Origin of the sequence: Sphingomonas adhaesiva (assembly GCF_036946125.1) — a bacterium.
Taxonomy (GTDB): Bacteria; Pseudomonadota; Alphaproteobacteria; order Sphingomonadales; family Sphingomonadaceae; genus Sphingomonas; species Sphingomonas adhaesiva_A.
In genome coordinates, this window is the sequence record NZ_JAQIJT010000001.1 from 115,086 (window position 1) to 226,643 (window position 111,558).

Genomic DNA, 111,558 nt, shown 5'->3' on the forward strand with positions numbered 1-111,558 from the left:
TCGTGATGCACAAGGGCGTCGTCGCCAAACAGCCTGCCGCGTAGCGCTTGAGCGCGGCGGCGCGGGACGATAGACGCGCCGCCGCACCCATTCAGGGCTCACCACGCCGTCCGCCGACCTGCGCCATGATTCGCGCAGCGGCGCGGGCGGCGTCTTTCTTTGCGGGGACAGGTACATGGCAGAAGAACGCGGCGAAGGCATGGGCGGCGGTCAGGTCGCAGCGGACGAGCTCCGGCTGCTGATCGAGCGCGCCGAGCGGCTCGAAGAGGAGAAGAAGGGCATCGCCGACGACATCAAGGATGTGATGGCGGAGGCCAAGAGTCGCGGCTACGACGCGAAGGCGATCCGCAAGATCCTGCAGATCCGCAAGAAAAAGCGTGAGGAATATCAAGAGGAACAGTCGATCCTGGAGGTCTATATGCAGGCGCTGGGCATGCTGTGACCGCGTAGCGTCGCGGTGACCCGAAATGATGGCGCGTTAACGCCATCTTGGGTCTTTGGGGGCATTGATGGCCCTTCGAAAGACTGAGGAACGGGTCCCCTACGTGCTGGCAAAGTTGCAAACCGGCTTCCGCCCGCGCGAGGAGCGGATCACCGTCCTGATCCCGTCGCGCATGCGGGTCGGCAGCGCCTGGGCCGATGTGGTCATCCACAACGTTTCCTCGCGCGGGCTGATGGGCGGCTCCGACTCGCCGCCTGCGCCCGGCAGCTATATCGAGATCCGCCGCGGCACGATCGTGATCGTCGGGCGCGTGATGTGGGGCAAGGGCCGCTTCTTCGGCGTGCGCACGCAGGACCGCATCTCGGTCAAGGCATTGATCGACGAACCGCGCCTGGCCAGCCGCCCGCAGGCGGTGAAGGAAGACGCCAGGGGCGACCGCCGCGCCGAGAACCGGCTGGCGCACGAGGCCCGCATGGCGCGCAGCATCGAGCGGTCGCGCGCCTTCTCCTCGATGTTCCAATATGTCGGCATCGTCCTGACGATCATCGCCGCGGTCGGGCTGGGCGGCAGCATCCTCTATGGCGCGCTGAGCGAGAAGGTCGATACGGTGACACAGGCGCTGGAGGGGAAATAGGCGCTTCACCCCCCGATCCCGCCCCGGCGGAGGCGGGACGTTTGCAAAGCGGGTGTAACGGGACTGAGCCCACGCCGTGCTCCTGCGCAGGCAGGAGCCCAGTGCCAGGCAGAACAACGCCTCGTAAGACTTGCAACCCTGGGCTCCTGCCTGCGCAGGAGCACGGTGGAGATTGCCGCGCAGGTTCCGCCTCCACCGGAGGACGAGGAAGGGACGTTCGCAGGGGTTTCGTCTGTGCCGCCGGACGATTCACCGACGACGGCCGCTACACCGCCTCCGCAGCCGCGGTCGTCCAGCCGAGATGCGGGATCGTGATCGACCGTTTCCCCGACAGGTCGGTGCGCGTCACGAACAGGTCGCGGCTCTCGATATAGCCGATCAGCCGCTTCACCCGCCCGGTCGAGCTGGTGCCGTAGGTGTGCGCGATGTCGCCGTCGGACGGACACGGCGCGCCGTCGCGCGCGGCGCGCGCCACGAGCAGGAACGCGCCGAGCATGTCGTCGGGCAGCCCCTGCGCCAGCGCCAGCACCCCGGCCCATTCCGGCGCGCCCGGCGCAAAGATGCCGGCGCGCGCGCACGACAGGCGGCGACTGAACGCGGGCAGGTCCAGCGCGGGCCGCGCGACGCCGGCCATGCGGCAGCGCACCTGGAAATCCTGGAACAGCACCGCGGCGGGACGGCCGGCGCTCTCCTGATCCTCGACGATCGCGCGCAAGACCTCGGCATAGACCGCCTCGACCTCCTCCTCCGACCGATCGGGCAGCGTCGGGGCGGGGATGCCGGGCGCCGGCGGCGTGGCGATCTCCGCCAGCAATTCCTGTTCGGGGACGCGGCGCGGGCGCGGGTCGAACGTCATCGGCAGCGTCGGTGCGGCGTCCGGCGTCACGTCGAGCAGCGCCGCCATATCGACCGCGCCCGCCTGCGGCAGCGGCACCAGCTTGGGGCTGCCGCTGCGCGCCTGCGTCTCCACCGCGCCGATGCGCACCGTCAGCGGACGCCGCGACACCGCGGGGCCCAGCGCCAGGAAGGTGCCGCGCGCCAGGTCGCGGATCGCCTCCGCCTGCCGCCGCTCCATCCCCAGCAGGTCGGCGGCGCGCGCCATGTCGATGTCGAGGAAGGTGCGCCCCATCAGGAAGTTCGACGCCTCCGCCGCGACGTTCTTGGCGAGCTTCGCCAGCCGCTGCGTCGCGATCACGCCCGCCAGCCCGCGCTTGCGCCCGCGGCACATCAGGTTGGTCATCGCCGACAGCGACGCGCGCCGTACCTCCTCCGCCACCTCGCCCCCGGTGGTGGGGGCGAACAGCTGCGCCTCGTCCACCACCACCAGCGCGGGATACCAATGTTCGCGCGGGGCATCGAACAGCGCGTTCAGGAACCCCGCGGCGCAGCGCATCTGCCCCTCCGCCTCCAGTCCCTCCAGCGACAGCACGACGCTGGCGCGATGCTCGCGCAGGCGCGCGGCGATTCGCGCCACCTCGCGCTCGGCATAGTCCGCGCCCTCGATCACGACATGGCCGTAGCGGTCGGACAACGTCACGAAATCGCCCTCGGGGTCGATCACCACCTGCTGCACCTGCCCGGCGGACCGCTCCAGCAGCCGGCGCAGCAGATGCGACTTTCCCGACCCAGAATTGCCCTGGACGAGCAGCCGGGTGGCGAGCAGTTCCTCGAGGTCCATCGTCACGGGCGCGCCCGACGTGTCGGTGCCCATGTCCACGCTAACGGTCATGATCGCTGCGCGTTTGGCGCATGACCGCGGGTCGGGGCAAGCGGTTTGCGCGCGCTTGGCGATCGCCGTGCGCGGGTCTAGGGCGCATCCGCACCTTTCGGAACGGAACCGACATGGCTCATCGCCCGCCGATCGCCGACCTCGCGCTGCGCCTGCTGCGCAAATCCCCGCACGCGTTGGATGCGGAGGAACGCCGCGTCCTCGACAGTATGGACGCGGGCACGCTGGTGGCGCGCGACGCCGCGGACGAGGCCGACCTGCGCGCCAGCGTCGGGGATCGGCTGGCCGACAAGGTGGCGGCGATCGGCGGCTCGTGGGGCTTCATCATCGGCTTCAGCGTGGTGCTGGTCGGGTGGATGCTGCTCAACACCGACGTGCTGGCGCGCTTCGGCTGGCAGTTCGATCCCTATCCCTACATCTTCCTCAACCTGATGCTGTCGACGCTGGCCGCGATCCAGGCGCCCGTCATCATGATGAGCCAGAACCGCCAGGCGGCGAAGGACCGACTCGCCGCGAGCCTGGATTACGAGACGAACCTGCGCGCCGAGCTGGAGATCCTGCGGCTGCACGAGAAGCTGGACGCGCTGGTGGCGGAACGGCTGGCGACGCTGGAGGCGAAAATCGATCGCTTGGCGAACACGGGTCCGGCGTCCTAAAGGCACGGGATTATCCGTCAGAGGCGATCATGGCAGGCCATTCCAAGTTCAAGAACATCATGCACCGCAAGGGCGCGCAGGACAAGAAGCGCTCCGGCATGTTCTCCAAGCTCAGCCGCGAGATCACCGTCGCGGCGAAGATGGGGATGCCCGATCCGGACATGAACCCGCGCCTGCGCGCCGCGGTGAACGCCGCCAAGGCGCAGTCGATGCCCAAGGACAATATCCAGCGCGCGATCGACAAGGCGTCGAAGGGCGACACCGAGAATTACGAGGAAATCCGCTACGAGGGGTTCGGCCCCGGCGGCGTGTCGCTCATCATCGAGGCGCTGTCCGACAACCGCAACCGCACCGCCACCAACGTGCGCACCGCAGTGAGCAAGAACGGCGGCAACCTGGGCGCGAGCGGATCGGTCAGCCACGGCTTCGACCGCGTCGGGCTCATCACCTATCCGGCGAGCGCGGGCGACGCGGAGAAGGTGTTCGAGGCGGCGCTGGAGGCGGGCGCGGAGGACGTCACCTCGTCCGAGGAAGGCCATGAGATCTGGACCGAGCAGGCCGCCCTCCACGAAGTCGCCAAGGCGCTGGAGCCGGTGCTGGGCGAGGCGGAGGGCGCGAAGCTCGCCTGGCGTCCGCAGACGATGGTCGAGGTCGGCGAGGGCGACGCCGCGACGCTCTTCAAACTGATCGACGCGCTGGACGACGACGACGACGTCCAGACCGTATGGGGCAATTACGAGGTGTCCGACGAGGTGATGGCGAAGCTGGGGTGAGCCTGCGTGAAAGCCCCTCTCCTTCAGGAGTTGCAGGTCGGTCATGCCGGGGGCATGACCGACCTGCAACTCCTGAAGGAGAGGGGCTTTGATGGTTTCGCCCTTCCCATGATTATCCTCGGCCTCGACCCCGGCCTCGGCACCACCGGCTGGGGCGTGATCCGCGCGGAGGGGAACCGCCTCAGCCATATCGGCAACGGACAGATCCGCACCGATCCGTCCGCGCCGCTGCCGCGCCGGCTGACCAACCTCTATGCCGCGCTGATCGACGTCATTCGCGCCGAGCGGCCCGACAGCGCGGCGGTGGAGGAGGTGCTGGGCAATACCAACGCGCAATCGACGCTGAAACTGGGGCAGGCGCGCGGGGTCGTGCTGCTGGCGGCAGGGGGATCGGGGCTGGCGATCGGGGAATATCACCCCTCCACCGTCAAGAAGGCGGTGGTCGGCACCGGCGGCGCGGAGAAGCGGCAGATCCAGGCGATGATGGCGGTGCTGCTGCCGGGCGCGAAGCTCGCCGGGCCCGACGCCGCCGACGCGCTGGCGGTCGCGATCTGCCACGCGCATCACATGGCGAGCGCGCAGGGGATGATGCGCCGCGCCCGGCCGGGCGCCTAGGCGCATCGGCTCCCGACCGTCATCCCCGCGGGGGCAAGACCTCTGCGAAACTCAGTTTCCTGTTCCCCGGCGAAGGCGGGACCTTTGCCAAACGGGCGCAACAGCACCCAGCCCACGCCGTGCTCCTGCGCACGCAGGAGCCCAGGGCCCAGCACATCAACGCCTTATGGAACCCGCAACCCCGGGCTCCTGCCTGCGCAGGAGCACGGGGGAGCCTTTTGCAAAGGTCCCGCCTCCGCCGGGGAACGGCGGCATTATCGAGCGATCCACGACGTTCGCAGAGGTTTCGCGGAGGCGGGAATGACGAAGGCCAGTAGGAGAACCCCCCTACCTCATCGCGGCAGCTGCCACCGCACGCGATCGCTGTAGGTCGATGCCACGCGCGCGCCGCCGTCGTCGCGCGCCGCCTCGAACCGGGCGCGCTTCGCATAGAGCCGGCACGTCGCCTGATCGAGCGCGGCGGACCCGCTCGACTGCGTCACGCTGCACGTCGAGACCCGCCCGTCGGCATCGACCGCGACGGTGATCGCGACCGTTCCCTGTTCCTCGGCGCGGATCGCCGACGGCGGATAATCGTCGTTGGTGATCCACGACGCGCGCTCACCCCGCACCCGCACCCCGCTCGCCCGGCTGGCGGGCGTGACCGAGGGCTGGGGTTGCGGCGTGCCGGTGGCGATCGGCAGCGGATCGGGGCGGGCCAGCGGCAGCGGCTCGATATAGATCGGCTCGATCGCGCGGGGCAGGTTCACGATCGGCGTCGCGGTACTGGCCGCGGTCTGCCGCACCGGCTGCTGAACCCTGGGCGGTTCCTTCGGCTGCGGCGGTGGCGGCTCGACCGGCAAGGGCACGTTCGTCGTCGTGAGCGTGCGCGTCACCCCGCGCACCACGTCCACCACCATCCCCGTGACGAACGCATAACCGATGATACCGTGGATCAGCGCGACGCCCGCGATGGTCGTGAACCGCCGTGCACCGGGAACCTGATCGGCATAGGCCATGTGACATCCCTCCATCATCCGGAGTGTCGCAGGCGCTGGAATCCGCCTGTCGACGAAGCTCCGGGAACGCAGGCTGCGCCCATCGCCCGCGCCCGGGCAAGCGACTTAGTTCGCATTATGCACGGCGGCAGACGCAGCGCGGGCTTGCGTTGTCGCCAAAGCGACGCCAACGCTGCGGCGCATGATCGACGATTCTGCCGCCAGCGGCCCGGACTCGCACAGCGACGTGGACCCGACGGGCCTGGCCGCGGGACGTCCCGCCGGCGGCGCGATGGACGTCGGTGCCAGCGAGCCGATCGAGCGCCCCGGGCTGCACCATTGGCGCGAGAGCACGATCACCGATGCCGATCTGAACGACCGCGGCGGGGTCTTCTTCGCCGCGATCGAGATGACGCGGATGCCGATGATCCTGACCGATCCCAATCTGGACGACAATCCGATCGTCTTCGCCAACAAGGCGTTCTTCGACCTGACCGGGTATGAGGAAGACGAAGTGCTGGGGCGCAACTGCCGCTTCCTTCAGGGCGCGCAGACCGACCGCAGCGCGGTCGCCGAACTGCGCGAGGCGATCGAGAAGCGCTCCGCGATCGCGCTGGAACTGCTCAACTACCGCCGCGACGGCTCGCCGTTCTGGAATGCGGTGTTCATCGGCCCGGTCTACGACAAGGGAGGCGCGCTGCGCTATTTCTTCGCGAGCCAGCTCGACGTCACGCGCCGCCGCAATACCGAGCAGAGCTACCGCCAGGCGCAGAAGATGGAGTCGATCGGTCAGCTGACCGCCGGGCTCGCGCACGATTTCAACAACCTGCTCCAGGTCGTGAACGGCAATCTGGAACTGGTCGCCGCCACCAACGATCCCGAGCGCGTGAAGCGCTACGTCAGCGCCGCGCAATCCGCCGCGGAGCGCGGGGCGAAGCTGACGCGGCAGCTGCTCGCCTTCGCGCGCAAGACCCGGCTGGAGCCGCGCCCGCTCGACCTGTCGCGGCTGGTCAGCGAATTCTCCGACCTGATCGAAAGCTCGGTCAACAAGCAGGTCGACATCCACCTCAGCCTGCGCCGCCGCCTGCCGCATGTCGTGGTCGATCCCGACCAGCTGGAAATGGCGCTGCTCAACATCGTCAACAACGCGCGCGACGCGATGCCCGACGGCGGGCTCGTCACCATCTCCACGCTGCCGCGCCGGCTGGAGACCGACGATACCGTCGATCTGGAGCCGGGCGATTATGTCGCGCTCCAGGTCGAGGACGAGGGGCACGGCATGAGCCCCGACGTGCTGGAGCGCGCGTCGGAGCCGTTCTTCACCACGAAGGGCGTGGGCAAGGGCACCGGACTGGGCCTGGCGATGGCGAGCGGCTTCGTCCGCCAGTCGGGCGGCAAGCTGGAGATCGAGAGCGAGCCGGGCAAGGGGACGCGCATCCGCATGCTGTTCCCGGTCATGCCGGTCGCGGACAAGGCCAATGCGCCGCGCCATCACGTCCCGGCGCAGGCAATGCCCGGCGACGGCGGGCAGCCGCACGTGCTGGTGGTCGAGGACAATGACGAGGTGCTGGCGATCGCGCGCGAGATCCTGGAGAGTGCGGGCTACCGCGTCTCCACCGCGATCAGCGGCGACGAGGGGCTGCGTTTCTTCGAGGCGACGCACGCGCACGACCGCATCGACCTGCTGTTCACCGACCTCGTCATGCCGGGCGGGATGAACGGGCTGATGCTGGCGGATGCGGTGACCGAGCGCGACCCGGCGGTATCGGTGCTGATGACGACCGGCTATAACGAGGAGCTGGTCATCAACGGCCCGCGCGCGCGCACCACCGACGTGCTCAGCAAGCCGTACCGCCGCTCCGAGTTGCTCGACCGCATCAGCCAGGCGCTCAACCGCCGGGGCGAAGGGCAGCCGCGCCGCCAGCGTTCGGACTTCGGCGCCGCGCAGGCCTGAGCCGCGACGCCCGCCACCGCGGATTTGCCACGCCGCGCCGGATCGACCAGACAGCGGGGCATGTTGCCGAACCCGCTCGCCGGCCTGCGCCTGCTGCTCCCCGCGATCGTCCCGTCATGGCGGTTCTTCGATGCGGTCGGCGACAGCCCGCGGATCGACCATGCGGTCGTGGCCGGCCCCGACACGCCGGTCGTGCGGTGGCATACGGACGACCCCCGCGTGCGCCACCTCTCGCCCGCCCGGATGATCCGCCGGCTGTTCTGGAACCCGGCGTGGAACGACGGCCTCTACCGCGTCAGCCTGGCCGAGCGGCTGCTGACCGGCGACGACCCGCGGACGGTGGCGCATAGCGAGCGCGAGATGATCCGGCGTATCGCGCGCGGTCTGGATGCCGCGCCCGGCGACTGGCTGCGCATCCGTATCCGCCTCGTCACGCGCGACAGCGAGCGCGTCGCATATGAAAGCGGCGCCGTCCGCGTTTCCGACCTGATCGCACCATGACGCTCGACCACGCGATCCGGCTGACCGCGGCGATGATGGCGGCGGCGTTCGTCCAGCAGAGCGCCGAGCACCTGCGGCCCGCCGCGCGCGGCACCGAACGCGCGCTCTTCGCGCCGCGCCTGATCCTGTCGCTGCTGCTGCTCGCCGCCGCCGCGCTCGGCGCACCGCCGCCCGCCTTGCTGCTGGCGCTGGTCGCCAACCACCTGTTCACCCTGCCCTTCTTCAACGGCCCCTATAACGGCGGGGCGGACCGGATGAGCCTGTTGATCCTGCTGTGCCTGACCGCCGCCGTGCTGCTGCCGGAGCCGCGCTGGCGCGAGGCGGCGTTCGGCTATCTCGCGATGCAGTTGCTGCTCAGCTACGCGGTCGCGGGTGCGGTGAAGATCGTGAACCCCGCGTGGCGCGACGGCGGCGCGCTGCGCGACGTCTTCCGCTTCTCGGCCTATCCCGCGGGCGACAACATTCGCCGCCTCGCCGACCGGCCGCGGCTGCTGCGGGCGGCGGGCTGGGCGGTGATGCTGTTCGAGCTGGCCTTCCCGCTCGCGATCCTGTCGCGCCCGGCCCTGATCGTCGCGCTGGTCGTCGCGGCGCTGTTCCATCTCGCCAATGCGTGCCTGTTCGGGCTCAACCGCTTCTTCTGGATCTGGCTGTGCGCCTATCCCTCGCTCCTGTGGCTGCAGGAGCGGGTGGTGGGCTGACATCCGGCAACACCGCCTTGCCGACCATCCCGGCGAAGGCGGGACGTTTGCAAAAGGGATGCAACAGCGCCACGTACCGGCCGTGCTCCTGCGCAGGCAGGAGCCCAAGGCCCAGCAGAACAACGCCTTATGGGACCTGCAACTCTGGGCTCCTGCCTTCGCAGGAGCACGGGGTAGCCTTTTGCAAAGGCGCCGCGAAGGCCGGGCCTTTGCAAAATGGCTGCAACAGCGCCGCTTACCGGCCGTGCTCCTGCCTGCGCAGGAGCACGGTGGAGACTTTTGCAAAGGTCCCGCCTGCGCCGGGGTGGACAGTCAGGCGACCGCGCCGATCGGTTCGGGCGCGAAATCTCACCCCTCGCACCGCTCCGGATGCTTGCGGCATTCGCGCAACCGCTTCTGCTCGCGCTCGTCCTCCTTGCGCATCCGCCGCAAATACTTTTCGTCGCGTTCCTTCTCGCTGGTGGTCATCATGTCGACCGTCCCGCCGACCGCCTTGCCCGCCAGCTTCACCGGCGCGGTGACGACGTTCGCCACCGTGCTGACGCATCCCCCGGTCGCCAGCATCAGACCGGCCGCGGCCAGCCCTCCCCATAGACGCATGTCACTTCACTCCCCGCCCCGTGGCGACGACGCCCATAGCAGGAAAATCGGTAAAGAACCCGTCGATCCCCTGCGCCAGCGCGGCGCGGATCTCCGCCACCACGTCGCCCCGTGCGCGCGGATCGGCGCCGCGGCGGAAGCGCTCGGGCAGGAAATAATTCTCCGCGCGATAGGTCCAGGGATGCACCTTCAGCCCCGCGGCGTGCGCATCCGCCACCAGCGTGCCGGGGGTCGCGCCGTCCCACAGCATCGCCTTGTTCGGCCCGATGCCATAGGCGTAGCGCGCCACGTCCCGCAGCCCGTCGGGCGTGGTCATCGCGGCATAGCTGGGCGCGGCCCCGTCAGCGGGCGCGCCCTCGCCGTCCACCAGCTGGATCAGCCGCACCTTCGTCATCCCCGCCAGCCGCTTGAGATTGGCGACCTCGAACGATTGCAGGAACACCGGCGCCTCGGCGCTGTCCCACCCCGCCTCGCGCAGCGCCTTCACCACCAGCGCATCGGTCGGATGGCCGATCGATGCGAAATAGGTCGGATGCTTGGTTTCGGGGTAGATGCCGACGCCGTTCGCCTTCGCCAGCGCGATCACCTCCGCGAAGGTCGGGATCGTCTCCTGCCCGTCATAGGCGGTGTTGCCGGGGCGCAGCTGCGGCAGACGTTCCTTCACGCGCAGCGTCTTCAGCTCGGCGAGCGTGAAATCCTCCGTGAACCAGCCGGTCAGCGTCTGGCCGTCGATCGTCTTCGTCGTGCGGCGCGCGGCGAACTCCGGGTGCTGCGCGACGTCGGTCGTCTCCGAAATCTCGTTCTCGTGCCGGGCGACCAGCACGTCGTCCTTCGTCGGCACCAGATCGGGCTCGATCACGTCGGCGCCCTCCCGGATCGCGAGCGCGTAGCTGGCGATGCTGTGTTCGGGGCGCTCGCCGCTGGCGCCGCGATGCGCGATGACGAGGGGGGAGGGTGTGGCGGAAGGCGGGGGGGTCATGGCCACCTTCTGCCCGGTCGTGCACGCCGATGCCAGCACCGCGCCCAAGGCGATGAGAATGGTTCGCACGGACCTGAACCCGCCCTGCTTAGTTTCACCGGGAATACCGAAAGGCTGGTCCATGCACTTCACCATCAACGGAAAATCCTACGAGGCGGAGGTCGACATCCGCACCTCGCTGCTCGATCTGGCCCGCGAACACCTGGGGCTGACCGGCAGCAAGAAGGGGTGCGACCACGGTCAGTGCGGGGCGTGCACCATGCTGGTGAACGGCCGCCGCATCAACGCGTGCCTCACGCTCGCCGTGATGCATCAGGATGACGAGATCGTGACGATCGAGGGGCTGGGCGAGGTCGGCGACCTCCATCCGATGCAGGACGCGTTCGTCCGCCACGACGGCTATCAGTGCGGCTATTGCACCCCGGGGCAGATCTGCTCCGCGGTCGGCATGCTGGACGAGGTGGCGAAGGGCTGGCCCAGCCACGCCAGCGCCGACCTGACCAACGTATCGCTCGACGATGCGGAGATCAGCGAGCGGATGAGCGGCAACATCTGCCGCTGCGCCGCTTACCCCAATATCGTCGACGCCATCCGCGAGGTAGCGGGCCGCGACGTCGCCGGCGCGAAGGTGGACGCATGAAGACCTTCGACTATGCCCGCGCCGCGAGCGTGGAGGAGGCGGTGCAGGCCGGCGGGCGGTTCATCGCCGGGGGCACGAACCTGCTCGACCTGATGAAGCTGCAGGTGGAGACGCCCGACAAGCTGGTCGACATCAGCCGCCTCGACCTCGACCGGATCGAGGAGCGCGACGACGGCGGGCTGACGATCGGCGCGCTGGTGCCCAACAGCGACCTCGCCGCCGATCCCCGCGTCATCGCGAAGTACGAGGTGCTGAGCCGCGCCTTGCTGGCGGGCGCTTCGGGGCAGCTGCGCAACAAGGCGACGACCGGGGGCAACCTGCTCCAGCGGACGCGCTGCTATTATTTCTACGACACCGCCGCGGGCTGCAACAAGCGCGCGCCGGGATCGGGCTGCGAGGCGATCGGCGGGTTCAACCGCATCCACGCGGTCCTGGGCACCAGCGACCAGTGTATCGCGACGCACCCCGGCGACATGCCGGTGGCGATGCGCGCGCTCGATGCGGTGATCGTGACGCAGGCGCCGGGCGGCGACAAGCGGCGCATCCCCATCGCCGACTTCTACCGCCTGCCCGGTGACACGCCGCAGGTGGAGAACGTGCTTCAGCGCGGCGAGCTCATCACCCATGTCGAGTTGCCCGCCCCGCCCGCCGGCCGGCAGGTCTATCGCAAGGTGCGCGACCGCGCCTCCTACGCCTTCGCGCTCGTTTCGATCGCGGGCGTCGTCGCGGTGGAGGACGGTCGCATCGCCGCCGCCGCGCTCGCCTTCGGCGGGCTGGCGCCCATGCCGTGGCGCGACGAAGCGGTGGAGGCGGCGCTGGTCGGACAGGCGCCGTCCGATGACGTCTTCGCCGCCGCCGCCGATGCGCTGGTCAAGGATGCACGCGGCTTCGGCTCGAACGACTTCAAGATCCCGCTGGTACGCCGCACCCTGATCGCCACCCTGCGGGAGCTGACGCGATGAACCTCATTTCCAAGCTGCTGGGCCGCGACGACACGCGCAGCCTGACGATGGATGCACCGCATCCCGACAGCCTGCTCGACCGCGATGCGCAAGGGATCATCGGCCGCCCGGTCGACCGCGTAGAGGGGCCGCTGAAAGTGTCCGGTCGCGCCACCTATGCCGCCGAATATCCGGCCGAGAATCTGGCCTATGGCGTGCTGGTCCGCGCGACCTTCGGCTCGGGCAGGATCACCGACGTGGTGACCGACGTCGCCCGGTCGGTTCCCGGCGTCATCGACATCGTGACCGACTATCCGACCTTCATCCGCAACCCGCAACAGGGCGGCGAGACGACGGCCCCGACGCAAGGGGTCGAGAAGGTCGACTATTTTGGCGAGATCGTCGCGATCGTCGTCGCCGAGACGTTCGAGGCGGCGCGCGAGGCGGCACAGCTGGTCGTCGTCACGCACGAGCCGGCGAAGGGCGCGTTCGTCTTCGAGGCGCACCGCACCGAGGCGGAGACCCCGCCCCCCGACCAGATCCCGCCGCGCACCGAACAGGGCGACGTGGACATGGCGATGGCGCAGGCCGCGGTCGCGATCGACGCGACCTATACGACCCCCAGCCAGAATTCGGCCGCGATGGAGCCCCATGCCTCGATCGCGGAGTGGAAGGAGGACGGCACGCTCGTGCTCCACGGCGCGTATCAGATGGTGGCCTCCGACCAGATGCAGCTCGCCAAGGCGCTGGGCGTGGGCGAGGACAAGGTGCGGATCATTGCGCGCTATGTCGGCGGCGGGTTCGGCTCCAAGCTGGGCATCGCGCCCGAGAGCGTCGCCGCCGCGATCGCCGCGAAGAAGCTCGGCCGCCCGGTCAAGGTCGCGATGGCGCGCCAGCAGGTGTTCGACGCCACCGTGCGCCGCTCCAATACCGAGCAGCGCATCCGGCTGGGCGCCACGGCCGACGGGAAGCTGACCGCGATCGCGCATGAGACGCTGACCAGCAACCTGCCCGGCGAGGATTTCTTCGAACCCGCCGGCATGGGCACGCATTTCGCCTATGCGGGCGAGAACCGGCTGATCGATCACAAGATCGTGCGGCTCAACTGGCTGCTGGCGGGATCGATGCGCGCGCCGGGCGAGGCGGTGGGGATGCTGGCGCTCGAATCGGCGATGGACGAACTCGCCGAGCGTCTCGGCATCGATCCGATCGAGCTGCGCCGCCGCAACGAGCCGGGGCAGGACCCGGAGAAGGAAATCCCCTTCTCCTCGCGCTCGCTGGTCGCGTGCATGGACAAGGGCGCCGAACTGTTCGGCTGGTCAGACCGCAAGCCGCAACCGGCGCAGGATCGCCGCGGCGAATGGTGGCACGGCGTGGGCATGGCCGCCGCGGTGCGCTCCAACATGCTCCAGAAGTCGTCCGCCTCGGTCGAGCTGACCCCGGACGGGCGCGCGATCGTGTCGACCGACATGACCGACATCGGCACCGGCACCTACACCATCCTGGCGCAGATCGCGGCGGAGACGCTGGGGCTGCCGCTCGACCGCGTCATCGTCCACCTGGGCGACGGCGCCGCGCCGCCCGCGGCGGGATCGGGCGGGTCGTGGGGCGCGGGGTCGTCGGGCTCGTCGGTCTACCTCGCGTGCGAGGGCATCCGCGAGAAGCTGGCCAAGGCGATGGACGTGTCGCCGGACGAGCTGACGCTGAAGGACGCGCGCGCCATTGCGGCGAACCGCGCGGTCGACGTGACCGACCTGGTCGGCGACGGCATCACCGTCACCGGCGAGATCGCGCCGGGCAAGCAGGAGAAGCTGTTCAACCAGGCCAGCTACGGCGCGCATTTCGCGGAGGTGAAGGTCAATGCCGTCACCGGCGAGATCCGCGTCGAGCGGATGCTGGGGGTGTTCACCGCGGGCCGCATCCTGAACGCGAAGACCGCACGCTCGCAATGCCTGGGGGGCATGACCTTCGGCATCGGCGGCGCGCTGTCGGAGGAGCTTGTCCACGATCCCCGCAACGGCAAGGTCGTGAACCGCGACCTCGCCGAATATCACGTGCCGGTGAACGCCGACGTGCCGCAGCTGGACGTCCATTTCCTGGAGGAGCGCGACATCCACGCCAACCCGATCCACGCCAAGGGGATCGGCGAGCTGGGCATCTCCGGCGCGGGCGCCGCGATCGCCAACGCGGTCTACAACGCCACCGGCGTGCGCGTGCGCGACTTCCCGATCACGTGCGACAAGCTACTGGAAGGATTGCCGGACTGACCCCCGCGGTGCAAAATGCCGCGATGCCGCCTCCTTTCATCATTGCGAGCGCAGCGAAGCGGTCCGGGGCCAGGCGCGGAACACCGGATTGCTTCGCTGCGCTCGCAATGACGGCGATATTCAGGAATATACGATGACCGAACAGGCGATCGACACCGCGGAGCGGCCCGGCGCGCTCGCCCGCGCGACGCAGGGCGTGCTGGGCGCGCCGATCGCGCGCGTCGAGGGCCCGTTGAAGGTCACCGGCGCCGCCACCTACGCCTACGAACACGCCCCCCGGGGCACGCTCTACGCCGCGATCGTCGGCGCGCCGGTCGCGCGCGGACGCGTGACGGGGATCGACGATGCCGCGGCCAGGGCGCTGCCCGGCGTCGTCGCGGTGATCCACGACGATCCGCGCATCCCCGCGGGCGAGGGCAATTCGCGCGCGATGCCGTCGCAGGGGACCGACCGCATCTTCCACCACGGTCAGCCCGTCGCGATCGTCGTCGCCGAAACGCAGGCCGCCGCGCGCGAGGCGGCGACCCTCGTCACGGTGATCGCGGAGGCGAGCGACGGCCGCTTCGACATGACCGGCGAGCCGGTGCAGCGCGACCACAAGCTCGGCTTCCTCCTGGCGATCGACATCGGCGACGTCGATGCCGCGCTGGCGGAGGCGGCGGTGACGTTCGACGCCACCTACGAAACGCCGGTCCATTTCCCCGCCGCGCTGGAGCCGCATGCCTCGACCATCTGGTGGGACGGCGAGGTGCTGACCGTCCGCTCCAGCAATCAGGTGATCGGCGGCGCGCGGGACACGATCGCCAGGGCGATGGGGCTGCCGCCCGAGCGCGTCCGCGTGCTCGCCCCCTATGTCGGCGGCGGCTTCGGCGGCAAGACCGGGGTCGGTCCCGAGGTCGTCATGGCCGCGATCGCCGCGGAGAAGCTGCGCCGGCCGGTCAAGATCGCGCTGCCGCGGCGCGACACCGCCTATCTCGTCCACCACCGCAGCGCGACGAGGCAGCGCGTGCGGATCGCGTGCGACACGGATGGTCGCATCGCCGCCTTCGCGCATGAGGGCGTAGCGGCGCAGAACGACGACAGCGCGTTCCTGGAGCCGATCCCGTTCGGCTCGATCCCGCTCTATGCCGGCGCGGCGCGGCGCTTCCGCACCGATCTCGTCCGCCTCGACCTGCCCCCCACCGGCGCGGTGCGCGCACCCGGCGAGGCGATCGGCACCTTCGCGGTCGAATGCGCGATGGACGAACTCGCCGAGCGGCTGGGTCTCGACCCCGTCGAGCTGCGCCGCCGCAACGAGCCGGAGCGCGACCCCACCAGCGGCAAGCCCTTCTCCACCCGCCGGATGCTGGAATGCTATGACGAGGGCGCGCGCCGCTTCGGCTGGCCCGCACGGGTGCCCGCGCCCGGCAGCGTGCGCGAGGGCGACTGGCTGATCGGCATCGGCATGGCCGCCAGCCTGCGCGGCAATTTCACCGTGGAGGCATCCGCGACGGTCCGGCTGGAGGCGGACGGGCGCGCCGCGGTCGAATGCGACATGACCGACATCGGCACCGGCACCTATACGATCCTGGCGCAGACCGTCGCGGAGATCCTGGGCCTGTCGCCCGGCGCGGTCGACGTGCGGATCGGCGACACCAACTATCCCAGGAGCGCCGGCTCCGGCGGGTCGTTCGGCGCGGGCAGCGCCGCCTCCGCCGCGGCGCTGGCGTGCGAGGACGTGGTCGCCGAACTCGCGCGCCGGATGAACGCCGCGCCCGGGGACCTGTCGCTCCACGATGGCCGCGTCACCGCGGACGCGCGCGAGGTGCCGCTCGCCGAGCTGGTCCGCGGCCAGCCGATCGTCGGCCACGGCAGGAGCAAGCCCGGCGCGCAGGCGAAGAAGACCAGCCAGGCGAGCCACGGCGCGCAATTCTGCGAGGTGGCGGTCAACGCGATCACCGGCGAGGTGCGCGTGCGCCGGATGCTGGGCGTGTTCGACGTCGGCCGCGTCCTCAACCGCGCCACCGCGGCGAACCAGATCGTCGGGGGGATGGTGTGGGGCATCAGCTATGCGCTGGGCGAGGCGGCGGTGGTCGACACCCGCTCGGGCCGCTTCGTGAACCCCGATTTCGGTGAATATCACGTCGCGGTAAACGCCGACGTGCCGCAGATCGAATGCCATTTCGTCGAGGAGATCGACGATGCCGCCAACCAGGCCGGCGCGAAGGGGGTCGGCGAGCTCGGCATCTCCGGCGCGGGCGCGGCGGTGGTCAACGCGATCTACAACGCCACCGGCATCCGCACCCGCGAGGTGCCGGTGACGCTCGACACGCTGCTGGCGGGACTGCCGGCGGCTTAGTTCATTTCGCCCTCACCCTTCCGGCGCTGCGCGCCTCCCTCCTTCTCCCGCCGGGAGAGGGAAGGGGCCCGCCCGGCGCAGCCGGGTGGGAAGGGTGAGGGCGACGAAGGAAGACGATATGGCCGACAACGATTCCGTCCTCGCCGCCGCCCGCGACTGGAAGGGCGCGCGCCTGGCGCTCGCCACCGTCGTCTCGACCTGGGGCAGCGCACCGCGCCCGCGCGGCAGCCACATGCTGGTGCACGAGGACGGCCGCTTCGAAGGTTCCGTCTCGGGCGGCTGCGTCGAGGGCGAGATCCTGGATACCGCCGCGCGCGTCATCGCGGGGGAGCCGTTCGCGGTGAAGACCTACGGCGTCGCCGACGACAGCGCATGGGAGGTGGGCCTGCCGTGCGGCGGGCAGATTTCGGTCATGGTCCAGCCGGTGTCCGCCGACGGCTTCGACCCCGAATTGTTCGATCGCATCGCCGAGGCGCGCGGCGCGGGCCGCGCGCTCACCGTCACCACCGACCTCGCCACCGGCCGGTCGGAGATGTCGGATCGCCCGTCACCGGGCGAGGGTGGCACCGGCCCGCAGCCCACCAGCGAGGCCTTCGCCAACCGCTACGATCCGCCGCGCCGGCTGCTGATCGTGGGCGCGGTGCAGATCGCGCAGTCGCTCGCCGCGCTGGCGGCGACGCTGGGGATCGAGACCGTCGTCATCGACCCGCGCGGGCGCTTCCTGACCGCGGAGCGCTTCCCCGGCGTGACGCTCGACGATCGCTGGCCCGACGAGGCGGTGGCGGCATGGAATCCCGGCCCCTCGACCGCGGTCGTGACGCTCAGCCACGATACGAAGATCGACGACCCCGCGCTGATCGCCGCGCTGGCCGCCGACACCGCCTATATCGGTGCGCTGGGCAGCCGCAAAAGTCATGCCGCGCGGCGGGAGCGGCTGGCGGCGTCAGGCGTTGATGCCGATCAGCTGGATCGCATCGACGGCCCCGTGGGGATCGATATCGGCGCGATCGGCCCGGCCGAGATCGCGCTGTCGATCGCCGCCGCCATGGTGGGAGCGTTCCATGATCGCCGTTGAAGATACCGTCCTCATCCTCCTCGCCGCGGGCCGGTCGGAACGGTTCGGCGATGTCGGCAGCAAGCTGGACCAGCCGTTCCTCTCGCGCCCGCTCGGGCTCCACGTCGCGGTCGCGCTGGAGGAGATTCCGTTCAGGCAGCGCATCGCGGTCGTCGACGGGTGCAAGCTGGATTACGCGCAGCACGGCTTCAAGCTGCTCCACAACGAGGATCCGGAGCGCGACATGGCGTCGTCGGTGCGGATGGGCGTCGAGTGCGCGCGGGCGCTGGACGCGAAGGCGGTGCTGATCGCGCTGGCGGACATGCCGCGCGTCACCGCCTCGCACATCTACCGGCTGATGGATGCCGCCGACAGCGAGGATGCGGTGGTGGCGTCGAGCGACGGCGTCGCGCCCAAGCCGCCCGCGCTGTTCGGCCGTGCGCGGTTCGACGACGTGCTCGCGATCAGGGGCGATCAGGGCGCGCGCGACCTGATCCAGGCCGGACGCCACGTCGTCACGAACGCCGCGGAGCTCATCGACATCGACACGCGCGAGGATTTGAAGGAGCTCCAGCGCCTCGTCCATGCGCCCGAGCCGCTCAACCGCACCGATTCGCACGCCATCCGGGGGTAAGTCCCCGTCACCCCGGGCGTGACCCGGGGTCCCGCTTTCTCTGCCGCGTCGGCGCGAAGCGGGACCCCGGATCAAGTCCGGGGTGACGAATATCACTCGTGCCGCAGCGCGTCGATCGGGTTGAGTGCCGCCGCGCGCCGCGCGGGAAAATATCCGAACACCACCCCGATCACCGCCGAGATCGCGAACGCGATCAGGTTGATCTGCGCATCGAACAGGAACGGCAGCCCGCCGGCCCAGGACAATCCGACGATCGCCACCTGTGCCAGTACCAGCCCGATCAGCCCGCCCAGCATCGACAGCACCACCGCCTCCACCAGGAATTGCAGCAGCACCTCGTTAGCGACCGCCCCGATGGCGAGGCGGATGCCGATCTCGCGCGTGCGCTCGGTCACCGACACCAGCATGATGTTCATGATGCCGATGCCGCCGACGACCAGGCTGATCGCCGCCACCGCGGTGACGATCCGCGTCAGCAGCTGCGTCGTGCTCGATAGCGTGTCGCTGATCTGCCTGGTGTCGAGGATGTTGAAATTGTCCTCGCGTCCGTCCTCGATCCGGCGGCGCTCGCGCAGCAGGTCGGTGATCCCCGCCTGCACGGTCGCGGTGGCATAGGCCGGATCGACCCCCACCAGCATCAGCCGGATGTCGCGGCTGCCGGTGAAGCGGCGCTGCACCGCCTTGATCGGCATGATGACGACATCGTCCTGATCCCCGCCGAACCCCGCCTGCCCGCGCGTCGACAGGATGCCGATCACGTCGCAGCTGACATTGCCCAGCCGGAAGCGCTGCCCCACCGCGTCGCCGCCGCGGAACAGGTTCTGCCGCACGGTATTGCCGATGATGCAGACCGCCTTGCCCGCCTGTTCCTCCGCCGGGGTCCACAGCCGCCCGGCGACCAGCGGCCACGGCTGGACCTCGAAATAGGCCGCGGTGGTCCCGTTGATCGTGGTCGACCAATTGGCCCCTTCGTAGATGGCGGTGGCGCTCGCCTGCGCCTGCGGGGCGACCGCGGTGACGCCCGCGATCTGATCGGCGATCGCGCTCACGTCCTCCGGCGCGAAATCGGGCGGCCGCGGCCCGCCGCCGCCGCGGCCGAACCCCTGCCCGGGGCGGATCTGGAGGATGTTGGTGCCCAGCGAGGAGATGTTCTGCTGCACCTGCGCCGTGGTCGCCTTGCCCAGCGTCACCATCGTGACGACCGCGCCGACCCCGATCACGATTCCCAGGATCGTCAGGAACGATCGCAGCAGGTGCCGCCGGATCGACCGGATCGCGAGCAGGAAGGTAGTGCCGAGCATGTTACGCCTGCCCTTCCGCGTGACGGCGCCCCACCCGCACCGTCACCCCGGGCCCGTTCCGGGGTCCAGGGTTCCGCGCGCCGCCGCATCGGGGTGCGCACGGGACCCTGGATGCCGGGACGAGCCCGGCATGACGGAACAAGTCGCTCACGCCACCACCTCGCGCGGCGCATTCGTCTCGATTCGCTCGACCAGCCCGTCCTTGAAATGCACCAGCGTCCGCGCGAACGCCGCCATGTCGGGCTCGTGCGTCACCATCAGCACGGTGATGCCGCTGTCGCGGTTGAGGCCGGTCAGCAGTTCCATGATCTCCACCGACCGCTCCGAATCCAGATTGCCGGTGGGCTCGTCGGCCAGCAGCACGTCGGGTTCGGTCACGATCGCCCGCGCGATCGCGACGCGCTGCTGCTGCCCGCCCGACAGCTCGGCCGGGGTATGATCCCACCAGCGATCGAGCCCCACCTTCTCCAGCGCCGCCATCGCGCGGTCGCGGCGCGCGCGCTTCTCGTCGCCGCGGTACAGCAGCGGCAGCTCGACATTCTCCAGCGCGCTGGTGCGCGACAGCAGGTTGAACCCCTGAAACACGAAGCCCAGGTAGCGCCGCCGCAGCAGCGCGCGCTGGTCGCGGTCCAGCGTCTCGACATGATGCCCGCGGAACAGGAACGTGCCCCCGCTGGGTACGTCCAGACAGCCCAAGATGTTCATCGTCGTCGACTTGCCCGAGCCCGACGGTCCCATCACCGCGACGAAATCGCCGCCCGCGATGTCCAGGTCGATTCCCTTCAGCGCGTGGAACTGCGTCGCGCCGGTGCCATAGACCCTGGTGACGCCGCGCAGCCGGATGAGGGCGTCGGCGCTACTGGCCACCGCCCCCGCCTCCCCCGCCGCCGCGCCGGCGCTGGCCGCCGGCCGAGCCGCCGCCGCCCGCCCCGTCGCTCGACAACTGGCCGGTGATGACCTGCATCCCCGCGGTCAGCCCGCCCGACGTGACTTCGGTCTGCGATCCGTCGGTGTCGCCGGTGGTGACCTGGATCGGCTTCGGCTTGCCGTCGTCGCCGACGACGTACACGGTCTGCGTCGCGCCGCGACCGACCTGCGCGGTACGCTCCGCGCCGCCGCCACGCCGCGGCCCGCGCGGGATGATCGATCCCGTGATCCCGCCCCCGCTCGCCCCGGTTCCGCTCGACGGCTTGAAGCGGAAGGCGGCGTTGGGGACGAGCAGCACGTTGCGCTTGTCCGCGGTCACGATGTCCGCGGTCGCGGTCATCCCGGGGCGCAGCTGGAGCGTCGGGTTGGAGACGCTGAGGTCCGCGGCATAGGACACCACCTGCCCCGTCGTCGCGGTGGCGCTGGTGCCGGTGGACGAGGAGGAGGCGGTCGCGTTGCTGACCGTCAGGTTCGACCCCAGGTCGACGCGGGTGATCGTCGCGGGGAAGGTCCGCCCGGGAAAGGCGTCGACGGTGAAGGTCGCCTTCTGCCCGTTGCGCACCTCGCCCACGTCCGCCTCGTCGATCGCGACCTCCAGCTTCATGCGGGTCAGGTCCTCGGCGATCACGAACAAGGTCGGCGTGTTGAACGACGCGGCCACGGTCTGACCGGGGTCGACCTGCCGCGCCAGCACCACGCCGTTGACCGGCGAGCGGATGATCGCGCGCGCCCGCTGCGTCTGCGACTGCGACAGCTGCGCGCGTGCCGCGGTGACGTTCGCCTCCGCCACCTTCAGCGCGGCGGTCGCGCGTTGCGCGTCGGCCTGCCCGGTCTGCAACTCGGTCTTCGACGGCACGCGACCGTTCGACAGGCGGTATACCTCCTGCAACCGCGCCAGCTGCGCCTGCGTCTCCGCGACGGTCGCGCGCGCCTGGTTCACCTGCGCCTCGTTGGCGGCGAGCGTCGCCTGCCCTGCGCGGATCTGGTCGTCGATCTGCTCGGGATCGATCAGCGCCAGCGGCTGACCCGCGACCACGCGGTCGTTGACGTCGACCACCACGCGCGTGACCAGCCCCGACAGCTGCGACCCCACCGTCACCTGATTGGTCGGCGCCAGCTTCCCCGTGGCGGACACGGTCACGGTCAGGTTGCCGCGCCGCGCCGGCGTGGTGGCATAGCGCACCTCGTCGCCGCCCCCCAGCACGCAGCGCGTCAGCACCAGCAGCAGCAGCACGCAGCCCGCCGCCACCAGTCCCCATTTGGCCCAGCGCCGCCAGGCCGGCTGCGGCTTCACCCCCAGGAAATCGTCGAGTGCGGTATCGGCCATCAGGGGGTTCCTGCGGGGGCGCTAGAGGGGGTGGAGGGCACGTCGGGCACGCGGGCGGCGTCCCATCCGCCGCCCAGCGCGCCGAACAGCTGGACCAGCGCGGTCGCGGCATCGGCGCGCGCCTGCGCCACGCCGTTGCGGGCCGACAGCGCCGCCGCCTCCTGCTGGCTCAGCGTCGTGAAATCGGTCAGCCCGCTGCGATACAGGCTGCGCGACAGCACCGCCGCGGCGTCCGCGGCATCGGCGGCGGTCGCCAGCGTCGCCTGACGCCGCTGCGCGGTGTCCAGCGCGACGATCGCATTCTCGACATCCTCCAGCGCGGTCAGCACCGCCGCCTTGTACGCCGCCAGCGCGGCATCGGCGGCGGCGCGCTGTCCGCGCACCTGGCTGCGCAGCCGTCCGCCGTTGAAGATCGCCTGCGTCACCCCCGCGAACAGCCCCCCGGTCACGGTGTCGAGCAGCGTGCCGACGGTGCCGGCGCGCGTGTTGATGTTCCCGCTGATCGCCAGATTGGGATAGAGCGCCGCCTCCGCCACCCCGATCCGCGCGGTGGCGCCCGCCAGCTGGCGTTCCGCTGCGCGCACGTCGGGACGCTGGCGCAGCACGTCGGCGGGGATTCCCACGCCCTGCGCGGGCAGACCGGCGGGGATCGCGCGCACCGGCGCCATCAGCGGCTTCAGCGCGCCGGGCGCCTGCGCGGTCAGCACGCCCAGCCGCGACACCGCGGCGTTATATTGCTGCTCCAGCGTCGGGATCGACGCCGCGGTCTGCGCGCGCTGCACCCGCGCCTGCTCCTGATCGAGCGAGGAGACGAGTCCGGCCTGCACGCGAAAGCCCGCGATCTCCAGATTGTCGTCCTGCAACGTCAGGCTGGCGCGCGCATTGGCCAGCTGCGCCTGATACAGTCGCGCCAGCACATAATTGCGCGCCACCTCCTGCTCGACCGACAGCAGCGTCGTCGCATAGTCGAAGCCCGACGCCTGATAGTCCGCACGGCTCGCCTCGATCGTGCGGCGCACCTCGCCGAACAGCCCCAGCTGATATTGCGCGCTGGCGCCCAGCGAGAAATTGTTGGCCCCGCCCCCACCGACGTTCTGGACGGTGCCGTCGGGCAGGGTGATCGTCTGGCCCCCGCCGGCCAGCGTCTCGGACCGGCTGTACCCGGCCGTACCGCTGACGCTGGGCAGCAGATCGGCGCGGCTCTGCACCAGCGCCTCGCGCGCCTGCCGAAGCCGCGCCACCGCCTGCGCCACGTCCAGGTTGGCGCTGGCCGCCTGTTCGACCAACTGCCCCAGCACCGGATCGTCGAAGCGGTTCCACCACCGCGTCAGATCCTCGCGCGTGGGCGCGGCGGGGACGGAGAAGGCCGCGGGCACCCCCAGCCCGGCGGGCGTCTGCGGACGATAGTCCGGCCCCACGCTGCACCCCGCGACGCCGAGCGACAGGAGGGGGACGAGGTGACGCAACCGCATGCCGCCGTGCATGAAGCGCGATGCCGGGCGCGTAAAGGCCGAAACTGTCGCGATATGTCGCGGGAAGTGCGGGGTGGCAGGTCGCAACAGGCACGGCGCTGGCCAGCGCCGGCGTCCCGACGGCTCTCCTGCCACCAGCACCCGTCACCCCGGGCTTGACCCGGGGTCCCGCTCTTTCTGCCACGTCGGAAGAACAGCGGGACCCCGGATCAGGTCCGGGGTGACGGTGTGGGCAAGCGCCCCCAAAGGCGGACCGGAGCGCCGCGCATCGAAGCGATGCACGCCCCCCCGCCCGCCCCGCTTATTCCAGCTCCAGGATCACCTGATCCACCGCCAGGCTCTCGCCCGCCTTCGCGCTGACCGTCTTCACCGTCGCGGACTTCTCGGCGCGCAGGATATTCTCCATCTTCATCGCCTCGACCACCGCCAGCGGCTGCCCGGCCTCGACCCGGTCGCCCTCGGCCACGTCCAGCCGCACCAGCAACCCCGGCATCGGCGCGATCAGGAACTTCGACAGATCGGGCGGCACCTTTTCGAGCAGGTGCCCGGCATAGCCCGCCACGCGCGCCGGCAGGACGCGCACCTTGTGCGCCGCGCCGCGCGCCGTCAGCGTGAAGCCGGCGCGCGTCGGCGCCACCTTCACCGTCACGCCGCCCACCCGCGCCGTGCGATCGAGCGCGGCATAGTCCACCGCCTCGGTCAGCGGCGTGCCGTCGACGGTGACGACCCCGTCCGTCAGCGCGACGCGGTGATCGCGCTTGCCGACCCGCACCACCCAGTCGGTGGGGGCGGGCAGCGGATGACCCAGCTGCCCGTCGATCGAGCGCGCCCGCGCCGCCTTGTCGTGCGCCGCGACCGCCGCCACGCCCGCCAGCGTCGCCACCAGCGCCTCGTCCGCCGGTGCGCCGTGGAAGCCGTCGGGATATTCCTCGGCGATGAACCCGGTCGTGATGTTCCCCTCGCGGAAGCGCGGGTGCTGCATCAGCGCGGAGAGGAAATCGAGGTTCGTCCCCGGCCCCTCGATCTCGAACGCGTCCAGCGCCGCGATCTGCGCGTCGATCGCCGCCTCGCGCGTGGGGGCCCAGGTGACGAGCTTGGCAATCATGGGATCGTAGAACATCGACACCTCGCCGCCCTCGCGCACGCCGTCGTCGACGCGGGTCAGGACGGTGCCCTTGTTCTGCGCCCCGAACGGCGCCTGATGCTTGTCCGCCGCGGGCGGGCGATAGCGCACCAGCCGCCCGATCGAGGGCAGGAAGCCGCGATAGGGATCCTCGGCATAAACGCGGTTCTCGACCGACCAGCCGTTGATCTTCACGTCCTTCTGCCCGAACGACAATTTCTCGCCGGCGGCGACGCGGATCATCTGCTCGACCAGGTCGAGCCCGGTGATCTCCTCGGTCACCGGATGCTCCACCTGGAGCCGGGTGTTCATCTCCAGGAAGTAGAAGCTCTCGCCCGTGGTGTCCGCGCCGCTGACGATCAGCTCGACCGTCCCCGCGCTGTAATAGCCGACCGCCTTGGCGAGCGCGACCGCCTGCTCGCCCATCGCCTTGCGCATCCTGGGCGTGACGAAGGGCGACGGCGCTTCCTCGACCACCTTCTGGTGGCGGCGCTGCACGCTGCATTCGCGCTCGTTCAGATAGACGACGTTGCCGTGCTGGTCGCCGAGCACCTGGATCTCGATGTGGCGCGGGCTCTCGATGAACTTCTCGATGAAGACGCGGTCGTCGCCGAACGAGGCGAGGCCCTCGCGCTTGGTCGCCTCGAACCCCTCGCGCACGTCCTTCTCGCTATAGGCGAGGCGCATCCCCTTGCCGCCGCCGCCCGCCGACGCCTTCATCATGACGGGATAGCCGATGTCGGTCGCGATCCGCACCGCCTCGTCGGTGTCGGCGATCTCCCCCAGGAAGCCGGGGACGACATTGACGCCGGCTTCCTTGGCGAGCTTCTTCGACTCGATCTTGTCGCCCATCGCCGCGATGGCGTTGGGCGGCGGTCCGACGAAGGCGATGCCCGCCTCGGCGCACGCCCTGGCGAAGCTCTCCCGCTCGGAGAGGAAGCCGTAGCCGGGGTGGATACAGTCCGCGCCCGTGTCCTTCGCCGCCTTCAGGATCAGGTCGGCCTTGAGATAGCTCTCCGCCGCCGGCGCCGGTCCCAGCCGCACCGCCTCGTCCGCCATCAGCACGTGCGGTGCACGCGCATCCGCGTCCGAATAGACCGCGACCGTCGCGATCCCCATCTTCTTGGCGGTCCGGAACACCCGACACGCGATCTCGCCCCGATTGGCGACCAGGATCTTCTTGAACACTCGTCTCTCCCCTTGTCGCGTCATGCTGCGCGTGGTGCCGGTGCGCCGCGGAGCAGGCCCTCGGTACTGAGGTCCTCGTCCACGTCCGGCCAATGAATGCCGTAACCCGCGCCGGCCTTCTCCCAATGCGACCGCTGCTCGGGCGTCGCGTTCATCAGTCGCGGATACCAGGCGAGCGGGGCAGAGATCGTCCGCCCATCCATCAGGTCGACGATCAGGCTCGCCTCGTCGAAGCGTACATCAAGGACGCGCTCATCGCTGATCCTAGCCGAAATATTCATGCCACGCCTCCAGAAGCGTTTCGCGATGCTCCGCGACCATATCGAGAATGCCATTGATCTCGTGCGCTCGGAACCCGCGGCTCTTGGCGACCTCCACCGGCTCCAGCCACACCTTGATCGTCGCCTCGCCGCGGTCGACGTGCACGTGCGGCGGCTCATGGGGCTCGTGACTGTAGAAGTAGAAACGAAACGCTTCGATCCGCAGCACCGTCGGCATTATTCCGCCGCCTCGCACACCCGCGCGCGCATCGGCTCCTCCGCCTGCATCGCGCGCACGCCCAGCTTCGCGAACAGCGCCGCGTCCGCGCTGTCGCCGCGGTTGCCCGCGGTCAGCAGCTTGTCGCCGGTGAAGATCGAGTTCGCTCCCGCCATGAAGCAAAGCGCCTGCGTCGCCTCCGACATGCTCTCGCGCCCCGCCGACAGCCGCACCATGCTCAGCGGCATCGCGATGCGCGCGACCGCCACCGTCCGCACGAACTCGATGTCGTCGATCTTGGCGAGCGGCGTGTCGGCCAGCATGTCGCCCAGCACCGTGCCCTTCACCGGCACCAGCGCATTGACCGGCACGCTCTCGGGATGACGCGGCAGCGTGGCGAGCGCGTGGACGAAGCCGACGCGGTCGTCGCGCGTCTCGCCCATGCCGACGATCCCGCCGCAGCACACGTTGATCCCGGCCTGCCGCACGTTCTCCAGCGTCTCCAGCCGCTCGCCGAAGGTGCGCGTCGTGATGACCTCGCCATACCGCTCGGGCGAGGTGTCGATATTGTGGTTGTAGTAATCGAGCCCCGCCGCGCTCAGCCGCTGCGCCTGTGCCGGCGTCAGCATCCCCAGCGTCATGCAGGTTTCCATCCCCATGCCGCGCACGCCCTCGATCATCTGGACGATCGCGTCCATGTCGCGGTCCTTGGGGTTGCGCCACGCCGCCCCCATGCAGAAGCGCTGCGAGCCGGCGTCCTTCGCCTCCGCCGCGCGCTGGAGCACCGCCTGCACGTCCATCAGCTTCGTCGCCTTGACCCCGCTGTCCGCCGCGACCGATTGCGAGCAATAGCCGCAATCCTCCGGGCAGCCGCCGGTCTTGATCGACAGCAGGGTGCACAATTGCACCTCGCCCGCGGCATGATGCGCGCGATGCACCGTCTGCGCGCGGTACATCAATTCGTCGAACGACAGGTCGAAGAGGTCCGCGATCTCTTCCCGGGTCCAGTCGTTGCGCGTCACGGTCGTCATTCTGCGGCTTCCTCCTGCGGGGGCATGTTGTGCCCGAGCAGGCGTAGCACTTCTTCCGCCGCCGCGATCAGGTTCGTACCGGGTCCGAAGATCGCCTGCACGCCGGCGTCACGCAGCGCCTGATAGTCCTGCGCCGGGATCACGCCCCCCGCGATCACCTTGATGTCGGGGCGCCCCGCATCGGCCAGATGCCCGATCAGCTCGGGGATCAGCGTCTTGTGCCCCGCCGCCAGGCTGGACGCGCCGACGACGTCGACGTCCTTGGCCAGCGCCAGCTCGGCGGCTTCCTTCGGCGTCTGGAACAGCGGGCCGGGCACGATCTCGAACCCCAGATCGCCGAACATCGACGACACCAGATTGGCGCCGCGGTCGTGGCCGTCCTGCCCCATCTTCGCGACCAGCATCCGCGGTTTGCGCCCCAGCCGGCGCTCGGTCGCCGCCACGCCGTCCTCCAGCCGGGCCCAGCGCGCATCCTCGGCATAGGCGCCGCCATAGATGCCCTTCACTGGCGTCGGCTGCGTGCCGAAGCGGCCGAAGACGTCCTCCATCGCGCTGGAAATCTCGCCCAGCGTCGCGCGGTGCCGCGCCGCCTCGACCGCCAGCGCCAGCAGGTTGCCGTCGCCCTTCGCGCCCTCGCGCAAGGCGTCGAGCGCGGCGCGGCAGGCGTCCTCGTCGCGCTCCGCCTTCGTCTTCTGGATGCGGCGGATCTGCGCCTCGCGCACCGCGTGGTTGTCGACGTCCAGGATCTCGATCGGATCCTCGTTATCCTTGCGATACTTGTTGACGCCGACGATCACGTCCTCGCCGCGATCGACGCGTGCCGCGCGCGCGGCGGAGGCCTCCTCGATCATCGCCTTGGGCCAGCCCGCGGCGACCGCCTTGGCCATGCCGCCCTCGCGCTCGACGCGCTCGATGATCTCCCACGCCTCATCGACCAGCCGCTTCGTCAGTGCCTCGATATAATAGCTGCCGCCCAGCGGATCGACGACGTTGCACATGCCGGTTTCCTCCTGGATCACCAGCTGCGTGTTGCGCGCGATCCGGGCGGAGAAGTCGGTGGGGAGCGCGATCGCCTCGTCCAGCGCGTTGGTGTGGAGCGACTGCGTACCCCCCAGCATCGCCGCCATCGCCTCGATCGTGGTGCGCATGACGTTGTTGTACGGGTCCTGCTCGGTCAGCGACACGCCGCTGGTCTGGCAGTGGGTGCGCAGCATCTTGCTGCGCTCGTCCTTCGCGCCCAGCTGCGTCATGACGCGGTGCCACAAGACGCGCGCGGCGCGCAGCTTGGCGATTTCCATGAAGAAGTTCATGCCGATCGCGAAGAAGAACGACAGCCGCCCGGCGAACCTGTCGATGTCGAGGCCGCTCGCGACGCCGTACTTCACATATTCCATGCCGTCGGCGATGGTGAAGGCCAGCTCCTGCACCTGCGTCGCGCCCGCCTCCTGCATGTGATAGCCGGAGATGGAGATGGAATTGAACTTCGGCATCTCGCGGCTGGTATAGCCGAAGATGTCGCTGATGATCCGCATGCTGGGTTCGGGCGGGTAGATATAGGTGTTGCGGACCATGAACTCCTTCAGGATGTCGTTCTGGATGGTCCCGTCGAGCAGGCGGCGCTCGACCCCCTGCTCCTCGCCGGCGACGATGAAGAAGGCGAGGATCGGGATCACCGCGCCGTTCATCGTCATGCTGACCGACATCTGATCGAGCGGGATGCCGTCGAACAGGATCTTCATGTCCTCGACGCTGTCGATCGCCACGCCCGCCTTGCCGACGTCGCCGGTCACGCGCGGATGGTCGCTGTCATAGCCGCGGTGCGTCGCCAGATCGAACGCGACCGACAGCCCCTTCTGCCCCGCCTTCAGGTTGCGGTGGTAGAAAGCGTTCGATTCCTCCGCGGTGGAGAAGCCGGCGTACTGGCGGATCGTCCACGGCCGCCCCGCATACATCGACGCGCGCACCCCGCGCGTGAACGGCGCGAACCCCGGCAGCCCCGGCTCCCAGTCGCCGACGTCCTCCGCGGTGTAGAGCGGCTTGACGTCGATCCCCTCCGGCGTGCGCCAGGTCAGGTCCTTGCCCTTCACCTCCTTCGCCGCCGCTGCGGACCACACGTCCAGCGTCGGGGAGGGCGCCGCGGGGGCCGGCGACGAAGAGGGCTTGGGCGCCGCGCCGCTGTCCTCGCCGGTGTTGGTTTCGATCGTCGGGTCGGTCATGTCATTCACCTGAAAGCCGTTCGTGCTGAGCGAAGTCTAAGCACGGCCGCACCGCTGCCGCCTGGCCTTCGACTTCGCTCAGGCCGAACGGAGGTTAGGCCCCCTTGAACACCGGCTTGCGCTTCTCCAGGAAGCTGCGCCCACCCTCGCGCGCGTCCTGCGTACCGCCGGCGATCCGCTGCCCCTCGGCCTCGGCGCGCAGCACCTCGTCGAGGGTGCCGTCCAGCGCGGTCATGATGTTGCGGCGCATCGTCGCCAGCGCGACGGTCGGCCCCGCCGCCAGCTTCGTGGCGAGCGCCAGCGCCTCGTCCTGCAACGCGGCATCGTCGACCGCCTTGTAGATCAGCCCCCATTGCTCCGCCTGATCCGCGCCGATCCGCTCGCCCAGCATCATCATCTGCGTCGCGCGCGCCTTGCCGATCGCCTTGGTCAGCAGCCACGTCGAGCCGCCGTCCGGCACCAGCCCGATGTTGACGAACGCCTGGAGGAAATAGGCCGAGCGCCCGGCGAAGACGAAATCGCCGGCCAGTCCGATCGAGCAGCCCACGCCCGCCGCCGGTCCGTTCACCGCGGTGACGACCGGCACCGGCAGCCGCATGATCTGACTGAGCGCGGGATTGTAATGGTTCATCAGCGCGCGGTGGCTGACGTCGCCCCCGCTGACCGCACTGTCACCGCCGCGCGCCTGAAGATCGGCCCCCGAGCAGAACGCCCGCCCTGCCCCGGTGATCAGCACCGCGCGCGCACCGTCAAGATTGTAGAGCGCGACCGACAGGTCGTCCGCCATCTGGAGCGAGGCGGCATTGAGCCGCTCGGGCCGGTTGAGCGTGACGACCAGGACGTCGCCCTTCTTCTCGGTCAGGATCGTTTCATATTCAGCCATGGCTTATTCCTCTCTCCTGCCCGTTCGTGTCGAGTAGAGACCGAGCTTGTCGAGGGCTCGTATCGAGACGCCTCGCCCATTCTCGATACGCTGTCTCGACGATGCTCGACAGCTACTCGACGCGAACGGATCATTGTCCGCGCTTCAATGCGCGCCCTTCGGCTCTTCCATCAATTCTACCAGCATCCCCCCGACATCCTTCGGGTGGACGAAGACGATCGGCGTGCCATGCGCCCCGATCCGCGGCTCCCCCAGCACGGTTGCGCCGTTCGCCGTCAGATGCGCCACCGCCGCATGGATGTCGGGCACCTCGAAGCAGACGTGATGCTGCCCGCCCGCCGGGTTCTTCTTCAGATAGCCTGCGATCGGCGACGTTTCGTCATACGGCTCAATCAACTCGATCTGCGTATTGGGCGCGTCGATGAAGCACACCTTCACCCCCTGCGCCGGCAGGTCGAACGGCTCCCCGATCGCGTCGGCGCCCAGCAGCGTGCGATAGGTCTCGATCGACTTGGCGATCGACGGCGTCGCGACGCCGACATGGTTGAGGCGGCCGAGGTTCATGCGCTTGCTCCATCCGTTCCGACCTGCCCGACGATCGCCGGATACAGGTCGCGCCAGTGCGGGTTTGCCGCCTCGATCAATGCGATTTTCCGCGCACGCGAGCCCGCCTTGATCTGCTTTTCGCGACCGATCGCCGCGTCCATCGTGTCGGCCATGTCGAACCACACCAGCGTCTTGCAGCCATATCGCCTGGTGAAACCCTCGACGGCGCCGTCACGATGTTGCGCCACGCGCCGGATCAGGTCCGAGGTGACGCCCGCATAGAGCGTCCCGTTGCGCCTGCTCGCCATCATGTACACCGCCGGCTGCTTCACCTCAGCATTCCTTCGTCATTGCGAGCGCAGCGACGCAATCCAGGGTCACGAGCGCCACGCTGGATTGCTTCGCTGCGCTCGCAATGACGACCATCGAGCTCACAACGGAATGTTGTCATGCTTCTTCCACGGATTCTCGAGCGTCTTGTGCCGCAGCTTGCGCAGCCCCAGCGCGATCCGCCGCCGCGTCGAGTGCGGCTGGATCACCTCGTCGACGAAGCCCTTGCTCGCCGCGACGAAGGGATTGGCGAAGCGCGCCTCGTATTCCGCGGTCTTCTCCGCGATGCCGTGCTCGTTCAGCCCGCGGAAGATGATCTCCACCGCACCCTTCGCGCCCATCACCGCGATCTCCGCGGTCGGCCACGCATAGTTCAAGTCACCGCGCAGATGCTTCGACGCCATCACGTCATAGGCGCCGCCGTACGCCTTGCGCGTGATGACCGTGATCTTGGGCACCGTCGCCTCGGCATAGGCGAACAGCAGCTTCGCGCCGTGCTTGATGATGCCGTTATGCTCCTGCGCCGTGCCCGGGAGGAACCCCGGCACGTCGACGAAGGTCACGATCGGGATCTCGAACGCATCGCAGAAGCGCACGAACCGCGCCGCCTTCTTCGACGAATTGATGTCGAGCACGCCCGCCAGCACCATCGGCTGGTTGGCGACGATGCCGACGGTGCGCCCCTCCACCCGGCCGAAGCCGGTGATGATATTGCCGGCGTGCGCGGGCTGCACCTCGAAGAAGTCGCCCTCGTCGACGACCTTCCGGATCAGCTCGTGCATGTCGTAGGGCTGGTTGGCGCTCGCCGGGATCAGCGTGTCGAGGCTGTCCTCGATCCGGTCCCACGGATCGTCGGTCGGCCGCTCCGGCACGCCGTCCCGGTTCGAGGCGGGCAGGAAGTCGATGAAGTCGCGCGCCGCCAGCAGCGCCTCGATATCGTCCTCGAATGCGACGTCGGCGACGCTGGTCTTGGTGGTGTGGGTGACGGCGCCGCCCAGCGCCTCCTGCGTCACCACCTCGTTCGTCACCGTCTTCACCACGTCGGGGCCGGTGACGAACATATAGCTCGAATCCTTCACCATGAAGATGAAGTCGGTCATCGCAGGCGAGTAGACCGCACCGCCGGCGCAGGGGCCCATGATGAGGCTCAGCTGCGGCACCACGCCCGACGCCAGCACGTTGCGCTGGAACACCTCGGCATAGCCGCCCAGCGACGCGACGCCCTCCTGGATGCGCGCGCCGCCCGAATCGTTCAGCCCGATGACCGGCGCGCCGACCTTCATCGCCATGTCCATGATCTTGCAGATCTTCTGCGCATGCCGCTCCGACAGCGAGCCGCCGAACACCGTGAAGTCCTGCGAGAAGACGAAGACGAGCCGCCCGTTGATCGTCCCCGACCCGGTGACCACGCCGTCACCGGGAATGATCTGGTCCTGCATCCCGAAGTCGACGCAATTGTGCTCGACGAACATGTCGAGCTCCTCGAAGCTGCCCTCGTCGAGCAGGACGTCGAGCCGCTCGCGCGCGGTCAGCTTGCCCTTGGCGTGCTGCGCATCGATCCGCTTCTGCCCGCCGCCGGCGCGCGCGGCGGCGCGGCGCTTCTCCAGTTCCGCGATGGTGGACGACATCCAACTCTCCTCATGGCGCGAACCGCCTTCCTGCCCCCGGTCGCGGCGCAGGGCAAATGCGAAGTTGCGAACTTGCGAAGATGCATGTTGCGAAATACTCGTCACCCCGGGCCTGACCCGGAGTCCCGCTTTCTGTTTCCCGTTACGCAGAAGTGGGACCCAGGCTCGAGGCCGGGGTAACGGCAACCGGAATCAACATGAAGCAACGCCTCTACGCCGGACAGCAGCTGCGCACATTGCGCCGCATCGCGGGCCTCAACCAGCGCGCGATGGCGGCGCGGCTCGGCCTGTCGGTCAGCTATCTGTCGCAGCTGGAGGGCGACGAACGCCCGCTCACCGCCGCGGTCACGGCGGCGCTGGCGCAGCATTTCCCCGCCGCGCTGGCGGGGATCGAGGGCGAGGCACCCGCGCGCCGCCTCGCCGCGCTCGCCCATGCGCTCGCCGATCCCGCGGTCGCGCCGATGCCCGCGGACGAGATCGCCCGGCTGGCGGAGGAGCGCCCCGACCTCGCCGATCGCCTGATCGCGCTACACGCCGCCAAGCGCGCGACCGAGGAACGCGTGGCGCTGGCGGAGGAAGCGATGACTGCCGGGGTCGGCGGGGTCGGGGGGCGCCTGCCGTGGGAGGCGGTACGCGACTGGTTCCACGACGCGGGCAATTACGTCGACGGGCTCGACCGCGCGGCGGAGGCGCTGGCGGGCGATCCGGCCGCGACGTTGCGCGGGCACGGCGTGGCGATCGCCGCCGACAATGACGAGGATGCGCCGCTCGCCCGCTTCGACGGCGCGACGCTGACGCTCAACGCCGCGCTGCCGGTCGAAAGCCGCAATTTCCTGATCGCGCACCGCCTCGCCGCCATCGCCTTCGCCGAACCGATCGCCGCGATCGTCGCCGCGGCCCCGCTGACGCAGCCGCAGGCGCGCCGGCTGCTCTCGATCGGCCTCGCCAATTACGCCGCCGGCGCGCTGGTGATGCCGTACCGCGCCTTTCGCGCGGAGGCGCGCCGCGTGCGCCACGACATCGACCGGCTGTCGCGCCGCTTCGGGGTCAGCTTCGAACAGGCGTGCCACCGCCTGTCCACGCTGCAACGCCCGGGCGAGGAGGGCATCCCCTTCTACTTCTGCCGCGTCGACATGGCGGGTAACATCACGAAGCGCCACTCCGCCACGCGGCTGCAATTCGCGCGCTTCGGCGGCGCCTGCCCCCTGTGGCACGTGCACGAGGCGGTCGCGATCCCCGACCGTATCCTGGTCCAGCATGCCGAAACGCCCGACGGCGTCCGCTACGTGTCGATGGCGAAGGGGCTGGTGAAGCCCTCGGGCCGCTTCGCGCGAGCCCCGCGCCGCTATGCGGTGGCGCTGGGGTGCGAGGCGACGCACGCCGCCGATTTCGTCTATGCCGATGCCGCCGATGCGCGTGGGGCAGCGACCCCGATCGGGATCAGCTGCCGGCTGTGCCCGCGTACCGACTGCGACCAGCGCGCCTTCCCCCCGACCGACCGCGCGATCGCGGTGGAGGGGGAAGTGCGCGGCGTGGTGCCCTATCGCGTGGTCTGACGCCCCCGCCGAACCGTCAATCCGCGAACGGATCGCGGACCAGGATCGTGTCGGCGCGCTCCGGGCTGGTCGACACCAGCGCCACCGGGCAGCGGATCAGCTCCTCGACGCGGCGGATGTACTTGATCGCCTGCGCCGGCAGGTCGGCCCAGCTGCGCGCGCCCGCGGTCGACTGCTGCCAGCCCTCCATCGTCTCATAGACCGGCTCGACCGCCATCTGGTCCGCGGCATGCGACGGGAAGTAATCCAGCACCTCGCCACGCAGCCTGTAGCCGGTGCAGATCTTCACCTCGTCGAACCCGTCGAGCACGTCGATCTTGGTCAGCGCGATCCCGGTGATTCCGCCGACCGCGGCCGACTGGCGCACCAGCACCGCGTCGAACCAGCCGCAGCGGCGCTTGCGCCCGGTCACGGTGCCGAACTCGTGCCCGCGCTGCCCCAGCCGCTCGCCGGTGTCGTCCGCCAGCTCGGTCGGGAACGGGCCGGAGCCGACCCGCGTCGTATAGGCCTTGGCGATCCCCAGCACGAAGCCGACCGCCGCCGGCCCCAGCCCCGATCCGCCCGCCGCGGTGCCCGCGATCGTGTTGCTGGAGGTGACGAAGGGATAGGTGCCGTGATCGATGTCGAGCAGCACGCCCTGCGCGCCCTCGAACAGGATGCGCTTGCCGCCCTCCTTCGCCGCGTTCAGGTCGCGCCACACCGGCTTGGCGAAGGGCAGCACGAACCCCGCGATCTCGCGCAGCTCGGCGACCAGCGCCTCGCGGTCGATCGGCGGCTCGCCGAACCCGGCGCGCAGCGCGTCGTGATGCGCGGTCAGCCGGTCGAGCTGGGGCCCCAGGTCGTCGAGATGCGCCAGGTCGCAGACGCGGATCGCGCGGCGCCCGACCTTGTCCTCGTACGCCGGGCCGATGCCGCGCCGCGTCGTCCCGATCTTCCCCGCGCCCGACGCATCCTCGCGCAGGCCGTCCAGGTCGCGGTGGAACGGCAGGATCAGCGCGCAGGTATCCGCGATGCGCAGCGTCTCCGGCGTGGCGACGACGCCCTGCGCGCCCAGCCGCTCGATCTCCGCCTTCAGCGCCCAGGGGTCGAGTACGACGCCGTTGCCGATGACCGACGGCGTCCCGCGCACGATCCCCGAGGGCAGCAGCGACAGTTTGTAGACGTTCTCGCCGACGACGAGCGTGTGGCCGGCGTTATGCCCGCCCTGGAAACGGACGACGACATCGGCGCGCTCGGCGAGCCAGTCGACGATCTTGCCCTTGCCCTCGTCGCCCCATTGCGCGCCGATGACTGCTACGTTGGCCATGGATACAGGTCTCCGCCTGCCGGGCGAACCCGCGCGCCCTTCGACAGGACTCGGCGCACGAGTGGTTCAGCGATGGTTCGCGGCGCGGTTAGCCGCGGTGGTCGACGGGGTCAACCGTGCGGTGGCAAGGGGACCGACCTCCCTACTCCATGGCCCGCCGTCCACATCAGCCGTCATTGCGAGCGTAGCGAAGCAATCCAGGGCGTCTCGGTCCGGCCCTGGATTGCTTCGCTACGCTCGCAATGACGCTAGAGGATCGTCGCGATTCCGAACCCGACCACCCCTTGCCCCCTTACGGCTTGGCGGGCGGTTCCGCCGCCAGCGCCTTGTCCTTCTGCGCGGCGGGATCGACCGAGGGTGCGCCCGAGGCGGGGCTGCCCTGGTTGGCGATGTCGGCGGTGTCGCCCTTCGTCGCGTCGGTCACGTTGGCGACCGCGCCGTCCTTCGGCGCCGCAGCGCCCGCCGCGGGGGCGGCCGGCAGCGGCAGGTTCGACCCCTGCTGGTTCATATAGGCGATGAGGTCCGCGCGATCCTTCGGATTGCCGAGCCCGGCGAAGGTCATCTTGGTACCGTTCGCGAACTTGCGCGGGCTGGTCAGCCACGCGTCCAGCTTTTCGAAGTCCCACGTGCCGCCGACCGACTTCAGCACCTCGGAGAAGGCGAAGCCGCCCTTGCCCTGCCCGACGCCCTCGCCCAGCGTGCCGTACAGGTTCGGGCCGATGCCGTTGGCGCCCCCCTGGTTGATCGTGTGGCACGCGGCGCACTTCTTGAAGACCTCGGCGCCCTTGGCCGGATCGGCCGTGGCGAGGCGTACCGCGATCGGCTCCGCCGCTTCGGCACCGCCGCCACCGGCCTCCTCGACGCCCTCGATCGCATAGCCCATCTTCTCGGGACGCTCGCCGTGGAATATCATGCCACCCACGATCGAGAGGCCCAGTGCCGCACCCGCACCCGCCAGCACCCAGCCCGCAATCGTGTTGTTCCGATCGTCCATGTCGCGCTATCCGCCCCTTTTAGATGCCCACCCCATAGAAAAGCCCCGTCCACACCGCAAGCGCTTGAGCGAAGCGCCGGCGTCTTCTACCCAGCGCGGCCATCATGGACAGCTACGCCGCCCCCGCCCGCTCGCTCGTCGCCGCCCTGGCCGCCGCCGCCGGCGCCGATCCGTCGCGCGCGGTCGCCTTTCAGGGCGCGCCTGGCGCGAACAGCCATGTCGCGGTGACCGAAGCGTTCCCGGACGCGCTCGCGCTCCCCTGTTTCAGCTTCGACGATGCGCTCGACGCGGTAAAGGACGGCCGCGCCGACCGCGCGATGATCCCGATCGAGAATTCGCTCCACGGCCGCGTCGCCGACATCCATTTCCTGCTGCCCGAATCCGGGCTGGTCATTACGGCCGAGCATTTCCTCGGCATCCGCCACGCGCTGATCGGCTGCGGCCCGAAGGACGGCGTGCGCCAGGCGATGAGCCACCCGCAGGCGCTGGGCCAATGCCGCCACTGGCTGAAGGCGCACGGGATCGAGCCGGTCAACTACGCCGACACCGCCGGCGCCGCCGCGCTCGTGGCGGAGCGGCGCGACCCCGCGATCGCCGCGCTCGCCCCGCCGGGCGCGGCGGCGCTCTACGGCCTCGACCTGCTCGCGACCGACATCGCCGACGCCGACCACAACATGACCCGCTTCGTCACGCTGGCGCGCGGCACGAAGCCGCTGCTGGGCGAAGGGCCGTGGATGACGACCTTCATCTTCGAGGTGCGGAACGTCCCCGCCGCGCTCTACAAGGCGATGGGCGGTTTCGCGACGAACGGCGTCAACATGACCAAGCTGGAAAGCTACCAGCGCGGCGGCAGCTTCGCCGCGACCGAATTCTTCTGCGATGTCGAGGGGCGCCCGGGCGACCCGGCGTTCGACCGCGCGATGGAGGAGCTGGGCTTCCATTGCAAATGGGTCCGCGTGCTCGGCACCTATGCGCAAGCAAGGGCGCGGGGCTAGTTGCCCCCTGCCGTCGCCCCGGGCTTGAGCCGGGGTGACGAAAGGGACGCATGCGCCGCCTTCAGGTCCTCCACGAAGCGCGCATATTCCGCCTCCCGCGCCGCCTCGTCGGGCAGCCGCAGCAGGTAGCTGGGGTGCACCGTGATCCACGCCGCCCCCCCGTCGGGCAGCCGCTGCGCCCGCCCGCGCTCGCGCGAGATCGTCATCGTCCGCCCGAACAGGCTGCGCGCCGCGGTCGCGCCCAGCGCCACCGTGACAGCGGGGCGCAACAGCATCTGTTCCTGCTCGATCCACCAGCGACACGCATCGATCTCGCCCGCATCCGGCCTGGCATGGATGCGCCGCCGCCCGCGCGGCTCGAACTTGAAATGCTTCACCGCATTGGTGACATATGTTTCCGCGCGCGTGATGCCCGCGGCGGCCAGCGCGCGATCGAACACCTGTCCCGCCGGTCCGACGAAGGGATGCCCCGCCAGGTCCTCCTGGTCGCCCGGCTGCTCGCCGACGAACATCATGCCGGCGTCGAGCGGCCCTTCGCCGAACACCGTCTGGGTCGCCGGCTTGTACAGCGGACAGCGCGTACACCCCGCCGCTTCCTCGCGCAGCGCCTCCCACGCCGCGGTGACGTTTCCGCCCATGTCCGACCGTGACGTCGCGATCATTCCGCTCTCCCGTGCCTGCGCGCTCGCCAGCAGCTGCGGCACCAGCGCGGTTTCCGGCATGTTCTTCCAGTATTTGCGCGGCATCTCCTTCAGCATCGCGCCGACCTTCACGCGCGCGGGATTGAAGATGCTGGCGTAATAGGTCTTCCACACCTCCTCGACGGGGTCGCCGTCCGGCGCCTCCGCACGCGACGCCCCCGGCCCCTCCGACAATGCCCTGCCGTCCCAATGGAGCGATACCCCGGGCGTCAGGATCGACCAGCGCATGCTGGCGAAGCGGTTGACGAAGAAGGCGGCGTTGGCGCGGACGATATGATGCTCCGGCTCGAACCAGGCGACGTAGCGCGTGCCGCCTTCCTCCTCGCCCCTCTCCTCGACGGCACGGAAGCGCAGGAAGGCGCGCATCTTGTGGATGTCGCGCCGCACCGCCTTCGCCAGCCCCTCCAGCCGCCGCACCAGCGGATCGGCATGGTCCTCCGCCAGCTTCGGCGCGTCGCGCAGCCGCCACAGCATCGCATAGAGCAGCGCGAACCGCTCCGGATCGGCGTGAAGCGCCGCGTCGCCCGCGAGGGCGAGGAACGCGCGCGACACCCGCAGCGGTGCGCCGGTCGGATCGGCACGCGGCGCCGCCGCGGCCTGGGCGAACAGATCGGTCGAGGCATCGCCCAGCTGCCATACGACGCGGTCGGGTGGAATGTCGTCCGCGATCAGCCCCCGCGCGGCACCGCGCCACGCGTCGACATCGTCGGGGGCGGGCAAGGTGACGGTGCGCATCTAGGACGCACCACCCCCACCCGCATCGTCATTCCCGCGAAGGCGGGAGTCCAGACACGCTGACGCCGCGACCATCATCGAAACGTCGGCGTATCTGAATCCCCGTCTCCGCGGGGATGACGGCGCGAAGGAACGCCTCACTCGCGCTCGTCGCCCCCCGGCGGGTTGGCACGCGCCAGTTCCAGCTCCTCGGGCTTGCGCTCCTCATACGTTTCCGCCAGCCGTTCCTCGGTCGTGCTGTCGAGCTCCTTCTCCGCGGCGGGGAACATCTCTTCCTCCTCCTCGTCGATATGATGCTCGTAGCGGTGGCGCATGTGGAAGAATTTCGACTCCCATTCGTCCGATGCAAAATCCAGGTCCATCATCTCGCCCAGCAGGTCGTCGACCTCCTTGTGCTCGGCGACCGAATGCCGCGCATCGTCGCGCAGATCGGGGTTGCTCAGCATCTCGGCATAAAGCGATTCCTCTTCCGCCGCGGCGTGGCTCTGCACCTCCAGCCGGAAGTCCTCGAACAGCTTCTGCCGCTTCTTCGCATCGCCCTTCAGCTCGGCAAGTTCCTTCAGCATCTTGCGCTGCTTGTCGTGATCGCGCTTCAGATCGGCGTAGATTGCGGCGGTCGCCATCGGACATCTCCTTCGCCACCGACAGCGCACGACCGCGCGCACCGTTTCACCCGCGAGTCATTCTCACGCGGCGAACAATTCCAGCTGTTGCGTCCTTGCCTTCGGCGCGACCAGCGGCGTCAGATCGGCACGGTCCGCCAGCACCACCGGGCGCCAGTCCTCGGTCGTGATGAACGGCCGAACGCGCGCGATCGACACCGTCAGCCGCGCGACATCGTCCAGCCGCAACCGCCGCCAGCGCCGCGCCGCCAGGATGCTCGCCACCGCCTTCGTCCCCAGCCCCGGCACGCGCCACAGCAGCTCGCGCGGCGCGCGATTGATGTCGACCGGGAAGCGCTCGCGAAATTTCAGCGCCCACGCCAGCTTGGGGTCCATATCGAGCGGCAGCATCCCCGTCGCCGCATCGGTCGCCGCCACCACCTCCGCGGGCTGGAAGCCGTAGAAGCGCATCAGCCAGTCCGACTGGTACAGCCGGTGCTCGCGCATCAGCGGCGGGCGCTGGAGCGGCAGCACCGCGGACGCGTCCGGGATCGGGCTGAAGGCCGAATAATAGACCCGCCGCAAGCCGAAGCGGTCGTACAGCGCCGACGCCCTGGTCACGATGTCGCCGTCCGTCGCGGCATCCGCCCCGACGATCATCTGCGTCGACTGCCCCGCGGGCGCGAACGTCGGCGCCGATCTGTAGCGCTTCTTCGCATCCGCCGTATCGACGATCGCGCTCTTCATGTCGCGCATCGCGCCCTCGATCCGCGCCCCGTCCTTCTCGGGCGCCAGCCGCTTCAGCCCGCCCGCGGTCGGCAGCTCGACGTTGATCGAGACGCGGTCGGCAAACAGGCCCGCGCGATGCACCAGCTCCGGATCGGCGTCGGGGATCGTCTTGAGGTGGATGTATCCGCGAAAATGATGATCCTCGCGCAGCGACCGCGCCACCTCGACGATCTGTTCCATCGTATAGTCCGACGAATGGATGATCCCCGACGACAGGAACAGCCCCTCGATATAATTGCGCCGATAGAAGGACAGGGTGAGGTTCACCACCTCCTGCGCGGTTAACCGCGCGCGCCGCACGTTCGAGCTCTTGCGGTTGATGCAATAATGACAGTCGAAGATGCAGCTGTTGGTCAGCAGGATCTTGAGCAGCGAAATGCACCGGCCATCAGGGGCATAGGCATGGCAGATGCCCATCCCCTCGGTCGAACCCAGCCCCTTGCCGTCCTTCGAGTTCCGCTTCGCCGTGCCCGACGACGCGCAGGACGCATCGTACTTCGCCGCATCGGCGAGGATCTCCAGCTTCCGGCGGGTGTCGAGTTGCGCCATATGTTCGATGTATGTTCGCGCGCGCGCCTTGTCGAGGGCGAACCGTGCTGCCATGGATCAAGTCGATGAAGCGTATCGTCGATCGGCTCGGCCCCAACGGCCCCTATCTGGCGCTGGCCCTGACCTGCCTGCTCGGCTGGGGGTTCAAGGCGCATTGCGGCGCGGGCTGGACCGGCAGCGAACAATATACCACCGGCTGTTACAGCGACGCCGTCCCCTTCTGGGGGATGCGCGGGCTGGCCGACGGCAAGGTGCCGTACTTCCAGGCGCGGATGGAATATCCGGTGCTGACCGGCGCGCTGATCTGGGTCGAGGCGCTGTTCGCGCGGGTCACCGCCGGCGTCCGCGCCGATGCCGCCACCTTCCTCAACGCGGTCGTGCTGGGCAATGCGATCCTCGCCTTCGCCATTCTGGAGATGATCCGGGGCGTCGGCCTGTCGCTTCGGCGCCAGTATGCCTGGGCACTGGCGCCGCCGCTTGTCCTCTACCTCGGCCACAATTGGGACCTGCTGGCCGCATCCTTCGCGGTAGCTGCGATGCTGGCAGCCCGTCGCGACCGGCGCGTCCGCGCCACCGCGCTCGCTGCACTGGGCGGCGCGGCGAAGCTCTTCCCGGTGCTGATGCTGCCGCTTCTCGGGCTGGGCGCGCTGTTCGCACCCCGACGCTCCCACCGGGACCGTTTCGTCGGCGCGGCGTCGCTGGTCGTCGTGGCGATCGCCGCATGGGGCGCGGTGAACCTGCCGGTGGCCGCGCTCGCCTTCGACAACTGGCGCGAATTCTACGCCTTCTCCGGCGAGCGCCCCGGCACGGCGGCGAGCATGTGGGAGCTGATGGCGCAATTCGGCTGGTGGATCACCGACGTGCCGACGCGCAACCTGTGGTCGTTCCTGCTGTTCGCCGGCGGCGCGGCGACGATCGTCGCGGCTGGATGGCGGCGGCATGGCGAACAGCCGTGGCTGCTGTTCACCCCGGTGCTCGCGTGGTTCCTGCTGACCAACAAGGTGTGGTCGCCGCAATTCGACCTGTGGCTCTGGCCGATGCTGGTGCTGACCGGCACGCGCGCGCGCCCGATGGCATTGTTCCTGCTGGGCGACGTGGCCGCCTATTTCGCCGAATTCTGGATGTTCGCCGGCATGGAAGGCGCCTCCCCCTCCGCCACCCACACCGACATCCTCACCGCCGCCCTGGTCCGCGCCGTTGCGATCCTGTGGCTGATCCACGCGGCGGTCCGCGACCCGGCGCCGAGTTGGGCGCGATTCACGCGAAGCCGCGAAGACGCAAAGGCGTAGCGCCCGGCGCAAAGCGCCCTTACTGGATCGCGCAGAGGAAGACAGGCCCCCGCCGTCCCCGAGCGCTCCATCTTCGCGTCTTCGCGTCTTCGCGAGAGAAAGGGATACACGCGGAGGCGCGGAGGCGCGGAGGCGCGGAGAGCATCGGCACCGCCCTCTGCGTCCTTCGCGTGCTCTGCGCGAACCAGAAAAAAAGAGCCGCCCGTGGCGGCTCGGAACGACCCCGGCGCCGGCCTGAATCGGATTCACGCGAAGCCGCGAAGACGCGAAGGCGGAGCGCCCTTACTGGTTCGCGCAGAGCACGCAGAGAACGCAGAGGAAGACAGGCCCCCGCCGCCCCCGAGCGCTCCATCTTCGCGTCTTCACGTCTTCGCGAGAGAAAAGGATTCACGCGGAGGCGCGGAGGCGCAGAAAGCATCGGCACCGCCCTCTGCGTCCTTCGCGTGCTCTGCGCGAACCAGAAAAAAAGAGCCGTCCGTGGCGGCTCGGAGCGACCCCGGCGCCGGCCTGAATCGGATTCACGCGAAGCCGCGAAGACGCGAAGGCGGAGCGCCCTTACTGGTTCGCGCAGAGTACGCAGAGAACGCAGAGGAAGACAGGCCCCCGCCGCCCCCGAGCGCTCCATCTTCGCGTCTTCGCGTCTTCGCGAGATAAAAGGATTCACGCGGATGCGCAGAGAGCATCGGCACCACCCTCTGCGTCCTCCGCGTGCTCTGCGCGAACCAGAAAAGAGAGCCGCCCGTGGCGGCTCGGAACGCAGCAACAGACGCCACACCTCCGCGTCTTCGCGCCTCCGCGTGAACCCGATCTACTCCGCCGCCAGCAATTCCGCCGCCTGAAGGTCCACCGACACCAGCCGGCTCACCCCCTTTTCCACCATCGTCACCCCGAACAGCCGGTGCATCCGGCTCATCGTCACCGCATTGTGCGTCACGATCAGGTACCGCGTGTCGGTTTCCTGCGTCATCCGGTCGAGCAGGTCGCAGAATCGCTCGATATTCGCATCGTCCAGCGGCGCATCCACCTCGTCCAGCACGCAGATCGGCGCCGGATTCGTCAGAAACAGCCCGAAGATCAGCGCCACCGCGGTCAACGCCTGCTCGCCCCCCGACAATAACGTCAGCGATTGCAGCCGCTTGCCCGGCGGTTGCGCCATGATCTCCAGCCCCGCCTCCAGCGGATCGTCCGAATCCACCATCGCCAGATGCGCCTGCCCGCCGTCGAACAGCGTCGTGAACAGCCGCCGGAAATGCCCGTCCACCGCCTCGAACGCCGCCAGCAGCCGCTGCCGCCCCTCGCGGTTGAGCGTCCCGATCGACCCGCGCAGCCGGTTGACCGCCTGCCCCAGCTCGTCGCGTTCCGCCGCGGTCGCGCTGCCCGTCGCCTCCAGCTCGGCCAGTTCGCGCTCCGCGACCAGATTGACCGGCCCCAGCCGCTCGCGATCGAGCGTCAGCCGCTCGTGCGCCTGCGACTCGGCCTGCGGCGTGGCCACCGACCCGCTGTCGAACCCCGCCTTCTTCGGCAGCACGGGGGCGGGACATTCGAACCGTTCGCCCGCGACCCGCCCCATCTCGACACGGCGCAGGTCGTGGTTCTCCGCCCGCGCCGCCGCCCCCGCGCGTGCCTCGCGGGCGGCGGCGAGCGCCTCGTTCGCGCGCGCCTGCGCCGCATCGGCTGCGCGTACCGCGCTATCCGCATCCCGCTCCGCCGCCTGCGCGACATCTGCCGCCTCCTGCGTCTCGCGGTGCGCGGTCTCCAGCGTCGCGATCTGCGCCGTCAGCTGCGCCGGGCGATCGACCAGTCTCTCCAGCTCCGCGCCCAGATCGCCCGCGCGCTTGTCCATGTCGCCGATCCGCCGCGCCGCCTCGCCTGCGCGCGCGCGCCAGCCCTTCGCCTCCGCGGTTCCCGCCGCGCGCCGCTCGCGCGCGGTCGCCAGCATGCGGTCGTGCGAGGTGCGATCGGCCCGCGCCAGCGCCACCTGCGCGCGCGCCGCCTGCGCCTCGGCCTGCAACCGCGCGACCTCGCCCGCCGCGCCGCTGCCATCGGGGAGCGCCTCCAGCGCAGCCTGCGCGCCGTCGCGCTCGCGCTCCGCCTCGGCGACGTCCGCCGCCGCACGCTCCGCCCGGACGGTCAGGTCCCGGCGCTGCTCCGCCAGCCGGTCCAGTTGCGCGGCGGCGCGATCCTCCTCGCGCTGTGCGGCGCGCTCCTCTTCCTCCGCCCTGGTCAGCAGCGCGCGCGCCGATTGCGCCGCACCGCGCGCGCGCGCGATCCGCTCGTCGACCGCCGCGCGGCGCTGCGTCGCCTGCGCCACCGCCGCCTCGACGCCGGGCCGCTCGGCCTCGATCGCGGCCAGCCGGTTGCGCCGCTCCATCCGCTCCGCCGCCGCCGCGCCCCCGCCGGTGGTGATATAGCCGTCCCACCGTCGCAGCCGCCCCTCGCGCGTGACCAGCCGCTGCCCGGGCGACAGCGGCTGCCCCGAATCCGCCTCCACCAGAAAGATCTGCGACAGCCGCCGCGTCATCGCGTCCGGCGCGGTGACGCGCGCGGCGAGCGGCAGCGTCCCCACCGGCGCCGGCGGGTCGGTCTTGCGCACCGCCGACCCGCGCCAGTCCTCCAGCGAGGATTCCAGATCGTCCCCCAGCGCCGCCGCCAGCGCACGTTCGAACCCCGGCTCCGCGCTGATCGCATCGACCAGCCGGTCGCCCGCCTCGCGCGTGGCGCGGCGCAGCGCCGCCGCCTCGCCGTCCAGCGCCGCGAGCGCGGCGATCGCCGCGGCGCGCGCCGCCTCCGCCGGATCGCGGTCCTCGCGCGCCTCCGCCTCGCTGGTATCCGCCCAGTCGAGCGCCGCGCGCGCCTTCGCCGCCTGCTCGCGCGCCGTCGCCTGCGCCGCCGCCGCGGCATCGCGCGCGGCCTCCAGCACCGCCGGGTCGTCGAGGGACGCGAGCGCACGCGTCACCTGCTCGCCATCGCGCACCGCGCGATCGTGGCGCGCCTGCGCAGCCGCCAGCGCGGCGGCGGCAACGCGCCGCTCCGCCGCCTCCGCCGCCTGCGCCGACAGCGCCTGCGCCAGCGTCACCTCGACATCGCGCGCCGCACGTTCCGCGTCGGACAGCGCCTGCTCCAGCGCAGGGACCGCCGCGGTCGCCTCGGCGATACGGCGGTCGAGGTCGGCCGCCTCCTCGCCCAGCCGCGCCAGCGCCTCCGATGCGTCGTGCGCCAGCGCATCCTCACGCGCGCGATCCTCCGCGATCCGCCTGGCGGTGGTCTCCATCTCCAGCAACCGGCGCTGGAGCCCGTGGCGCTGCTCTCGCGCGCGGGTCAGCTGATGACCCACCTCGCCCGCCCGGTCGCGCGCCGCCAGCGCCGCGGAGCGCGCGGCCGCCAGCGTCGCCGCCGCGTCGCGCTGTGCGGCCAGCGTCGCCTGCTCCGCGGTCGTCGCGTCCGCGACCGCGCGGTCCGCCGCCGCCGCCTCGGCGCGCGCCGCCTCCGCCGCCGCCGCGGCATCGCGCCAGCGCGCATAGATCATCCGCGCCTCCGCCACGCGGATCCGCTCCGACAGCAGCCGATAGCGTTCCGCCGCGCGCGCCTGCCGCCGCAGCGCCGCGACGCGCGTCGCCTGGTCCGCCATCAGTTCGTCGAGCCGCGCCAGATTGGCCTCGGTCGCGCGCAGCCGCGCCTCGGCATCCTTGCGCCGCACGTGGAGGCCCGCGATCCCGGCGGCTTCCTCCAGCATCGCCCGCCGCTCGCCGGGCTTCGCCGAAATGATCGCGCCGATCCGGTTCTGGCTGACCAGCGCGGGCGAATGCGCGCCCGTCGCCGAATCGGCGAACAGCAACTGCACGTCCCTGGCGCGCACGTCGCGCCCGTCGATCCGGTAGGCGCTGCCCGCGCCGCGCTCGATCCGGCGCACCACCTCGCTTTCGGTGGCGCCGTCCGGGCCGTCGACCTCGGCCAGCAGCGCGACCTCGGCGAAGTCGCGCGGCGGACGCGTCGCGGTGCCCGCGAAGATCACGTCCTCCATGCCCGCGCCGCGCATCGACTTCGCGCTGTTCTCGCCCATCGTCCAGCGCAGCGCTTCGAGCAGGTTGGACTTGCCGCAGCCGTTGGGGCCGACGACGCCGGTCAGCCCGGGCTCGATGCGCAGGTCGGCCGGGTCGACGAAGCTCTTGAAGCCCGTCAGCCGCAGCCGCTTGATCCGCATCGCGCCCCCCGCCAGCCGCCGGGCGTCAGGCGCCCGCGTTCTTCAACGCGCCCTCGACCGCCTGCCACGTCACCGCATTGTCCAGCTTCTGCCCGTTCAGGAAGAAGGTCGGCGTGCCGGTGACGCCCGCGTTCGAGCCTGCGTCCATATACTTCACCAGCGCATCGATCTGCTTCTGGTCGCTCAGGCAGGCGCGGACCTGCGCCTCGGTCAGCCCGCGCTGCTTGGCGAAGTCGATGAAGCCCAGCTTCTCGGCCCAGGCGGTGAAGATCTTCGCCGGGGGCTGCCCCTGCAACTGCTGCTGGAACGCGCCTGCATCCTCCATCCTGGGCAGTACCTGCGGCTGTTCGGCGAACATCTGCTCCAGCATCGGGAAGAACGGCTGCGCCCCGGCGCAGCGCCCGATCAGCGCGGGCGCGAAATCGGGCGCGCCGTGGACCAGGAACTCGCGGAACTCGTACGACACCTTCCCCGCTTTGACGTAATTGTCGATCAGCGGGCGCATGCCGGTGTTGGCGAAGGCGCCGCACGTCGGGCACAGCCGCGAGCCGTACTCGACCAGCTTCAGCGGCGCGTCGGGATTGCCCATCACATAGCCGCCCTCCGGCGTCGCGGCCACGGTCTGCGTCCAGTCCTGCCCGGCGGGCGCACTGACCGCCGCGACCGAATTGGCGGGCGCGGCGACGTTGCCGTCCCCGCCCGAGCCGCATGCCGCCAGCAGCGCCGCAGGGATCAGCGAGAGGATCGCGATACGCTTCATCATGTCACTCCATCACTTCGCGCCGGCGGCGCGCAATTGCGGTTGCAGCTGGGCCCAGCCGACATTCTGCACCAGGCGGCCGTTGATGCGGAAGGCCGGCGTGCCCTGCACCCCGCCCTGCGGCCCCGCGCTCGTCGCCTCCGACACCGCCAGCACGCGCTTCACCGCGGCATCGCTGGCGAAGCAGGCGTCGATCGCCGGCGCGGGGGCACCCGCGGCGCGCGCGATCGCGGTCAGCCCGGCGCCCTCGGCCATCGCCTTCATCTGCGCCAGCTGCGGCCAGCTGGCGATCCGCTCGCGATTGCCCTCGCCCCATTCGCCCGCACGCTCGATCCATTGCATCTGATCGGCGAAGACGCGCTCGTGATAGGCCGGCCAGGCGCGCGGCCCGACGCAGCGCGCCAGCGTGGCCGCAATCAGGTCGAGCCCGTCGTGCACCTGGTTGCGCACCTCGACGCTCAGCGTACCGGAGCGCACCATCGACGTGACGACCGGCTTCGATTCGGCGGCATAATGCGCGCAGTGCGGACAGGTGTAGCTGACATATTCGACCAGCTTCACGCCCGCCCTGGGATTGCCGGTCACGTAGCTTCCCGTGGCGACCGGCGTGACGACGGCGGTCCACGGCCGCGCCGGGGCGGCGGCGGTGATCGGCGCGGCGAGCAGGACCAGCGCCGCAAAGGGCAGGAAACGGCGCATCAGCGGACCTTCGGCAGGGTGAGAGGGGGCGCGGCGACACCGGCGGCGAGCGCCTCCAGCACCGCCTTCAGCTCGGGATCGGCGATCGTCTTCAGGCTCTCGCCCATCTCGGACGGCGCGGGCGCCAGCGTCGGCGCGACGCGCCGCTCGGGACGCTTGCTCACCTCGCCCTGCCGGATCGCGACCTTCACCACCGCGCCATAGCCGAAGAAGCGGTTGACCCGCTCGATGATCTCCGGCGTCAGGTGCGTCATCATCGGTGCGTGCGCGCCGCGCACGACCAGCGTCAGCGTGCCGTCCTGCTTCTTGCCCATCGGAAAGCGGATCGATTCGGGGGTGCTGACCGCCGACAGCCGCTCGCCGACGATCTCGGGCCAGCGCGACACGACCGCGGACTGGACGAAGCCGAATTTGCGAAACGCCGCGCCGCCGATCGCGGGCAACAGCTCGGCGACCGCGCGCGAGCGGTTCTGCCGCTCGGGCTCGGCCTTGGGCGGCTTCGGGGTGGGGGCGCGCTCGCGCTTGCTCATTTGCCGCCCCATGCCATAGCCGGGGCATGGACGCCAAGCGCCGCGACGTCGCCCCTTTGCTGCTCGACTGGTACGACCGTCATCGCCGCGACCTGCCCTGGCGCGCGCGCGCGGGCGAGACGCCCGATCCGTACCGCGTCTGGCTGTCGGAGGTGATGCTCCAGCAGACCACCGTCGCCACCGTGCGCCCGCGCTTCGCCGCGTGGACCCGGCGCTGGCCGACCTTCGCCGATCTGGCCGCGGCCGGCGACGAGGACGTCATGGCCGCCTGGGCGGGGCTCGGCTATTACGCCCGCGCGCGCAACCTGCTCGCCGCCGCACGCACGATCGCGCGCGATCACGGGGGACGGCTGCCCGATAGCGAGGCCGCGCTGCGCGCGCTGCCCGGCTTCGGCGACTATACCGCCGCCGCGGTCGCCGCGATCGCCTTCGGACGGCGCGCGGTCGTCGTCGATGCCAATGTCGAGCGCGTCGTCGCGCGGCTGTTCGCGATTCGCGAGCCCCTGCCCAGCGCCCGCCGCGCGATCCGCGCCGCCGCCGGGACGATCACGCCTGACACGCGCGCCGGCGATTTCGCGCAAGGAATGATGGACCTGGGCTCTGCGATCTGCACCCCGCGCAAGCCCCGCTGCCTGCTGTGCCCGATCGCGACTGCGTGCGACGCGCTCGCCGCCGGCGCGCCCGAGGCGTTCCCGGTCAGGAAGCCCAAGGCGGCGCGCCCGCACCGCCACGGCACGATCTTCTGGCTGGAGCGCGACGGCGCGGTGCTGCTCGTGCGCCGCCCCGATACCGGGCTGCTCGGCGGGATGCGCGCCTTGCCCACCGGCGCGTGGAGCGATGCCCCGCCGGGGCTGGCCGACGCCCCCGCGGATGCGGCGTGGCAGGTGCTGGACGAGCGGGTCCACCACGGCTTCACCCATTTCACGCTCGACCTTGCGCTGGCGGTCGCGCGGACGCATCACGCGGTGAATACAGGCGAATGGTGGCCGATCGCGCGGCTGGACGAGGCGGGGCTGCCCACCTTGTTCGCGAAGGCGGCCGGGATCGTGAGGAGAGCGGAACGATGAAGGCGAGATCGATGCTGGCCGCCACGCTGGTGCTGGCCGCCGGCGGCAGCGCGCTGGCGCAGCAGGCGCGCCCCGCGCCCGCCCTCCCCGGCGATGCCGAGGCCCGCGTCACCCCCGCCTTGCCCGCGACGCAGGCGCTGTTCGACGGCTATGTCGCGCAACGGCGCGTTCCCGGCATCGTCGGCGCGTTCGGGGTCGGCGACGCTCCGACGGCCTTCGTCGCCTCGGGCCGGATCGCCTACGACCCGTCCGCCCCCGCCGCCGGGCCGGACAGCCTGTGGCGCATCTATTCGATGACGAAGCCGATCACCGCGATGGCGGCGATGATCCTGATCGAGGAGGGGAAGATCGGGCTCGACGATCCGCTGTCGAAATACTTCCCCGCCTTCGCGCGCATGCGCGTGCTGACCAGTCCCGACACGTCGCTCGAGTCGAAGCCGGCGACCAGGCCGATCACGATCCGCGAACTGCTCACCCACACCGCCGGCCTGGGCTACAACATCAACGCCAAGGGACCGCTGCTCAAGGAATACGAGCGCCTCGGCATCCTGCCGGCGCAGCTCAACGCGCCCACCGAGGCGCAGGCGCGCGCGGTACGCCCCAAGACGCTGGAGGAATTCGCCAACCGCGTCGCGACCGTGCCGCTGATCGCGGAGCCGGGGACGACGTGGCATTATTCGATCGGCCTCGACATCATGGGCGCGGTGATCGAGAAGGCGAGCGGGATGCCGTTCGACCGCTTCGTCCAGACGCGGCTGCTGGACCCGCTCCAGATGACCTCGACCTTCTGGCACGTGCCCGCAGGCGACACGAGCCGGTTCGCCACCAATTACGCGGTCGTCGACGGGCGGAGCCTGCCGATCGACCCCGCGGCGACATCTCCCTATCGGCAACGCCCCAGCTTCCCCTATGGCGGCGCGGGGCTGGTGTCGTCCGCGCGCGACTACGACCGCTTCCTCCACATGGTACAGGACAGCGGCACGCTGGACGGCGTCCGGGTACTCAAGCCGGAGACGATCGCGCTTGCGACCTCCAACCTGCTGCCCCCGGGCGTGACCTTCACCGGGGTGACGCCGGGCGCGAACACCAACGCCGGCTACGGCGCGGGCGGCTATGTCATCCTCGCGGACAAGCCCGGCGTGATGGCGGGCACCTGGGGCTGGGACGGCGCGGCCAACACCGTCGCCTGGGCCAATCCGAAGCGGCGCATGCGCGGCGTGGTGATGGTCAACATCTTCCCGCCCGGCTCGCTGCCGCTGCGCGCCGAGGTGCCGCGCGCGCTGTTGGCGGATGCGGCGCGGATGAACACGCCTGCGGGAGCGCTCAAGTGATCGCCCCGGCCATTCCAGCGCCCGGCTTCACCGGCGGCCTGCTCGACCGCGCCGATCATCTGCGCCACGATGCCGATGCCTTCGCCAGCGCGATGGGCAATTGGCAGGCGCGCCTGCTCAAGCTGCACGATTTCGAGCCGGAGGTGACCGAGGACGGCCGCCTCGCGTGGACCATGCTGACCGAGGCGCCCGACGAGGCGGAGTTCGTGCTGCTCGGGCTCGACAACGGTCGCCCGCGCTTCGCCGCGGTGATGCCGGGGCAGGCCGCGCCGCCGCCCTTCCGCTCCCCCAACCTGTTCGCATTGCTCGACCAGATGCAGCCGGGCGAGGCGGCGACCTTCGCCGCCGCCCGCTCCCTGATCGACTGGCATGCGCGGCATCCGTTCTGCGCGCGCTGCGGCGTGAAGACCGCGATCTTCCGCGCCGGGTGGGGCCGGAAGTGCGACGGCTGCGGCACCGAGCATTTCCCGCGCGTCGATCCGGTCGTCATCATGATCGCCGAGCATGACGGGCGCGCGCTTCTGGGCCGCCAGCCGTCCTGGCCGCGCGGCCGTTACTCCGCGCTCGCCGGCTTCCTGGAGCCGGGCGAATCGATCGAGGAAGCGGTGACGCGCGAAATCTCGGAAGAGGCCGGGATAAAGGTGACGAACGTCCGCTACATCGCGAGCCAGCCCTGGCCGTTCCCGTCGCAGCTGATGATCGCCTGCGTCGCGACCGCGGCCGACGATACGCTCACGCTCGACACCAACGAGCTGGAGGATGCGATCTGGGTGACGCGCGACGAGGTCCGCGCGGCGCTGGCAGGCGAAGAGGCACCGTTCCTCGCACCCCCGCCCTACGCCATCGCGCACACGCTGCTGGCGACCTGGGCGGAGGGAGCGTAGCACCACCCCGGCGAGGGCGGGGCCTTTGCAAAAGGCCACACCGTGCTCCTGCGTAGGCAGGAGCCCAGGGTCGCAGGTCCCATAAGGCGTTGATGTGCTGGGCCCTGGGCTCCTGCCTGCGCAGGAGCACGGCGTGGGCTCGGTGCTGTTGCACCTGTTTTTGCAAAGGTCCCGCCTTCGCCGGGGTGGCATAGGGCGATATCAAAGCTCCCGCGGGTCCGGCCCCATCCGCCCGTCGGGATCGTCCATCGCATCGATCCCGGCGATGTCCGCGTCGCTCAGCCGGACGTTTCGCGCGCCCCAGTTGCTCTCCAGATGGTCGGGATCGGCGGCCTTGGGGATCACCGACAGCCCCTTGGCCAGATGCCAGGCGATGATGACCTGCGCCGGGGTCGCCCCGACGCGCTCGGCTATGGCGACGATCCGCTCGTCCTTCAGCGTCGCGCCCTGCCCCAGCGGGCTCCAGCTCTGCGTCACGATGCCGTGCGCCCGATTGTATGCCTGCACCTCGCGCTGCTGGAACGTCGGGTGCAACTCGATCTGATTGACCGCCGGTGTCACGCCGGTCGCCTCGACGATCGCGTCGAGATGCTCGGGCAGGAAGTTCGAGACGCCGATCGACCGCGCCTTCCCCGCCTCGCGAAGCGCCACCAGCCCCTTCCACGCCTCGACGAACTTGCCGCCCGCGGGATGCGGCCAGTGGATCAGGTACAGGTCCACCGCCTCGCGCCCTAGCAGTGCCAGGCTCGCGTCGAGCGCGCCTTCGGCGTCGCCGTGCTGGTCGTGCCACAGCTTGGTCGTCACCCAGACGTCGTCATGGCCCAGCCCGTCGCCGACGCCGCGCTCGTTATGATACAGCGCCGCGGTGTCGATCAGGCGGAAGCCCAGGTCGATCCCGGCGCGTACCACCGGCGCCACCTGCGAATCGGGGATCTGATAGGTGCCGAGCCCCAGCTGGGGCATGCTGCGGCCGTCGTTCAGGGTCAGGTCGGTCATCCGCCACGAACCGTCGCTGGCGCGTGCGGTTCCCGCTTTCGCGCTTCCCTTTCCGGCGCGTCTGTCGCAGGGGCGCGAACATGGTCGAGAAGATCCTTGCCGCACTGGCGCTGTTCGCCGTCTCCGTGATCCGCGCCGGTGGCTATTGGGGCGTCGCCCTTCTGATGGCGATCGAGAGCGCCTGCATCCCGCTGCCGTCGGAGATCATCATGCCCTTCGCGGGCTATCTGGTCTCGACCGGCGAGATGAACCTGTTGCTCGCCGCGACCGCGGGCGCGCTGGGGTGCAACCTGGGCTCGATCGTCGCCTATGAGATCGGGCGGCGCGGCGGGCGGCCGATGGCCGAGAAGTTCGGCCGCTACGTCCTGATCGGCCCGGGCGAGCTCGACCTCGCCGATCGATTCTTCAACCGCTGGGGGACGTGGGCGATCCTGATCGGGCGGATGCTGCCGGTGATCCGCACCTTCATCGCCTTCCCCGCAGGCGTCGCACGGATGAAGCTGATCCCGTTCCACGTCTACACCTTCGTCGGCAGCTGGCCGTTCTGCCTGCTGCTCGCCTGGATCGGCGCGACGCTGGGCGACAAGTGGAACAGCGACCCCCGGCTGAAGGCGTTCTTCCACCGCGCCGATGCAGTCATCGGCGTGGTGCTGGTGGCGGCGATCGCCTTCTACATCTGGCACCGCGTGAAGGGGCTGAAGAAGGCGGAATAACTGCCGCACCGTCGTCGCTGCGAGCGTAGCGAAGCAATGACGACGGTGCCCCCCCCCCCCCCCCCGCCTTAAAACCCCCGCCGCGCCGCCAGCGCCCGCAGCCGCTCGTCGCGCCCCGGCGCCAGCTGCGCGACGCGCTTCTCATAGGCCTCCACCGCCGCCACGCCCGCGCGCTCGGGCGAGCCTGCATCGAACGGCGGCGCGGGATCATATTCCAGCGACAGCTGCACCGCGCGCGCATGCGCCTCGCCGCGGATCAGCGCCATCAGCGTCAGCGCGAAGTCGATCCCCGCGGTCACCCCGCCGCCCGTCACGCGGTTGCGGTCGACCACCACGCGCTCCGCCACCGGCTCCGCACCGAACAGCGGCAGCATATGTCGTTGCGCCCAATGGCACCCCGCCTCGTACCCGCGCAGCAACCCCGCGGCGCCCAGCACCAGCGAGCCGGTGCACACGCTCGTCACCCAGGTCGCCCCCTCCCCGATGCGACGGACCCAGTCCATCGTCCGGTCGTCGGCGATGACCTGCATCGTCCCGAACCCGCCGGGGATGCACAGAATGTCCGCCGCGGTCACCTCGTCGAAGGTGGCGGTGGGCAGGATCGAGAAGCCCGCGTCGGTCGGCACCGGCTCCAGCGTGGCGGCGACCAGGTCGAGCCGGGCATTGCCCAGCCGCGACAGCACCTGCGCCGGGCCGGTCAGGTCCAGCTGGGTCACGTCGGGGAACAGCAGGAAAGCGATTCGCAGCGTCTCGGTCATGCCACAGGCTCCTTCGTCACGAGGGTGCCCAGGCGCGCGGCGGAAAAGTCGGGGTCGCGCTTCCCCGCGGTGCTCCGCGAATGCGCCAGTCACGCGACCGGGCGGATGCTATCAGCCCGCCCGCACCCTGTCACGGCACATCGTTGGCGCCCTTCGCCGCGGCGCGCTGTTCGCGCTTCCACCGCGTGGCGTTCTGCACGACGCAGCCCGTCGCGCTGTTCGCGCCGACCGTGGAACAGGTGCCGACCCCGACGTTGCCGACCTCCTGGTTCGCCTGCACCTGCGTCGCCCAGGACTGGTTCTCGGGCGTCACCTCGAAATTGCGCAGCTCCTTGGGGATGCGGAACTGCTCTTCGGCGGGACGGCGCGAGCACACCACGATTTCCTCGCCATTGGCGTTCGTCGGGCATCGCTCGTTGCCATAGAGCACCAGTACCCCGTTGACCGGCGCACTGCGCGAGGCGCCGCCCGCCAGACCCCCGGTCTTCGGCTTGCGCACCATATCGGGAGACGGCGGTCCGCTTTGCGCCAGCGCCGCTGCGGGCAGCAGGGCGAACGACAGCAGCAGGGCGACAGCACGCATCGGGGTCAGATCCTCTTGGCGGTGGCGATGGCGATGCGGCATCCCAGCCGGATCGCGGCGGACATCAGCGGATAGGCGGGCGCATCCTCCGCGCCGCTCGCCAGCGCGGTATCGCGATGCTCCAGTTCCTCGGCCTGGAATTCGGCGATGGCGTGCGACAGCTCGGGGTCGCTGTCGCCCAGCTCGACCAGCTGGTCGGCATAATGCTTGTCGATCTCGGTCTCGACCGCGGCGGTGCAGGCCATCGCCGCCTCCGGCCCGATCGCGGCGGTGACCGCCCCCAGCGCGAAGCCGGCCACGTCCCAGAACGGTTGCAGGATCGTCGGGCGCACGCCGCGCTCCGCGATCATCCGGTCGAAGAAGGCGCGGTGCCGCTCCTCCTGCAACGCCATTGCGGAAATCTTGCGCGCCATCGGCGAGCGCTGGCCCATGATCGCCAGCTGCCCGGCATAGATGCGCGTCGCGCCATATTCGCCCGCCTGATCGACGCGGATCATCGAAGCGCTCGCCGCGGGACGATCGCCCGGCTTCCATCCCATCACCGCCTCCTCAGCTGCATCGCGATCAGCGCGGCGCCGATGAGCGAGACGACCGCGTTCCACCCCGCCAGCGATATGCCCAGCAACGTCCACTGTGCCGCATCGCATCGAACGATCGGCGCGGCGAGCAGGTCCTTGAGCGCCTCCTCGGTCGAGCGCCCGGCGGTGGAGACGGTCTGGGTGCAGGCCGTGATCCCCTGCCACCAATGATATTCCACCCCGGCGTGGAAGACGCCGATCAGCCCGGAGATCGCGATCAGCGCCGCCGCGCCGGCGACCAGCGTCGCCTTGCCGCGCGGCCCGCCGGTCACGAACGCGAGCGCGGCAAAGACCAATGCGCCGTAATGCGGCCAGCGCTGCCAATGGCACATCTCGCACGGATACAGACCGCCGATCAGCTGGAACGCCCAGGCCCCGCCGAGCAGCGCGGCGGGGATGAGCAGCGCGAGCAGCCGCGCGTTGCGCAAGGCAAGCGTCATGCCGCCCGCCCTCCCCCGTCATGCCGGGCTCGTCCCGGCCTCCAGGGCGCCGCGCGCCTCACGATCGTTGATCGCGCGGAACCCTGGACCCCGGAACAAGTCCGGGGTGACGAGGTGGTGGAGGCTACCGCTAGAGCCCCGTCACCCCGGGCTTGACCCGGGGTCCCGTTCGCTTTCGCCTGCGCGTCCCTCACTTCTTCGCGTCCGGCTTCGCCATCGCCGCCGTCACCGCGGCGACCTGCTGCGCCCCGCCCAGCCGCGCGATCGTCTTCAGCGCGTACCACAGCTGGAAATCATCGACCCCCTGCTTCTTCAGCGCCTCGGGCGTGGCGGAGAAGCGCGGATCGTCCTTCACATCCTCCTCCAGCACCGCATTGTCGGGCGCCTTGATCTCGTTGATGAGGTGGCGGCGCAGGTCGCTCTCGCGGAACACCGGGCGGTTCTTGTAATCCGGGTCGGACAGCTGGGGCACGCGGATGTCGGGTTCGATCCCGCCTTCCTGCACGCTGCGGCCCGACGGGGTGAAGTAGCGCGCCGTCGTCAGCCGCAGCGCGGTGCGCGGCCCCAGCGGCAACAGCGTCTGCACCGATCCCTTGCCGAACGTCCGCTCGCCCATCACCAGCGCGCGGTGGTGGTCCTGAAGCGCACCCGCGACGATCTCGCTGGCGGACGCGGTGCCCGCATCGGTCAGCACGATCACCGGCAGCCCGTGCGCGTCGTCGCCCGGCTTCGCATAGTAACGCTGCGTATTGGCCGCCTCGCGCTCACGCTGCGACACGATCTCGCCGCGCTCCAGGAACGAGTCCGCGACCGCGATCGCCTGGTCCAGCAGCCCGCCGCCATTCTCGCGCAGGTCGACGACATAGCCGAGCGGGCGATGCCCCAGCGCCTTGTCGATCGCCATGATCGCGGCGCGCGTGTCGGCGCCGGTCTGCTCGGAGAAGGTGTTGATGTTGATATAGCCGACGTCGCCCTTCACCTCCCATTTCACCGGGCGCTGGACGATGACCTCGCGCACCAGCGTGACGACGATCGGCTTGTCGCGGCCGGGGCGGACCAGCGTCAGCGTCACCTTGCTGCCCGGACGCCCGCGCATCTGCGCCGTCGCCTCGTCCAGCGTGCCGCCGTAGATCAGCTTGCCGTCGATATGCGTGATATAGTCGCCCGACTTGATCCCGGCGCGCCCAGCGGGCGTATCCTCCTGCGGCGCGACGACCTTCACCGCGCCGTCCTCCATCGACACGGTCAGGCCCAGCCCGCCGTAGCTCCCCTGCGTCTGGATGCGCAGATTGTCGAAATCGGACCCGTCGACATAGCTGGAATGCGGATCGAGCGCGGCGAGCATGCCGTCGATCGCGCCCTTCATCAGCTGTTCGTCGGTGACCTTGTCGACATAATCCGCCTTCACGCGGTTGTAGACGTCGAGGAACTTGTCGAGCTCGCGGTAACTGACGGTGTCGGCCGCGGCCATCGCCCCGGTGGCGACGGGGACCATCGCGATTCCGGTGACCAGCGCGGCGGCCTGAAGCAGTCTGGACTTCATACGATCGGATCGATCCTGCGACGAAAGAAGGCGAAAAGCCGGTGTAGCGGAAAGGCGGGCGCGATCAAAGCGGGTCCGTCCGCACCGGCATCCGCCGCCCACCATGGGCATCGCCGCCTGAACCCCCGCTGAGCGTGCGTCACCCCACCAGCCGCGCGATGTCCATCGGCCGCCCCAGCCGCCGCAATTCCACCGTCACCTGCGCCCCGTCGTTGACCGCCGCCCGCCCGATCGGAGCACCCGCCGCCACCGTCTGCCCGGGCCGTACCGACAGCGTCCCCAGCCCGGTCAGCAGCGTCGTCCACCCCGCGCCGTGATCGACGATGACGACGCCGCCATAGCTGCGGAACGGACGCGCATAGGCGATCCGCCCAGCGGCGGGCGCGACCATCGCCGCGCCGGGCGCGACGGCGAAGGTCAGCCCCCGCGCGCGCACCCCGTCGCCCGACACCTCGCCCAGCCCGGTGACCAGCCGCCCGCGCACCGGCAGGCGATAGGCGGGCGCGTCCGCCACCGCGGCCGGGGGGGCCGCCGCGGGTGGCCCCGGCAGCGCGATGACGTCGCCCAGCACCGCCTGTTCCCCGCCGATCCGCGCCAGCCGTTCGCCGGTGTCGCGCGCGACCTCGCCCAGCGCCAGCGCGCGCTCGTCGCCGTCCCCCACCGCGCCGCGCAGCGCCGCGAGTTGTTCGCGCGCCTCGACCAGCCGGCCGCGACCGTCCTCCAGCGCACGCGCCGCCGTCTCGGCATTGTCCTGCAGGGTACGGGTCCGCGCCACCTGCGCGCGCAGCGTCGCGGTCCGCTCGCGCAGGGCGGGCAGCGTCGTCGCCAGCACCGCCTGCACATGCACCAGGTCGCTCACGCTACCGGGCCGCACCAGCGTCACCAGCGCCGGGCGCCGGGCGAGCGTGACGAGCGATTCCAGCGCCGCCGCGATCGGGGCCTGCTGCGCGGCCAGCGCGCGGCGCTGCTCGCTGAGCAACGCGCCGATCAGCGCCGCGCGCGTGCGCCCGGCGGCGATCTCCGCCTCCGCCGCGGCCACGCGCGCGGCGACCGCCTGCTCCTGCCACCGTGCGCGTTCCGCCGGATCGGTCGCGGCATCGGCCCGCGCGTCAAACGCGCGCGCCTGCCGCTGTGCGATCAGCACCGCCGCCTTGGCACCGCGCAGGTCGTCCCCCGTCGCCGCCGTCGCCGCCGCCCAGGCCGCGGCGCTCGCGACCGACGCGACCGCCGCCGCCAGCAGGAGACGTCCGCGTGTCATCCCTCGCGGTGATAGGGATGGTTGGCCAGGATGCTGGTGGCGCGGAACAATTGCTCCGCCAGCATCGCGCGCGCCAGCAGGTGGGGCCAGGTCGCGCGTCCGAACGACAGCAGCAGGTCCGCCTCGCCGCGCTCGGCGTCGGAAAAGCCGTCCGCCGCGCCGATCAGGAAGCGCGCCTCGCGCACGCCATCGTCGCGCCACCGCCCCAGCCGCTCCGCCAGCGCCATCGACGCCAGCACCTCGCCCTTTTCGTCGAGCAGGATGCGGCGCGCCTGCGCCACCGGGCGATCGGGCTCGCGCCCGCCGCGATCGGGCAGCTCGCTGACGCGCGTCGGCCAGGCGATCCGCTTCATGTAGCGATCGACCAGCTCGGCCTCGGGCGAGCGCGCGATCCGCCCGCGCGCGACGATGTGGAGCAGCATGTCAGCCGCGCTGGCGCGTCAGGCGGTCCCCGTGGCGGGGGCGGTCGCTGGTCCTGTCGCCGGGGCTGCGGGCGCGTCGCCGAACGACCACATCCGCTCCAGATTGTAGAAGCTGCGCACCTCGGGGCGGAACAGGTGGACGATCACGTCGCCCGCATCGATCAGCACCCAATCCGCATTGGGCAGCCCCTCGATCCGCGCCGATCGCCCGGTCTCGACCTTGATCCGCTGCGCCAGCTTCGACGCCATCGACGCCACCTGCCGGGTGGAGCGGCCGCTGGCGATCACCATATGGTCCGCGATCGACGACTTCCCCGCGAGCGGGATCGAGATCGTGTCCACCGCCTGATCGTCGTCCAGCGACTCCAGGACGAGCTTGTGCAGCGCCTCGATCACCTCGTCGGACGGGCGTTCGGGGGCGGAAGACGGGTCGGTAGCGGGCAAGATGGCTCCTAGGATTGCCGGTTCGGTGAGGATATGGGATCGTCGACGTGCCGGTGCCAGTCGGGATCCTGCGCGCGCAGCTGCGTCGCGGATGTCGTGTCGGGGCGGAACCGCAGCAGCACCAGCGCCGGAACGCTCCATTCGGCCCAGTCACCTGACTGGCATGCGGGCCGCCGAAAGCGCCGCAGCCACGCCATCGCGGGCGCCGCGAGGGCACGCGCATCATAGCCGGGGCGCGCCACGACCGCAATCGGCATCGTGCGCGCGATCGTTCGCCACTGCCGCCAGCGGTCGAACTGCGCCAGATTGTCCGCCCCCATGATCCAGACGAAGCGGATGCGCGGATAGCGCCGCACCAGCGCGCGCAGCGTATCGACGGTGTAGCGGGTGCGCAGCCGCGCCTCGATATCGGTCGCGCGGATCGGCGCCCGCCGCGCCATCCGGCGTGCCGAGGCGAGCCGCGCGGGCAGCGGCGCCATGCCGGCGACGGGCTTCAGCGGGTTGCCCGGCGACACCAGCCACCACGCCTCGTCCAGCTCCAGCGCGCGGATCGCCGCCAGCGTGACGTGCCGATGCCCGCGATGCGCCGGGTTGAAGGAGCCGCCGAGCAGCCCGACGCGGCGCGTCATGGCGCGATCTGCCAGTCTTCGCGCTCATGATAGACGCGTAGAACGTCGACCTGCCGACCGGGCCCGAGCTGATAATGAATAAGATACGGAGTACCAAGCACCCGCAGGATACGGGTGCCGTCGGCATGGGGGCGCCCGCCCCGAGGAAACCTGGCCAGGAAGCTCGCCCGCTCGCGGATGCTGGCGAGCGTGACGATCGCGAATTGGGGGCTCGCCTCTCGTTCAAGCCACGCGTCGATGTCACGCAGGTCGTCCCGCGCCGCGATCGACCATCGCACCGCCGTCATCGACGGCGCCGCTCAATCATCTCCGACAGTTCCTGCATCATCTCTTCATGCGTGACGTACTCGCCCCGCGCGATCTGGTCTGCACCGACCCGGACGAACGCGGCAAAGTCGGCCTCGCTCTCAGCTACCCGTCGGATCGCCTCGGCCGCGAAGTCGTCGCGTGACATGCCGCGGGCGGCTGCCAGCTGTTCGACCAGGGCCAGCGTATCATCGCCGAGCTCCGGGCGAAGCGGGCGATGCGCGTTCACGGCCGCACCTGCCCGGTGCCGCGCCCGACCCATTTGTACGTCGTCAGCCCCTCCAGCGCGACCGGCCCGCGCGCGTGGAGGCGCCCCGTGGCGATGCCGATCTCCGCGCCCAGCCCGAATTCGCCGCCATCGGCGAACTGCGTGGAGGCGTTCCACAGCACGATCGCCGAATCGACCTGCGCCAGGAAGCGTTCCGCCACCGCCGCGTCGCCCGCCACGATCGCATCGGTATGCCCGGAGGCGTGCCGCGCGATATGCGCCAGCGCGCCGGCCAGCCCGTCGACCAGCGCGACGGAGCAGATCGCGTCGAGATATTCCGTATCCCAATCCGCCGCATCCGCCGGCTCGACGATCTCCCCGATCGATGCCTCCCGCGGGTCGCCGCGCACCTCGCATCCCGCGGCCTGCAACGCCTCGACCAGCTCGACCGGCCGCGCATAGGCGCGGTCGATCAGCAGCGTCTCCATCGCGCCGCACACCCCGGTGCGCCGCATCTTGGCATTGAGCGCCACCGCGCGCGCCATCGCCGGATCGGCCGACGCATCGACATAGAGGTGGTTGACGCCGTCGAGGTGCGCCAGCACCGGCACCCTCGCCTCCGCCTGCACCCGCGCGACCAGGCTCTTGCCCCCGCGCGGGATGATGAGGTCGATCGCGCCCTCCGCCGCCAGCATCGCCCCCACCGCCGCCCGGTCGGTCGTCGGCACCAGCTGGACCGCATCCGCGGGAAGCCCCGCCGTCACGATCCCCTCCACCATCGCGGCGTGGATCGCGCGGTTGCTCTCCACCGCCTCCGACCCGCCGCGCAGGATCACCGCATTGCCCGAGCGCAGACACAGCGCCGCGGCGTCCGCGGTCACGTTCGGCCGGCTTTCGTAGATGATGCCGATCACCCCGATCGGCACGCGCACGCGCGACAGCCGCAGCCCGTTGGGCCGCTCGCTGCGGTCGATCACCTGCCCCACCGGATCGGGGAGCGCCGCGACCGCCGCGACGCCGTCCGCGGTCGCCGCCAGCCGCCTTTCATCCAGCCGCAGCCGGTCGAGCATCGCCGCGCTCAGCCCCGCCGCCCCGCCGCGCGCGACGTCGGCCGCATTCGCCGCCAGGATCGCCGGCGCCGCCGCGCGGATCGCCTCGGCCGCCAGCGTGAGCGCCCGCGCCTTTGCGGCATCGCCGGCGCGCGCCATCGACGCAGCGGCGGTACGCGCGCGCGTGCCCATGGCAGACATCAGCGCGACAGGGGATTGGGGGTCCAGCATGACGGCCACCCTATCACGCCGCGATGCCTCACCTCAATCGCGCGAGAGCGGCTCCGCCTCAAGCGGGGCAGGCGCGGTGCAATCCCCCTCGCGCATGGTCGCGGCGGGGCGGGCGCGCCCCATCGTCCAGTTCGCCTGCATCCGCACCTTCGGGTTGGGCGCACACCAGATCTCGCCCGTCGCGTTGATCGCAGTGACCCAGATGAGGTTGTGCTCCTGCCCGTAATCGATCACCGCGATCGCGAAGCCGGGACCCTTGTCGAGGACATGGATCGGGATCGGCGGATCGAGCTGCTGGAACGACATGGGAATAGACCTTTCGGTTCAGCCATATAACCGATGCCGGCTGGGTACGGTTCCGGCCCGTGGCGTCCGGCCGGCGCACGCCTATATTGCCGTCATGACCGACACCGCCCCCGACCGCCGCCGTTTCCTGACGCTTGCCGGACTGGGCACGCTGTCGCTCCCGCTGATCGCCTGCGGCACGCGCAGCGCCGCCGCGGCGGAGCGTTTCCCGGTGACGAAGACCGACGCGCAGTGGCGCGCGCAGCTGGGCCCCGCCGCCTATGACGTATTGCGGCGTGAGGGCACCGAACGCCCCTTCTCCAGCCCGCTCAACGACGAGCATCGCGCCGGCACCTTCGCCTGCAAAGGCTGCGCGCAGCCGCTCTTCCCGTCGCGGACGAAGTTCGACAGCGGCACCGGCTGGCCCAGCTTCTGGGCGCCGCTCAAGGATGCGGTGGCAACGCGGCGCGACGGATCGCTGGGGATGACGCGGGTGGAGGTGCATTGCCGCCGCTGCGGCGGGCATCTGGGCCATGTGTTCGACGACGGGCCGAAGCCGACCGGCAAGCGCTATTGCATGAACGGCGTGGCGATGACGTTCCGGGCGGCGTAAAACGCCGCCGATGCGTCAGTTCGCCGCGATCGATACCGGCACGGTGGCGGCGGTCGCGATCGTCAGCGGGGGCAGCGCCTCCTCGACCGGGGCAGGCGTCGCCGGAGCCTTGCCCGCATAGATGAACCCGGCCACCGGATAACTGCTGGTGCCCAGCCCGCCGACCGGCGCGAACCACACGCGGACCTGGCTCCAGTCGCCTGCCGCCGACACGTCGATCGCACGTACGTTGCGCTCCACGCCGCCGCGGCGCGACCAGTTGGCGTGGGTCAGCAGCACTTCGCGCGCGCTCACCACCTTGCTCACCATGGCGACATGACCGACCGGCATGGAACGGACCGCCTTGAACGCCATCACCGCGCCGACCTGCGGCGTGGCGCCGCGCTCGTAGCGGCCGGCGGCCTGGCCCCACCAGGTGTTGGCGTTGCCGCGGATCTCGATGCCCGACACCTCACGCGCGAACGGCGCGCACTGCAGGTAACCTGCCTGTGCCGCGGTCGCCGTCATCAGGGCGCACGATGCCACCAGCGCAAAACGCGCTGCCAAAGCCTTCAACGTCAAGGGAGACCCCCCGGTCCGAAACTGTCGAATGTGGGGCTACCGGGGGACGTTGCGCGCCACAACCATCGCCGGGCACCGATCGGATGAACGGGACGTGACCGGCGACGAACGGACGCGAGATGCGACGAAACACTTCATCGCACGCTGCAAACGTTACCGAAACCTTTACGCGAAGGGCTCTCGCGGTGCCGAATCGATGACCGGCGCGCCCGTCAACTTGGCCATCCGCAGTTCATGCTCGCGCCGGCCGAACGGGAAGCGGGTGTAGAAGAAGGCCGCCAGGACGTTGAACGCGACATAGCAGCAGGCATAGATCAGCGTCAGCCGGTCGAGCACGGCGGGCGCGACCTGCCCCGGCACCGCCTTCTCCGGAAAGCCCGCCGCCGCGAGGATCAGCCCGCAGACGAAGATGCCGATGCCGCTGGTGCATTTCTGCACGAAGAAACCGCCGGCGAAGAACATCCCCTCCGACCGGCGTCCGGTGCGCACCTCCGAATCCTCGACCACATCGGCCAGCATCGACGCGCCCAGGATATAGGCGGTGACGCCGCACGCGGTGCCTGCGGTCGCGAAGGCGAACAGCAGCGGCAGCATCGCGGGCTCGCCCACGGTGGGGAACACCCCCGCCAGCCGCAACCAATAGGGCGTCGTGCCCAGCGTCACGCTCAACAGCGCCGCGACGGCGGCGGCGCGCGGTTTGGCCAGCCTCGCCCCGATCTTCGGCGCGGCGATGAAGGCGACCATCACGCCCGCGAACAGCGACATGCTGAAATAGACGAAGGTCGCGCCGCGAAATCCCCAGACGAAGCTGTAGAGGTAGTTGGACAGCGCATAGACCAGCCCCTGCCCGGTATAGGCGCACACCCCCGCCAGCATCAGGATCGCGAACGCGCGGTTCCTCACCGTCTCCGCGATCTCGGCGAAGCTCTCCTTCAGCGACTGCGCCCGATGCGCCTGCTTGGGCAGGTACGGGATCTCCTTGTGCGTTCCCAGCGCGGAGATGACGATCGTCAGCCCCATCATGATCGCGCCCGCGATCGCGAAGCCGCGATAGCCCGCCGGATTGAGCAGCCCGTTGGGATAGCCCGGCGCCGGCGCCAGGAAATACATATAGGCCGACACCAGCATCAGCAGCCCGCCGGCCCAGCCGAAGAGATAGCGATACGCCATGATCCGCGTCCGTTCGTCGTAATCGCCCGACAGTTCGGCGGCGAGCGCCTGGCTCGGCACCTCATAGGCGCTGACCGCCGACCGCACGATCACCGCGACGACGAACAACCAGCCCAGCACCATCTGGTGCGAGGCCGCGGGCGGGTTCCACAGCAGCAGCCAGCCGAGCATGATCGGCAGCGCGGCGCCGTACATCCACGGATGCCGCCGCCCCCAGCGCCCGCGCGTGCGATCCGAGAGAAAACCGATCGTGGGATCGACGAATGCGTCGACGATCAGCGCGCACATCACGACGAACCCCACGGTCGCCGCGGGCACGCCCACCACCTGGTTGTAGAACAGCAGCAGGAAGGTACCGAACCCGCTGTCCTTCACGCCGTACGCCGCCGCCCCCAGGCCATAGCTGGCCATCGTGCCCGGCGAGAGGCGGCGGACCATCGGCGCGCTCGACGCAGGCGTCGCCCCCGCGGCGTCGACCGCGCCGGGGGCGGTCACTGGAACGCCTCCAGCGCGCTGAACAACGACGGCTGCGTCTCGTCCCAGCTGGCACGGGTGCCGATGGTGAGCCCGCCGTCGACCAGGATGTGCGTGCCGGTGACGAAGGCCGCGTCGTCGCTGGCGAGATAGGCGACCGCGGCGGCGATATCCTCGGGCCGCCCGGCGCGCTTCACCGGCTGCGCCGCGGCGGCGACCTGCGCGATCGCCTGGTTGGCGGCCTGTCGCTTCTCCTCCGGCACGTCGAGGTGGCGGGTGAAGATGTTGGTCGTGATGAAGCCGGGCACCACCGCGTTGACGCGGATATTGTGGCGCGACAGCTCCGCCGCGGCCATCCTCGTCAGGTGGAGCACGCCCGCCTTTGCGGTCGAATAGGCGAGCGGTGCATAGCCCGATCCCAGCGCCGACACGCTGGAGGTGTTGACGATCGCGCCCCCGCCGCGCGCGGTCATCAGCGGCGCGGCATGCCGGATGCCGAGCGCCACGGAGCGGAGCAGCAGCGCCTGCGTACGGTCCCAGTCGGCCGCCGAAATCTCGTCGATCCGCTCGCGCGCGCCGCCGGCACCGGCGTTGTTGAAGACGATATCGAGGCCGCCGGCCAAATCGGCGGCCTGCATCAGCGCCGCGATCGCGGCGTCGTCGGTGACGTCGGTGTGCTGGAAACGAATCCGGCCGTTCGACGTCGCGGCGAGCTCCTCGCCCGCGCCGCTGTCGATATCGCCGATCCAGACCTCGGCACCCTCTTCCACCAGACGAAGCGCGGTAGCGCGTCCGATGCCCGATGCACCGCCCGTCACCACCGCGCGCTTGCCCTGAAGCCGCATCACACTCTCCTGCGAACGGCCGGTTTCCCGGCTCTTTCGGCAGCATAGTATGGTGGTTCAGCGCGTCAACACAACGCCGTTCGAATAATGGGTTTGCCCTGTCGCGATGTTCGGCATAGACCGCGCGCATGGCTCTCGATCCCGAAACCTTCGACGCACTCATCGACAACATCCGCCGCTTCGTCGGCGAGCGCCTGCGCCCGCTGGAGGCGCAGGTGGAGGCCGATGACGCCATCCCTGCGAACGTCGTGCAGGAAATGCGCGACATGGGGCTGTTCGGCCTCTCGATCGCGGAGGAATATGGCGGGCTGGGCCTCGACATGATGGAGGAGGCGCGCGTCGCCATCGAGCTGGGCCGCACGACGCCGGCGTTCCGCAGCAACTTCGGCACCAACGTGGGCATCGGCTCGCAGGGCCTCGTCATGGCCGGCACCCCCGAACAGAAGGCGGAGTGGCTGCCCCGAATCGCGAGCGGCGACATCATCACCAGCTTCGCGCTGACCGAGCCCGACGTCGGCAGCGATTCGGGCAGCGTGAAGACGCGCGCGGTGCGCGACGGCGACGTCTATCGCCTGTCGGGCACGAAGCGCTACATCACCAATGCCGACCGCGCCGACCTCTTCACCGTCATGGCGCGCACCGGCGACGAGCCCGGCGGGCGCGGCGTCTCCGCCTTCCTGGTGCCGAAGTCGCTGGCCGGCGTCTCGATCGGCGAGCCCGAGAAGAAGATGGGGCAGAAGGGCGCGAAGGTCGCCGACGTGATCTTCGACGACGCCCCCGTCCCCGTCGGCAACCGGCTGGGTGCGGAAGGGGAGGGCTTCAAGATCGCGATGCGCGTCCTCGACCGCGGGCGGCTCCACATCTCCGCGGTGTGCATCGGCGTCGCCGAGCGGCTGATCGCGGACTGCGTCGCCTATGCCGGCGAGCGCAAGCAGTTCGGCAAGCCGATCGCCGAGCACCAGTTGATCCAGGCGATGATCGCCGATTCCAAGACCGAGGCGCTCGCCGCGCGTGCGCTGGTGCTGGAAACCGCCGCCGCCAAGGATGCGGGCAAGGACGTGGTGATGGAGAGCGCCGCGGCGAAATATTACGCCAGCGAGATGGTCGGCCGCGTCGCCGATCGCGCGGTGCAGATCTTCGGCGGCGCGGGCTATATCGCCGATTACGGGATCGAGCGGCTGTACCGCGACGTGCGGCTGTTCCGCATCTACGAAGGTACCAGCCAGATCCAGCAGATCATCATCGCGCGCGAGACGATGAAGCGCGGCGGCTGAACCCAATACACGAGAGGATATCGATGGATACCACCAACCTGTTCCGGCTGGACGGCCGCGTCGCGCTCGTCACCGGGGGCAGCCGCGGCATCGGCAAGATGATCGCCGCCGGCTTCATCGCGCAGGGCGCGAAGGTCTATATCTCCAGCCGCAAGGCGCCCGCCTGCGAAGAGACCGCCGCAGAGCTGGGGCCGAACTGCATCCCCCTGCCCATGGACGTCTCGACCGTCGAGGGCTGCCGCGCGCTCGCCGCGGCGATGGCGGAGCGCGCGGAACGGCTCGACATCCTGGTCAACAACGCCGGCGCCGCCTGGGGCGTGCCGTTCGAGGAGTTTCCGGAGAGCGGCTGGGACAAGGTCATGGACCTCAACGTCAAGTCGCCCTTCTTCCTGACGCAGGCGCTGCACGACATGCTGAAGGCGGGGGCCGCGACCGGCACGGTGGCGAAGGTCATCAACATCACCTCGATCGACGGACTGCGGCTGAACCCGTGGGAGACGTACAGCTACCACGCCTCCAAATCGGCGCTGATCTACCTGACGAAGCGGATCGCCGCGCGGCTGGTGAAGGACGGGATCAACGTCACCTCGATCGCCCCCGGCGCCTTCGCCAGCGAGATGAACCGCGCCGCGCGCGACCACGGCGAGCAGGTCGCCAAGGCGATCCCCGCGCGCCGCATCGGCGAGCAGGAGGATATGGCCGGCACCGCCATCTACCTCGCCAGCCGCGCGGGCGACTATGTCATCGGTGAGACGATCGCGGTCGACGGCGGCATCGTCAACGCGTCGCTGGGCAGCAGCATCGACGCGTAGGAACGCGCACGTCGCGGCCGTCGTTCTGCCCTTCAGCAGGAGAATGACGATGGCCGCCGACGATCCGATCAAGCCCACCTCCGAAACCGACCGCCCCAATCTGTCGACCGAGCATCAGCGCGACGGCGATGCGCGCCGCCCGTCCGACACGCTCGACAAGGGGCAGCCGAACGAGGAGACGATCCCGCGCAAGTCGTCGCTGCTCGGGGACGGATGACCTTCGACCTGCGCGCCGCCTTGCTGAAGAAGGGCGAGGTCGAGAGCGCCCGGCTCGACGACTTCGCCTTTCGCCTGCGCGCGCGCACGATGCGGGTGCTGGCGGCGAGGCTGGGGGAGGACGCCGACGCGCTGGCCGCGCGCGTCGCGGCGGCCGACGATGCGACGATCCTGTCCGATCTGGCACTGCGCCATGACCCGGAGGCGCTGCATGCCGCCTTCCGGGGCGCGCGGGCGGAGGCACGCGACGCGCTGATCGCCGATCTCGGCGACCCGACGCCGCATCGGCTGGCATAAAGCCCTACGTCAGGCCGGGACGAGCGCGGCGTGACGAAGGAAAAGGGAAGTGGAGGGGCTTCTGTTGCCCGGCGCCCTCCGAACCGCTGGAATCCCTTCTGTTGCCCGGTGGGTCCAACCGCGCTATTTTGGTGTAACGTCAGGCCGTTAGGCCATCAGTTACGCCGCAATCGCGAGTGCTTCGTTATCGTTGGCACTTGTGTAATGGGCCGTTGCGGTGGTCCCATTCCGAGCGAAAACAGCGCCTTTCAATACACGTCGATCCTGGTTCGGCCCCATCAGCTGAGCCGCTTTGCCGGCACGCCTCACGCGTGTCGGCAAAGCGGCGCAAGTGGTGGAGCCGCCGGGTACTGCCCCCGGGTCCGCTGCATCTATTCTACGCCGCGATTTATCGCCATAGCCGGGTAGAACCCGGCGCGACCCATATAGGGGGCCCGCACGCCGGAGAAAAGCCCATGGCGGCCCTGACAGCGCCACAATATCCCTGTAAAGGATAGGACATGCTTACCCAGCGGTCCCGTTACGCCCTGCGCTCGATGCTGTTCCTCGCCACCGCACCGGCCACGACCCCGCCGATCCCGATGACGAAGATCGCGGCCGAGGCGAACGTCCCGCGCAAGTTCCTCGAGCTGATCCTCGCCGACCTACGCGATGCGGGGCTGCTGCACAGCACGCGCGGCAAGATGGGCGGCTATCGGCTGTCGCGCCCCGCGCACCTCATCTCGCTCGGCGAGATCATCCGCATCATCGAAGGGCCGCTGGCGCTCGTCCCCTGCGTCAGCCGCACCGCCTATCGCCCCTGCAACGACTGCAAGAGCGAGGCCGATTGCGCAATCCGCCACGCGATGATGCGCGTGCGCGACGAAACCGCGCGGATCCTCGACGGCACCAGCCTGGCGGATGCGGTGGCCGAGGATCTGGCGGCGGCGTGATGGAGTTCCGGACGCCGGAACGTATCTTTCTCCGGCGAAGGCAAGGCCTTTGCAAAACGTGTTGAACAGCACCGACTCCACGCCGTGCTCCTGCGCAGGCAGGAGCCCAGGGTTGCAATTCCCATAAGGCGTTGTTCTGCTTGGCCCTGGGCTCCTGCCTTCGCAGGAGCACGGTGTAGCCTTTGCAAAGGTCCCGCCTTCGCCGGGGATCAGGCAAGTCATTGGGCCGCGCAGGAGCCCGCTTTCGCAGGTGACGCGAACCCGTTACCTCGCATCCCATGACCGCGCCGCTGCCCGCCACCGAAACCGACGCCGCCGCCGAACTGGAGCGGCTGGCCGAGGAGATCGCGCGCCACAATCGCCTGTATCACACCGACGACGCGCCCGAGATCAGCGACGCCGAGTACGACGCGCTGGTCCGCCGCAACGGCGCGATCGAGCGCGCCTTCCCCGCGCTCGTCCGCAGCGACTCGCCCTCGCTCCAGGTCGGCGCCGCCCCCGCCGCGCATCTCGCCAAGGTCGCCCATGCACGCGCGATGATGAGCCTGGAGAACGCGTTCTCCGACGAGGAGGTGGCGGATTTCGTCGCCCGCGTCCGCCGCTTCCTGAAGCTCCCCGACGACGCCGCGGTGGCGCTGACGGCCGAGCCGAAGATCGACGGCCTGTCCTGTTCGCTGCGCTATCAGGACCGCCGGCTGGTGCAGGCGCTGACCCGCGGCGACGGTGCGGTGGGCGAGGATGTGACCGCCAACGTCCGCACCATCGCCGACATCCCTTCCGAGCTTCCCGCCGCGGCGCCCGACGTGTTCGAGGTGCGCGGCGAGGTCTATATGGACAAGGCCGCCTTCGCCGCGCTCAATGCCCGGCTGGCGGAGGAAGCCGCCGCCGCGGGCAAGGAGCCGCGCCGCTTCGCGAACCCGCGCAACGCCGCCGCCGGATCGCTGCGCCAGAAGGATGCCGCCGTCACCGCCAGCCGCCCGCTGCGCTTCCTGGCGCACGGCTGGGGCGAGGCGAGCGCCATACCCGGCGAGACGCAGGCGGCGGTCGTCGCCGCCCTGCGCGACTGGGGCTTCCCGGTCGCCGATTCGTTCGCCCGCTGCGACGGCGCCGATGCGGCGCTTGCGGTCTATCGCGCGATCGAGGCGCAGCGTGCCGACCTGCCGTTCGACATCGACGGCGTCGTCTACAAGCTCGACCGGCTCGACTGGCAGGCCCGGCTGGGCAGCGTCGGGCGCGCACCGCGCTGGGCGATCGCGCACAAATTTCCCGCCGAGCGCGCGGAGACGACGCTGGAGGCGATCGACATCCAGGTCGGGCGCACCGGCAAGCTGACCCCCGTGGCACGGCTGCGTCCCGTCACCGTCGGAGGCGTCGTCGTCACCAACGCCACGCTCCACAACCGCGACGAGATCGCGCGCCTCGATGCGCGCGTCGGCGACCGCGTCGTCCTGCAACGCGCCGGCGACGTCATCCCGCAGATCGTCGAGGTGCTGCCGCGCGAGGAGGAGCGCGCGCCCTTCGCCTTTCCCGACCATTGCCCGATCTGCGGCAGCGAGGCGGTGGCGGAGGAGGGCGAGGTCGACGTGCGCTGCACCGGCGGTCTCATCTGCCCGGCGCAGCGGCTGGAGCGGCTGAAGCATTTCGTCAGCCGCGGCGCGCTCGATATCGAGGGGCTGGGCGAGAAGACGCTGGTCGAGTTCCTCGATCTCGGCTGGATCGCGGAGCCGGCGGACATCTTCCGCCTCGCGGCGCATCGCGACGAACTGGTCGGGCGGGAAGGATGGCAGGCGAAGTCGGTCGACGCGCTGCTCGCCGCGATCGAGGCGAAGCGCGAACCCGATGCCGCGCGGCTGCTGTTCGGGCTCGGCATCCGCCATATCGGCATCGTCACCGCGCGCGACCTGATGAAGCGTTACGTGCACCTGCCCGCGCTCGCCGCGCTGGCGGGCGAGGTGATCGCGCTGCGCGACACGTTCCCCGCCGCGATCGGCGAGAGCGAGGCGAAGCACCGCACCCGCCTCGACAAGGCGATCGCCGACCTGATCGGAGTCGAGAATGTCGGCGCCGCGGTCGGCCATGCGCTCGCCGATTTCTTCCACGAACCCCACAATCGCGCGGTGTGGGACGACCTGCTGGGCGAGGTCTCCCCGCCCCCCTTCCACGTCGCGACGCGCGCGTCGGAGGTATCGGGCAAGACCGTCGTCTTCACCGGCACGCTGGAGACGCTGAGCCGCGACGAGGCCAAGGCGCAGGCCGAATCGCTCGGCGCGCACGTCTCGGGATCGGTATCGAAGAAGACCGACCTGCTGGTCGCCGGCCCGGGCGCGGGATCGAAGGCGAAGAAGGCGGCGGATCTCGGCATCCGCGTGGTCGACGAGGCGGGGTGGATCGCGATCGTGGCGGCGGCGGGTTAGCCGGAACCAAGGGTAGCCGGTCGCTCCGGACAGCCTCATCCTCTTCGTCATGCCGGGCTCGTCCCGGCATCCAGGGTTCCACGATCCTCGCCGCGATGTAGTGCAAGGAACGCTGGACCCCGGAACCAGTCGAAACCTCTGCGAGAATCGTGGATCGTTCGATAATTCCGCCGTTCCCCGGCGAAGGCCGGGGCCCAGTTGGCGCGGCTTTTCCGTCTGTTACCACCGTCCCCCAGCTGGGCCCCGGCCTTCGCCGGGGAGCAAGGAACCGGATTTCGCGGAGGTCTCGCTCAAGGCCAGGTGACGGTGGGTGTGGGGCGACCACCTTCCCGATCCCTTAACCATTCCCCCGCTACACCGCGGCGCATGTATCACGACCCCGCGCTCGCCTCCGCCGCCCGCGTGCCGCTCCGCCCCGCCTCGGCGGTGTCGCACGGCGTCGGCGTGGCGGGGCTGGCGGGGCTGGCGGCGTGGCTGATCGTCGCGATCCGTTATCGCATGGACGGCCCCTATGCCGCGCTCGTCGGCGTGGCGGCGTGCGGATTGCCGATGGTCCTGTGGTCGCTGCTGGTCGACCGGGTACACCGCAACCCCTCCACCGGAATCGACTGGAGCACCGCGCGACCCTGGCGCGAGACGATCGACGTCAGCCTGGTCAAACTGGCCGGGCTATGGGTCACCTGGACGGGGATCGCGCTGATCTACGCGACGGGACGCTTCTATGGGGAAATGCCCTTCGCCTTCGCGATCTGGTGCCTGGAAACCGCCGCGCCCGCGCTGTTCGTGCTCTCGATCCCCTATGTCCTGTGGCTCGATCGCCATCTGGAGAGCCCGCGCGACGGGGCATGGCATCTGGGCACCTGGCTGCTCGGCACCGGCACCGCCGATATCGGCCGGATCCACGCGCATCTGCGCGCCTGGGCGGTGAAGGCGTTCTTCCTCGCCTTCATGCTGGCGATCGTGCCGGGCGGGTTCGGGGAGTTCGTCGCGATGGACCCGCGCGCGGCGCTCGCCGATCCGGTGCGGCTGGCCAACTGGCTCATCACGCTGATGTTCGTGATCGACGTCGCCTTCGCCACCGTCGGCTATCTGCTGACGATGCGTCCGCTCGACGCGCATATCCGCTCCGCCAACCCGTTCATGGCGGCCTGGACCGCGGCGCTGATCTGCTACCCGCCGTTCATCATGATGGATGACGGGCGGCCGTTCGACTATCGCCCCGGCACCGCCGACTGGACCCACTGGATGCAGGGGCATCCGTGGCTGCTGGCGATGACGGGCGCGGTACTGGTCGCGCTGACCGCGATCTATGCCTGGGCGACGGTGGCGTTCGGGCTGCGGTTCTCCAACCTGACGAACCGCGGCGTGCTGACGCACGGCCCCTATGCGTGGTCGCGGCATCCGGCCTATCTGGCGAAGAATCTGTTCTGGTGGATGTCGACCATCCCGATGCTGTCGACCGGATCGCTGGTCGACGCCGCGCGCGCGACGATCCTGCTCGGCGTGGTCAGCGGCATCTATTACTGGCGCGCGAGGACCGAGGAGCGGCACCTGCGGCTCGACCCGGCCTACCGCGACTATGACGAATGGATCGAGGCGCACGGCGCGGTGCCGCGGTTCCTGCGCTGGGCGCGGGGGCGCTGAACGACCTGCCCCCGCTCGAAGGGCCAGCGCCGCGCTGGTGCTTCGAGACGGCGCTTCGACAAGCCCAGCGCTTCCTCAGCACGAACGGCGGTAGGTTCGTTCAGAACCGCGCTTCGTCGTACACCTTCGACACGTCGCCGTTCCAGGCCCCGTGGTAGCGCTCCAGCAGCACCTCCGCCGGCACCTTTCCCGACCGCACGATCTCGCGCAGCGGGTCGAGGAACCCCGTCTCGTCGTCGCCCGCGCCATTGGTCCGCGCCCGCGCGGCCAGCCCGGCGTGCGCGATGTCGAGCACCGCGCCGGCGATGTCGCGCAGCTGCCCGCCGCCCGGGATCGGCGCCGACAGCCCCAGCTTCGGCACCGCGTCGCGCAGCGCCTGCCGCTCGTCGAGCGTCCAGCCCTTCACCACGTCCCACGCCGCATCCAGCGCGCCCTGATCGTACAGCAGCCCGACCCAGAACGCCGGCAGCGCGCAGATGCGGCCCCACGGCCCGCCGTCCGCGCCGCGCATCTCCAGGAAGGTCTTGAGCCGCACCTCCGGGAAGGCGGTCGACAGGTGATCGTTCCAGTCGTCGATCGTCGGCCGCTCGCCCGGCAGCACCGACAGCTCGCCCTTCATGAAGTCGCGGAAGGACAGCCCGGCGGCGTCGATATACCGGCCGTCGCGGTAGACGAAGTACATCGGCACATCGAGCATGTAATCGGCATAGCGTTCGTAGCCGAAGCCGTCCTCGAACACGAACGGCAGCATGCCGGTGCGTGCGGGATCGGTGTCCGACCAGATATGGCTGCGATAGCTAAGGAAGCCGTTGGGCTTCCCTTCGGTGAACGGCGAATTGGCGAACAGCGCGGTGGCAAGCGGCTGGAGCGCCAGCCCGACGCGGAACTTCTGCGCCATGTCGGCTTCGCTGGCATAGTCCAGGTTCACCTGGATCGTGCAGGTGCGCAGCATCATGTCGAGCCCCATCGTGCCGACGCGCGGCATGTGGCGCAGCATGATCGCATAGCGGCCCTTGGGCATGATGGGCAGCTCGTCGCGGCGCTTGTCGGGCCACATGCCCAGCCCCAGGAAGCCGACGCCCAGCCGCTCGCCCGCCGCCTTCACCTGCTGCAGATGACGCCCCGTCTCGGCGCAGGTCTGGTGCAGGTTGTCGAGCGGCGCGCCCGACAGCTCGAACTGTCCCGCCGGCTCCAGGCTGACCGACCCGTCCGCCCCGCTCAGCGCGATGATCTTCCCGCCCTCTTCGATCGGCTTCCAGCCATGCTGCTGCAATTCCAGCAGAAGCGCGCGGATACCGCCCGGCTCGTCCCACGACGGCGCATGATGGTCCGCGGTCGCATAGACGAACTTTTCATGCTCGGTGCCGATGCGCCAGCGGTCCGCCGGCTTCTCCCCGCCCGCGAAATGGGCGATGAGCTCGTTGCGCGATCCGATGACCGCTGCGTTGCTGTTCGAAACGGTCTTCGTGGACATGACGCGCGCCTTACTCGCGGATGAACGGGTGCGCTAGGGGGTGCCGACCAGCATGGATCAGCCCCAGTCCCCGGCCGCCGCCATCCACACCGAAACGGCCGCCGCCGCCGCGGTTTCGGCGCGCAGGATCCGCGGGCCGAGCGTGATGCCGACCGCCTGCGGATGCGCGCGGATCGCGGCGCGCTCGCCCTCGTCGAAGCCGCCCTCCGGCCCGATCAGGATCGCCGCCGGCCCCGGCCGCGCGCGCATCGCCGCGGCGGCGGGCTCGCCCCCCGTCTCGTCGGCGAAGAACAAGGCGCGCCCCTCCGGCCAGTCGCGCAACAGATGCGGCAGCTTCACCGCGTCCGCCACCCGCGGCAGCGCGGTACGTCCGCATTGCTCCGCCGCCTCGATCATCTGCGTGCGCAGGCGGTCGGTGTTGGGCCGGTCGACGACGGTGCGGTGGGTGACGACGGGAACCAGCCGATCGACGCCCAGCTCGCACGCCTTCTCCGCCAGCCAGTCGACGCGCCCCTTCTTGAGCGGCGCGGCGCACAGCCACAGGTCGGGCACGGCTTCGCGCGCGCGCAGCCGTTCGGTCACGTCCAGCGAGACGTCGCGGCGCCCCGCCTGCGTGACCAGCGCCAGCCACTCGCCGGTCGTATCGTCGAACAATGTGACCGGATCGCCGGGCTTCGCGCGCATGACGGTCGCCAGGTAATGCGCCTGCGCGCCCTCCAGCCGCAGCGCGCCCGCGGTCAGGGCCCTGTCCACGAACACCCGCGGCGTCGATCGCGGCGGCCACGCCGGCTGTGCGCCCATCACCGTCACCCCTCATCCACCTCGGCGTACGATCAGCATCCGCGCGACCCAGAACAGGATCGCGACCGCCAGCGCAATCCCCAGCACGCCGCCCGCGATCGTCCCCGCCACCTTCAGCATGGCGAAGAACAACGCCTCGAAGAACCGGCCGATCGCGACCGAGAGGTGGATCACTGCGCCACGATCACTGGACCGGCATCATCGCGCGGCGACGCGGGTCCAGCGCTGCTCCTTGCACCCGAACCCGGCGAACAGGCAGCCCTGCACCACCAGCGTATCGCGCCCCGCCAGTTGCAGCGTGCCGTCCACCTCGCTCCCGATGTCGGGAACGAAGACGCTGCCCGCCCATGTCCCGTCGCCCTGCGGCTCGACACGGAGCAATTCGGTCCCGATCAGCCGGTCGGTGCCGCCGCGTGCGGCATCCTCGCGCGCCCTGGCGTCCGCGGCGACCACCGTGCCGCACACGCCCGGCTCGCCGCGGCACCGCGCGATGCGGATGCGCACCGTGTCGCCGGCATTGCGCCAGGTGCCCGCCACGGGATCGGACGCCGGCGCCGCGGCCAGCGCGAGGAGGGAGAGAAGCATCGACATGGCAGCAAGATAGGATGCCGCCCGGTGGAGATAAGGGGCGCGGTCAGGCCGCGCGCGCCAGCAGCGCTTCCCACGCCGACAGCTTCGGCTGATCCGGCCATAGCCCCCGCGTATCGTAGACCAGCTTGTCCGCCCGTTCGTCTAGCGGCACGGAGCGGAACACGTCGTGGTCGACCAGCACGATCATCGCATCGCACGTCGCCAGTGCGCTATCCAGGTCGATCAGCGCCGCGCCCGTCCCCGCGAAGGCGGCGGGCAGCGCCTCGACATGCGGCTCCACCAGCGCGATCCGGTCGCCGAACCGCCGCGCGAGCGCCGCGGCGATCTCCACCGCCGGGCTTTCGCGCAGATCGTCGATGTTCGGCTTGAAGGCGAGGCCCAGGCACGCGACGCGGGTATCGGGCAACCGCTCGATCAGCCGCAGCGCGCGGCCGATGACATGGTCGGTCTTCGCCTCGTTCACCTCGCGCGCGGTGCGGATCAGCCGGCTGTTGACCGGGTCCCCCGCGACCAGGAACCACGGATCGACCGCGATGCAATGCCCGCCGACGCCGGGGCCGGGTTGCAGGATCGACACGCGCGGGTGACGGTTGGCGAGGCGGATCACCTCCCACACGTCGATCGCCATTCCCTCCGCGATCAGCGACAGTTCGTTGGCGAAGGCGATGTTGACGTCGCGGTAGCTGTTCTCGACCAGCTTCACCATTTCCGCCGACCGCGCGGTGGTGGTCAGGCATTCGCCGCGCACGAAGCGCCGGTAGAAGGCCATGGCGCGGCGTGCGCAGCGCGGAGTGATGCCGCCGATGACGCGGTCGTTGTCGATCAGCTCGATCAGGATGCGCCCCGGCAGCACGCGCTCCGGGCAATAGGCGATGAACAGGTCAGCCGCGCCCGTGCCGCGTCCCGGGACCGACAGGTCGGGGCGCAGCGCCGCGATCGTCGCCGCGACCTGCTCGGTGGTGCCGACGGGCGAGGTGGATTCGAGGATGACGAGGTCGCCGCGCTTCAGCACCGGCGCGATGGTGCGCGCGGCGGCCAGCACATGGCTGACGTCGGGGCGATGATCGGCATCGAACGGGGTCGGCACCGCGATGATGAACGTGTCCGCCGCCTCCGGCGCGGCCGCGGCGCGCAGCAGCCCGCGCGCGGTCACGCCCTGCACCAGCCCGTGCAGGTCGACTTCCTCGATATGGACGCGCCCCTCCGCGACGGTGGCGACGACCTGCGCATTGACGTCGACGCCCAGCGTGGGGATGCCGGCGCGTGCGATCACCGCGGCGGTCGGCAGGCCGATATAGCCCAGCCCCATCACCACGGCGCCGAGCGCGGGCGCTTCCTGGTCAGCGGCGGTGGGCATCCTCGACGATCCTCGCGATCCGTGGTGCTGCCTGCCCGTCGCCATAGGGATTGTGCGCACGGGCCATGGCGGCATGCGCCCGGTCATCGTCGAGAAGAGCGAAGATATGGTTGACGATCGCGTCGGGATCGGTGCCGACGAGCGTCGCGGTGCCCGCCGCGACACCCTCCGGCCGCTCGGTCGTGTCGCGCATCACCAGCACCGGCGTGCCCAGGCTCGGCGCCTCTTCCTGCACGCCGCCCGAATCGGTCAGCATGACGTCGGCCAGCGCCATCAGCCGGACGAAGTGCGGATAATCGAGCGGCTCGACCAGCGCGACGTTCGCGTGGCGCCGCAGCGGCGCCATCGCGTCGCGCACCTGCGGGTTGGGGTGGACCGGGAAGATGACCGCGACGTCGCCGCGGTCGGCCACCCGCGCGATCGCGGCGGCGACGCGGGCCATCCCCTCCCCCCAATTCTCCCGCCGGTGCGTGGTGACCGCGACGATGCGCTTCCCCGCAAAGCGCGCGACGAGCGGGTCGAGTCCCGCGGCGAGCCCCGGCTCGCGCACCAGCCGGTCGCGCATCGCCAGCAGTGCATCGATCACGGTGTTGCCGGTGACGTGGATCGCGCCCGCCACATTTTCCGCGCGCAGGGCGGCTGCGGCCTGCGGCGTCGGGGCGAAGTGCAGGTCCGCGATCGTGCCCGCGATGCGGCGGTTGCCTTCCTCCGGCCAGGGCGACAGCAGGTCGCCGCTGCGCAATCCCGCCTCGACATGCGCCACGGGCACGCGGCGGAAGTAGGCCGCCAGCGTCGCCACCATCGTCGTCAGCGTGTCGCCGTGCACCAGGACGCGGTCGGGCCGCTCCGCGTCCAGCGCCGCGCCGAACGCGGTCAGCATCCGCGCGGCAAGCGCGTCGAGCGACTGGCCCGCCTGCATCAGGTCGAGGTCGATGTCGGGCACGATGCCGAAGATCGCCAGCACCTGGTCGAGCATCTCGCGGTGCTGCGCGGTCACCGCGACGCGTACCTCCAGCGTGCCGCGCGCGCGCAGTGCCGCGACGACGGGCGCCATCTTGATCGCCTCGGGGCGGGTGCCGAACACGACGAGAATGCGCGGGCGCTGGATCACGATGGCGGGCTTGTCATACAGGCGTTGCGATCAGGTGTATGGTGCGCCGCGGAACTTGGCCATGCCCCCGCGGATTTTGCGGGCGAGCGAGGAGACGACGATGCGACTGGTGATGATCGGGCTGGGGCGGATGGGCGGCAACATGGCGCGCCGTCTGATGAAGGCCGGGCACGAGATCGTCGCCTATGATCGCGATGCCGAGGCGGTCGCGAAGCTGGTGGCGGACGGCGCCACCGCCGCGATCGGGGTCGACGATGCGCGCGCGAAGGCGGGCAGCCCCGCGACCTGGTGGATCATGCTGCCGCACGGCGCGGTGACCGACGGCATGATCGGGGAGATCGCGGAGGGTGCGTCCGCGGGCGAGATCGTGATCGACGGCGGCAACAGCTTCTACAAGGACGACATCCGCCACGCGAAGATGCTCGCGGAGCGGCAGGTCCATTACGTCGACGTCGGCACCTCGGGCGGGGTGTGGGGGCTCGATCGCGGCTATTGCATGATGATCGGCGGCCCGGACGAGGTCGTGCGCCGGCTCGACCCGATCTTCGCCGCACTGGCGCCGGGCGAGGGCACGATCTCGCGCACCCCCGGTCGCGACGGCAACGACGCGGTCGATACGCGCGCGGAGAAGGGCTATATCCACGCCGGTCCCGCGGGTGCCGGGCATTTCGTGAAGATGATCCACAACGGCATCGAATACGGGCTGATGCAGGCCTATGCCGAGGGATTCGACGTGCTCAAGGGCAAGGCATCCGAGCATCTGCCGGAGGATGAGCGCTACGACCTGAACCTCGCCGACATCGCCGAGGTGTGGCGGCGCGGCAGCGTCATCTCCTCCTGGCTGCTGGATCTGACCGCACAGGCGCTGGCGAAGGACGGAAAGCTGGAGCAGTTCAGCGGACACGTCGCCGATTCGGGCGAGGGTCAATGGACGATCGAGGCGGCGATGGAGGAGGCCGTGCCCGTCAACGTGCTGACGACAGCGCTCTTCGCGCGCTATCGCAGCCGCGTCGACCATACCTTCGGAGAGAAGGCGCTGTCGGCGATGAGGTTCGGCTTCGGCGGGCATGTCGAGATGCCGCAATAATGCCGATCCGCTTGCTGGTGTCGGACATCGACGGCACGCTGGTGAACCGGGACAAGGCGCTGACCCCCGCGACGATCGCCGCGGTGAAGCGCCTGCGCGAGGCCGGTATCGGCTTCACCGTCATCAGCGCGCGGCCGATGTCGGGGCTGCGTCCGCTGCTGGCGCCGCTGGGGCTGACGGGCGAGGTCGCGGCGTTCAACGGCGGGCTGATCGCGCGAGCCGACGGCACCGTCGCCTACCACGCCACGATCGACGCGGACGCGGCGCGCACCGCGATGCGGCTGGCGCGTGGGGCGGCGGTCGACACATGGATCTTCGCCGACAATCGATGGTATGCGACCGACCCGGACGGCCCGCATACCGCGAGCGAGCGGCGCTCCTCCGCGCAGGAGCCGCTGACGCATGCCGACATGGATGCGCTGCTGGACCATGCCGACAAGATCACCTTCGTCAGCGACGACGAGGGCGCCCTGCGCGCGCTCTACGACACGGTGCACGCCGCGATCGGCGACCGCGCGACCGTCGCCCAGTCGCAGACCTATTACCTCGACGTGACCGCCACGACCGCCAACAAGGGCGACGGCATCGCGGCGCTGGCGAAGGCGCTGGGCGTCGACCTGGCCGATACCGCCGCCATCGGCGACCAGGCCAACGACCTGCCGATGCTGACCCGCGCCGGCCTTTCCATCGCGATGGGCAACGCGCCCGACGCGGTGAAGGCGGCGGCCGGCCACACCACTCGCACCAACGACGAAGATGGCGTAGCCCACGCCGTCGACACCCTGATCCTGCCCCACGGAGACCCTGCATGAAGAAGCTCGTCGCATTCGACCTCGATGGCACGCTGGCGCTGAGCAAGCAGCCGCTGAAGGACGACATGGGCGAGACGCTGGCGGACCTGCTCGGCGTGGCGGACGTCGCGGTCATCTCCGGCGGCGACTGGCCGCAGTTCGACAAGCAGGTGGCGAGCCGCCTGCCCGAGCGCGCCGATCGCGCGCGGTTGTGGCTGATGCCGACGACGGGGACGAAACTCTATACGTGGCAGGACGGCCGATGGACGACCGTCTATGCCGAGCTGTTCGACGAGGGCGAGAAGAAGAAGATCGTCGACGCGTTCGGCGAGTCGCTGGAGGCGACCGGGTTCGTGCCGGAGAAGACCTGGGGCGAGCGGATCGAGGATCGCGGCAGCCAGATCACCTTCTCCGCGCTGGGCCAGGAAGCACCGATCGAGGCGAAGGAGCATTGGGATCCCGATTTCGCCAAGCGCAAGGTGATCCAGGCCGACCTCAGGCAGCGCCTCCCCGGCCTCGCGATCAACATGGGCGGCGCCACCTCGATCGACATCACGCGCGAGGGCGTCGACAAGGGTTACGGCCTGCGCAAGCTGTCGGCGGAGAGCGGGTTCGGGCTGGACGAGATGCTGTTCATCGGCGATGCGATCTTCCCCGGCGGCAACGACTATCCCGCGCACGAGGCGGGCGTCGATTGCGTGCGCGTCCGCGATCCGCAGGAGACGATCAGCGTCGTCACCGCCATCGTCGCCTGCCAGAAGTAGGCGCCGCGCTTGGACATTCCCGGCCTCTGGGCACGGTTCATCCAGTGGATCGGCGACGGCACCGGGCTGCCCGACACCATCCTGCACATCCATGCCGGGATGGCGGTGCTGCTGATCGCGCGGGTCGTCACGCGCCGCTCGCTCGGCACGTTCGTCCCGCTCTCCGTCGTGATCGCGGCGGAGGCGGCGAACGAGATCCTCGACCGGCTGCACTGGGGCAGCTGGCGCTGGTCGGACACGATCGGCGACGTGGTGAATACATTGTTCTGGCCGACCGTGATCTGCCTCGCGGTCAGGCTGCGCCCGATGGTCGCCCGCGACGCGCGGCGGCGCTGAGCGCGGACCCGTCACCCCGGGCTCGACCCGGGGTCCAGCTGCTTCTCGTCACCGGCCGGAAAGCGGGACCCCGGATCCAGTCCGGGGTGACGGAGCCGAAGCCTCAGACAATTTCGAGTTTGATCCACGCGGCTTGAACCGGCCACAACCGCCTCCCCGGCGTAGGCGGGGCCTTTGCAGAACAGTGCAACAGCACCGAGCCCACGCCGTGCTCCTGCGCAGGCAGGAGCCCAGGGCCAGGCAGAACAACGCCCGATGGGACCTGCAACTCCGGGCTCCTGCCTGCGCAGGAGCACGGTGTAGCCTTTTGCAAAGGTCCCGCGTAGGCCGGGGTCCAGTTGGGCAGCGCTGGTGATCGAGCGCTCGCTTCCTCACCGAAGCCTTCCCAACTGGGCCCCGGCCTTCGCCGGGGAAGTGCTTCAGCCTGAATGGATCACGCCTAGTTCGCCGTCGCGATCGCCAGCAGCGCGCGGTCGATCGCGGCGGTGGCGGAGGCGTCGTCGGCCATGTCGTTGGCCAGCGCGGAGAAGGTCAGCGTGCGCCCCGACGCCGCGATCAGATAGCCCGACAGCGCGTTCGCGGCGTTGAGCGTGCCGGTCTTGGCGAACAATTTCCCGTCGAGCGGCGTGCCCGCGAAGCGTCTGGCCAGCGTGCCGTCGACCCCGCCGACCGGCAACGTCTCTCGCCACGCCGCGCCCCACGGCTGGGTCGCCGCCCAGCGCAGCAGCGCGACCGCGCTGCGCGGCGAGATGCGGTTGTAGCTCGACATCCCCGACCCGTCCGAGAAGTCGTAACCCGCACGCGCCACACCGGCCTTGTCGAGCAGCGCCGCCACCACCGCCTGTCCGTCCGCGACCGAACCGCTGCCCGTCACGCGCCCGACACGGCGCAGCAGCAGGTCGGCGTGCAGGTTCTGGCTGACCTTGTTGGTGAGGCGCACATCCTCGGCCAGCGGCCCCGGGGTGAGGCGCGCGAGCGGAACCGGCTCCGGCGCGCGCGCAACCGGCGCTTGCCCGCGCGTCGCCGGATCGTCGGCCGGTGTGACCGCGCGGTGGCGCACCCGCGCCGTACCCGTCACCCGCACCCCGGCGGCGCGCAGCAACCGCACGAAGCGCCACGCCGCACGGTGCGCGGGATCGTCCACGCCCACCGTCAGCGTCACCGGCGCATGGCCCGCGGGGATCGTGCCCGTCACCGTCATCCGGTCGCTGCCCGGCAGCCGCGCATAGCCCAGCGACGGTTCGCCCCCGGTCGTCACGTCGACGCGGCCGTCGATGCGGTAATAGCCGTCCCCGCTCACCTTCCCCGCGCCATCGACGGTCAGCGTCGTGACATTGTCGTCGAGCGTCAGCGCGGAAATCGCGGTGCCGTAGCGGCCGGGGATGTTGTTCCAGCTCATCCCCGCGGGCCAGCGCTCGTCGGGAAAGGCGGTGTCGTCGCCGATGACGTCGCGCACCGTGCGCGTCCTCGCCACGACCGCGCGCGCCAGCTCGGCGAGGCAGTCGGCGGTGCAGTCCGCCGCGCTCGACAGCCGCGCATCGCCGTGTCCGGCCAGCACGACGTCGCGCCCCTCCAGCCGCACCGTGGCACCGCCCGCCACGTCCGGTGCGGCGGTGTCGAGCGTGGCGAAGGCGGCGGCGGTGGTGAACAGCTTGGTATTCGATGCCGGGACGAACCGCTCGTCCGCGCGCACCGCGGCCAGTTCGCGACCGTCCGCATCGACCACCAGCAGCCCGATGCGCGTGCCCGGCGGCGCACTCGCCAGCGCCTGTTCGACCGTCTCCGCCGCGGCGGGGGTGGCAAGCAGCAGCAGCGGCAGCAGGATGTGGCGCATCAGCGTCCCTCGATGACGTCGCCGACCACCGCCAGGAACTCCGCGGCGAGCGCGCTGGGGGGTCGGTCGAGCAGGTGGATGGCGTGGACGTCGAACGTCAGCGGCGGCTTGAGCGAGCGCATCGCCAGCTCCTCCGCGCCGCTGCCCGCCAGCGTCGCATCGGCGGTGAAATTGTCGACCACGGTCACGCCGACGCCCGCGCGCACCAGCGCGGCGGCGATGTAGAAGGTGCGGGCGGAGGCGACCTCGTCCAGCTCCAGCCCCAGCCGCTCCAGCTCGTCGGTGAACAGCCGCCCGATCGGTCCCGACGCGGCCAGCGTGATGAACGGATGCCCCGCCAGTCGCGCCAGCTCGGTTCGCGGCGGCAGGTCGGGCAGGTCCGCCTCGCGGTGGAGCACGACCAGCTCGCCCTCGCCGAGCCACGTCTGCCCCAGCGGCGCGCCGCGCGGCACCTCGTTGGCGATCGCGATGTCCGCCTCGCGCTCGTACAGCTTGCGCAGCAGGTCGTCGTGATGGACGGTCTGCAGGTCGAAGCGGACCTCCGGGCGCTTCTTCAGGAACCGCGCCACCGCCTGCGGGATCACCCCCAACCCCAGACTTGGCAGCGCGGAGATGCGCAGCGTCGCGCCCGCGCCCGCACGCAGGTTGCGCCCCGCCTCGCGCAGCGCGCGCACCCGGTCCTGGATCTCCGCGACGCCGGAAAACAGCGCATGCGCATCCTCGGTCGGGACCAGCCGCCCGCCGGTGCGCTGGAACAGTTCGAACCCCAGCAGCGTCTCGGCATGGCGCAGCGTCTTCGACACCGACGGCTGCGACACGTTGAGCGCGCGCGCCGCCGCGCTGACCGATCCGTTGACATAGACGGCGTGGAAAATCTCGATGTGGCGCAGGTTCATGGGGCTCACCGTAGCGCTGCGTCGGCTATTCGGCCACTCGCCCGCGGAAGCGCGCCTCGTCCAGCGCGCCCTCGCCGCGCGCGACCAGCGTCGCGACGGTGAGGTTGGCGGAGGCGGACGGCACGGTGCGGGTCATGTCGAGCAGGCGGTCGAACGGCAGGACCAGCCCGACGACCAGCGCGGTCTGCTCCGCTCCCACTCCCACCGCCGACAGCATCGCGGCCAGCATGAAGAGCGACGCGGAGGGAACCGGCGCGGTGCCGAACGCGGCCAGCGCGCCGGTCATCAGCATCACCGCCAGCATCCACGCGTCGGGTACGATCCCCATCGCCTGAAGCGCGAACTGCCCGAGCAGCCCCACGTACATCGCGGTGCCGTCCTTCCCGATCGAGGCGCCCAGCGGCAGCACGGTGGACGCGACCGGGCGCGCGATGCCGAGATTGTCCTGCGCCACCCGCAACGCCACCGGCAGCGTCGCGGACGAGGAAGCGGTCGAGAAGGCGACGATCAGCGCATCGACGATGCCGCGAAAGAAGCGCGCCACCGGCAGCCGCGCCACCAGCCGCAGCAGCCCGGCATGGACCAGCAGCATCTGCACCAGCGACGCCGCGACGACGCACAGCGCGAGCCAGCCGACGTTGACGAAGACCGCCGCGCCCCCGCTCGCCACCGCATGGGCGATGAGCGCGGCGACGCCGAACGGCGTGACTTCCATCACGATGCGCACGATCTGGAGCAGCACCGCGGCGAGGCCCTGGAGCAGGTTGACGACCGGCCTGCCCGCCTCGCCCGCGACCACGCTGCCGATGCCGAGCAGGATCGCGGTGAAGATGATCGCCAGCATGTCGCCGCGCGCCAGCGCGTCGACGATGTTGGCCGGGACGATGTTCAGCAATTGCTCGGACGGGGGGACCGGCGCGCCGAGCACGTGCGGCGCCACTCCGCTCAGCCGGATGCCCGCGCCGGGCCGCACCAGCAGCCCCGCCGCCATCCCGATCGCGACCGAGACCAGCGTCGTCAGCGCGAACAGCCCGACGGTGCGCCCGCCGATCGGCCCCAGCCGCCGCGGATCGCCCAGTGCCGCGATCCCCGCCGCGATGGTGACGAGGACGACGGGCACGACCAGCATCTTGATGAGCCGGACGAACAGATCGCCGACGATCCGGATCGCGGCCGCCCCCTCCGGCCACAGCGCGCCGATCAGGATGCCGACGATCAGCCCCCCGACGACGCGCCGCCACAGCGGGATCGCGAACCAGCGGTTCATGGTCGGGCGATTTCGTCATGCCGGGCGTGTCCCTGGACCCCGGAACGGGTCCGGGGTGACGAAGGAGCCGGGGCAGCCGTCACGCCGCCCCCCAGAAACCGCGCGCCGGCGGGTGCAGGATGCCGCCGCGATTCCGCACGCCGCCGTCGCGGTCCTGCGCCAGCCACAGCGGTCCGTCGAGGTCGACGAACGCCGCCCGCCCTGCCAGCAGCAGCGCCGGCGCGATGCCGAGCGACGAACAGACCATGCACCCCACCATCAGCCCGAACCCCTTCGCGACCGCATCGTCGGCCAGCGCCAGGGCTTCGGTGAGCCCGCCGGTCTTGTCCAGCTTGACGTTCACATGGCTGTAGCGCCCGCGCAGCGCCGCCAGATCGGCACGCGTGTGGAGCGATTCGTCGGCACAGATCGCGATCCCCGCCGATACCTGCGCCAGCGCGCCGTCTTCGCCCGCCGGGAGCGGCTGTTCGAGCAGGTCGACGCGCTGTTCGCGCAGGAACGCGGCGAGCCCGTCGACCTCGGCGATGGTCCAGCTTTCGTTCGGGTCGACGATCAGCCGCGGCGCGGGGGCGGCGGCGCGGACGGCGGCGATCTGCGCCGCGGCATCCTCGCGGTTGACCTTTACCTTGAGCAGCGGGACGGTCGCGTGCCGCGCGGCGACCGCAGCCATCGCGTCGGGCGCGTCGATCGCGATCGTGATGGCGGAGGCGACCGGCGCGGCGGCGGCGACCCCGGCCAGCGCGGCGACCTCGCGGCCCGCCACGCGCGCCTCCACGTCCCACAGCGCATTGTCGACCGCGTTGCGCGCCGCGCCTGCGGGCATCACGGTCGCGATGTCGGCGCGCGATGCGCCCGCCTCGACCAGCGCGGCGATCGCGGCGATCTGCGCCAGTGCGTCGGGGATCGTCTCGCCATAGCGCGGATACGGCACGCCCTCGCCGCGCCCGACGTGCGCGCCGTCGCGGATATTCACCGTCACCACATCCGCCGCGGTCTTCACCCCGCGCGCGATGCGGAACGGCGCGTTCAGCGCGAAGCGGTCATGGGATGCGGAGAGGGTGCGCAGCACGTCAGGGTCCAATCGACGATGGCGTCCGCACCGAAGCGGTACGGATCGGTGCAGGGCAGGCCGAGCGCGTCGGCCGTCTCGGCGCACAGGCGGCGCGCAGCGGCCTCGTCCAGCTTCACGGTGTTGAGCGCGACGCCGACCGCCTGCACGTCCGGACTGGTCAGCCGCGCGACCGAAAGGTTGGCGGCGAGGCATTCCGCCAGCCCCGGCAGCGCATAATGCGGCAGCCCGCGCATATGGCCGCGCGACGGATCGTGGCACAGCACGATCGCGCGCGGCTGCGCCCCGTGGAGCAGCCCGGTCGACACGCCCGCGAAGCTGGGGTGGAACAGCGATCCCTGCCCCTCGATCAGGTCCCAGCCGTCGTCGTCGCGCGCCGGCGTCAGCACCTCGATCGCGCCCGAGATGAAGTCCGCCACCACCGCGTCGAGCGGCACGCCGTCGCCGGCGATCAGGATGCCGGTCTGCCCCGTCGCGCGAAAGTCCGCCGCGAGCCCGCGCGCGCGGAACGCATCGCGCAGGGTCAGCGTCGCGTACATCTTGCCCACGGAGCAATCGGTGCCGACCGTCAGCAGGCGGTTGCCCGCACGCGCGCGGCCGTTGCCGACGGGCAGGTGCGCGGGCGGATCGCGCACGTCGAACAGCGACACCCCCGCCTGCGCGGCGGCGGCGACCAGCCGCGGTTCGTCGCGCAGCCGCTGGTGGAGCCCCGACGCGACGTTCATGCCGCTCGCGATCGCGGTCAGCGCGTCCGCGATCAGGTCCGCGCCCAGCGTGCCGCCGGCATTGGCGATCCCCAGCACCAGCGTGCGCGCGCCGGCGGCGCGACCGGCGGCGGCATCCATCCGCGGCAGGTCGAGCGTCAGCGGGCAATCGTCATGCCGCCACTCCCCGACGCAATCGTCCCGGCGGAAGGCGGCGAGCCCGCGCGAGGTCTTGATGCCGATCTCGTCATCGGAATGGCCGAGGTAGAGGAGGTAGGGGCCGGGGATCATCGCGCACCTGTGTCGGAAGGATGACACGGAGCGTAGGGGCGGGCCGTGTCGACGCGCCAATCATGGTGACGGCGGTGGGTATAAAGCGGGATTATGGGCGCGCGGCGCGTCACGAACACCCCTTTGGCGTCGCGCGCAACAGCACCCGCCCCGGCATCGCTCCGGTCGCCGCGCCGTCACGCAGCGCCAGCTTTCCGTTGACGAACAGCGCGCTGACACCGGCGCTGGCGACGCGCGGGTGGACATAGTCCGCGCGCGGCGCGTAACGCGCGGGATCGAACACCACGACATCCGCGAAATAGCCCGGCCGCAGATACCCGCGCCGCGCGATGCGATAGATGTCCGCGGTCGCGCCGGTCGAGCGGCGGATGAAATCGGCGAGCGTGATGACCTTCCGCTCCACCACATAGGTCCGGTATTTCTTCGGGAAGGTCGCCCATTGCCGCGGATGGCCGTCCGACCCGTCGGAGCTGGTGACCACCCACGGCTGCTGCATGAGGAGGTCGACGTCGCGGTCCGCCATGTTGAAGCTGGCGATCGCGCTCCCTGCGGGGTCCGTCCGGTCCCTGTTCGGCACGCGCAGGATGCGGATCGCGGCATCGACCGGCGACAGTTTCCACAGCGTCGCCATCTGCCCCAGCGTGCGCCCGGTCCACGGCTGCCCCTGCGCGGTCAGCAGGATCGATTCCCTGCCCCCGCGGCGGCGCAGGTTCTCCGCCATCTCCGCCTTGATCTTTGCCAGCGTCGCGGGGTCGTCGAACCGCGCGATCATCCTCGCATAGCCGCCGTCGACCGCCCAGCCCGGCACCAGCGCGGCGTCCACGCTGCTGCCCGAGGCGAGCCAGGGATATTGGTCCGCGGTCACCTCCTGCCCCGCGCGGCGCGCCGCCTCGATCGTGGCGATCAGCGTCGGGGCCATGCCCTGCACGTCGACGCCCAGCGCCTTCAGGTGCGCGATATGCACCGGCATCCCAGCCTCGCGCCCGATCCGGATCGCCTCCTTCGTGGAGGCGATCAGGCCGATCGTATAATTGGATTCGTCGCGCTGGTGGCTGTCGTACATGCCGCCGCGCGACGCCGCCTCGCGGGCGACCGCGATCACCTCCTCGGTCTTCGCATAGCTTTGCGGGGCGTAGAACAGCCCCGTCGAGAAGCCGGTCGCCCCCTGGCACATCGCGCCCGCGACCAGCGCCTTTTCCCGCGCCAGTTCGGCCGGCGTCGGCGCACGGTCGTCGCGTCCCAGCACGCGCGTGCGCACCGCGCCGAAGCCGACGAAGGGCACGATGTTGGTGCCCACGCCGCCGGCGGTCAGCTTGCGTGCGTCCGCCGCCACGTCGGGCGTGCCGTATCCGTCGACCCCGGTGACGATCGTCGCCACCCCCTGCGCCAGCCAGGGCAGGTTGACGTGCTGCCGTACATCGGCGGCGCGGATATAGGTATCGGGGTGGGTGTGCGCGTCGATGAAGCCCGGCGCGACGATGCGGTGGCGCGCGTCCACGACCTGTTTCGCGCGCGTATCGCGGGTCGGGCCGACATAGACGATGCGGTCGCCGACGATCTCCACGTCGCCGGTGACGGGGGCGGTGGAGGCCCCGGTGTAGATGGTGCCGCCGCGGATCACGATATCGACGGTGGTGCCCGCCTGCGCGACCGCGGGGCCGGCGAGCAGCGCGGCGAGAGCGAACATCGGCTTCATGCGCGGGTCCCGGGCGACAGGGTGGTGACGGTGCGGACATGCGCGTCGACCGCGGCGCGCGTGTACAGCATCGGGTGCATTTGGCCCGCGATCCACGGATCGTACTGATCGCGGTAGTGCGGGCTCTTCGGATCGGCGGACTGGCCGGGCAGGTTGAGCATGAGCGACTGGTCCCACGCCCCGACGTCGATCACCTGAAGGTAGCTCGCCCCGCCCCCGGTGCGCCAGCCCGGACCATTGCCCAGCCAGCGCGCCATCACCGTATAGCCGTCCCCGCCCGATCCCTTGCCGTCGATCGGCGGGAAGGCGGCGGCGATCGCGGGGATGCGCGACAGCGGATGCGCGATGCGCACCTGATGCAGCGCGTCCCACCGCCACGCCGCAGGATCGGGGCCAAGGAGGGCGCCCGCCCGGTCCCACCCGGCGGCCAGCGACGCGGCGACCAGCGCGGGGCGCTTGCGCGCCTCCGCCACCAGGACGCCGGGCGCGATCTCTGTCACCAGATCCTGCGCGCGCGGCGGGATCAGCACGCCCAGCATCCGCCGCGACAGGTCGCGCCAGACGATCTCGAACAACGCCGCCGCCGCGCTGGCGCCGTCCAGCCGCGCGTTCCAGCCGCGCAGCATGTCCGCCGCGGGGGACGCGCCGGCAGGCAGCAACGCCACGAACGCCTGCGCGGGCAGCGACAGCGTATCGTGCTGGAGCGCGACGCTGTCGGCCAACGTGTGCCGGGGCTGGGCGGACAGCACCGCGGCGATCCGGTCGTAGCGATAGGGATCGCGGAACGAATAGGCCGGGACGCGGTCCGCGGGCCAATCGGCGGGCAGATTGTTCTGATTGGCCGATGCGAACCACCCTTTGGCCGGATTGTATTCGCTCGGCAGGCGGCGGAAGTCGGTGTAGCCGGTCCAGTCGTAGCGCCCGTCGCCCGGCACCGGCAGCAGCCCGTCGCCCCTCTTTCGCGTCGGCTGGAAACCGATCACCTGCCACCCGGTGTTGCCCGCGACGTCGGCATAATGGAAATTGGTCGGCGACGGATGCAGCACGAACGCCTGCTTCAGCGAGGCCCAGTCGCCGGCCAGGTTGATCGCGATCATCGCGAACGCGCCGCTGCCGCCCGGCTGCATCCCGATCGTCGCCAGCACCGTGGCGCGGCGGCGCGCGGGGTCGTGGCTGACCACCGGCCCCTGCACCGCATGGCGCAGCGTCGCGGCGGCGGGGGCGGCATCCTTGACCGGGATCGCCACGTCGATGCGGTCGAACCGCTTCCACCCGCCGCCGTGGCGGTAGCGTTCGGGGTCGTCGGGGTGCAGCTCCAGCACGAACAGGTCGGACTGGTCGATGTGGAAATTGGTGCGTCCGAACGCGAAGCGATCGGTGTGCCCCTGCATGATCCCCGGCAGCCCGGGCGCGCCGCCGCCGATCACGTCCAGCCCCGGCGCGGTCAGATGGGCGACGTGGCGCGGTGCGAAGCCGCCGATCCCCAGATGCGGATCGTTGGCCAGGATCGCACGGCCCGTCGCGGAGCGCTGCGGCGCGATCGTCCAGGCGTTGCTGCCCGCATTGGCGCGCTCCAGCGGGGTGTCCGGCTCCCCCGGCTCGCGGGTCGGCGTCTGCGGCCCGAACGGCAGCGCCCCCAGCCGCAGCACGCCCAGATCCGCTTCGCTCACCGCGGTCACGTCCAGCCCGTCGGGCACGGTCATGCGGTGCGCCGGGCGGAGCGGCGCGACGATCGCATCCAGCTCCAGCAGCCCCAGCGCGGCGAGCTGCGCGCGGCGCACCTCGTCGTCGGCATTTCCCTCCGCCCCGCCGCGCGCCAGCACGAAATCGCGCACGTCCCACGTCAGCGGGCGCACGTTCAGGATCGCATATTCGGCCGGCAGCAGCGACGGATCGGCGGTCACCTCCGCGACGCGGGCGTTGATCCCGGCGCAATAGGCGCGCGCGCAGGCCAGTACGTCGGCGGGCACCCGCGCCAGTTCCGCCGCCGGGTCGCCGCGATAATGGAACAGGCGCGCCGCGGCGTCGTGCCGCGCGAAGTCCGCCCCGAACGCCTCCGCCATCCGCCCCAGGTCGCGGCGGTGCGACAGGTCGATCTGGAACAGCCGGTCGCGCGCGACGACATAGCCCTGCCCGAAGAAGGCATCCGGGATCGTCGCGGCGCGGATGTGCGGCACGCCCCATTCGTCATCCGCGATCTCGATCGGCGCGGACGCTTCCGCCACGACGACGGTGCGCGACGGCGTCGCGACGCCGGCGGGACGCTGCGGCTTCGCCCGGCACGCCGGGGCCAGCGCCACGACCGCGGCGGAGCCGAGCAGGAAGGAGCGACGGTCGAACATCGGACACGAACTCCGGTGGGGATGGCGAATGTCCACGCTAACGGCCCTGCCGCCGCCGTCCATACCGCAGGCGGACGGCGGGCATAGGGCACGGCTATGGCGCGACCGCCGGACGCCACCGTATAGTCGCGGGCTATGGCCTCGCGAAGCGTTCGAAGCGCCGCGCCGCTTGACGCGTCCCGCGCCCGCCCGGCACCTTCGCCCATCGAAACCCGCCAGACCGCCGGCATCCAACGACCGGGGCGCGGGGATCGCGTCGCGCGGGAGCGACGGAAGGCCGCGCCCCGGCGGCGCGGTCAGCGAGCCATTAGGGGGCCATGATGACGATTGAGAGGCAGTTCGACCGCCGCAAGGCTTTCCTCGCCGGCTTCGCGAGCATGGCGGCGCTGGCCGTATCGCTCCCCGCCGCCGCGCAGGAGGCGGCGCCGACCCGCAACACCGCCACCGCGCAGGCGCCGGAGCCCGCGTCCGACAGCGGCGAGGCGGGCCCCGACGTCGTCGTGACCGGCACGCGCATCGTCCGCAGCGGCTTCGAGGCACCGACGCCGCTGACGGTGCTCAGCCGTGAGGACATCCAGAACGGCTCGCCGTCGAACAACATCGCGGACTTCGTCAACCAGCTGCCCGCCCTCGCCGGGTCGACCCGGCCGTCCAACTCGCGCCTCAACCTGTCGAGCGGGCAGGCGGGCATCAATGCGCTCAACCTGCGCAACCTGGGGCCGGAGCGAACGCTGGTGCTGCTCGACGGACGGCGGTCGGTGCCGTCGACGATCAACGGGCTGGTCGACATCAATACGCTGCCGCAGGCACTGATCGAACGGGTCGAGGTCGTCACCGGGGGCGCATCCGCCGCTTACGGCTCGGACGCGGTCGCCGGCGTGGTCAACTTCGTCCTGAACAAGAAGTACCAGGGGCTCAAGGTCGCGATCGACAGCGGCATCACCGAGGAAGGCGACGGCGGGAATTACTCGTTCCAGGTCGCGGGCGGCACCTCGTTCGCCGGTGGTCGCGGCCATATCCTGCTGAGCGGGGAGGTCGCGCATCGCGACGGCATCTTCTCGGTCGACCGCGACTGGAACCAGATCGGCTTCCTCCGCTTCGAAAACCCGGCCTACAACGCCGCCACCAACTCCAGCGTCCCGCAGTACATCTTCGTGCGCGGCGCCGGGCCGACCAATTCCACCCCGGGCGGCATCATCACCAATTCCGCCGGCACCACGCCCAACGCGCTGCGCGGCCTCTATTTCGGGCCGGGCGGGCAGCCGCTGCAATATCAATATGGCGCGCTGACCTTTCCCGCGGTGAGCGGGTCGGCGGCACCGGCGCGGACCGTCGGAGGCGACTGGCGCGTCAACGATACGGGACGGCGCATCGGGCTCGATCCGCTCGACGACCGCTACGGCGTGTTCGGTCGCGTCAGCTTCGAGGTGGCGGACGGGGTCGAGCTGTTCGCGGAAGGGGCGTACAACCGCCAGCACGTCTTCTTCAACGCCGGGCCGAACCTGTCGACCGGCGCGGTGCTGAACGCCACCGGCTGTTCGGGCGCGGCGACCGCCGCGGCCGCGCCGCTGACCTGCAATGCCTTCCTCTACAATACGCTGGGACCCGCGCGGTTGCAGGGCGTGACGAGCGTCACCGTCGCCACGAGCTTCGCCGACCTGCCGTTCCGCGCGGTCGACAACAAGCGCGAGGCGCAGCGTTACGCGGTGGGCGCGGAGGGCGATCTGAACCTGTTCGGCAAACGATCGCCGTGGAACGTCTATGCGCAATACGGCCGCGTGGATACGCGCGAGCAGCTGCGCAACATCCAGAACGTCACGCGGCTGAACAATGCCACGAGCGTCGCCTTCGCGCCGGTGGGCAACGCCGGCGGCTATGCGCCGGGCTCGATCCAGTGCCTCGTCAACCTGAACGCCAGCACCGCCGACGACGATCGCGCCTGCGTGCCGCTCAACCGGCTGGGGCTGGGCGTCGCCAACCCGGCGGCGATCCCGTACGTGCTGGGCGATCCCTACCGCGAGCAGCGGCTGCAACAGATCACCGCGGGCGCCAACCTGTCGCTGACGCCGTTCGCCACCTGGGCGGGCGACGTCAGCATCGCGGTGGGCGCGGAATATCGCGAGGAGAAGGTCAGCGGCTTCGTGCCCAGCGAGTTTCAGCCGGTTCCGGTGCGTGACGCCAGCGGCAACGTCACCGGCGCGACGAACCGCTGGTCGGTCGGCAATTATCTGGCCAGCGTCGGGCGCTACGACGTCAAGGAAGCGTATCTGGAGACGGCGGTCCCGCTCGGCTTCGGGCTGGAGTTCAACGGCGCGGCGCGAGCGACCGACTATTCGACCGCCGGCTACGTCACGACATGGAAGGCGGGCGCGACCTGGCAGCCGATCGAGGACATCCGCCTGCGCGTGACGCGGTCGCGCGACATCCGCGCGCCCAACCTGAACGACCTGTTCCAGGCGGGCGCCGCCAACAGCGATTCGGTGACCAACCCCGGGTTCCAGGACGGCCGCGCCCCCGCCTTCATCCCCGCGGGTCAGCCGCCGCAGTCGGGCTACTCCTATTCGGGCTTCGCCACCGGCAACACGCGGCTGGGCCCGGAGAAGTCCGACCAGTGGAACGTCGGCGCGGTGCTGACGCCGCGCTTCCTGCCGGGGTTCAACCTGTCGGTCGACTATTTCGACATCAAGGTGCGCGACGGGATCAGCACGTTCAGCGCACAGCAGATCGTGAACCTCTGCTATCTCGGCAATACCGACTTCTGCGACGCGGTCAGCATCGATCAGTCGCGGACGCAGAACCCGGCGCAGCCGTATCTCATCATCGGCAGCCAGCCGTTCAACGCGGCGAGCCAGAAGGTGCGCGGGGTCGATATCGACGCCTCCTACCGCCTGCCGCTCGACCGGCTGTTCGGGGAGACCAACGGCGCGGTGACGGTACGCGGCATCGCCACGCGCTACATCGACAATCTGTTCGACAGCGGCGTGCCGCAGTCGATCGTGCTCAATTCGGTGGGCGTCAACAGCGGGCAGACCACGACGCCGACGTGGATCTACCGGGCGAGCGTCGCGGTCGACACCGACGATTTCTCGATCACCGCGGTGGGTCGCGGGGTGAGCGCGGGCAAATATGCCGCCAGCGGGATCGAGTGCCAGACGACGTGCCCGGTCGCGACGACCAACGTCCCGACCTATCAGTCGAACCGGATCGACGGCGTGTTCTATGCCGACCTCAACCTGACGCAGAAGGTGCGGTTCGACGGCGCCGAGGCGGAGTTCTTCGTCAACGTGACGAACCTGTTCAACCGCGATCCGATGCTGCTGCCGGAAACCGGGCTGGCAGCCAACAGCACCTATTCGGACCTGCTGGGGCGGCAGTTCCGCATCGGCATCCGCATGGAAACGCGCTGATACGGACCTCCGGGCGGGGGCCGCACCCCGCCCGCCGGCCCGCCTACGGCCGCAGCGTCGGCGTCAGCTCGCTGATGCGCACGCGGAAGGTCTCGACCTGGCTCTTCAGGATCGCGATCTCCTCCAGCGTCATGCCCGATTTCGCGATCAGTTCCTCGCCCAGGCAGGCGCAGCGGTCGCGCATATCGCGGCCCTTTCCGGTCAGGCGCACCTGCACCTGCCGTTCGTCCAGCGGGTTGCGCGACCGCTCCACCAGCCCCGCCGCCTCCAGCCGCTTCACCAGCGGGGTCACCGTACTGGATTCCAGCGTCAGCCGCTGCGCGATCGTACCGACCGTGCGTCCATCCTCCTCCCACAGCGCATGCAGGACGAGATATTGCGGATAGGTGATGCCCAGCGCGTCCAGCATGGGCTTGTACGTCCGCCCCACCGCCATGTTCGCTGCATAGAGCGAGAAGCAGAACTGGTCTTCCAGCGGTAACGTGCTGCCCAAGGCGGATTCTCCGGTACGTCTCGCGAGCGCTATCGCACAAAGACGAGCCTTTACAAGGCCTCGCCGACCGCCCTAGAATATATTATTGCGGTAATCGATATTGCGATAATCATGAGGAGCGACCGGATGTCCATCGACGTGAAATATCGCACCACCGCCACCGCCACGGGCGGCCGCGAAGGCCATGCGCGCAGCGACGACGGCGCGCTGGACGTGACGCTGTCGACCCCGCGCGCGCTGGGGGGCGCCGGCGGGGCCGGCACCAATCCCGAGCAGATGTTCGCCGCGGGCTATTCCGCCTGCTTCATCGGCGCGCTGAAGGTCGCGGGCCAGCAGCTGAAGGTGAAGGTGCCCGACGACACGACCGTCGTCGCCAGCATCGGCATCGGGCCGCGCGCCGCCGGCGGCTTCGGGCTGACCGCGGAGCTGACCGTCGACCTGCCGGAGATCGACCCCGCGACGGCGGAGCGACTGGTCGCCGCGGCGCACGACATCTGCCCCTATTCGAACGCGACGCGGGGGAATATCGACGTGGGGCTGGCGCTCGCCTGACCGTTCACGGAGATATCGATCATGTCCCGCATTCCCGGTACCGAGGGGTTCGTGCTGAACCAGACGATGCTGCGCGTGCGCGATCCGCGCGCGTCGCTCGCCTTCTACCGCGACGTGCTGGGCATGACGCTGCTCCAGCAGCTGGACTTCGCGGAGATGAAGTTCTCGCTCTACTTCCTGGCCTATCTGAAGGACGGCGAGGTGGTGCCGGAGCATCCGGTCGAGCGCGCGCATTTCATCTTCACGCGCGAAACCACGCTGGAGCTGACGCACAATTGGGGGACCGAGAGCGATCCCGGTTTCGCCGGCTATCACAGCGGCAACGAGGAACCGCGCGGGTTCGGGCATCTGGGCGTGTCGGTTCCCGATGTCGCGGCGGCGTGCGCGCGGTTCGAGGAACTGGGCGTGCCGTTCAGGAAGCGGCCGCAGGACGGCGCGATGAAGGAGATCGCCTTCATCACCGATCCCGACGGTTACTGGATCGAGATCCTGTCCCCCGCCGGCATGGCGCCCGCGCTACAGCAATAGCCGCGCGCCGACGATCACCAGCACCACCGCCAGCGCGGGCGTGACGAACCGCTCCGGCAGATAGCCGGTCAGTCGCGCCCCCAGCAGCACGCCCGGGATCGACCCCAGCAGCAGCGCACCCAGCAGCCGCAGGTCGATGTTGCCGATCAGCGCATGCCCGATCCCGCCGATCAGTGCGACCGGCACCGCATGGACGATGTCGGTCCCCACCAGCCGCCGCGCGGTCAGCCGCAGCGGGTAGAGCAGCAGCAGCAGCGTCGCCCCCAGCGCGCCCGCGCCGACCGACGTCAGCGTGATGAGCGTGCCCAGCAGCGCGCCGGCCGCCACCGTCAGCGCGGGCTGCCACCGCAGGAACGCCTGCGTCCGGGCCCCGTCCGCGCGCGCGAAGCGCGCCGCCAGCGCGCGGCGGAACGGCGTCGCCAGCCCCGACAGCAGCAGCGCGACGCCCAGCGTGGTGACGATCAGCCCGTTCTTCTCCGCGGTCCGGCCATGCGCCGACAGCCACCAGAGGGTCAGCCCGACCGCGGGCAGGCTGCCCCAGCACAGCCGCTTCACGATCTGCCAGTCGGTATTGTCCTGGCGGTGGTGCATCGCGCCGCCCGCCACCTTCGTGATCGCGGCGAACCACAGGTCGGTGCCGACCGCGGTCGCGGGCGCGACGCCGAACATCAGGATCAGCAGCGGCGACATCAGCGAGCCGCCGCCGACCCCCGTCAGTCCGACGATCGCACCGACCAGAAATCCCGCCAGCGTGCTCAGCCAGTCCACTCTCGTCCCTTCGCGGTTCGGCCGCCCTTTGTCGCCTCGCCCGGCCGACGGCAATGGCAGAAAAGCTTGGGCGCCCCGCAGGTACGATGCGCGACCGCGGCGCGCCGGTGGCGCCGGACCGGGCCAGCCGCTATCGCAGACGCATGACCGGAGCCGACATCGTCCCCGACAGCGAGCACCGCGGCCTGCTGTCGATCCTGCCGCCGCGCACGCGCGCCTTCGCCTCGCTCGCGCGGTTCGACCGGCCGATCGGCTGGTGGCTGTTGTTCTGGCCCGGTGCATGGGCGGTCGCGCTGGCGGGAGAGGTCGTGTCGCGCTGGACGCTGATCGCCTGGCTGCTGCTGGGCAGCATCGCGATGCGCGGCGCGGGCTGCGTCTACAACGACATCGTCGACCGCGAGCTGGACGCCAGCGTCGCGCGGACGCGCCACCGCCCGCTCGCCAGCGGCGCGGTGTCGCTGCGCGCGGCGTGGATCTGGCTGGTCGCGCTGTGCCTGATCGGCTTCGTCGTGCTGCTGCAACTGCGCTGGCCCGCCGCGATCGTCGCGCTCGCTGCGCTCGCGCCGGTGGCGGCCTATCCCTTCATGAAGCGGATCACCTGGTGGCCGCAGGCGTGGCTCGGACTCGTCTTCTCCTGGGCCGCGCTGGTGGGGTGGACCGAAAGCTGGGGGACGCTCGGTGCGCCGGGGCTGCTGCTGTACGCCGGCACGATCTTCTGGGTCATCGGCTACGACACGATCTACGCGCTGCAGGACCGCGAGGACGACGCGCTGGTCGGGATCGGCTCCTCCGCGCTGGCGATGGGGCGGCATGTCCGCGCCGGGGTCGCGATATGCTACGCGCTGGCGGTGGCGGGCTGGGCGACGGCGCTGTGGCAGGTGCGCGCCGATCCGCTGGCGCTCGTCGCGCTGCTGCCCGTCGCCCTGCATCTCGCGTGGCAGGTCGCGACGCTCGACCCGGACGACGGCGATGGCGCGCTGCGGCGTTTCCGCGCCAACCGCTTCGCCGGGCTGCTGATGTTCCTCGCCTGCGCCGCGGTGGGCACGCGGCTCTAGAACGTGTTTATGCTGAGTGGAGGCATCGTGATTGCCCTGTCGTGCTCGTCCGGCTGCGTCGCAGGGCAACCGCGCCGCGGCGGGCCGATTTTGGCCCGGGGCGGCGTCGTTCGTCGGTCACGATGCAAAAGCATCGCCCGCTCCTCACTTCTTGCCCTGAACCAAAATCGACTCCGTCACGAGGCCTCCACTCAGCCTAAACACGCTCTAGCAACCGGCCCGCACCGCCCCTAAGTCGGGGATATGCTGACCCCGGATCAGGCGCAGGAGCGCGCCCACGACATCGTTCGCCGCGCCACCGCCGCCGGGGCCGATGCCGCCGACGCCGTCTTCGCCGCGCATGCCTCCACCGACGTGTCGGTGCGGCTGGGCAAGCTGGAGGATGTCGGCCGGTCGGAGGGCGAGGACCTGGGGCTGCGCGTGTTCGTCGGGCAGCGCTCCGCCAGCGTATCCACCTCCGACCTGTCGTCCGCGGCGATGGACGCGCTGGTCGAGCGCGCGGTGGCGATGGCGCGCGAGGCGCCGGAGGACCGCTGGGCGGGCCTCGCGCCGAAGGAGCGGCTGCTCCACGGCGCCGCGCCGCTGCTCGATCTCGCCGACCATGCCCAGGTCACGCCGCAGGCGCTGCGCGACGCCGCGACCGCGGCGGAGGATGCCGCGCGCGCGGTCGCCGGCGTCACCAACAGCGAGGGCGGCGGCGCGTCCGCCTCGTCCAGCGTCTGGGCGCTCGCCACCAGCCACGGCTTCGCCGGCGCCTATGCCACCACCGGCTACGGCCTGTCGGCCAGCGTCATCGCGGGCGAGGGCGCGGGGATGCAGCGCGACTATGCGCACCATTCCAGCCGCCATCACGCGCGGCTCGACGCGCCGGAGACGATCGGCCGCACCGCGGGCGAGCGCGCGGTGGCGCGGCTGAACCCGGCACGTATCGCCAGCGGGGCGATGCCGGTGGTGTTCGATCCGCGCGTCGGCGCCAGCCTGATCGGGCACCTGATCTCCGCCATCGGGGGCAGCGCGATCACGCGGCGGACCAGCTTCCTGCTCGACGCGATGGGGACGCAGGTCTTCGCGCCCGGCATCGCGATTCAGGACGATCCGCAGCGCCCGCACGGGCTGCGCTCGCGTCCGTTCGACGGCGAGGGGCTGCCGGTCGGCCCGACCGCGATCGTCAGCGACGGCATGCTGGAGACGTGGCTGCTCGATTCCGCCTCCGCGCGCCAGCTGGGGCTGGAGCCGACCGGCCATGCCGCGCGCGGCATCGCGGGCGCGCCGGGGGTGTCGAGCAGCAACCTCTACATGGAGGCGGGAAAGGTGCCGGTCGCGACGCTGATCGGCGACATCGTGCACGGCGTCTATATCACCGAGCTGATCGGTCAGGGCGTCAATCCCGTCACCGGCGACTACAGCCGCGGCGCGGCCGGCTTCCTGATCGAGAACGGCGAGATCACGCGCCCCGTCGCCGAGCTGACCATCGCGGGCAACCTGAAGCAGATGTACGCGCAGCTCACCCCCGCCAACGACCTCGTCTTCCGCTACGGCGTCAACGTGCCCACGCTGCGGGTGGACGGGATGACCGTCGCAGGTGGCTGACGCCGACGCCTCGCTGCCCGCGCTGGCGGACGCGGTGGCTTCGATCGTCCGCGAGGCCGCGGCCATGGCGTTCGCGCGCTGGCACACCGCCTTCGCCCGCTGGGAGAAGGCCCCGGGCGAGCCGGTGTGCGAGGTCGACCTCGACGTCGACACCCTGCTCCACCGGCGCCTGTCGGCGCTGGTCCCCGACGCGGGCTGGCTGTCGGAGGAGACCGCCGACAATCCGCAGCGGCTGGCGCGGCGGCGCGTGTGGGTCGTCGACCCGATCGACGGCACGCGCGACTATATCCGCGGCCGTCCCGGCTGGTGCGTCTCGGTCGCGCTGGTGGAGGACGGCCGCCCGGTGATCGGCGTGCTCGATGCGCCGGCGCGCGACGAGGTGTGGCGCGCGGTGGCGGGCGGCGGCACGACCCGCAACGGCGCGCGGATCATCGCGGGCGGACGCATGGCGCTGGCCGGCGCGCGCGCGCCGGTCGATGCGCTTCCCAAGGCCGACCGCGATCTGGTCGCGGTGGAGAAGCCCAATTCGATCGCGCTGCGCATCGCGATGATCGCCGCCGACCGCGCCGACCTGGTCGCGACGCTGCGCTGGGGCAACGAATGGGATATCGCCGCCGCGGTCCTGCTCGCCTCGGAAGCGGGGGCGAGCGTCAGCGATGCGCTGGGCGCGCCGCTGCTGTTCAACAAGCCCGACCCGCGCGCCTACGGCGTGCTGGTGAGCGTCGCGGGAATCCACGCGGCGGCGGTCGAGCGGCTGGCGACCCGCGCCCGTGCCGCGATCGGGTGACAAGCTGAACGAACGCCGCGACATCGCGACAAAGGGTTACACTTTCGCCGCCCGCCTGCGAACGATCCGCGACGATCGCCGCCTATCTCTTCTCCCACGGGCCGCTTCGTCGCGGTCGCCAAACGGGAGAATGACCATGAACCGCCTCCACACGCTCGTCGCCGCGCTCGGCCTCGTCGCCGTCACCGCCCCGGTCGCCGCCAGCGCGCAAGGCTGGCAGCCGATCAACGCGCGCCAGGCGCAGCTCGACCGCCGCATCGACCAGGGCATCCGCTCCGGCGCGCTGACCCGCGGCGAGGCGCAGCGGCTGCGCGCCGAGGCACGCCGGATCGCCACGCTGGAGGGTCGCTATCGTCGCACCGGCGGGTTGCAGCAATGGGCGCGCCGCGATCTCGACCGCCGCTTCGACGCGCTCAGCCAGCGCATCCGCTTCGACCGGCACGACCGCCGTCACTATCGCTGACGCCATCGCCACCGGCTCCGGAAAAGGGGCCGGTGTGCAACCTTTGCAGATCAGGAACATTGCGCCCTCACCTGAACAGGAGGGATGCGATGAAACTGGCTCTCGCGGCGATCGGCGCCGCCGTCATGGTGGCAGGCTGCTCGACCTACGGTGACGGCTACGGTCCGCGCACCGCCGGCTACAACGGCTGGGGCGCCTATGACTACAACCGCGTCGACCCGGCCTATGGCGGCTATTACGCCGACCGCTATTATCGTGACGCGCCGACCTATCGCGAGCGCCGGCTGGGTCGCAACGACCGCGTCTATTACGGGCAGGACGGCCGCTATTACTGCCGCCGCCCCGACGGCACCACCGGGCTGATCGTCGGCGGTCTGGCCGGCGGCGCGCTGGGCGCGGCGATCGCGCCGGGCGGGTCGGGGCTGCTCGGCGCGCTGCTCGGCGGCGCGGCGGGATCGGCGATCGGCCAGTCGGTCGACCGCGGTCAGGTCCGCTGCCGCTGAGCCACCGGGGCCGGCGGCGGCGCCGGCCCTATTCCGCTGGCCCTATTCCTTCGCGGGCATCAGCGCGTCGTCGATCGCCCGCGCGCGCACCCAGGCTGGACGATCCTCCAGCCGGGCGAGATAGCGCATGAACGCGTCGCGCTTCTCCAGCAATCCGAATTGCGTGAACCAGCCGACCGCGCTACCGACATAGACGTCCGCCGCGGTGAAACGGTCGCCCGCGATATAGTCATGCGCCGATACCGCCGTCTCGAACGCATCCACCGCGCGCGCGAAGCTGGCATAGCCGACCATCCCCTCGCGATCGACGGGCACCGTGACGCCCAGCGCCTTGTCCATCATCGCCGCCTCCAGCGGGCCGGCGGTGAAGAACATCCAGCGGTGGTACGGCGCGCGCTCGGCCCCCTGCGGCGCCAGCCCGGCCTGCGGGAACACCTCCGCCAGATACGCGCAGATCGCCGCCGCCTCGCTCACCACCGCCCCGTCATGGACGATCGTCGGCACCTTCCCCAGCGGGTTGGCCGCCAGCAGCGTATCGGGCTTGTCCTGCCAGTCGACCAGCACCGTGTCGTACGGCTCCCCCACTTCCTCCAGCATCCAGCGCGCGATGCGTCCGCGCGACATCGGGTTGGTGTAGAAGGTCAACGTCACGGCGCGTCTCCTCAGCGGTCGAGATGGCGATGCAGGAAGGCCGTCGTCCGCCCCCAGGCGAGATCCGCCGCCGCCTTGTCGTAGCGTTGCGGCGAGGTGTCGTTGTTGAACGCATGGTCCACGCCCGGATAGGTGAACGCCTCGACCGGCTTGCCCGCGGCCTTCAGCGCGGCGACCCACGGCTCGGCGGTCTGCGCGACCCGCGCGTCCTTGCCCGCATAATGCAGCATCAGCGGCACCTGCACCTTCGTGGCTTCCTCCGGCGCGGGGGCCGGGCCGTAATAGCTCACCCCCGCCCCCAGCCGCGCGCCCGCCGCCAGCGCGACGCGGTTCACCAGCGCACCGCCCCAGCAGAACCCGACGATGCCGACCTTGCGCGGCGCACCCTTGGCGCCCTTCGCCATATAGCCGATCGTCGCCACCGCGGCGGCGATCACCGCGTCGTAATCGGCCTTGGCGATCAGCTCGCGCGCCTTGTCCTCGTCGGTCGGCGTGCCGCCCTGCGGCGTCAGGAAATCGGGCGCGACGACATCGAAGCCGGCCAGCGCGAGCCGCCGCGCGACATCCTCGATATGCGGGGTCAGCCCGCGGTTCTCGTGCACCACGATCACCGCGGGACGCGTCCCCGCCGCCCTGGGCGACGCGAAATAGCCGATCAGCTGCGTTCCCGGCGCCGCGACAAAGCGCTCCTTGCGCACCCGCAGCCGCGCGTCGTCCGCCGCGACGATCGCCGCCGCCGCGGGCGAGGCGGCGATGCCCGCGATCAGCGCCTCCGCCGCGACGGTGGAGCCCGCCAGCGCCGTCATCTGGCGCAGCAGCGTGCGACGATCGCGATGCTCGTGCGTGAAGGCGTCGTACAGTCGGATGGCGCGATCGCGCAGCGTCTCGTCGGTCATGGCCGCTCCCGAATCATCCCCGCCCGGTGGGGAGGTTAGGAGGGCGATCTAGCCACGACAACCGTCACCCCGGACTTGATCCGGGGTCCCGCTTCTTCCGCAACGACAAGAGAGCGGGACCCCGGGTCAAGCCCGGGGTGACGCGTACCAAAACTACCGGCTCCACCGCGCCCAGATCGCGGTCGGCAGCGCCAGCCCGCGCGCTTCCTCGCGCACCGCCAGCTCGCCCGCCTCGACCGTGCCGGGCAGGTCCGCGAACGCCTGGCGCAGCATCTCGCCGATCGCCAGCGCCGACATCCGCACCGCATAGACGGTCAGGAACAGGTAGCGCGATTCGGCATCCAGCAGCCGCCGGCAATCCGCGATCAGCGCGGGCAGATGCTCCTCCAGCCGCCACACCTCGCCATCGGGCCCGCGCCCGTATTTGGGCGGGTCGAGCAGGATGCCGTCGTAGCGCCGCCCGCGCCGCACCTCGCGCGCGACGAACTTCGCCGCATCGTCGACGAGCCAGCGCACCGGCGCGTCCGCCAGTCCCGACAGCGCCGCATTGCCGCGCGCCGCCTCGACCGACTTCCTAGACGCATCGACATGCACCATCTTCGCACCCGTCGCCGACATCGCCAGCGTGCCGACCCCGGTATAGCCGAACAGGTTGAGGCATTCGGGCGCGTCCTTGCCCGCCACCTGCTCGCGCATCCACGACCATACCGGCGCCATGTCGGGGAAGAAGCCGAGATGGCGGAACGGCGTCGTCTGCGCGGTGAAGCGCACCTCGTTCCACTTCAGCGGCCAGCCCTCGCGCGGCACGGCGTCGCGGTTATGCCCCCCTTCGAACGACCAGCGCCCGCCGCCGTCCTCGTCGCTGCCGGGCACGAACTCCCCGTGCGCCTGCCAGTCGTCGCGCGCGGGTGCCCACAGTGCCTGCGCCTCGGGCCGGATGAAGCGGAACCGGCCATAGCGCTCCAGCTTGCGCCCATTGCCCGAGTCGATGAGCCCGTAATCGGCCCATGGCTCGCCGGTGAGCGTGATGAGCTGCATCAGCCGCGCGGCACCGCGTGGCGGGCGATATGTCCCGACACCGCCTCGTACGTGGCGTCGAGCGTCACGAACCGCTCCTCGCGCTCGAACAGGTCGCCGACGCGCGCGGGCAGCGGCGGGCGGACGCCGGTGGCGCGCTCCACCGCGTCGCCGAACTTCGCGGGGTGCGCGGTCGCCAGCGTCACCATCGGCGCGTCCGCGGTCGCATGCCGCCGCGCCGCCGACAGCGCGATCGCGGTATGCGGGTCGATGACCTGCCCGGCGCGCTCCCATGCGCCGCGCATCGCCACCGCCATGCCGTCCACGTCGACACGCTCGCCGACGAACAGCGCCGCGGCGCCCTCGCGCTGCGCATTGGTCAGCCGCATCGCGCGCGACGCCTCGAACCCGCGCATCTGCTCGCCCAGCGCCGGGCCGTCGCGCGCACCGACGTCGAACAGCAGCCGCTCGAAATTGCTCGACACCTGGATGTCCATCGACGGCGTCGGCGTCGCCACCACCTGTCGGCTGGAATAGTCGCCGGTGGTCAGCGCCCGCGCCAGGATGTCGTTGACGTTGGTCGCCACGACCAGCTTCGCCACCGGCAGCCCCATGCGGCTGGCGACATAGCCCGCGAACACGTCGCCGAAATTGCCGGTCGGCACACTGAACGCGATCGCCCGGTCGGGCGCGCCGAGCCGGACCGCGGCGTAGAAATAATAGACCACCTGCGCCATCAGCCGCGCCCAGTTGATCGAATTGACCGCCGACAGCCGGAACCGCGACGAGAAGCCGGGGTCGTTGAACATCGCCTTCACCAGCGCCTGCGCGGTATCGAAGTCGCCGCGGATCGCGATATTGTGGACGTTGGGCGCGCCGACCGTCGTCATCTGGCGCCGCTGGACGTCGCTCACCCGCCCCTCGGGGTGGAGCATGAAGATGTCGATCCCCGCGCGCCCCGCCACCGCGTCGATCGCCGCCGACCCGGTGTCGCCGCTGGTCGCGCCGACGATCGTCAGATGCGTGTCCGTGCCGCGCAGGAACCGCTCGAACAGCTGCCCCAGCAGCTGCAGCGCGACATCCTTGAACGCCAGCGTGGGCCCGTGGAACAGCTCCAGCAGCCACTGGTCATGGTCCAGCTGCACCAGCGGCGCGATCGCATCGTGGCTGAACCGGCCATAGGCGGCCTCGCACAGCCCGCGCAGTTCCTCGCGCGTCAGCGACCCCTCGACGAACGGCGCCATCACCGCGACCGCGGTGTCGACGTACGACAGCCCGGCCAGCGCCGCGATCTCGTCCGTCGTCAGCGTCGGCCACGCCTCGGGCACGTAAAGCCCGCCGTCCGAGGCGAGCCCGGCGAGCGTCGCGGCGGCGAAATCGAGCGAGGGGGCGGAGCCACGGGTGCTGAGATAGCGCATGGAAGCGAGCGCCTACGGCGTCCGCCCCCTCCATGCAACGGTTGCGACGTGCCGCCGCATGGGTTTAGCAGGCGCGCCATGGCCTTGATCGATCACTTCCTGCGCCGCGCGATCCGGCGCGGCGAGCTTACCCTCACCAAGCCCGACGGCAGCACCGCCACCTTCGGCTCTCCCGACCCCGCTTTCGCGCCCGTCGCCTTCACGATCCACGACACCGCCGTCTATCGTGCGATCGTCGCCGACCCGTCGCTGGGCGTGGCGGAGGCGTTCATGGACGGACGCCTGACGGTCGAACGCGGCGACATCCTCGACCTGCTGATGCTCGCCACCGGCAATTCGCGCTGGGAGAACGGCGTGAACAGCCTCGCCGCGAACCGCTGGCGCACGCTGAGGGGCAGGATCCGCCACGCGCTGACCGCCAACCGGGCGATCGCCTCGCGCCGCAACGTGAAGCATCATTACGACCTGTCGGACCGGCTCTACGACCTCTTCCTCGACGCCGACAAGCAGTACAGCTGCGCCTATTACACCGATCCGGGCAACACGCTGGAGCAGGCGCAGGACGACAAGAAGGCGCATATCGTCGCCAAGTTGCGAGTCGAGCCGGGGATGCGCGTGCTCGACATCGGCTGCGGCTGGGGCGGGATGGCGCTGTACATCCATGCGAAGACCGGGGCGGAGGTGCTGGGCATCACGCTGTCCGACGAGCAGCTGAAGGTCGCCCGCCGCCGCGCCGCGGAGGCGGGCGTCGCCGACAAGGTGCGCTTCGAGCTGATCGACTATCGCCATCTGGACGACCAGTTCGACCGCATCGTGTCGGTCGGTATGTTCGAGCATGTCGGCGCGCGCAACTTCCGCACGTACCTGTCCAGATGCCGCGACCTGCTGACACCGCAGGGGGTGATGCTGCTCCACACGATCGGGCGCGCCGATGGCCCCAACTTCACCGACAAGTTCACCGACAAGTACATCTTCCCCGGCGGCTACATCCCGTCGCTGTCGGAAACGCTGGCGGCGAACGACTTCATCCGCTGGTTCGTCACCGACGTGGAGGTGCTGCGGATGCACTACGCCTACACCCTGCGCGCGTGGTACGACCGCACCGTGGCGCACAAGGACGCGATCGTCGCGCTCTACGACGAGCGCTTCTACCGGATGTGGACCTTCTACCTGGCGGGCGCGATCGTCAGCTTCACCAACGGAACGCTGGTCAATTTCCAGATCCAGTTCAGCCGCGACCGCATGACGCTGCCGCTGACGCGCGATTACATGCTGGAGGGGGAACGGGCGCTGCGGAATTAGCCGATAACGTCACCACGGCCTTGAGCCGGGGCCTTTGCAAAACAGGTGCAACGGCACCGAGCCCACGCCGTGCTCCTGCGCAGGCAGGAGCCCAGGGCCAAGCAGAACGACGCCTTGTGGGACCTGCAACCCTGGGCTCCTGCCTACGCAGGAGCACGGTCTAGCCCTTTGCAAAGGCCCCGGCTCAAGGCCGGGGTGACGAAACCTTACTTCGCCCCCGCCGCCGCCTTCCCCGCGGCGCGCGCCTTCGCCAGTTCGGCGGCATCCACCTTGCCGTCGCGGTTGAGGTCGTAGGCGGAGAACACCTGCCCCATCAGCGCCGCCGACTCGGCCTTGCTCACGCGGCCGTCCTTGTCGGTATCCGCGCGCGCCAGGAACAGCGCCGCGATCCGCCTGGCATGGGTCGCGTCCAGCGTCCTGCCGCCGCCCAGCTTCATCTTGCGCATCCGCGCCTCGATTTCGGCGGGCGACAGGAAGCCGTCGTGATCGGTGTCGGACGCGGCGAACTCCGCATCCAGCTTCTGCGTGGCGGAGCCGCGCGTCTCCTGTGTGAGGGCGGGGACGGCGGCGACCGACAGCGCGGCGGCGACGAGAGGAAGGAGCATCTTCATCCGCCCCCTCTCGCCGTCGCCGCTTTTACCCGCGCTGAACGGGGGGCTTTCCCCCACATTCGTCTTACCTCAGCGCGCCGCCAGCTCGCGCACCAGCGCGGGCGCCGGATACACCTTCTCCAGCGCCTGCTGCACCGCCGCGGTGGACACCACGACGGTCCGGTTCAGCGCCGGATCGTAGCCGAAATTGCCGCCCAGCGAGTGGATGTTGCCGTCGAACGCCGCACCGATCACCGACCCGTCCTTCGCGATCACCGGCGAGCCGGAATTGCCGCCGATGATGTCGTTGGTCGTCACGAAATTGAACGTGGTGTTCAGGTCCAGCTGCGCCTTCTTCGCGGCATAGGCCTTGGCGAGCACGAACGGGTCCTGCCCGGTCGCGCGCTCGTACAGCCCGGCGACGGTGGTGCTGTAGGGCACCTGCTGCCCGCGCTCGGTCCAGCCCATGACCTTGCCGTAGCTGATCCGCAGCGTGAACGTCGCATCCGGATAGTTCGCCGGGCCATAGGCCGCGAACCGTGCCCGCGCGAGCTTCGCCTGCGCCGCGGTGACCGGCGCGTCGACCTTCTCCGAATAGGCGGTGCGCAGCGCGCGCGCCGCGGGATCGTTCTTCAGCGCGAACTGGATCATCGGGTCCTTCGACGCGCGGATCGCCGCCATCCCGCCCTCGAACAGCCGGGCGCGCACCGCCGGATCGGCCAGCGTCGTGCCGTCGACCAGCCGGTCGGCCAGCGCCTCGGGCGAATCGCGGCCCAGCAGCGCCTTCACTTGGCGGTTGTCCGCGGTCAGATATTCGCGCGTCTTGGACAGCCAGAACGACAGTGCGGTCTTCTCCAGCCAGGGATAGGTCGGGACCGCATCCGTCACCTGCTTCTCCAGCAGCGGCAGCTGCGAATCGGTGTAGCCCGGCAGCCGCTCGGCATTGGGCTTCTCGCGCTCCGCCGCGGCGCGCACCAGCGTGCGGGCATAGGAATAGAGCTGCGATCCCCAGCCCGCGCGCTGCTCCAGGAAATAATAATCGAGGAACATGTTGCGATAGTCGGCGTCCGCCCTGGCGATATCCGCCCACGGATCGCCCGCGCCCTTTCCGGCCTTCGCCTTCAGCTCCGCCTCGTTCTGCGCCAGCCGCGCGGCGAAGGCATTGTCGTCCAGCGCGCGCGCCTGACCCCAATAGACCTTGTAGCTGTTCTCGATCCCGAACAGCGTGTCCGCCGCCTCGCGCTTGCGCTCCGGCGACTGCTCGCCCGCCGCGATCAACCGGCCGCGGAATTCCGACAGCAACGTGACGGTCAGCGGCAGCGACAGCTCGCGCTGGATCTCCAGCTGGTCCTGCGTCAGCAGCCGCTGGGTGCGCCCGGGATTGCCGACGACGAACGTCGCCTCGCTCGCGATCGGCGCGCGCGGGTTCCACGTCAGGTGCTGCGGGGTGACCGCGGGCTTGCCGTTCTCATAGGCGCGCAGGAACGACGCATCGAGGTTGTAGCGCGGGAAGTTGAAATTGTCGGGATCGCCGCCGAAGAACGCCGCCGCGAATTCCGGCGCCCAGGCGAGGCGCACGTCCGAATATTTGCGGTACTTGTAGAGCTTGTACTGACCGCCGCCGTACAGCGTCACCACCTGGCAGCGCGTCGTCGCGGTGTCGGTGCAATTCTCCGCCTCGATCCCCGCGATCGCGGCGTCGCGCGCCTTGGTCAGCGCCTGGCCGGAGAGCGTCCCGATCGCCTGCGTCACGCGCGGGGTCACGTCGGTGATGCTGGCGACGACCTCCGCCTGCTGCCCCGGGCACTTCATCTCTCGCGCGCGATCGGCCGCGATGAAGCCGTCGGCCAGATAGTCCTTGTCCTTGGACGACAGGTCGGCCGCGCATTGCGCGACGCAGTGATGGTTGGTCAGGATCAGCCCCTCGCCGCTGACGAACGAGGCCGAGCAGCCGCCGGTCAGCCGCACCGCCGCGGCCTGCACCCGGTTCAGCCACGCCTGGTCGGGCGCCCAGCCATAGGCCGCCTTCATCCGCGCCGCAGGAAAGGCGTCGAACGTCCACATCCCCTCGTCCGCCAGCGCCGGCGTCGCGGTCAGCACGGTCGCGAGCGACAATGCGGTCAGTTTCCTCATATCCCCTGGTATCCTCTGTTACCTTGTTACATCGCGTCATGCGGCAGATCAGGAACCGCGGCAAGATGGTTGCCCTCGCGCACGCAATCGCCTAGCCGCCCGCCCGAAGGGAGCCTGCCTCATGACCGACCAGATCAAGCGTCCAACCGGCGAAGCCGGGATCAATCGGGTCGTCCTCGCCTATTCGGGGGGGCTGGACACCAGCGTGATCCTGAAGTGGCTCCAGACCGAATATGGCTGCGAGGTGGTGACCTTCACCGCCGATCTGGGGCAAGGCGAGGAGCTGGAGCCCGCGCGCGCCAAGGCCGAGCTGATGGGGATCAGGCCGGAGCACATCTTCATCGACGACCTGCGCGAGGAATTCGTCAGCGACTACGTCTTCCCGATGATGCGCGCGAACGCGCTGTACGAGGGGACGTACCTGCTCGGCACCTCGATCGCGCGCCCGCTGATCGCCAAGCGCCAGATCGAGATCGCGCGGGCGGTGGGAGCCGACGCGGTCAGCCACGGCGCCACCGGCAAGGGCAACGACCAGGTGCGGTTCGAGCTGGGCTATTACGCGCTTGCCCCCGACATCAAGGTGATCGCGCCGTGGCGCGAATGGGACCTGACCAGCCGCACGAAGCTGATCGAGTTCGCCGAGGCGCATCAGATCCCCGTCAGCAAGGACAAGCGCGGCGAGGCGCCCTTCTCCACCGACGCCAACCTCCTGCACACCTCGTCCGAGGGCAAGGTGCTGGAGGATCCGTGGGACGAGGTGCCCGACTACGTCTATTCGCGCACCGTCAATCCGGAGGACGCCCCCGATAGCCCCGAGACGATCACGATCGACTTCGAGCGCGGCGACGGCGTCGCGGTCGACGGCGAGGCGCTGAGCCCCGCGTCGCTGCTCGCGAAGCTCAACGAGCTGGGTCGCAAGCACGGCATCGGCCGGCTCGACCTGGTCGAGAACCGCTTCGTCGGCATGAAGAGCCGCGGCATGTACGAGACGCCGGGCGGCACCATCTATGCGATGGCGCACCGCGGGATCGAGCAGATCACGCTCGATCGCGGCGCCGCGCACCTGAAGGACGAGCTGGCACCGCGCTATGCCGAGCTGGTCTACAACGGCTTCTGGTTCTCGCCCGAGCGCGAGATGCTCCAGGCCGCGGTGAACTACAGCCAGGAGAAGGTGACCGGCACCGTCCGGCTGAAGCTCTACAAGGGCTCGTGCATCGTGACGGGGCGCAAGTCGCCGCACTCGCTCTATTCGGAGAAGGTCGTGACGTTCGAGGACGACCAGGGCGCCTACGACCAGCGCGACGCCGCCGGCTTCATCAAGCTGAACGCGCTGCGGTTGCGCCTGCTCGGCCGACGCGATCGGTAAGGTCGCCCGGCACCCCCGTCACCCCGGGCTTGTCCCGGGGTGACGCGAGGTTCGGTACGGCGGC

108 protein-coding genes, 1 other RNA gene and 1 riboswitch (1 of these 110 cut by a window edge) are annotated in these 111,558 nt (G+C 70.4%); of the genes, 44 read left to right on the forward strand and 65 right to left on the reverse strand.

The features are described from left to right. The 3 genes from PGN23_RS00535 to PGN23_RS00545 form a co-directional block, all read left to right on the forward strand. On the forward strand, positions 1-44 hold the 3' end of the coding sequence (locus tag PGN23_RS00535) for a metal-dependent hydrolase family protein (RefSeq protein WP_335300837.1). The gene continues 1,294 nt to the left of window position 1, outside the view; 44 of the gene's 1,338 nt are visible here — the last part of the coding sequence; its start codon lies off the left edge, out of view; its stop codon occupies positions 42-44. Positions 45-175: 131 nt separating this feature from the next. Continuing rightward, complete coding sequence (locus PGN23_RS00540; RefSeq protein WP_335300265.1) at positions 176-442, forward strand: DUF2312 domain-containing protein; 267 nt, start codon at positions 176-178, stop codon at positions 440-442. A 103-nt stretch (positions 443-545) separates the two neighbouring features. Continuing rightward, entirely contained in the window at positions 546-1,076 is a 531-nt protein-coding gene (locus PGN23_RS00545) for a PilZ domain-containing protein (protein WP_335300838.1), read from the forward strand. Between the two features lie 265 nt (positions 1,077-1,341). Here the strand turns inward: PGN23_RS00545 and PGN23_RS00550 are convergent, their stop codons facing one another. Next, positions 1,342-2,805, reverse strand: a complete 1,464-nt coding sequence (locus tag PGN23_RS00550; RefSeq protein WP_335300839.1) for an ATP-binding protein — start codon at positions 2,803-2,805, stop codon at positions 1,342-1,344. A gap of 113 nt (positions 2,806-2,918) precedes the next feature. Between PGN23_RS00550 and PGN23_RS00555 the strand changes: the two genes are divergently transcribed. The 3 genes from PGN23_RS00555 (at position 2,919) to ruvC (ending at position 4,849) form a co-directional block, all read left to right on the forward strand. Next, positions 2,919-3,461 (forward strand): DUF1003 domain-containing protein, encoded by a 543-nt coding sequence (locus tag PGN23_RS00555; RefSeq protein ID WP_335300840.1) that lies wholly within the window; start codon positions 2,919-2,921, stop codon positions 3,459-3,461. Between the two features lie 29 nt (positions 3,462-3,490). Further along, positions 3,491-4,234: a YebC/PmpR family DNA-binding transcriptional regulator gene (locus tag PGN23_RS00560; RefSeq protein WP_335300841.1), complete on the forward strand. Its 744-nt coding sequence runs from the start codon at positions 3,491-3,493 to the stop codon at positions 4,232-4,234. A gap of 108 nt (positions 4,235-4,342) precedes the next feature. Next, complete coding sequence (gene ruvC, locus PGN23_RS00565; RefSeq protein ID WP_335302040.1) at positions 4,343-4,849, forward strand: crossover junction endodeoxyribonuclease RuvC; 507 nt, start codon at positions 4,343-4,345, stop codon at positions 4,847-4,849. A gap of 332 nt (positions 4,850-5,181) precedes the next feature. Here the strand turns inward: ruvC and PGN23_RS00570 are convergent, their stop codons facing one another. Beyond that, the gene (locus PGN23_RS00570; protein WP_335300842.1) at positions 5,182-5,847 is read right to left on the reverse strand and encodes an energy transducer TonB; all 666 of its coding nucleotides are present in this window, start codon (positions 5,845-5,847) and stop codon (positions 5,182-5,184) included. A gap of 181 nt (positions 5,848-6,028) precedes the next feature. On the opposite strand from PGN23_RS00570, the gene PGN23_RS00575 reads away from it, so the two are divergent. From PGN23_RS00575 to PGN23_RS00585, 3 genes are read left to right on the forward strand one after another with little or no spacing between them, the layout of a single operon-like run. Further along, entirely contained in the window at positions 6,029-7,780 is a 1,752-nt protein-coding gene (locus tag PGN23_RS00575) for a histidine kinase famiy protein (RefSeq protein ID WP_335300843.1), read from the forward strand. A gap of 60 nt (positions 7,781-7,840) precedes the next feature. After that, positions 7,841-8,281 (forward strand): hypothetical protein, encoded by a 441-nt coding sequence (locus PGN23_RS00580; protein ID WP_335300844.1) that lies wholly within the window; start codon positions 7,841-7,843, stop codon positions 8,279-8,281. After that, positions 8,278-8,979 (forward strand): HTTM domain-containing protein, encoded by a 702-nt coding sequence (locus PGN23_RS00585; protein WP_335300845.1) that lies wholly within the window; start codon positions 8,278-8,280, stop codon positions 8,977-8,979. The genes PGN23_RS00580 and PGN23_RS00585 overlap by 4 nt, the downstream gene beginning before the upstream one ends. 348 nt (positions 8,980-9,327) lie before the next feature. On the opposite strand, the gene PGN23_RS00590 is transcribed toward PGN23_RS00585, so the two are convergent. Further along, the gene (locus PGN23_RS00590) at positions 9,328-9,579 is read right to left on the reverse strand and encodes a hypothetical protein (protein WP_335300846.1); all 252 of its coding nucleotides are present in this window, start codon (positions 9,577-9,579) and stop codon (positions 9,328-9,330) included. Between the two features lies 1 nt (position 9,580). After that, positions 9,581-10,558 carry a glycerophosphodiester phosphodiesterase gene (locus PGN23_RS00595; protein ID WP_335300847.1) on the reverse strand — a complete coding sequence of 326 codons (978 nt, stop codon included), beginning with the start codon at positions 10,556-10,558 and terminating at the stop codon, positions 9,581-9,583. A 121-nt stretch (positions 10,559-10,679) separates the two neighbouring features. On the opposite strand from PGN23_RS00595, the gene PGN23_RS00600 reads away from it, so the two are divergent. From PGN23_RS00600 to PGN23_RS00625, 6 genes are all read left to right on the forward strand, one after another. Beyond that, positions 10,680-11,198, forward strand: coding sequence for a 2Fe-2S iron-sulfur cluster-binding protein (locus PGN23_RS00600; protein WP_335300848.1), 519 nt, complete (start codon positions 10,680-10,682; stop codon positions 11,196-11,198). After that, positions 11,195-12,160, forward strand: coding sequence for an FAD binding domain-containing protein (locus tag PGN23_RS00605; RefSeq protein ID WP_335300849.1), 966 nt, complete (start codon positions 11,195-11,197; stop codon positions 12,158-12,160). The genes PGN23_RS00600 and PGN23_RS00605 overlap by 4 nt, the downstream gene beginning before the upstream one ends. Further along, positions 12,157-14,406 (forward strand): xanthine dehydrogenase family protein molybdopterin-binding subunit, encoded by a 2,250-nt coding sequence (locus tag PGN23_RS00610; RefSeq protein WP_335300850.1) that lies wholly within the window; start codon positions 12,157-12,159, stop codon positions 14,404-14,406. Before PGN23_RS00605 ends, PGN23_RS00610 begins: the two co-directional genes overlap by 4 nt. Positions 14,407-14,539: 133 nt before the next feature. After that, complete coding sequence (locus PGN23_RS00615; RefSeq protein ID WP_335300851.1) at positions 14,540-16,744, forward strand: xanthine dehydrogenase family protein molybdopterin-binding subunit; 2,205 nt, start codon at positions 14,540-14,542, stop codon at positions 16,742-16,744. A gap of 118 nt (positions 16,745-16,862) precedes the next feature. Further along, a complete protein-coding gene (locus tag PGN23_RS00620) occupies positions 16,863-17,819 on the forward strand; it encodes an XdhC family protein (protein ID WP_335300852.1) in 957 nt (318 codons plus the stop codon). Continuing rightward, positions 17,806-18,432, forward strand: a complete 627-nt coding sequence (locus PGN23_RS00625; protein WP_335300853.1) for a nucleotidyltransferase family protein — start codon at positions 17,806-17,808, stop codon at positions 18,430-18,432. The genes PGN23_RS00620 and PGN23_RS00625 overlap by 14 nt, the downstream gene beginning before the upstream one ends. Before the next feature lie 92 nt (positions 18,433-18,524). On the opposite strand, the gene PGN23_RS00630 is transcribed toward PGN23_RS00625, so the two are convergent. The 13 genes from PGN23_RS00630 to PGN23_RS00690 all read right to left on the reverse strand — a co-directional run bounded on the left by PGN23_RS00630 (position 18,525) and on the right by PGN23_RS00690 (position 32,881). After that, positions 18,525-19,733, reverse strand: coding sequence for an ABC transporter permease (locus PGN23_RS00630; RefSeq protein ID WP_335300854.1), 1,209 nt, complete (start codon positions 19,731-19,733; stop codon positions 18,525-18,527). A 147-nt stretch (positions 19,734-19,880) separates the two neighbouring features. Further along, complete coding sequence (locus PGN23_RS00635; RefSeq protein WP_335300855.1) at positions 19,881-20,600, reverse strand: ABC transporter ATP-binding protein; 720 nt, start codon at positions 20,598-20,600, stop codon at positions 19,881-19,883. Then, complete coding sequence (locus PGN23_RS00640) at positions 20,590-21,987, reverse strand: efflux RND transporter periplasmic adaptor subunit (RefSeq protein WP_335300856.1); 1,398 nt, start codon at positions 21,985-21,987, stop codon at positions 20,590-20,592. The genes PGN23_RS00635 and PGN23_RS00640 overlap by 11 nt, the downstream gene beginning before the upstream one ends. Then, positions 21,987-23,459, reverse strand: coding sequence for an efflux transporter outer membrane subunit (locus PGN23_RS00645; RefSeq protein WP_335300857.1), 1,473 nt, complete (start codon positions 23,457-23,459; stop codon positions 21,987-21,989). Before PGN23_RS00645 ends, PGN23_RS00640 begins: the two co-directional genes overlap by 1 nt. A gap of 301 nt (positions 23,460-23,760) precedes the next feature. Continuing rightward, complete coding sequence (locus PGN23_RS00650; protein ID WP_335300858.1) at positions 23,761-25,770, reverse strand: acetyl/propionyl/methylcrotonyl-CoA carboxylase subunit alpha; 2,010 nt, start codon at positions 25,768-25,770, stop codon at positions 23,761-23,763. A gap of 20 nt (positions 25,771-25,790) precedes the next feature. Next, a complete protein-coding gene (locus PGN23_RS00655) occupies positions 25,791-26,051 on the reverse strand; it encodes a DUF2442 domain-containing protein (RefSeq protein WP_335300859.1) in 261 nt (86 codons plus the stop codon). After that, positions 26,035-26,268, reverse strand: a complete 234-nt coding sequence (locus PGN23_RS00660) for a DUF4160 domain-containing protein (protein WP_335300860.1) — start codon at positions 26,266-26,268, stop codon at positions 26,035-26,037. Before PGN23_RS00660 ends, PGN23_RS00655 begins: the two co-directional genes overlap by 17 nt. Further along, positions 26,268-27,278 carry a biotin synthase BioB gene (gene bioB, locus PGN23_RS00665; protein WP_335300861.1) on the reverse strand — a complete coding sequence of 337 codons (1,011 nt, stop codon included), beginning with the start codon at positions 27,276-27,278 and terminating at the stop codon, positions 26,268-26,270. The genes PGN23_RS00660 and bioB overlap by 1 nt, the downstream gene beginning before the upstream one ends. Then, positions 27,275-29,494 (reverse strand): methylmalonyl-CoA mutase, encoded by a 2,220-nt coding sequence (gene scpA, locus PGN23_RS00670; RefSeq protein WP_335300862.1) that lies wholly within the window; start codon positions 29,492-29,494, stop codon positions 27,275-27,277. The genes bioB and scpA overlap by 4 nt, the downstream gene beginning before the upstream one ends. Before the next feature lie 94 nt (positions 29,495-29,588). Next, positions 29,589-30,377 carry an enoyl-CoA hydratase-related protein gene (locus PGN23_RS00675; protein WP_335300863.1) on the reverse strand — a complete coding sequence of 263 codons (789 nt, stop codon included), beginning with the start codon at positions 30,375-30,377 and terminating at the stop codon, positions 29,589-29,591. Between the two features lie 144 nt (positions 30,378-30,521). Next, positions 30,522-30,941, reverse strand: a complete 420-nt coding sequence (gene mce, locus PGN23_RS00680; RefSeq protein ID WP_335300865.1) for a methylmalonyl-CoA epimerase — start codon at positions 30,939-30,941, stop codon at positions 30,522-30,524. Continuing rightward, positions 30,938-31,234 (reverse strand): GIY-YIG nuclease family protein, encoded by a 297-nt coding sequence (locus PGN23_RS00685; RefSeq protein ID WP_335302041.1) that lies wholly within the window; start codon positions 31,232-31,234, stop codon positions 30,938-30,940. Before PGN23_RS00685 ends, mce begins: the two co-directional genes overlap by 4 nt. Before the next feature lie 120 nt (positions 31,235-31,354). Beyond that, positions 31,355-32,881 (reverse strand): acyl-CoA carboxylase subunit beta, encoded by a 1,527-nt coding sequence (locus PGN23_RS00690; protein ID WP_335300867.1) that lies wholly within the window; start codon positions 32,879-32,881, stop codon positions 31,355-31,357. 197 nt (positions 32,882-33,078) lie between these two features. Here PGN23_RS00690 and PGN23_RS00695 point away from each other — a divergent pair, with 197 nt between their 5' ends. Then, positions 33,079-34,437: a helix-turn-helix domain-containing protein gene (locus PGN23_RS00695; RefSeq protein WP_335300869.1), complete on the forward strand. Its 1,359-nt coding sequence runs from the start codon at positions 33,079-33,081 to the stop codon at positions 34,435-34,437. A gap of 16 nt (positions 34,438-34,453) precedes the next feature. Here the strand turns inward: PGN23_RS00695 and PGN23_RS00700 are convergent, their stop codons facing one another. Both PGN23_RS00700 and PGN23_RS00705 read right to left on the reverse strand, forming a co-directional pair. Continuing rightward, complete coding sequence (locus tag PGN23_RS00700) at positions 34,454-35,743, reverse strand: adenylosuccinate synthase (protein ID WP_335300871.1); 1,290 nt, start codon at positions 35,741-35,743, stop codon at positions 34,454-34,456. 292 nt (positions 35,744-36,035) lie between these two features. Next, positions 36,036-36,737 carry a c-type cytochrome gene (locus PGN23_RS00705; protein ID WP_335300873.1) on the reverse strand — a complete coding sequence of 234 codons (702 nt, stop codon included), beginning with the start codon at positions 36,735-36,737 and terminating at the stop codon, positions 36,036-36,038. Between the two features lie 104 nt (positions 36,738-36,841). Here PGN23_RS00705 and PGN23_RS00710 point away from each other — a divergent pair, with 104 nt between their 5' ends. Further along, the gene (locus PGN23_RS00710; RefSeq protein ID WP_335300875.1) at positions 36,842-37,732 is read left to right on the forward strand and encodes a prephenate dehydratase; all 891 of its coding nucleotides are present in this window, start codon (positions 36,842-36,844) and stop codon (positions 37,730-37,732) included. On the opposite strand, the gene PGN23_RS00715 is transcribed toward PGN23_RS00710, so the two are convergent. The 3 genes from PGN23_RS00715 to PGN23_RS00725 form a co-directional block, all read right to left on the reverse strand. Continuing rightward, complete coding sequence (locus tag PGN23_RS00715) at positions 37,729-39,168, reverse strand: UdgX family uracil-DNA binding protein (protein WP_335300877.1); 1,440 nt, start codon at positions 39,166-39,168, stop codon at positions 37,729-37,731. The genes PGN23_RS00710 and PGN23_RS00715 overlap by 4 nt on opposite strands. Positions 39,169-39,305: 137 nt before the next feature. Further along, entirely contained in the window at positions 39,306-39,791 is a 486-nt protein-coding gene (locus PGN23_RS00720; protein WP_335300879.1) for a hemerythrin domain-containing protein, read from the reverse strand. Positions 39,792-39,854: 63 nt separating this feature from the next. After that, positions 39,855-41,108, reverse strand: a complete 1,254-nt coding sequence (locus tag PGN23_RS00725; RefSeq protein ID WP_335302042.1) for a putative DNA modification/repair radical SAM protein — start codon at positions 41,106-41,108, stop codon at positions 39,855-39,857. A 65-nt stretch (positions 41,109-41,173) separates the two neighbouring features. Between PGN23_RS00725 and PGN23_RS00730 the strand changes: the two genes are divergently transcribed. Further along, on the forward strand, positions 41,174-42,397 hold the full coding sequence (locus tag PGN23_RS00730; RefSeq protein WP_335300881.1) for a hypothetical protein: 1,224 nt from the start codon (positions 41,174-41,176) through the stop codon (positions 42,395-42,397). An 808-nt stretch (positions 42,398-43,205) separates the two neighbouring features. Here the strand turns inward: PGN23_RS00730 and smc are convergent. From smc to PGN23_RS00750, 4 genes are read right to left on the reverse strand one after another with little or no spacing between them, the layout of a single operon-like run. Continuing rightward, positions 43,206-46,598 carry a chromosome segregation protein SMC gene (gene smc / locus PGN23_RS00735; protein WP_335300883.1) on the reverse strand — a complete coding sequence of 1,131 codons (3,393 nt, stop codon included), beginning with the start codon at positions 46,596-46,598 and terminating at the stop codon, positions 43,206-43,208. Positions 46,599-46,623: 25 nt separating this feature from the next. Next, a complete protein-coding gene (locus PGN23_RS00740; protein ID WP_335300885.1) occupies positions 46,624-47,361 on the reverse strand; it encodes a thioredoxin domain-containing protein in 738 nt (245 codons plus the stop codon). 9 nt (positions 47,362-47,370) lie between these two features. Next, entirely contained in the window at positions 47,371-48,057 is a 687-nt protein-coding gene (locus tag PGN23_RS00745) for a DsbA family protein (protein WP_335300887.1), read from the reverse strand. After that, entirely contained in the window at positions 48,057-48,599 is a 543-nt protein-coding gene (locus PGN23_RS00750; RefSeq protein WP_443019702.1) for a DUF721 domain-containing protein, read from the reverse strand. The genes PGN23_RS00745 and PGN23_RS00750 overlap by 1 nt, the downstream gene beginning before the upstream one ends. Before the next feature lie 14 nt (positions 48,600-48,613). On the opposite strand from PGN23_RS00750, the gene PGN23_RS00755 reads away from it, so the two are divergent. The 3 genes from PGN23_RS00755 to nudC are packed head-to-tail and all read left to right on the forward strand — an operon-like array spanning position 48,614 to position 51,869. After that, positions 48,614-49,654, forward strand: a complete 1,041-nt coding sequence (locus PGN23_RS00755; protein ID WP_335300891.1) for an A/G-specific adenine glycosylase — start codon at positions 48,614-48,616, stop codon at positions 49,652-49,654. Continuing rightward, the gene (locus PGN23_RS00760; RefSeq protein WP_335300893.1) at positions 49,651-50,985 is read left to right on the forward strand and encodes a serine hydrolase domain-containing protein; all 1,335 of its coding nucleotides are present in this window, start codon (positions 49,651-49,653) and stop codon (positions 50,983-50,985) included. The genes PGN23_RS00755 and PGN23_RS00760 overlap by 4 nt, the downstream gene beginning before the upstream one ends. 11 nt (positions 50,986-50,996) lie before the next feature. Further along, positions 50,997-51,869 carry an NAD(+) diphosphatase gene (nudC, locus tag PGN23_RS00765; RefSeq protein WP_335302043.1) on the forward strand — a complete coding sequence of 291 codons (873 nt, stop codon included), beginning with the start codon at positions 50,997-50,999 and terminating at the stop codon, positions 51,867-51,869. Positions 51,870-52,070: 201 nt separating this feature from the next. Here the strand turns inward: nudC and PGN23_RS00770 are convergent, their stop codons facing one another. Next, on the reverse strand, positions 52,071-52,865 hold the full coding sequence (locus tag PGN23_RS00770; RefSeq protein ID WP_335300895.1) for an aldo/keto reductase: 795 nt from the start codon (positions 52,863-52,865) through the stop codon (positions 52,071-52,073). A gap of 80 nt (positions 52,866-52,945) precedes the next feature. Between PGN23_RS00770 and PGN23_RS00775 the strand changes: the two genes are divergently transcribed. After that, a complete protein-coding gene (locus PGN23_RS00775) occupies positions 52,946-53,578 on the forward strand; it encodes a DedA family protein (RefSeq protein WP_335300897.1) in 633 nt (210 codons plus the stop codon). 68 nt (positions 53,579-53,646) lie between these two features. Here PGN23_RS00775 and PGN23_RS00780 read toward each other — a convergent pair whose 3' ends face one another. From PGN23_RS00780 to PGN23_RS00840, 13 genes are all read right to left on the reverse strand, one after another. Beyond that, positions 53,647-54,336: a DJ-1/PfpI family protein gene (locus tag PGN23_RS00780; RefSeq protein ID WP_335300898.1), complete on the reverse strand. Its 690-nt coding sequence runs from the start codon at positions 54,334-54,336 to the stop codon at positions 53,647-53,649. A 19-nt stretch (positions 54,337-54,355) separates the two neighbouring features. Next, positions 54,356-54,439: riboswitch (ZMP/ZTP riboswitch) on the reverse strand. Between the two features lie 27 nt (positions 54,440-54,466). Next, positions 54,467-54,919 (reverse strand): hypothetical protein, encoded by a 453-nt coding sequence (locus tag PGN23_RS00785; RefSeq protein ID WP_335300899.1) that lies wholly within the window; start codon positions 54,917-54,919, stop codon positions 54,467-54,469. A gap of 5 nt (positions 54,920-54,924) precedes the next feature. Further along, positions 54,925-55,458 (reverse strand): demethoxyubiquinone hydroxylase family protein, encoded by a 534-nt coding sequence (locus tag PGN23_RS00790; protein WP_335300900.1) that lies wholly within the window; start codon positions 55,456-55,458, stop codon positions 54,925-54,927. After that, a complete protein-coding gene (locus PGN23_RS00795) occupies positions 55,458-55,937 on the reverse strand; it encodes a disulfide bond formation protein B (RefSeq protein ID WP_335300902.1) in 480 nt (159 codons plus the stop codon). The genes PGN23_RS00790 and PGN23_RS00795 overlap by 1 nt, the downstream gene beginning before the upstream one ends. Before the next feature lie 190 nt (positions 55,938-56,127). Beyond that, entirely contained in the window at positions 56,128-57,480 is a 1,353-nt protein-coding gene (locus tag PGN23_RS00800; protein ID WP_335300904.1) for a S41 family peptidase, read from the reverse strand. A gap of 139 nt (positions 57,481-57,619) precedes the next feature. Beyond that, positions 57,620-58,738, reverse strand: a complete 1,119-nt coding sequence (locus PGN23_RS00805) for a murein hydrolase activator EnvC family protein (RefSeq protein WP_335300905.1) — start codon at positions 58,736-58,738, stop codon at positions 57,620-57,622. Then, complete coding sequence (locus PGN23_RS00810; protein ID WP_335300906.1) at positions 58,735-59,160, reverse strand: 23S rRNA (pseudouridine(1915)-N(3))-methyltransferase RlmH; 426 nt, start codon at positions 59,158-59,160, stop codon at positions 58,735-58,737. The genes PGN23_RS00805 and PGN23_RS00810 overlap by 4 nt, the downstream gene beginning before the upstream one ends. Positions 59,161-59,178: 18 nt before the next feature. Further along, entirely contained in the window at positions 59,179-59,604 is a 426-nt protein-coding gene (rsfS, locus tag PGN23_RS00815) for a ribosome silencing factor (RefSeq protein ID WP_335300908.1), read from the reverse strand. A gap of 8 nt (positions 59,605-59,612) precedes the next feature. Next, entirely contained in the window at positions 59,613-60,233 is a 621-nt protein-coding gene (locus tag PGN23_RS00820) for a nicotinate-nucleotide adenylyltransferase (RefSeq protein ID WP_335300909.1), read from the reverse strand. Beyond that, the gene (locus PGN23_RS00825; RefSeq protein WP_335300911.1) at positions 60,230-60,520 is read right to left on the reverse strand and encodes a type II toxin-antitoxin system RelE/ParE family toxin; all 291 of its coding nucleotides are present in this window, start codon (positions 60,518-60,520) and stop codon (positions 60,230-60,232) included. Before PGN23_RS00825 ends, PGN23_RS00820 begins: the two co-directional genes overlap by 4 nt. Next, positions 60,517-60,768: a CopG family transcriptional regulator gene (locus PGN23_RS00830; RefSeq protein ID WP_335300912.1), complete on the reverse strand. Its 252-nt coding sequence runs from the start codon at positions 60,766-60,768 to the stop codon at positions 60,517-60,519. The genes PGN23_RS00825 and PGN23_RS00830 overlap by 4 nt, the downstream gene beginning before the upstream one ends. After that, positions 60,765-62,027, reverse strand: a complete 1,263-nt coding sequence (locus PGN23_RS00835) for a glutamate-5-semialdehyde dehydrogenase (RefSeq protein ID WP_335300914.1) — start codon at positions 62,025-62,027, stop codon at positions 60,765-60,767. The genes PGN23_RS00830 and PGN23_RS00835 overlap by 4 nt, the downstream gene beginning before the upstream one ends. Before the next feature lie 33 nt (positions 62,028-62,060). Further along, the gene (locus PGN23_RS00840; protein ID WP_335300916.1) at positions 62,061-62,333 is read right to left on the reverse strand and encodes a hypothetical protein; all 273 of its coding nucleotides are present in this window, start codon (positions 62,331-62,333) and stop codon (positions 62,061-62,063) included. 94 nt (positions 62,334-62,427) lie between these two features. Between PGN23_RS00840 and msrB the strand changes: the two genes are divergently transcribed. After that, complete coding sequence (gene msrB / locus PGN23_RS00845; RefSeq protein WP_335300918.1) at positions 62,428-62,925, forward strand: peptide-methionine (R)-S-oxide reductase MsrB; 498 nt, start codon at positions 62,428-62,430, stop codon at positions 62,923-62,925. A gap of 15 nt (positions 62,926-62,940) precedes the next feature. Here msrB and PGN23_RS00850 read toward each other — a convergent pair whose 3' ends face one another. From PGN23_RS00850 to PGN23_RS00860, 3 genes are all read right to left on the reverse strand, one after another. After that, positions 62,941-63,432, reverse strand: coding sequence for a CHAP domain-containing protein (locus PGN23_RS00850; protein WP_335300920.1), 492 nt, complete (start codon positions 63,430-63,432; stop codon positions 62,941-62,943). Positions 63,433-63,651: 219 nt separating this feature from the next. Further along, positions 63,652-65,151, reverse strand: a complete 1,500-nt coding sequence (locus PGN23_RS00855; protein WP_335300922.1) for an MFS transporter — start codon at positions 65,149-65,151, stop codon at positions 63,652-63,654. Further along, positions 65,148-65,975 (reverse strand): SDR family NAD(P)-dependent oxidoreductase, encoded by an 828-nt coding sequence (locus tag PGN23_RS00860; protein WP_335300924.1) that lies wholly within the window; start codon positions 65,973-65,975, stop codon positions 65,148-65,150. Before PGN23_RS00860 ends, PGN23_RS00855 begins: the two co-directional genes overlap by 4 nt. Before the next feature lie 128 nt (positions 65,976-66,103). Here PGN23_RS00860 and PGN23_RS00865 point away from each other — a divergent pair, with 128 nt between their 5' ends. From PGN23_RS00865 to PGN23_RS00880, 4 genes are read left to right on the forward strand one after another with little or no spacing between them, the layout of a single operon-like run. Next, the gene (locus PGN23_RS00865) at positions 66,104-67,249 is read left to right on the forward strand and encodes an acyl-CoA dehydrogenase family protein (RefSeq protein ID WP_335300925.1); all 1,146 of its coding nucleotides are present in this window, start codon (positions 66,104-66,106) and stop codon (positions 67,247-67,249) included. A gap of 23 nt (positions 67,250-67,272) precedes the next feature. Beyond that, positions 67,273-68,061 (forward strand): SDR family oxidoreductase, encoded by a 789-nt coding sequence (locus PGN23_RS00870; RefSeq protein WP_335300926.1) that lies wholly within the window; start codon positions 67,273-67,275, stop codon positions 68,059-68,061. Positions 68,062-68,110: 49 nt separating this feature from the next. Continuing rightward, entirely contained in the window at positions 68,111-68,278 is a 168-nt protein-coding gene (locus tag PGN23_RS00875; protein ID WP_335300927.1) for a hypothetical protein, read from the forward strand. Beyond that, complete coding sequence (locus tag PGN23_RS00880) at positions 68,275-68,574, forward strand: hypothetical protein (RefSeq protein ID WP_335300928.1); 300 nt, start codon at positions 68,275-68,277, stop codon at positions 68,572-68,574. Before PGN23_RS00875 ends, PGN23_RS00880 begins: the two co-directional genes overlap by 4 nt. Before the next feature lie 87 nt (positions 68,575-68,661). Here PGN23_RS00880 and ssrA read toward each other — a convergent pair. Then, positions 68,662-69,029: a transfer-messenger RNA gene (gene ssrA / locus PGN23_RS00885) on the reverse strand. A gap of 45 nt (positions 69,030-69,074) precedes the next feature. Between ssrA and PGN23_RS00890 the strand changes: the two genes are divergently transcribed. The 3 genes from PGN23_RS00890 (at position 69,075) to PGN23_RS00900 (ending at position 73,564) form a co-directional block, all read left to right on the forward strand. Continuing rightward, positions 69,075-69,506, forward strand: coding sequence for an RrF2 family transcriptional regulator (locus PGN23_RS00890; protein ID WP_335300930.1), 432 nt, complete (start codon positions 69,075-69,077; stop codon positions 69,504-69,506). A gap of 278 nt (positions 69,507-69,784) precedes the next feature. Then, a complete protein-coding gene (ligA, locus tag PGN23_RS00895; RefSeq protein WP_335300932.1) occupies positions 69,785-71,920 on the forward strand; it encodes an NAD-dependent DNA ligase LigA in 2,136 nt (711 codons plus the stop codon). 366 nt (positions 71,921-72,286) lie between these two features. Beyond that, the gene (locus tag PGN23_RS00900) at positions 72,287-73,564 is read left to right on the forward strand and encodes a methyltransferase family protein (protein ID WP_335300933.1); all 1,278 of its coding nucleotides are present in this window, start codon (positions 72,287-72,289) and stop codon (positions 73,562-73,564) included. Between the two features lie 100 nt (positions 73,565-73,664). On the opposite strand, the gene PGN23_RS00905 is transcribed toward PGN23_RS00900, so the two are convergent. Genes PGN23_RS00905 through wecB form a run of 6 tightly spaced genes read right to left on the reverse strand, consistent with a single transcriptional unit; the run spans position 73,665 to position 78,841 of the window. Then, positions 73,665-75,038, reverse strand: coding sequence for a glutamate--cysteine ligase (locus PGN23_RS00905; RefSeq protein ID WP_335300935.1), 1,374 nt, complete (start codon positions 75,036-75,038; stop codon positions 73,665-73,667). 57 nt (positions 75,039-75,095) lie between these two features. Then, positions 75,096-75,839, reverse strand: coding sequence for a 16S rRNA (uracil(1498)-N(3))-methyltransferase (locus PGN23_RS00910; protein ID WP_335302044.1), 744 nt, complete (start codon positions 75,837-75,839; stop codon positions 75,096-75,098). A 12-nt stretch (positions 75,840-75,851) separates the two neighbouring features. Continuing rightward, positions 75,852-76,013, reverse strand: a complete 162-nt coding sequence (locus PGN23_RS00915; protein ID WP_335300937.1) for a hypothetical protein — start codon at positions 76,011-76,013, stop codon at positions 75,852-75,854. A gap of 24 nt (positions 76,014-76,037) precedes the next feature. After that, on the reverse strand, positions 76,038-76,430 hold the full coding sequence (locus PGN23_RS00920; protein ID WP_335300939.1) for a DUF2147 domain-containing protein: 393 nt from the start codon (positions 76,428-76,430) through the stop codon (positions 76,038-76,040). A gap of 43 nt (positions 76,431-76,473) precedes the next feature. After that, positions 76,474-77,787, reverse strand: coding sequence for a UDP-N-acetyl-D-mannosamine dehydrogenase (gene wecC / locus PGN23_RS00925; RefSeq protein WP_335300941.1), 1,314 nt, complete (start codon positions 77,785-77,787; stop codon positions 76,474-76,476). Next, entirely contained in the window at positions 77,771-78,841 is a 1,071-nt protein-coding gene (gene wecB, locus PGN23_RS00930) for a non-hydrolyzing UDP-N-acetylglucosamine 2-epimerase (RefSeq protein ID WP_443019734.1), read from the reverse strand. Before wecB ends, wecC begins: the two co-directional genes overlap by 17 nt. 157 nt (positions 78,842-78,998) lie before the next feature. On the opposite strand from wecB, the gene gnd reads away from it, so the two are divergent. Genes gnd through PGN23_RS00950 form a run of 4 tightly spaced genes read left to right on the forward strand, consistent with a single transcriptional unit; the run spans position 78,999 to position 81,876 of the window. Continuing rightward, on the forward strand, positions 78,999-79,985 hold the full coding sequence (gene gnd / locus PGN23_RS00935) for a phosphogluconate dehydrogenase (NAD(+)-dependent, decarboxylating) (RefSeq protein ID WP_335300943.1): 987 nt from the start codon (positions 78,999-79,001) through the stop codon (positions 79,983-79,985). Next, positions 79,985-80,797 carry a Cof-type HAD-IIB family hydrolase gene (locus PGN23_RS00940; protein ID WP_335300945.1) on the forward strand — a complete coding sequence of 271 codons (813 nt, stop codon included), beginning with the start codon at positions 79,985-79,987 and terminating at the stop codon, positions 80,795-80,797. Before gnd ends, PGN23_RS00940 begins: the two co-directional genes overlap by 1 nt. Next, the gene (locus PGN23_RS00945; RefSeq protein ID WP_335300947.1) at positions 80,794-81,540 is read left to right on the forward strand and encodes an HAD-IIB family hydrolase; all 747 of its coding nucleotides are present in this window, start codon (positions 80,794-80,796) and stop codon (positions 81,538-81,540) included. The genes PGN23_RS00940 and PGN23_RS00945 overlap by 4 nt, the downstream gene beginning before the upstream one ends. A gap of 9 nt (positions 81,541-81,549) precedes the next feature. Beyond that, positions 81,550-81,876 (forward strand): hypothetical protein, encoded by a 327-nt coding sequence (locus PGN23_RS00950; RefSeq protein ID WP_335300949.1) that lies wholly within the window; start codon positions 81,550-81,552, stop codon positions 81,874-81,876. A 439-nt stretch (positions 81,877-82,315) separates the two neighbouring features. Here PGN23_RS00950 and dacB read toward each other — a convergent pair whose 3' ends face one another. The 7 genes from dacB to PGN23_RS00985 all read right to left on the reverse strand — a co-directional run bounded on the left by dacB (position 82,316) and on the right by PGN23_RS00985 (position 91,975). Next, complete coding sequence (dacB, locus tag PGN23_RS00955; RefSeq protein ID WP_335300951.1) at positions 82,316-83,710, reverse strand: D-alanyl-D-alanine carboxypeptidase/D-alanyl-D-alanine endopeptidase; 1,395 nt, start codon at positions 83,708-83,710, stop codon at positions 82,316-82,318. Next, positions 83,710-84,606, reverse strand: coding sequence for a LysR family transcriptional regulator (locus PGN23_RS00960; RefSeq protein WP_335300953.1), 897 nt, complete (start codon positions 84,604-84,606; stop codon positions 83,710-83,712). The genes dacB and PGN23_RS00960 overlap by 1 nt, the downstream gene beginning before the upstream one ends. A gap of 25 nt (positions 84,607-84,631) precedes the next feature. After that, positions 84,632-85,873, reverse strand: a complete 1,242-nt coding sequence (locus PGN23_RS00965; RefSeq protein ID WP_335300955.1) for a dicarboxylate/amino acid:cation symporter — start codon at positions 85,871-85,873, stop codon at positions 84,632-84,634. 79 nt (positions 85,874-85,952) lie between these two features. After that, entirely contained in the window at positions 85,953-86,942 is a 990-nt protein-coding gene (gene dgcA / locus PGN23_RS00970; RefSeq protein ID WP_335300957.1) for an N-acetyl-D-Glu racemase DgcA, read from the reverse strand. After that, the gene (gene dgcN / locus PGN23_RS00975) at positions 86,900-87,937 is read right to left on the reverse strand and encodes an N-acetyltransferase DgcN (RefSeq protein ID WP_335300959.1); all 1,038 of its coding nucleotides are present in this window, start codon (positions 87,935-87,937) and stop codon (positions 86,900-86,902) included. Before dgcN ends, dgcA begins: the two co-directional genes overlap by 43 nt. A gap of 109 nt (positions 87,938-88,046) precedes the next feature. Next, positions 88,047-89,633, reverse strand: coding sequence for an N-acyl-D-amino-acid deacylase family protein (locus PGN23_RS00980; RefSeq protein ID WP_335300961.1), 1,587 nt, complete (start codon positions 89,631-89,633; stop codon positions 88,047-88,049). Next, on the reverse strand, positions 89,630-91,975 hold the full coding sequence (locus PGN23_RS00985; RefSeq protein WP_335300963.1) for a penicillin acylase family protein: 2,346 nt from the start codon (positions 91,973-91,975) through the stop codon (positions 89,630-89,632). Before PGN23_RS00985 ends, PGN23_RS00980 begins: the two co-directional genes overlap by 4 nt. A 317-nt stretch (positions 91,976-92,292) precedes the next feature. Here PGN23_RS00985 and PGN23_RS00990 point away from each other — a divergent pair, with 317 nt between their 5' ends. Beyond that, positions 92,293-95,382, forward strand: a complete 3,090-nt coding sequence (locus tag PGN23_RS00990; protein WP_335300964.1) for a TonB-dependent receptor plug domain-containing protein — start codon at positions 92,293-92,295, stop codon at positions 95,380-95,382. A gap of 43 nt (positions 95,383-95,425) precedes the next feature. Here PGN23_RS00990 and PGN23_RS00995 read toward each other — a convergent pair whose 3' ends face one another. Further along, a complete protein-coding gene (locus PGN23_RS00995) occupies positions 95,426-95,875 on the reverse strand; it encodes a MarR family winged helix-turn-helix transcriptional regulator (RefSeq protein WP_335300965.1) in 450 nt (149 codons plus the stop codon). A 126-nt stretch (positions 95,876-96,001) separates the two neighbouring features. Here PGN23_RS00995 and PGN23_RS01000 point away from each other — a divergent pair, with 126 nt between their 5' ends. Continuing rightward, positions 96,002-96,427: an organic hydroperoxide resistance protein gene (locus PGN23_RS01000; protein ID WP_335300967.1), complete on the forward strand. Its 426-nt coding sequence runs from the start codon at positions 96,002-96,004 to the stop codon at positions 96,425-96,427. Between the two features lie 21 nt (positions 96,428-96,448). After that, a complete protein-coding gene (gene gloA / locus PGN23_RS01005; protein ID WP_335300969.1) occupies positions 96,449-96,955 on the forward strand; it encodes a lactoylglutathione lyase in 507 nt (168 codons plus the stop codon). Here gloA and PGN23_RS01010 read toward each other — a convergent pair. Continuing rightward, positions 96,944-97,723: a sulfite exporter TauE/SafE family protein gene (locus PGN23_RS01010; protein ID WP_335300971.1), complete on the reverse strand. Its 780-nt coding sequence runs from the start codon at positions 97,721-97,723 to the stop codon at positions 96,944-96,946. The genes gloA and PGN23_RS01010 overlap by 12 nt on opposite strands. A gap of 143 nt (positions 97,724-97,866) precedes the next feature. Between PGN23_RS01010 and ubiA the strand changes: the two genes are divergently transcribed. From ubiA to PGN23_RS01035, 5 genes are all read left to right on the forward strand, one after another. Continuing rightward, on the forward strand, positions 97,867-98,778 hold the full coding sequence (gene ubiA, locus PGN23_RS01015) for a 4-hydroxybenzoate octaprenyltransferase (protein WP_335300972.1): 912 nt from the start codon (positions 97,867-97,869) through the stop codon (positions 98,776-98,778). A 243-nt stretch (positions 98,779-99,021) separates the two neighbouring features. Next, the gene (locus PGN23_RS01020; RefSeq protein ID WP_335300974.1) at positions 99,022-100,368 is read left to right on the forward strand and encodes a TldD/PmbA family protein; all 1,347 of its coding nucleotides are present in this window, start codon (positions 99,022-99,024) and stop codon (positions 100,366-100,368) included. After that, on the forward strand, positions 100,361-101,155 hold the full coding sequence (locus PGN23_RS01025; RefSeq protein ID WP_335300976.1) for a 3'(2'),5'-bisphosphate nucleotidase CysQ: 795 nt from the start codon (positions 100,361-100,363) through the stop codon (positions 101,153-101,155). The genes PGN23_RS01020 and PGN23_RS01025 overlap by 8 nt, the downstream gene beginning before the upstream one ends. A gap of 136 nt (positions 101,156-101,291) precedes the next feature. Further along, positions 101,292-101,618 (forward strand): hypothetical protein, encoded by a 327-nt coding sequence (locus PGN23_RS01030; protein WP_335300978.1) that lies wholly within the window; start codon positions 101,292-101,294, stop codon positions 101,616-101,618. An 89-nt stretch (positions 101,619-101,707) separates the two neighbouring features. After that, the gene (locus PGN23_RS01035; protein WP_335300979.1) at positions 101,708-102,121 is read left to right on the forward strand and encodes a hypothetical protein; all 414 of its coding nucleotides are present in this window, start codon (positions 101,708-101,710) and stop codon (positions 102,119-102,121) included. A 42-nt stretch (positions 102,122-102,163) separates the two neighbouring features. On the opposite strand, the gene PGN23_RS01040 is transcribed toward PGN23_RS01035, so the two are convergent. The 4 genes from PGN23_RS01040 to thrC form a co-directional block, all read right to left on the reverse strand. Then, positions 102,164-102,772: a glutathione S-transferase family protein gene (locus tag PGN23_RS01040; RefSeq protein WP_335300980.1), complete on the reverse strand. Its 609-nt coding sequence runs from the start codon at positions 102,770-102,772 to the stop codon at positions 102,164-102,166. A gap of 11 nt (positions 102,773-102,783) precedes the next feature. Next, positions 102,784-103,668 carry a dienelactone hydrolase family protein gene (locus PGN23_RS01045; protein ID WP_335300981.1) on the reverse strand — a complete coding sequence of 295 codons (885 nt, stop codon included), beginning with the start codon at positions 103,666-103,668 and terminating at the stop codon, positions 102,784-102,786. A gap of 153 nt (positions 103,669-103,821) precedes the next feature. Next, complete coding sequence (locus PGN23_RS01050) at positions 103,822-104,706, reverse strand: class I SAM-dependent methyltransferase (protein ID WP_335300982.1); 885 nt, start codon at positions 104,704-104,706, stop codon at positions 103,822-103,824. Then, positions 104,706-106,103: a threonine synthase gene (gene thrC / locus PGN23_RS01055; protein ID WP_335300983.1), complete on the reverse strand. Its 1,398-nt coding sequence runs from the start codon at positions 106,101-106,103 to the stop codon at positions 104,706-104,708. The genes PGN23_RS01050 and thrC overlap by 1 nt, the downstream gene beginning before the upstream one ends. A gap of 78 nt (positions 106,104-106,181) precedes the next feature. On the opposite strand from thrC, the gene PGN23_RS01060 reads away from it, so the two are divergent. Further along, a complete protein-coding gene (locus PGN23_RS01060) occupies positions 106,182-107,405 on the forward strand; it encodes a cyclopropane-fatty-acyl-phospholipid synthase family protein (RefSeq protein ID WP_335300984.1) in 1,224 nt (407 codons plus the stop codon). 206 nt (positions 107,406-107,611) lie between these two features. On the opposite strand, the gene PGN23_RS01065 is transcribed toward PGN23_RS01060, so the two are convergent. Both PGN23_RS01065 and PGN23_RS01070 read right to left on the reverse strand, forming a co-directional pair. Next, positions 107,612-108,016: an EF-hand domain-containing protein gene (locus PGN23_RS01065; RefSeq protein ID WP_335300985.1), complete on the reverse strand. Its 405-nt coding sequence runs from the start codon at positions 108,014-108,016 to the stop codon at positions 107,612-107,614. Between the two features lie 69 nt (positions 108,017-108,085). Next, positions 108,086-110,128: a S46 family peptidase gene (locus tag PGN23_RS01070; RefSeq protein WP_335300986.1), complete on the reverse strand. Its 2,043-nt coding sequence runs from the start codon at positions 110,126-110,128 to the stop codon at positions 108,086-108,088. Between the two features lie 121 nt (positions 110,129-110,249). Here PGN23_RS01070 and PGN23_RS01075 point away from each other — a divergent pair, with 121 nt between their 5' ends. Next, a complete protein-coding gene (locus tag PGN23_RS01075; protein WP_335300987.1) occupies positions 110,250-111,494 on the forward strand; it encodes an argininosuccinate synthase in 1,245 nt (414 codons plus the stop codon). The last annotated feature ends 64 nt before the right edge of the window (positions 111,495-111,558 follow it).

What these genes read in the sequence shown, in the direction of transcription:
- PGN23_RS00540 (WP_335300265.1), top strand. Translation starts at nt 176, where the DNA reads ATGGCAGAAGAACGCGGCGAAGGCATGGGCGGCGGTCAGGTCGCAGCG.
- PGN23_RS00550 (WP_335300839.1), bottom strand. Translation starts at nt 2,805, where the DNA reads ATGACCGTTAGCGTGGACATGGGCACCGACACGTCGGGCGCGCCCGTG.
- PGN23_RS00555 (WP_335300840.1), top strand. Translation starts at nt 2,919, where the DNA reads ATGGCTCATCGCCCGCCGATCGCCGACCTCGCGCTGCGCCTGCTGCGC.
- PGN23_RS00560 (WP_335300841.1), top strand. Translation starts at nt 3,491, where the DNA reads ATGGCAGGCCATTCCAAGTTCAAGAACATCATGCACCGCAAGGGCGCG.
- ruvC (WP_335302040.1), top strand. Translation starts at nt 4,343, where the DNA reads ATGATTATCCTCGGCCTCGACCCCGGCCTCGGCACCACCGGCTGGGGC.
- PGN23_RS00570 (WP_335300842.1), bottom strand. Translation starts at nt 5,847, where the DNA reads ATGGCCTATGCCGATCAGGTTCCCGGTGCACGGCGGTTCACGACCATC.
- PGN23_RS00575 (WP_335300843.1), top strand. Translation starts at nt 6,029, where the DNA reads ATGATCGACGATTCTGCCGCCAGCGGCCCGGACTCGCACAGCGACGTG.
- PGN23_RS00580 (WP_335300844.1), top strand. Translation starts at nt 7,841, where the DNA reads ATGTTGCCGAACCCGCTCGCCGGCCTGCGCCTGCTGCTCCCCGCGATC.
- PGN23_RS00585 (WP_335300845.1), top strand. Translation starts at nt 8,278, where the DNA reads ATGACGCTCGACCACGCGATCCGGCTGACCGCGGCGATGATGGCGGCG.
- PGN23_RS00590 (WP_335300846.1), bottom strand. Translation starts at nt 9,579, where the DNA reads ATGCGTCTATGGGGAGGGCTGGCCGCGGCCGGTCTGATGCTGGCGACC.
- PGN23_RS00595 (WP_335300847.1), bottom strand. Translation starts at nt 10,558, where the DNA reads ATGACCCCCCCGCCTTCCGCCACACCCTCCCCCCTCGTCATCGCGCAT.
- PGN23_RS00600 (WP_335300848.1), top strand. Translation starts at nt 10,680, where the DNA reads ATGCACTTCACCATCAACGGAAAATCCTACGAGGCGGAGGTCGACATC.
- PGN23_RS00605 (WP_335300849.1), top strand. Translation starts at nt 11,195, where the DNA reads ATGAAGACCTTCGACTATGCCCGCGCCGCGAGCGTGGAGGAGGCGGTG.
- PGN23_RS00610 (WP_335300850.1), top strand. Translation starts at nt 12,157, where the DNA reads ATGAACCTCATTTCCAAGCTGCTGGGCCGCGACGACACGCGCAGCCTG.
- PGN23_RS00615 (WP_335300851.1), top strand. Translation starts at nt 14,540, where the DNA reads ATGACCGAACAGGCGATCGACACCGCGGAGCGGCCCGGCGCGCTCGCC.
- PGN23_RS00620 (WP_335300852.1), top strand. Translation starts at nt 16,863, where the DNA reads ATGGCCGACAACGATTCCGTCCTCGCCGCCGCCCGCGACTGGAAGGGC.
- PGN23_RS00625 (WP_335300853.1), top strand. Translation starts at nt 17,806, where the DNA reads ATGATCGCCGTTGAAGATACCGTCCTCATCCTCCTCGCCGCGGGCCGG.
- PGN23_RS00630 (WP_335300854.1), bottom strand. Translation starts at nt 19,733, where the DNA reads ATGCTCGGCACTACCTTCCTGCTCGCGATCCGGTCGATCCGGCGGCAC.
- PGN23_RS00640 (WP_335300856.1), bottom strand. Translation starts at nt 21,987, where the DNA reads ATGGCCGATACCGCACTCGACGATTTCCTGGGGGTGAAGCCGCAGCCG.
- PGN23_RS00645 (WP_335300857.1), bottom strand. Translation starts at nt 23,459, where the DNA reads ATGCGGTTGCGTCACCTCGTCCCCCTCCTGTCGCTCGGCGTCGCGGGG.
- PGN23_RS00655 (WP_335300859.1), bottom strand. Translation starts at nt 26,051, where the DNA reads ATGAATATTTCGGCTAGGATCAGCGATGAGCGCGTCCTTGATGTACGC.
- PGN23_RS00660 (WP_335300860.1), bottom strand. Translation starts at nt 26,268, where the DNA reads ATGCCGACGGTGCTGCGGATCGAAGCGTTTCGTTTCTACTTCTACAGT.
- bioB (WP_335300861.1), bottom strand. Translation starts at nt 27,278, where the DNA reads ATGACGACCGTGACGCGCAACGACTGGACCCGGGAAGAGATCGCGGAC.
- scpA (WP_335300862.1), bottom strand. Translation starts at nt 29,494, where the DNA reads ATGACCGACCCGACGATCGAAACCAACACCGGCGAGGACAGCGGCGCG.
- PGN23_RS00675 (WP_335300863.1), bottom strand. Translation starts at nt 30,377, where the DNA reads ATGGCTGAATATGAAACGATCCTGACCGAGAAGAAGGGCGACGTCCTG.
- mce (WP_335300865.1), bottom strand. Translation starts at nt 30,941, where the DNA reads ATGAACCTCGGCCGCCTCAACCATGTCGGCGTCGCGACGCCGTCGATC.
- PGN23_RS00685 (WP_335302041.1), bottom strand. Translation starts at nt 31,234, where the DNA reads ATGATGGCGAGCAGGCGCAACGGGACGCTCTATGCGGGCGTCACCTCG.
- PGN23_RS00690 (WP_335300867.1), bottom strand. Translation starts at nt 32,881, where the DNA reads ATGTCGTCCACCATCGCGGAACTGGAGAAGCGCCGCGCCGCCGCGCGC.
- PGN23_RS00695 (WP_335300869.1), top strand. Translation starts at nt 33,079, where the DNA reads ATGAAGCAACGCCTCTACGCCGGACAGCAGCTGCGCACATTGCGCCGC.
- PGN23_RS00700 (WP_335300871.1), bottom strand. Translation starts at nt 35,743, where the DNA reads ATGGCCAACGTAGCAGTCATCGGCGCGCAATGGGGCGACGAGGGCAAG.
- PGN23_RS00705 (WP_335300873.1), bottom strand. Translation starts at nt 36,737, where the DNA reads ATGGACGATCGGAACAACACGATTGCGGGCTGGGTGCTGGCGGGTGCG.
- PGN23_RS00710 (WP_335300875.1), top strand. Translation starts at nt 36,842, where the DNA reads ATGGACAGCTACGCCGCCCCCGCCCGCTCGCTCGTCGCCGCCCTGGCC.
- PGN23_RS00715 (WP_335300877.1), bottom strand. Translation starts at nt 39,168, where the DNA reads ATGCGCACCGTCACCTTGCCCGCCCCCGACGATGTCGACGCGTGGCGC.
- PGN23_RS00720 (WP_335300879.1), bottom strand. Translation starts at nt 39,791, where the DNA reads ATGGCGACCGCCGCAATCTACGCCGATCTGAAGCGCGATCACGACAAG.
- PGN23_RS00725 (WP_335302042.1), bottom strand. Translation starts at nt 41,108, where the DNA reads ATGGCGCAACTCGACACCCGCCGGAAGCTGGAGATCCTCGCCGATGCG.
- PGN23_RS00730 (WP_335300881.1), top strand. Translation starts at nt 41,174, where the DNA reads ATGAAGCGTATCGTCGATCGGCTCGGCCCCAACGGCCCCTATCTGGCG.
- smc (WP_335300883.1), bottom strand. Translation starts at nt 46,598, where the DNA reads ATGCGGATCAAGCGGCTGCGGCTGACGGGCTTCAAGAGCTTCGTCGAC.
- PGN23_RS00740 (WP_335300885.1), bottom strand. Translation starts at nt 47,361, where the DNA reads ATGATGAAGCGTATCGCGATCCTCTCGCTGATCCCTGCGGCGCTGCTG.
- PGN23_RS00745 (WP_335300887.1), bottom strand. Translation starts at nt 48,057, where the DNA reads ATGCGCCGTTTCCTGCCCTTTGCGGCGCTGGTCCTGCTCGCCGCGCCG.
- PGN23_RS00750 (WP_443019702.1), bottom strand. Translation starts at nt 48,599, where the DNA reads ATGGGGCGGCAAATGAGCAAGCGCGAGCGCGCCCCCACCCCGAAGCCG.
- PGN23_RS00755 (WP_335300891.1), top strand. Translation starts at nt 48,614, where the DNA reads ATGGACGCCAAGCGCCGCGACGTCGCCCCTTTGCTGCTCGACTGGTAC.
- PGN23_RS00760 (WP_335300893.1), top strand. Translation starts at nt 49,651, where the DNA reads ATGAAGGCGAGATCGATGCTGGCCGCCACGCTGGTGCTGGCCGCCGGC.
- PGN23_RS00770 (WP_335300895.1), bottom strand. Translation starts at nt 52,865, where the DNA reads ATGACCGACCTGACCCTGAACGACGGCCGCAGCATGCCCCAGCTGGGG.
- PGN23_RS00775 (WP_335300897.1), top strand. Translation starts at nt 52,946, where the DNA reads ATGGTCGAGAAGATCCTTGCCGCACTGGCGCTGTTCGCCGTCTCCGTG.
- PGN23_RS00780 (WP_335300898.1), bottom strand. Translation starts at nt 54,336, where the DNA reads ATGACCGAGACGCTGCGAATCGCTTTCCTGCTGTTCCCCGACGTGACC.
- PGN23_RS00785 (WP_335300899.1), bottom strand. Translation starts at nt 54,919, where the DNA reads ATGCGTGCTGTCGCCCTGCTGCTGTCGTTCGCCCTGCTGCCCGCAGCG.
- PGN23_RS00790 (WP_335300900.1), bottom strand. Translation starts at nt 55,458, where the DNA reads ATGGGATGGAAGCCGGGCGATCGTCCCGCGGCGAGCGCTTCGATGATC.
- PGN23_RS00795 (WP_335300902.1), bottom strand. Translation starts at nt 55,937, where the DNA reads ATGACGCTTGCCTTGCGCAACGCGCGGCTGCTCGCGCTGCTCATCCCC.
- PGN23_RS00800 (WP_335300904.1), bottom strand. Translation starts at nt 57,480, where the DNA reads ATGAAGTCCAGACTGCTTCAGGCCGCCGCGCTGGTCACCGGAATCGCG.
- PGN23_RS00805 (WP_335300905.1), bottom strand. Translation starts at nt 58,738, where the DNA reads ATGACACGCGGACGTCTCCTGCTGGCGGCGGCGGTCGCGTCGGTCGCG.
- PGN23_RS00810 (WP_335300906.1), bottom strand. Translation starts at nt 59,160, where the DNA reads ATGCTGCTCCACATCGTCGCGCGCGGGCGGATCGCGCGCTCGCCCGAG.
- PGN23_RS00820 (WP_335300909.1), bottom strand. Translation starts at nt 60,233, where the DNA reads ATGACGCGCCGCGTCGGGCTGCTCGGCGGCTCCTTCAACCCGGCGCAT.
- PGN23_RS00825 (WP_335300911.1), bottom strand. Translation starts at nt 60,520, where the DNA reads ATGACGGCGGTGCGATGGTCGATCGCGGCGCGGGACGACCTGCGTGAC.
- PGN23_RS00835 (WP_335300914.1), bottom strand. Translation starts at nt 62,027, where the DNA reads ATGCTGGACCCCCAATCCCCTGTCGCGCTGATGTCTGCCATGGGCACG.
- PGN23_RS00840 (WP_335300916.1), bottom strand. Translation starts at nt 62,333, where the DNA reads ATGTCGTTCCAGCAGCTCGATCCGCCGATCCCGATCCATGTCCTCGAC.
- msrB (WP_335300918.1), top strand. Translation starts at nt 62,428, where the DNA reads ATGACCGACACCGCCCCCGACCGCCGCCGTTTCCTGACGCTTGCCGGA.
- PGN23_RS00850 (WP_335300920.1), bottom strand. Translation starts at nt 63,432, where the DNA reads ATGACGGCGACCGCGGCACAGGCAGGTTACCTGCAGTGCGCGCCGTTC.
- PGN23_RS00860 (WP_335300924.1), bottom strand. Translation starts at nt 65,975, where the DNA reads ATGCGGCTTCAGGGCAAGCGCGCGGTGGTGACGGGCGGTGCATCGGGC.
- PGN23_RS00865 (WP_335300925.1), top strand. Translation starts at nt 66,104, where the DNA reads ATGGCTCTCGATCCCGAAACCTTCGACGCACTCATCGACAACATCCGC.
- PGN23_RS00870 (WP_335300926.1), top strand. Translation starts at nt 67,273, where the DNA reads ATGGATACCACCAACCTGTTCCGGCTGGACGGCCGCGTCGCGCTCGTC.
- PGN23_RS00875 (WP_335300927.1), top strand. Translation starts at nt 68,111, where the DNA reads ATGGCCGCCGACGATCCGATCAAGCCCACCTCCGAAACCGACCGCCCC.
- PGN23_RS00880 (WP_335300928.1), top strand. Translation starts at nt 68,275, where the DNA reads ATGACCTTCGACCTGCGCGCCGCCTTGCTGAAGAAGGGCGAGGTCGAG.
- PGN23_RS00890 (WP_335300930.1), top strand. Translation starts at nt 69,075, where the DNA reads ATGCTTACCCAGCGGTCCCGTTACGCCCTGCGCTCGATGCTGTTCCTC.
- ligA (WP_335300932.1), top strand. Translation starts at nt 69,785, where the DNA reads ATGACCGCGCCGCTGCCCGCCACCGAAACCGACGCCGCCGCCGAACTG.
- PGN23_RS00900 (WP_335300933.1), top strand. Translation starts at nt 72,287, where the DNA reads ATGTATCACGACCCCGCGCTCGCCTCCGCCGCCCGCGTGCCGCTCCGC.
- PGN23_RS00905 (WP_335300935.1), bottom strand. Translation starts at nt 75,038, where the DNA reads ATGTCCACGAAGACCGTTTCGAACAGCAACGCAGCGGTCATCGGATCG.
- PGN23_RS00910 (WP_335302044.1), bottom strand. Translation starts at nt 75,839, where the DNA reads ATGGGCGCACAGCCGGCGTGGCCGCCGCGATCGACGCCGCGGGTGTTC.
- PGN23_RS00920 (WP_335300939.1), bottom strand. Translation starts at nt 76,430, where the DNA reads ATGTCGATGCTTCTCTCCCTCCTCGCGCTGGCCGCGGCGCCGGCGTCC.
- wecC (WP_335300941.1), bottom strand. Translation starts at nt 77,787, where the DNA reads ATGCCCACCGCCGCTGACCAGGAAGCGCCCGCGCTCGGCGCCGTGGTG.
- wecB (WP_443019734.1), bottom strand. Translation starts at nt 78,841, where the DNA reads ATGGCGCCCGTCGTCGCGGCACTGCGCGCGCGCGGCACGCTGGAGGTA.
- gnd (WP_335300943.1), top strand. Translation starts at nt 78,999, where the DNA reads ATGCGACTGGTGATGATCGGGCTGGGGCGGATGGGCGGCAACATGGCG.
- PGN23_RS00940 (WP_335300945.1), top strand. Translation starts at nt 79,985, where the DNA reads ATGCCGATCCGCTTGCTGGTGTCGGACATCGACGGCACGCTGGTGAAC.
- PGN23_RS00945 (WP_335300947.1), top strand. Translation starts at nt 80,794, where the DNA reads ATGAAGAAGCTCGTCGCATTCGACCTCGATGGCACGCTGGCGCTGAGC.
- dacB (WP_335300951.1), bottom strand. Translation starts at nt 83,710, where the DNA reads ATGCGCCACATCCTGCTGCCGCTGCTGCTGCTTGCCACCCCCGCCGCG.
- PGN23_RS00960 (WP_335300953.1), bottom strand. Translation starts at nt 84,606, where the DNA reads ATGAACCTGCGCCACATCGAGATTTTCCACGCCGTCTATGTCAACGGA.
- PGN23_RS00965 (WP_335300955.1), bottom strand. Translation starts at nt 85,873, where the DNA reads ATGAACCGCTGGTTCGCGATCCCGCTGTGGCGGCGCGTCGTCGGGGGG.
- dgcN (WP_335300959.1), bottom strand. Translation starts at nt 87,937, where the DNA reads ATGATCCCCGGCCCCTACCTCCTCTACCTCGGCCATTCCGATGACGAG.
- PGN23_RS00980 (WP_335300961.1), bottom strand. Translation starts at nt 89,633, where the DNA reads ATGAAGCCGATGTTCGCTCTCGCCGCGCTGCTCGCCGGCCCCGCGGTC.
- PGN23_RS00985 (WP_335300963.1), bottom strand. Translation starts at nt 91,975, where the DNA reads ATGTTCGACCGTCGCTCCTTCCTGCTCGGCTCCGCCGCGGTCGTGGCG.
- PGN23_RS00990 (WP_335300964.1), top strand. Translation starts at nt 92,293, where the DNA reads ATGATGACGATTGAGAGGCAGTTCGACCGCCGCAAGGCTTTCCTCGCC.
- PGN23_RS01000 (WP_335300967.1), top strand. Translation starts at nt 96,002, where the DNA reads ATGTCCATCGACGTGAAATATCGCACCACCGCCACCGCCACGGGCGGC.
- gloA (WP_335300969.1), top strand. Translation starts at nt 96,449, where the DNA reads ATGTCCCGCATTCCCGGTACCGAGGGGTTCGTGCTGAACCAGACGATG.
- ubiA (WP_335300972.1), top strand. Translation starts at nt 97,867, where the DNA reads ATGACCGGAGCCGACATCGTCCCCGACAGCGAGCACCGCGGCCTGCTG.
- PGN23_RS01020 (WP_335300974.1), top strand. Translation starts at nt 99,022, where the DNA reads ATGCTGACCCCGGATCAGGCGCAGGAGCGCGCCCACGACATCGTTCGC.
- PGN23_RS01030 (WP_335300978.1), top strand. Translation starts at nt 101,292, where the DNA reads ATGAACCGCCTCCACACGCTCGTCGCCGCGCTCGGCCTCGTCGCCGTC.
- PGN23_RS01035 (WP_335300979.1), top strand. Translation starts at nt 101,708, where the DNA reads ATGAAACTGGCTCTCGCGGCGATCGGCGCCGCCGTCATGGTGGCAGGC.
- PGN23_RS01045 (WP_335300981.1), bottom strand. Translation starts at nt 103,668, where the DNA reads ATGACCGACGAGACGCTGCGCGATCGCGCCATCCGACTGTACGACGCC.
- PGN23_RS01050 (WP_335300982.1), bottom strand. Translation starts at nt 104,706, where the DNA reads ATGCAGCTCATCACGCTCACCGGCGAGCCATGGGCCGATTACGGGCTC.
- thrC (WP_335300983.1), bottom strand. Translation starts at nt 106,103, where the DNA reads ATGCGCTATCTCAGCACCCGTGGCTCCGCCCCCTCGCTCGATTTCGCC.
- PGN23_RS01060 (WP_335300984.1), top strand. Translation starts at nt 106,182, where the DNA reads ATGGCCTTGATCGATCACTTCCTGCGCCGCGCGATCCGGCGCGGCGAG.
- PGN23_RS01065 (WP_335300985.1), bottom strand. Translation starts at nt 108,016, where the DNA reads ATGAAGATGCTCCTTCCTCTCGTCGCCGCCGCGCTGTCGGTCGCCGCC.
- PGN23_RS01070 (WP_335300986.1), bottom strand. Translation starts at nt 110,128, where the DNA reads ATGAGGAAACTGACCGCATTGTCGCTCGCGACCGTGCTGACCGCGACG.
- PGN23_RS01075 (WP_335300987.1), top strand. Translation starts at nt 110,250, where the DNA reads ATGACCGACCAGATCAAGCGTCCAACCGGCGAAGCCGGGATCAATCGG.